Here is a 112,869-nt window from a genome sequence, read left to right on the forward strand (position 1 = left end):
CCCCCGTGAAGAGAACCGCGCCGCCGCCGCCAGCCTTCGGTCGGGCTACGCCCTCCCTACGGCTGGCGGCGGCGGCCAACTTGCCTGACGGTGCCGGTCAAGATGGTTGTCGCCCACCACGGGGGGATGCAACGGGGGCGCGCAGGAACGAAGTACTGGAGCGTGCCCCCTTGCCAAGATGTGAGTGGTACTACCACCCGGCTTTGTTGCGCAAAGAGGCTGAAGGCCGCACTTCCCCTTTCCCGGACGCACTTATCCCATGGGCTCCGTGACAGGTATTCCGAGCGCGGTGCAGCCGTTCAGCACGGCGGCGCGGACTTGGAGTTCTGCGACCTGGCGATCGAAGTCGCGTACCATGAGGCTCTGCCCCAGTAGTAGCTTCACGCAGTGCATCTTCGTCTCGACGCGGCTTCTGCGGTGGTATCCGCTCCATCGTCGCCAGATGGCGCGGCTGAGGTATTTCGCGGCGCGGAGCGCCTCGTTCCGGGCGATCGCACCCGCAGTCGAAGGCTTCCACGGCTTGGCATTTTTGCGGGGCGGGATGACGCCATGGGCGCCACGGTCTGCGACCGCGTTGTGGAACTTGCGCGTATCATATGCTCCGTCCGCGGTGACTGACGCGATTTCCTCATCTGCCGGGATCTGATCCAGCAGCTCGAGCAGCATCGGCGCATCGCCGACCCTGCTACCGGTGATCTCTATGGCCCGGATTTCCAGCGTCTGTTCATCGACACCGATATGGATCTTGCGCCACAGGCGGCGCTTCGTGCCCGCATGCTTGCGGGCGTTCCACTCGCCTTCGCCCTCTGCCTTTATGCCTGTGCTGTGGATGAGCAGGTTCAGTGGTCCCTTCGAGCCACGGCAGGGAATGTTCACGGCCATGGTCTTCTGGCGCCTGCTGAGCGTGCTCAAATCCGGCACGCTCCAGTCGATAGCGACCAGACGCAAGAGGCTCTCGACGAAGCCAGTCTTCTGCCTGAGCGCCATGCCAAACAGAACCTTCATCGTCAGGCAGGTCTGAATCGCGGCGTCGCTATACCGCGGCTGACGGCCTTGCTTGCCCGTGGCGGGCGGCACCCAGACCATGTCCGGGTCGAACCAGATCGTCAGGGAACCACGCTGCTTCAGCGCTTCGTTGTAGGCCGGCCGGTTCTTGGTCTTGTAGCTCGGCGGGATAGGTCTGCTCATGCAGACCGGTTACCACACTGGATTCACGAGATGAATCCCGCATCCACCTTTGCGCGACACCCCCCCTTCAAGGTGTTGGAGGACTTTTCAACGGCGAAATGTGAAATGGCGCACCCATCAGGATTCGAACCTGAGGCCTTCGCCTTCGGAGGGCGACGCTCTATCCAGCTGAGCTATGGGTGCGCAGCAGAACCGTCAGGCCCTGACTGCTTACGCAGTGCTTACGCGACTTCTCCAGCCTTTAAATCGAAAAACGATCTGCTCGGCAAGAGCTTGGTATCACGTATCTTTCTTAGTCCTCTTCATCACGGCATCCCCTTGACATCAGCCTTCGGAGGGCAGCGCTCTATCCAGCTGAGCTACGGGTGCCTGCGCGGCGGTGATAGTGCAAAGAAACCGCGCCCGCAATCGGAATTCTCGCTTGCGGGCGCTTTCGCAAACCTACTCGGGGCGCGTCGCAACGGCCAGCATGGTCATCTCGGGAATCATCGGCTCCACATTCACATCGGTGAACCCAAGCGCCGTCAATTCCGAGGCCAAACCCTCGGCATCGACCGAACGCGCCTCCGGGGTAAAAGCGGTATGCTGGAGCTGCCAGAGCGCGGCAAGCGCCGGTCCGCTGCGGTCGGCATGGACCATGAAATCGTGGATCAGCAGCTTGCCGCCGGGCGCAAGACAGTCGAAGGCGCGCTTCATCAGCCCTTCATGGGTATCGCCCGGCACGCCCGAGAATAGGTAGGACATCAGGATCACATCCTGCCCGCCCGGCCATTCGGTCTCCAGCGCATTGCCGTCGATATAGGAGATCCGGTCGGAAAGCTCCGCCTTCTCGACATAGCTGCGCCCCAGCGCCGCGACATTGGGGAAATCGACAATGGTGGCCGAAAGCTCGGGGAAGGCGCGGCAGAAGGTGATCGCATAGGCCCCCGTGCCGCCGCCCACGTCGAGCAGCTTTTTCGCGCCCGAGAGATCCACCCGCCGGGTCATCTGACGCGCCGGCCCGTGCGAGCCGGCATGCTGGCTTTCGGAATAGAGCCGCGCCTCCTCCGGATCGGAGAACCATTGCTCGTAAGACGCGGTGGCATCCTCGTCGAGATCGCCCGAAACGGCGGCGCCCAGCTGGCCCATGAGCCCGTACATCTGTTTGCCGACCTGAAGCCGGATATAGTCGCCGAAATCGTATTTCGCGCCCTTGACCAGAAACGCCTCCGCCGCCGGGGAATTGGCAAAGCGCCCCTCCGCCACCTCGACCAGCCCGAGCCCCGCCAGCGCGGTCAGCAGCGTTTCGGCCCTGTCACGGTGCAGGTCGCTTTTGGCGCCGATCTCCTCCGCGGTTTTCGGCCCGCCCGAGAGCTCGGTGAAGACCCCGTGATCGAGCGCCGTGAACAGCGCCTGCGATCCCATGAATCCAAAGGCAATTTGCGAGATTTCGTCGGCTTCCGTCAGCGGCCCCATACATCTTCTCCATGTGGTGAATGTTGTGCGGGAGGCTAACAGGCGCGAGTCGAGAGTCCAGCCAGCAGACGGAAACCGACACGGAAATGTCGGTTTCCGGCAGATTAGGCAAAAAGTTCGTGCGCCAGTTCGAGCGCGTCGATCAACGCATCGACCTCTTGCTCGGTATTATAGAGACCGAATGAGGCGCGGCAGGTGGCCGAAACGCCCAGGTGATCCATCAGCGGACCGGCGCAGTGATGGCCGGCACGCACCGCGACGCCCTTCTTGTCGAGGATGGTCGAGATGTCATGCGCATGTGCCGAGCCCTCCAGCGTGAAGGAGAAGATCGCCGCCTTGCCTGGCGCATTTCCCTGCACCTGGAGCCAGTTGAGCCCGTCCATCCGCGCCTTGGCATAAGACGCAACGCTCGCCTCATGCGCGGCGATGTTCTCCATGCCGAGATCCATGAGATAGTCGAGCGCCACGCCCAGACCGATCTGCTGCACGATGCCGGGTGTGCCGGCCTCGAATTTCATTGGCGGCTCGGCATAGGTGACGCTGTCCTTGTGAACCTCGCGGATCATGTCGCCGCCGCCCATGAAGGGCCGCATCTCGTCCATGCGCTCCCTGCGGATCCAGATCGCGCCGGAGCCCGAGGGGCCGTAGAGCTTGTGCCCGGTGATGGCATAGAAATCGCAACCGATCTCCTCGACATTCACCGGCATGTGCACCACGCTTTGCGAACCGTCGATCAGCACCGGCACGCCGCGCTCGCGCGCCGCAGCACATATGGTTTTCACATCGACGACCGTACCCAGCACGTTCGACAGATGGGTGATGGCGATGAGCTTGGTCTTCGGGCCGATGGCGTCGATCACCTGTTGCGGGTCGAGCGCGCCGGTGGCGTCCACATCGACCCATCTAATCACCACGCCCTGCCGTTCGCGCAGGAAATGCCAGGGCACCACATTGGCGTGATGCTCCATCACCGACAGGATGATCTCGTCTCCCGGCTCGAGCCGGGGCATCGCCCAGCTATAGGCCACGAGGTTGATCCCCTCGGTGGTGCCGGAGGTAAAGACCACCTCCTCCTCGTCGCGGGCTCCGAGAAAGCGCGCCACGGTGCCGCGCACCGCCTCGTATTTCTCGGTGGCGAGGTTGGAGAGGAAATGCAGCCCCCGATGCACGTTGGCATATTCCTCGGCATAGCCGCGCGTCACCGCGTCGATCACGACCTGCGGCTTTTGCGCCGAGGCGCCATTGTCGAGATAGACCAGCGGCTTGCCGTTCACCTCGCGTGAGAGGATCGGAAAATCGCGGCGGATTTCGGATACATCGTACATCAGATGGACATCCCGTTCGGTGTGACCCCGAGAAGGGTAAAGACAAAGCTCAGCGCAAACACAAGGGCGACAGAGCCGAGGACCAGCAGCATCAGCGCCTTGCCCAGACTGTCGAACCCGTGCGCGATATCGAGAAAGTTGATCATGATCCAGATCCCGGCGATCAGCGCCGCGATCACGAGAAGCGAGGCCAGCGCGCCGGAAACCGCCGCCGCCAGCGCCACGGCGATCTGCCCCAGCGCCCGCAGCGCCTGAAGCCAGATCAGCAGCAGCGCAATATCCTCCGCCCTGCCCTGCCCGCCCAGGATCCGGCCCAGCCAGGTCATGAACAGGATCGAGACCGTGAGCATCGCCGCCAGCAACAGCGCGATCACCCCCGGCGAGATCAGAAACGGCAGCGCCGCGCCCGGCAGGCCGCTCGCCTGGATGAGCCCGACGACCAGCGCGTTCAGCACCACGACCAGCGCCAGCGCGGTCAGCAGCGCCTCATGGCCGAGCCGCAGCGAGAGCAACAGCTTCGCCACGTCGCGCGGCGCCACCAGCGTCTGCCAGGCGAGCCGGAGAAACCCCGCCGCCGTCATGCCGCCGGCGCCTTCTGCGCGGCACGCATGCCGCTCAGCCAGAACCACAGGAAGACCGCGAACCAGATCAGCCCGACAAGCGTGAGCTGCGGCCCGGCGCCCATGAACCCGGCCACCAGCCCGTTCAGCAGCACCAGCGGCGAGGCCGCCAGCAGCGCCCAGAACAGCGCCAGCCGCGCACCATAGCCGCTGCCCTTGCCGCCAAAGAGCTTGGCGACGATCTGCGCGACAAAGGCGAGCAGGTAGAACAGCAGCGGCGCGATCACCAGCCAGGCCAGCAGCGCGCCGCCCAGCAGCGGGTTCAGCTCGATCTCCTGCATATGCGCCTGACGCGCCAGCGCCGGCATCTGCGCGACGAAGAACAACGCGCAGGCCGCCATGACCAGCACCAGCGCCCGGTCCTCGCGCGGACCCTGCGAGAGCAGACGCGCGACGACCGCGCCCGGCCCCCGATAGGTGGCCAGGATCTCGCGCGAGAGCGACATCAGCCGCGCCGCCGGGCCAGCCAGCCCTCGACGCGGGCGACGATCTCGTCCTGAAGGCGCTCGTCCTCGATCTCCTGCACCGCCTCGGCGATGAAGGCGATGGTCAGCAGGTCTTCGGCGGCACCGCGCGGCAGGCCACGGGCACGCAGATAAAAGAGCCCTTCCTCGTCGATCGCGCCCGAGGTGGAGCCGTGGGAACAGGCGACATCGTCGGCATAGATCTCAAGCTCGGGCTTGGCGAGGAACTGGCTGTCGCCGTCCAGCAGCAGCGATTGCGAGATCTGGTAACCGTCGGTCTGCTGGGCGCCGGGCTTGACCAGGATCTTGCCCTGGAACACGCCGGTCGCGCCGTTGCGCAGCACCTTCTTGAACACCTGCCGGCTTTCGCAATTCACCGCGTCATGGGTGATGAACACCGTGTCGTCATGGTGGAAATCGCCATCGCCCATGCAGGCCCCGGCGACATGCGCCACCGCGTCGTCGCCGGTCAACTCGACCACGCATTCATTGCGGGTCATCACGCCGTTGGCGGTGAGCGTGAAGGTCTTGAAGGTGCTCTCGGTGCCGAGCCGCGCAAAGATATGCGTGGCGGCCTGGCGCTCGTGATCGCGGCCCTGGGCGCGGACATGGTGGAACCCGCCCCGGTCGGCCACATCGACCTCCATCACCTTGTTGAACCGCGCCGCTGCCGGGCCGTTCTCCAGAATGGTGACATCAGCGCCCTCCTCGACCTTCACCACATGGTGCAGCGTCGCGTCGGAGGTCTCGGAACGGTGGTAATAGACCAGGCTGATCGGCTTCTCGACCTTGCCGGTCACCCGCATCAGCAGCCCGTCGCTGGCAAAGGCGGTGTTGAGCGCCGCCAGCGGCCGCTCCACCGGGCTCTGCCCCGCCTCTTCGAGCTTGCCATAGAGATCCTGCGCCCAGTGGATATCGGCGCCGTCGGAGAGACGGGCGAATTCCACGCCCTCAAGCTCCAGCGCATCCGAGGCCTCCGGGTCGAAGACACCGTCGACAAAGACGATCTTGAGCCGGTCGACATTGCCGAAAAACGGCCCCTCATCGGCATCGAACACCGCCGCCGGCGCCGGTTCGGGCGCGTTGAGGCTGTGCGGACGGGTGAATTTCCAGTATTCGTCACGCGCACCGGGCAGCCCCATGGCACGCAGCCGCGCCAGCGCGGCCTTGCGCGCCGGCACCGACCAGCCCGTCTCGGGCATGCTCAGCGTGGCGAGCCGCGCCTCGGTGGCGTCGATCTTGGGTTGCGGAAGTGCCATTACGCCTGCTCCTCGATCAGATGCGCGTAGCCCTCGTTTTCGACTTCGAGCGCCAGCTCGGGGCCGCCGGTCTTGATGATGCGGCCATTCGACATGATGTGCACCACGTCCGGTTTGATGTGGTCGAGCAGGCGCTGGTAGTGGGTGATCACCAGAAAGCCCCGGCCCTCCGAGCGCAGCGCGTTCACGCCGTCGGCCACCAGCCGCATGGCATCGACGTCGAGACCCGAGTCGGTCTCGTCAAGGATGCACATCTTGGGCTCCAGCATCGCCATCTGAAGGATCTCGTTGCGCTTCTTCTCACCGCCGGAAAAGCCGACATTGACCGGGCGCTTCAGCATCTCGGCATCGATCTGGAGGCTTTTCGCCTTTTCGCGCACCAGCTTGAGGAACTCGGTGGAGGACATCTCCTCCTCGCCGCGCGCCTTGCGCTGGGAGTTCACCGCGGTACGCAGGAAGGTCATGTTGCCGACGCCGGGGATCTCCACCGGGTACTGGAAGGCCAGGAACAGGCCGGCGGCGGCACGTTCCTCGGGGTCCATTTCGAGCAGGTCCTTGCCGTCGAGCGTCGCTTCGCCGCCGGTCACCTCATAGCCGTCCTTGCCCGAGAGCACATAGGACAGCGTCGATTTGCCCGAGCCGTTCGGGCCCATGATCGCATGCACCTTGCCCGCCTCGACGGTCAGGTCCACACCTTTGAGGATCTGCTTGTCCTCTTCTTCAAGTTTCACTTGCAGGTTCTTGATTTCCAGCATCTTTTTCTCTCCTCACGGGCCGCTCAGGGCCGCATGGTCAATTGCATGATCCGCAGCAGCCGATGCGCCGGCACGGGCTGCGGGGCGATGTCGAACCGGGCCATGCGCCCGGTCAGTTGCGGGGTGCCGAGGAATTCCTCGACCTTGTGATATTGCCTGCGCTGCTCGTAATCGTCGAAGAGCAGCACCAGCGGCTTTTCGGTCAGAAAGGCGGTGGCCAGCGCACAGCCCTCGCGGAACCGCCCGTCGACCAGCACCAGATCGGGCTGGCGGAACTCGGGCAGGCCCCAGACCTCCAGCGGATAGCGCGGCCAGCGCCGCCACTCGCCCTCGTCGACCGGCCGGCCCCATTCCTTGGTGGGGCCGATATCCGACCAGATCACATCCACCTCTGTGCCCGCGACCGGCGGGTTCTCGTCGAACCAGCGGCGCATCATCTGCGCCCAGTCGCGGTCGCTTTCGACGGAAAACACCGTCTTTCCGGGCTGTTCGGCGGCATGGACCGTCGAGCCGCCCGAACCGTATTCGAGGATGACCTCGGCACGCCCGTAGAGATCGCGCAAAAGCGCGGCCTCGGCCTCGGGCATGGTCAGCTCGGGGCGCGTTATGGGCGCCGCCTCGGTCACGCGATCACCACCGCCGTTCCGGAGGCGGAAACCATCAGCATCGAGTTGCCGACCACCTCGTAATCGAGATCGACGCCGACCACCGCATTGGCACCGAGCGCCACCGCCCGCTGCTCAAGCTCGCGCAGCGCAGTCTCGCGGCCTTCCTGAAGCTTGCTCTCATAGGCCCCCGAACGACCGCCGATGATATCGGTGACCTGCGCAAAAAGATCGCGCACCACATTGGCGCCCATGATCGCCTCGCCCACCACGATGCCCTTGTAGGCGGTGATGGAATGGCCCTCGATCGTATTGGTCGTGGTGACGATCATGCTTTTCTCCCAGGGGTTTGCCACGCGTTCCTCAGGTTCAGCTGGTGAAATATTTCATCGCCATCATGACGATCATGGCGAGCCCCGCCGCAGCGCTTGCGGTGACGAATACCGAGCCGGCAAGAAGCCCGTCGGTTTTGCCTTTGCGCTTGCGCATGCCGAGCCCGATGAGCACGCCGATAAACACACCGACGCCGGTGCCGAGCGATTGCAGTGCCAGCTGCTGGATCATAGCGTTTCCCCGCGTAGGGTGGGCAATCCTGCCCACCGCCGCCCGTCAGCCCACAGAGCCTTCGAGCGAGATCGCAACCAGCTGCTGCGCTTCCATGGCGAATTCCATCGGCAGCGCCTGAAGCACTTCCTTGGCAAAGCCGTTGACGATCAGCGCCACGGCCTCCTCCTCGCCCATACCGCGCTGGCGGCAGTAGAAGAGCTGCTCGTCATCCACCTTGGAGGTCGTCGCCTCGTGCTCGCAGCGCGAGGAATTGTTCTTCACCTCGATATAGGGCACCGTATGCGCGCCGCATTTGTCCCCGATCAGAAGGCTGTCGCACTGGGTGTAGTTGCGCGAGTTCTTGGCCTTCGGGTGCATCGAGACGAGCCCGCGATAGGTGTTCTGCGCCACCCCCGCCGAGATCCCCTTGGAGACGATCCGCGACTTGGTGTTCTTGCCCAGATGGGTCATCTTGGTGCCGGTATCGGCCTGCTGGTGGTTGTTGGCGATGGCGATGGAATAGAACTCGCCCTGGCTGTCGTCGCCGCGCAGCAGGCAGGACGGGTATTTCCACGTCACCGCCGAGCCGGTCTCGACCTGCGTCCACATCACCTTGGCCCGGTCGCCGCGGCAATCGGCGCGCTTGGTGACGAAGTTGTAGATGCCGCCCTTGCCGTTCTCGTCGCCCGGGAACCAGTTCTGCACGGTGGAATATTTCACCTCCGCATCTTCCTCGATGACGATCTCGACCACGGCGGCATGCAGCTGCGCGGTGTCGCGCTGCGGCGCGGTGCAGCCTTCGAGATAGCTGACATAGCTGCCCTTGTCGGCGATGATCAGCGTGCGCTCGAACTGGCCGGTATTTTCGGCGTTGATGCGGAAATAGGTCGACAGCTCCATCGGGCAGCGCACACCCGGCGGCACGTAGACAAAGGATCCGTCGGAGAACACCGCAGAGTTCAGCGTGGCATAGAAATTGTCCGAGACCGGCACGACGGAGCCGAGATATTTCTTCACCAGATCAGGATATTCGCGGATCGCCTCGGAGATCGAGCAGAAGATGACGCCGGCCTCCTTCAGCTCCTTCTGGAAGGTGGTGCCGACGGAGACGCTGTCGAATACCGCGTCGACGGCGACCTTGCGGTCGGAGCCCGCGGTTTCGGAGAGCGATTTGACCGCATCGGCGGGAGCGGCCTCCTCGGCGCCCTCGACGCCGGCGAGGATCATCTGCTCCTTCAGCGGGATGCCCAGCTTTTCGTAGGTGGCCAGCAGCTTGGGATCGACATCGTCGAGCGATTTCGGCTTTTCCGCCATGCTCGTGGGCCGGGCGTAGTAATACTGTTCCTGAAAGTCGATCTCGGGATAGGTGACCATCGCCCAGGTGGGCTCTTTCATGTTGGTCCAGCGCTCATAGGCCTTGAGCCGCCATTCGGTCATCCACTCCGGCTCACCGTTCTTTTCCGAGATCAGGCGCACGATGTCGGGATTGATGCCCTTGGGGGCATATTCCATCTCGATATCCGTGTCCCAGCCGTACTTATACGTCGAGACGGCCTCGACCGCATCCACGGTTTCCTTCTCCACCCCTTCCTTGACGGTCACGTTGTCGAAGGCTGCCATGTGCTCTCTCCTGTCATCGCACCGGAGGTGCGTCTCATTGCATAGCGCACCGGAGGTGCGTCTCATATCCATCGGCACCGAAGGTGCGTCTCGTATCACAACACACCGGAGGTGCGTCTCATGCGTTCCGGCACCCGGGGTGCCTGCTGTTTCGCGGGCGGCGCCGGTGCCTCCGCCCCGTCTCAAGCTGCATCTGCGATACAGCTTATCCGGCAAACCGGCGCCGGCGGCGCCTCTTATCCTGTCACGCGTGCCGCGCGCGGTGTTTCTCGTACTGGCGCAGCCAGGCGTCGGCAAAGCGCATCACGTCCTCTTCCGTCACGCCCGGCCCCAGGCTCACGCGGATCGCGCTGCGGGCGGTGTCGTCGTCATGTCCCATCGCCTGCAACACCCGCGAGGGGCGCAGCTTGCCGCTGGAACAGGCCGAGCCCGCGCTGATCGCGAACCCCGCCAGATCCATCTGCATCACCTGCGTCTCTCCCTTCCAGCCCGGCAGGGCAAAGCAGGAGGTGTTCGGCAGGCGCGGCGCATCATTCCCGACAAAAATAGTCTCTTTTGCGCGCTCCGCAATGGCATTTTCTAGAATGTTTCTAAGTTTTTCCACCTCTGTCCAGTGGCCTTGCTCCAATTCGCGGATCGCCGCCTCTGCTGCGGCGGCAAACCCCGCTATTCCAAGGATATTTTCCGTCCCCGCCCGGCGCCCCATTTCCTGCCCGCCGCCCTTCAGCATGGCGTCGAGATCGGTGCCGCGCCGGATCACCAGCGCGCCGATTCCCTTCGGGCCGCCAAGCTTATGCGCCGAAACCAGCGCCGCCGTACAGCCCACCCAGTTGAAGGCAAAGGGGATTTTGCCGAAGGCCTGGGTCGCATCGACCACGGCGAGCCCCTGCGGCAGCGCCTGAATCACCCCGGTCTCGGAATTGGCGGCCTGCAAGGCGGTCTCCTCCGGCACCGCGACCTGCACCTGTCCGCGCGCATCGACCGGCAGCACCGGATCGACCCAGGCCGCCAGCGCATCGTGCTCGATCCAGGCGCCCTTGAGCCCGCGCCCGGCACAGGCCTGCGCCGCCGCCTCGGTGGCGCCCGAGACAAAGATCACATCGGCCCCGTCCGCCCCCAGCGCGGTGGCGACCTGCGCCCGCGCGCGCTCCATCAGCGCCTTGGCCGCACGGCCCTCCGCATGCACCGAGGACGGATTGCCCACCATGTCCATGGCGCCGATCATCGCCTCGCGCGCCTCGGGCCGCAGCGGCGCTGTGGCGTTCCAGTCGAGATAACTCCGCCTCACCGCCATCTGCCTTTCATCTTTCTCATAAATACTCCGGGGTCCGGGGCAGCGCCCCGAACGACGCGCCGCCGGGCCTCAAGCGTCATCCACCACCGAAAACAGCGTGGGCACCGCCGGACAGGGCGCCAGCGTGTTGTTCACCACATCCGACAGCCGCGTCTGGTGCAGGAAGACATAGACATTCGCCGAGAGACTCTGCCACAACCGGTTGCTCAGCGACTGCGCCCGGCTGCCCGAGGCGCCGCCGCTGGCGCCGGCGCCCTTGTGCATGGCGTCCACCGTCTCGTCGACCGCGGCGAGAATATCCACCACCCGGATCTCCGAGGCCGGGCGCGCCAACCGGTAGCCGCCGCCGGGCCCGCGCACCGAGGCCACTAGCCCGGCCCGGCGCAGCTTGACGAAGAGCTGCTCCAGATAGGGCAGCGACACATCCTGACGCTTCGAGATATCGCCCAGCGTCACAAGGTCGCCCTCGGGCTGGAGAGCGATATCCGCCAGCGCCACCATCGCATAGCGGCCTTTCGTACTCAGTTTCATATCGCACCTCCCGCGCCCGCGCAGCCCTGACGATTGACCTTGCCGGGGCGATTGCCTATCTGCAATTCAGCCCTCCCGGACCCGCTTCCGGGAATTAGAACCGTTCTAAGGTGCCTGAGAAGTTTCGTCAAGAAACCCCGGGTGCCCTTACAGGAGCCCACTGCACCGATGCCCGAGGTCATTTTTCCCGGACCCGAAGGCCGCCTCGAAGGCCGCTATCACCCCCAGAAAGAAAACGACGCACCGATCGCGATCATCCTGCATCCGCATCCGCAGTTTGGCGGAACGATGAACAACAAGGTCGTCTATAACCTTCACTACGCCTTTTACAACATGGGCTTTACGGTGCTGCGGTTCAATTTCCGCGGCGTCGGGCGCAGCCAGGGCGAATACGACCAGGGCATCGGCGAGCTTTCCGATGCCGCCTCGGCGCTCGACTACCTCCAGTCGATGAACAACAACTCCAAGCATTGCTGGGTCGCGGGCTTCTCCTTCGGCGCCTGGATCGGCATGCAACTGCTGATGCGCCGGCCGGAGATCACCGGCTTCGTCTCGGTCTCGCCGCCGGCGAACATGTACGATTTTTCGTTCCTCGCCCCCTGCCCCTCCTCGGGCCTGATCATCAACGGCACCGCCGACCGCGTGGCGCCGCCCGCCGATACCACGGCGCTGGTGAACAAGCTCAAGGAGCAGAAAGGCATCACCATCACCCATGATGAGGTAGAGGGCTCGGGGCATTTCTTCGAAGAGCCGCATATGGAAACGATGATCGGCGGCGTGACCTCCTATGTGAAGCGCCGCCTCACTGAAACATCGCGCTGAGCGCAGCGGTTCAGGACGCCTCCGCAGCGTCGCCGTGCGGGGGCGTCCGGTCCAGCACATCGGCCAGATGCCGCAGCGGCTTCGGGCGATAGGCCGAGGGCGCGTGATGCCAGCGCTGCTGCGCCGCTTCCGAGACATCCCAGATATAGGGCGGCGCATAGGCATCGACGCGGTCCAGCACATTGCGCCGCAACAGCCGGGCGACAAAGCCCGGCTTTTTCGTCTGGTTGCAGAGCGGCGCCGAGAAGCGCTCTTCGGCCACGCAGGTCTCCAGCTGCGCGGTATCGAAGCCCAGCCCCTGCTCTGCCGCGCCCTCGGCCACCCAGGCCAGCGCGATATTGGACAGGCCGACAATATCGCCGCCGCCGCCCACCGAACCGTGATCGCCCGGAAACCAGTGCTGGAGGTAATAGCGCTTGCGGTCGGGATCGTCCTGATTGAGATCGCCGAGATTCTCCCAGATCGTCGGCGGGAAGGTCTTGCGCGTTTCGTCGATCGACACCGCATGCCGCGCCGCCTTGACGCTGCTCGACAGCTTGAGATCGTGGAAGCCGTGGCTGCCGTTGAAGATCTGCGCGAGAATCCGGTAATGCCCCGGCACCCCCATGGCGCCGACAGTGTCCCACACACCCATATAGGCGATGCTCAGCAACGGCGGCCGCCCCTTGCCCTGCGCCTCGCGCCAATCCTGCTCTTCGGGGCTGGTGGCGAGATGCGGGCAGAACTCCGCCCGGAAGGCAAAGCTCTCGGGCGTGTCGGGCCGGGTCTCGGGCGCATCGTCGCGATAGCGCTTCAGCGCCTCGCCCTCGCGATAGGCCTGGTCATGCCGGGGAAGGCCCGAGGCGCGGATCAGCCCCGCCAGCGAGCGCGCGGTAAAGGCACCGCGCGAAAAGCCGAAGATAAAGATCTGGTCGCCCGGCTCGTATTGCTCGGCAATGAAGCGGTAGCCGGTCATGATATTGCGCGTCACCCCCGCGCCGAACATGCCGCCCCGGATCTTGTCCCAGGTCCTGGCAAAGCCGGTCATGCCAAAGCCGGTGCCGACGCCGGGTATGTATTTCGGCAGCTGCGTCACACCATCGGCAGCGGTCTGCCGGGTGCCGCGGTGCAGCTTATAGACGTTCGTGGCAAAGGCCGCATCGGGCCGGTTCCACGTTCCATCACAGAATATCGCGATGCGCTTCATGAAAATCTCTCCTGAAAAATCGTCTCAAACGGAAGAAAATGCCCTCGGGACACAACCACAGATAGCATAGTTGCGTAAACCTGTCCCGACCTTGGGAAACCCGGCCGCGCGTGCTTTTCTCTGCCCCGTGCTTTCCGCTATGAGAGGGCAGGATGCACAACCCGGGCAAGGTGGACGATGTCTCTGGCACAGGAACTGGCCGACAAACTGGCCGAAGACACCTTCAAGGTGATGAAGGCCACCGGCGACGACCGGTTCTTCATGGAAGTGGCCAAGGTGATCGGCGCGTCCTCGACCACGCTGGAAGAGGCCTATCTGACTTCGATCCGGGTACGGATGGCCGAGCGCCGGGCGCGCCAGTTCATTCTCGATCGGGTGAAGCAGGCGCAGGCGGAGCGCGGCTCGAAATCGGAGCCCGAGACATGAGCGCCCGACTCGACGCGCAAATGGCCTTCCTGATGGAGGCCGACCGGCTGAAAGCGATCACCCGCGCCACCCGCAATCACGACGGGCGCCGCGAAAACTCCGCCGAACACAGCTGGCATCTGGCGCTCTTTGCGCTGGTGCTGGAGGAACACGCGCCGGAGCGGATCGATATTCATCGGGTGATCCGGATGCTGCTGATCCACGATCTGGTGGAGATCGACGCCGGCGATGCGCCGATCTATGGCAAGGTCGACGCCGCCGCTCAGGCCGCCGGCGAAAGCGCCGCGGCGGAGCGGCTCTTCGGCCTGCTGCCGCAAGCGCAGGGCGCCGAGCTGCTGGCGCTCTGGGAGGAGTTCGAGGCGAACGAGACGCCGGACGCGCGGTTCGCGAAATCGCTCGACCGGTTCCAGCCTCCGAACCTGAATCTGATGAATGGCGGCGGCAGCTGGACCGAATACAACGTCACCCAGGATCTCTTCGAGACTCGCGTCGGCGCCAAGGTCGCGCACGGCGCCCCGGCGCTCTGGGCCTGGCTGCAACCGCGCGTCGCGGCGTTTTTCGGCAGGGCCTGAGCCCGACCGGCGGACACGCCAAGATTTTTCGTACGAAAAATCTTGGCGCCCGCGTCAAATCTCAGTAGTGGATCGCCCGGCCCCAGGCGTCGAGCACGCTTTCATGCATCATTTCCGACAGGGTCGGGTGCGGGAAGACGGTGTTCATCAGGTCTTCCTCGGTGGTCTCGAGCTGGCGGCCCACCACATAGCCCTGAATGAGCTCGGTCACCTCAGCGCCCACCATATGCGCGCCCAGCAGCGCCCCGGTCTTGGCGTCGAACACGGTCTTCACCATGCCCTCCGGCTCGCCCAGAGCGATGGCCTTGCCATTGCCGATGAAGGGGAAGCGGCCGACCTTGATGTCATAGCCCTTTTCCTTCGCCTGCGCCTCGGTAAGGCCGACACTGGCCACCTGCGGGTGGCAATAGGTGCAGCCGGCGATGCTGTCGGGGTCGACCGAATGCGGATGCCCGCCGGCGATCAGCTCAGCCACCATCACACCCTCGTGGCTCGCCTTATGCGCCAGCCAGGGCGCGCCGGCGAGATCGCCGATGGCATAGACCCCCTCGACACCGGTGCGGCAATACTTGTCGGTGACCACATGGGTGCGGTCGACCTTGATGCCCTGCTCTTCAAGCCCCAGGCCTTCGGTATTGCCGACGATGCCCACGGCGGAGATCACTGTGTCGAACTCCTCGGTGGTGGTCTTGCCGCCCTGCTCGATATGCGCGGTCACCTTGCCCTGGCCGCGGTCGAGCTTTTTCACCATCGCCTTTTCGCGGATCTTCATGCCCTGCTTCTCGAACTGCTTCTTGGCGAATTTCGAGATCTCGGCGTCCTCCACCGGCAGGATGCGATCCATTACCTCGACCACCGTCGTGTCGGCGCCGAGCGTGTGATAGAAGCTGGCGAATTCGATGCCGATGGCGCCGGAGCCGATCACCAGCAGCTTCTTGGGCATGCGCTTGGGCGCCAGCGCGGCCTTGTAGGTCCAGACCAGATCGCCATCCGCCTCCAGCCCCGGCAGTTCGCGGGCGCGGGCGCCGGTGGCCAGCACGATGGATTTGGCGGTCAGCTCCTCGGTGCCCTTGTCGGTCTTGACGCTCACCTTGCCCTTGCCGGTGAGTTTCGCCTCACCCATGATCGCCGTCACCTTGTTCTTCTTCAGAAGATGCGTGACGCCGGAATTGAGCTGCTTGGCCACCCCGCGCGAGCGCTTGACCACCGCGTCGAGATCGAAACCGATCTTCTCCGCCGTCAGCCCGTATTCCTTGGCGCGATGCATGTAGTGGAAGATCTCGGAGCTGCGCAGCAGCGCCTTGGTGGGGATGCAGCCCCAGTTGAGGCAGATCCCGCCCATGTGTTCGCGCTCCACACAGGCCACTTTCAGCCCGAGCTGGGCGCCGCGGATCGCGGCCACATAGCCGCCGGGTCCGGCGCCGATCACGATCATGTCGAAGCTTTGCGAAGCCATGGCTCTCTCCGTCGAGTTAAATTAGTTTGGCATTAAACCATTTTCCGGAACGGTTCAACGGCAAGCAGGTTCCGGAGGCAGGTTTCCCTCCCCTCCCGACCTAGCGCTTCGGCGTGAAAAGGCCCGCGCGAACTTCTCCGCGCGGGCCTTTGTCAAAGAGATCAGCATCTTGGACGGGATCAGGCCGCCTCCGCCTGCAATTTGCGCAGGGTCGCGCCATAGCCGCCGGCATCCACATAGGCGCGTTCGGCGGCAGTGGAGGCCCGCTCCAGCGCGGCGTTGCGCGTCGGGAAGCGGCCGAAATCGCGGATCACCTCGCGATGGGCGCGGGCATGCAGCAGGTTCGGCGCGCCGGTCTCGGGCATGCGCTCCTTGACCAGCCGGATGCAGCGGTCCTGATCGCAGAGGTTTTCCGAATGCATCAGCGGCAGGTAGAAGAACTGCCGCGCCGGCTCGTCGATCTTGAGATCCCAGCCGCGCCAGATCGCCTGCTTGGCCGCGGCCAGTGCGATCTCGTCCGAACCGAAAGCCCTGCCGTCGCCGCGGAACATATTGCGCGGAAACTGGTCCATCAGGATGATATAGGCCAGAGCGCCGCTGGGATAGGTCAGCCACAGGCCGAAACGGCCCTCCATCGCCGCCTCCCAGGTCTCCATGAATTGCTCGCGGATACGTGCGTCGAGCGCCTCATCCACCGCGTACCATTTGTCCTGCCCGACCTCGTCGAGCCAGAACGCCAGAATGTCTTCGGGCCCTTTCATGGCCTCATGCTCCTCTCACCGGTCCCACTCCGCGTGCGTCACAGGAAGGTTACAATCCCCCCCGAGACGAACAAAAGTAAAAAATTCTGTCAATTACGACATTCCGCCAGCGGCGATTATCCGACCGCTCCCTGTCGGCGTGCCTCCGATTCGGCCTCTGCCTCGGCTTCTGCCGCCTCGATGGCCTCGATCACCACCTCCTGAGCGGCCTCCATGGCCACCGGGGTGACGGTGGGACTCATCGCGGTATAGGCGCTGGTCTCGTCCACCGAGGGCGCCGGGCGCCGGGTCATCCGCCAGCCCGCGTAGCCGGTGAGGCTGAGCAGCAGCACCGCGATCAGAGCGAAATAGCCGCCCGGCCCGAATGTCTCGATCGCCCAACCGGTGACGATGGGGCCGGCGATAGCACCAACCCCGTTCACGAAGAGCAGCCCCGCCGAGGCGGCGGCCATGTTCTCGAGGTCGAGAAAGTCATTGGTATAGGCAATAAGCAGCGAATAAAGCGGATTGGCCGCGCCCCCGATCAGGAAGGCCGCGCCGAGCAGCACATAGAACCGGTCGGGCATCACCGCCGCCAGACAGGCGGCAAGCCCGCCCATCAGCGCCACGCCGGCAACGAGCTGGCGACGGTCCATCCGGTCGGAGAGCCAGCCCAGCGGGTATTGCGTGACCAGCGCGCCGACATAAAAGGCCGCGACGAACATCGAGATCTGCGTCAGCCGCAGCCCGGCCTCTGCGGCGAACACCGCCGCCATGCCGAACTGCGCGGCGAAAACGCCACCGAGCAGGATCATGCCGACGACCCCCAGCGGCGAGGCGGCGTAAAGCTCGCGCAGGCTCATCCGCTTGGTGGTGTCGAAGGCGGGGGTCGGCGAGACCGAGAGCAGAATCGGCGCGAAGGCCACCGAGACCAGCACCGAGGGGATCACGAAGAGCAGGAAGCCCGAGGGATCGGGCACCAGCAGCATCGCCTGCGCGGCGATGATCCCCAGCATCTGCACGATCATGTAGGCCGAGAGCGTCTGGCCCCGCGACTCGTTCGAGGAGGCGTTGTTGAGCCAGCTCTCGGCGGTGACGTAAACGCCGCAATAGCAAAAGCCGATGATCATCCGCTCGATCGTCCAGGCGACGGGATGCGGGAAAGCCGGGTAGAGGATCAGCACCGCCGAGACGAAAGAGCCCAGCGCCGCGAAGACCCGCACATGGCCGACGCGGCGAATCATGCCGGGCGTCAGGCGGGAGGCAAGCAGGAAGCCGGCGAAATAGGCCGACATGACCACAGACATCTCAAAGGCGGAGAACCCCGCGCCGCTGCCGCGCACGCCCAGAAGCGAGCCCTGAAGGCCATTGCCCAGCATCAAAAGCAGCATGCCGAGAAGCAGCGCCCAGGAATGTCTCAGAACTTCGAGCATGCGGGGGCCCTCCTTCGTCGTGCCGGTTCGCGTGAGTGCGAGTCGGTTCGGCGCACCCGTGCCATTGGTCCGGGACAAAGGCAACTATCCAGTAAAGGCCGGTTGACGATCCCTCTTGCACACGGGCAATGGGCGGCCGTTTTATCTTTGGACATTCGAGCACAGTCTGCGCGGAACAAGGCGATGGCGCGGCTGCCGTTGCGTGCGGACAGGCCCCTCACCCAACCGTCACGGCAGCAGCAGCGACGAATCCCCATAGGAGAAGAACCGGTAACGCTCCGCCACCGCATGGGCATAGATCCGCTTTATCCGTTCCTGCCCCATCAGCGCCGAGACCAGCATCATCAGCGTCGATTTCGGAAGGTGGAAATTGGTCATCAGCGCATCGGTCACCCGGAACTCGAAACCGGGATAGATGAAGATCTCCGTCACCCCCGTCCAGGGCGCGATGGCACCGGTCTCGCGCGCCGCCGTCTCGATCAGCCGCAGCGCCGTGGTGCCGACCGGGATCACCCGCCCGCCGGCGGCCTTGGTCGCCGCGATCTCGGCGGCGGCGGCGGCAGAGACCTCGCCCCATTCGCCATGCATCTTGTGGGTGGTCACGTCGTCGACCTTTACCGGCAGGAAGGTGCCCGCGCCCACATGCAGCGTCACATGGGTGAACGCCACGCCCCGTTCGCGCAACGCCGCCAGCAGCGGCGCGTCGAAATGCAGCGAAGCGGTGGGGGCAGCCACCGCGCCGGAATGTTTCGCCCAGACGGTCTGGTAATCCTGCTTGTCGCGCGCATCGGCGGCGCGCTTGGCAGCAATATAGGGCGGCAGCGGCATGGCGCCGGCCTCGGCCAGCGCGGCGTCGAAATCCTCACCCGCAAGATTGAAGCGGAACAGCCCCTGCCCCTCCTCGCGCGCCTCCAGCGTGGCCGAGAGCGCGTCGGAGAACACCACCGTCTCGCCCTCGCGCAGCTTCTTCAGCGGCTTGACCAGCGCCGCCCAGAGCCCGCCGGCGCGCGGCTCGAGCAGCGTCACCTCGATCTGCGCCTGCGTCAGCCCCTGCGCGCTCTGCCGGCTGCGGGTGCCGAAGAGCCGCGCCGGGATCACCTTGGTGTCGTTCAGCACCAGCCGGTCTCCGGGGCGCAGCCAGTTGCCCAGATCCGAGACCACCGCATCGGTGATCCGCTCGCCCTCGGCCACCAGCAGCCGCGCGGAGGAGCGCGGTTGCGCCGGCCGCGTGGCGATCAGCGCCTCGGGCAGATCGAAATCGAAATCGCTGAGTTTCATGATGTCCCTACTGGCTCAGGCTGGGGGGCGGGCGGCGGAAGATGTCACGGAACATGCCCGGAGTGAAGGCCGAAAGCGGGTTCACCGAGACCGCCGGATCGTCCACCGAGCCCGCGAGATTGAAGTTGAAGCCGATCAGCCCCTCGCCCTTGCGCGAGAACAGCCGCCCGATGCCGTTGAGGATATAGACCGGCGACAGCACCCCCTGCATGTCCATGCGGCGGCTGGCGAGATCGTAATAGCCATCCATCGAGATGCCCATAGACGGCCCCACCGCGCTCGACCGGGAAAGCACCACCTGCGACGGTGTCAGCCGGAACCGCGCCTCGACCTCGGAGAAGAAGATCCCGGCGCCGTTCAGCTCATCGAGCAGGCCGACGACAGAGACCGCATCGAGCAGCCCGGTGATCGCCGGCGCGTCCTGCAAGCGCGCGCCCTCGATGGCCAGCGTGCCATCGTATTCGCCCGCCCGTCCGCGCACCGGCACCAGCGTCAGATCGAAGGTGCCGTCCTGCACGTTGCGGAACACCCCCGCGCCGGCAAGCACGTCGCCCGCGTCGCGGCTGCGGATGCGCACGGCGCTGCCGCCGCGCTGCGGCACGATCTCGCCGGTGACCGGGGCGCGGTCGCCCACCCGCGCGCGGAATTCGCCGTTGATGCCCCCCGCCAAGGAGAAATCGCCCTCGAAATCCGCCAGATAGATCGCATCGCTCACCTGCAACCGGTCGAGCGCGATGCTCAGCGGGCCGCCGCCACCGGCAGCGCCGCCCGGGCCGCCACCCATGCCGAAGGGCGCGCGGCGCAGATCCAGCCAGCCGCCGTTCAGCGCCACCGCCAGCGCGGCGCCACGTCCGCGCGGGGTCAGCACCGCCGCGCTGTCGAGCCAGTTGCCGACCTTGAGTTCCGGCAGATCGAGCCGCGTCAAACCGCCGTCATTGCCCAGCGTGACCGAGCCGAGCGCCTCCAGCCCGGCGCCGCTCAGCGCCAGCCGGTCGATGCGCACCGGCTGCGCCAGACTGCCCGCCAGATCCAGCGCGCCGGTGCCCGCCTCCGAAAGCCGCCAGCCGATCTGCGGCAGCGAGATGCCCAGCCCCGCCAGCGACGACGTGAGAGTAAAGCGCGGCGCCGTACCCGGCTCCAGCGCGATGCTCACCTTGCCGGTGCCGCGCCCCGACACCACGCCCGGCGCCAGTCGCAGCCCCAGCGCCTCGGCGACCGGTGCCGAGAGCACGATCTCGCCCTCGACCCGGCTGCCCGCCCCGGGCGGGGTCAGCGGCTGGGTCCAACTGCCACGGAACGGCACGCCCGACAGATCCGCCGAACCGGAGATCACCAGTTGATCGTCTGTCAGATCGAAGGCGAGCCGCGTGGCGCTCAGGCTCTTACCGGGCACGATCTCCTCGCTGCGCACATCCTCCAGCGTACCGGTGCCGCGAATATGGATATCCTCGCGCTTGACTCCATGGATCAGCGGCACGTCGATCCGGCCGGCAAGCGCGACACGCCCGTCGCCGAGCTGCACCGGCTTGCCTGCCTTGCGCATGAATTCCAGCCCCGGGCTGTCGAGATAGGAGAGCGCCGCGACCAGCGGCGCGCGCACGTCGAGCGTGAGTTCCCCCATCAGCGGACGGGCGGTCAGATCCGGGATGACGAAGCGGCTGCCGCTGCCGTCGAGCGGGCCGCCCTCGGGCGGGGTGGCCTGCCCCGCCTCCATCGTCACCGCCAGCCGGTTGTCGTAGATGGTGAGCTGCCCCGCCGCATCGGTGATCCGCGGGAGCGTGCGCGAATAGGTCAGCTCGATCCCTTCGAGACGCGTGTCCACGTAGGGCACCAGGCCGCCGCCCGGCGCCAGGCGCAGCGCAAAGACCGTGTCGCGCAGCCCGCCGGCATAGATATTGTCCGCCACCCATTTGCGTGGCTTGTCGGCCATCGCCTCGGGCCAGTAGGAGAGCAGCTCTTCATGGCCGATGGCGTCGAGCCTGCCGTCGAGCGCCAGCCGCCAGCCCTCGGGCTCGGCGGCAAGCGTGCCGGACAGCCGCAGCGGCAGCGCCGGGTCGGTGCTGCGGAACCTGCCCAGATCGAGCCGGAACGGATCGAAATCGAGCTGCCAGTCGAGCTCTGCGCCGCTGAGCCGGACCGGGCTATCGAGAAAGCCCTCGGGGTCGGCCTCGAAGCGGGTGACGCGGAACTGCCCGGTCATGCCGCGCGGCCAGCCGCCCTCGGCCCCGCGCAGCGTCGCGCGCCCGTCCGAGACGATGGTGCCGAGGCGGCTCGTCACCGAGATCTCGTCGAAGCGCAGGCTGGCGCTGGCCGGATCGTAGGAGAAATAGGTGCGCGCGCGGTCGAAGGGGATGGGCCGGGTGCGCGGGTTGGGCTGCACCGCGCCGGCGCCGATCTGGAGCGTGGCGCTCAGCGCACCGAGTCGGCCGCCGGAACTGACGGAGCCGCGCAGCGCGCCGGAGATCGGCGCGCGCAGCGCGTTGAGCCAGGCCAGCGCCGGGCTCTGCGTGGCGATGTCCTGCGCGCCGAGCCCGCTGAGATTGAGGCCGAAACTGCCGCTGGTCTCGCCGATCGGACTTTCGGCATTGAGCGCCAGCGTCGCCGCCACGTCGCCGCGCCCGAGCAGCGCCATGTCGCCGGCAAGCCGCAGCGCCCCGCCCTCGCGGGTGAGGCTGAGCCTGCCGCCATCGGCGGTCCAGCCGCGCCCGGCGCGCGCGTCCTCGTAGCGGATGGTCAGCGCGTCGGCCTGCACCTCGCGCAGCCCGGCGAGGCGCGGATCCGACATGGCGTCATCGACCCGCGCGATGATCGTGGGAATGTCGGGCGTTGGCGTGTCGGAGGCGAACACATCCCCGAGCGCCAGCCCCAGCTCGCCCTCGGCATTGCGGCGCAAGGTCAGCACCGCGCCGGAGAGCCGCGCGGCGCGCAGCTCCGCCTCGCCGAAGAGCAGCTTGCCGGGCGTCACGCCGATCTCCACATCCGAAAGCGTCGCCACCTGCGCCCCGGTCTCGGCGCGGACATCCACATCCGTCAGCACGAAACGAGCAAGCCCATCGGGCTGCACCAGCAGGTTCAGGCCGCCGAAGCGGATGTCGAGCCCGGGCACCATGGCGCCCAGCCGGGACTCGATCCGCTCGCGCAGCCAGTCCGGCGCGGCAATCGCCCGGCCCTGCGCATACCAGAGCCCGCCGGCCAGCAGCAGCCCCACCAGTGCCAGAGGCAATAGCAGCCCGGCCAGCCAGCGGCGCTTTCTGCGTCCTGCCTGCGTCGCCCCCGGATCTTCGTTCTCGGATGTCACTGCCGGTCGTGTCTCTCGGTTTGCTTTGCCGCTCCGGCGTTCTACACCCAGATCAGGGAATTGAGAAACGCTAGAATGGAGCGCCCCATGGCCGACACCGCCCCCGATTTCACCCTGCCCGCCACCACCGGAGAGGACGTGACGCTCTCCGCCCTGCGCCCCGCCCCGGTGGTGCTGTTCTTCTATCCGCGCGACGACACCTCGGGCTGCACCAGGGAGAACCAGGATTTCTCCGCCCTGCTGCCCGAGTTCGAGGCGGCGGGCGTGAAGGTCTTCGGCCTGTCGAAGGATAGCCTCGCGAGCCATGAAAAATTCATGAAGAAGAAAGAGCTCACCGTGCCGCTGCTCTCCGACGAGGGCTCGGAGGTCTGCGAGGCCTTCGGCGTCTGGAAGGAAAAGAAGATGTATGGCAAGACCTTCATGGGGATCGAGCGCAGCACCTTCCTGATCGACGCCAATGGCGAGATCGCAAAGGAATGGCGCAAGGTGAAGGTGCCCGGCCACGCAGAAGAGGTGCTGGAGGCGGCAAAGGCGTTGTGAGCCCGCGCCGCAAATCTCTTGCAAGAGATTTGCAATGTCCTTGCAAGGACATTGGCCCGGCGGAGAGGAACGGGACGACGCGGCGATGATGAGCTTGAGCGAAATGGCGGTGGACGTGCTGGCCACCGCCGACGGGCGCGAAAAGACCGCCAAATCCCATGCCCACGCGGCGGCGTGGTTCGCCGCGCGCAAGGCCGGCGAGACGATCCCGCTCGGCGAGGCGACCCCGCCGCTGCGCCCGGCGCGCCCCGCCCGGCCCGAGCTGCTCGACCCGCGCGAGGTGCCCAAGCGCAAGCCCGGCTCGTCCGCGGGCCGCATCGCGCTTTTGCATGCGGTGGCGCATATCGAGCTGAACGCGGTGGATCTGCACTGGGACATCGTCGCGCGTTTCACCGACACGCGGTTCCCGACCGGCTTCTACGACGACTGGGTCAAGGCCGCCGACGAGGAATCCAAGCACTTCAACCTCATGTGCGACTGCCTCGAAAGCCTTGGCAGCTTCTACGGCGCCCTGCCAGCGCATGCCGGGATGTGGCGTGCCGCAGAGGACACCGCCAGCGATCTCATGGGCCGGCTCGCCGTTGTGCCCATGGTGCTGGAGGCGCGCGGGCTCGACGTGACGCCGGGCATGATCGAGATCTTCCGTCGCGCCGGAGTGGACAACGCCGTGGCCGCGCTGGAGACGATCTATGCCGAGGAGGTCGGCCATGTGGCCTATGGCTCGAAATGGTTCCACTTTCTGTGCGGTCGCCACGATCTGGACCCCAAGGAGGTGTTCCACGATCTCGTGCAGACCTATTTCCACGGCGCGCTGAAACCGCCCTTCAACGAGGAAAAGCGCGCCGAAGCCGGATTGCCGCCGGATTTCTACTGGCCGCTGGCGGACGAGCGTGGCCCCCGGTGACGCGGAAATAGGCGCACCGAACCCATTGGCATCGGCGGTTTTTCGCCATTTTGACGGAGATTCGCGGCATGCCGCCGGGGCAAAGCCCAAAAATGTTGCGATCATGCCGGGCTCTGGGTAAGGCCCTTTGGCAGGACGCCGGGTGTTTTGGGGAACCGAGCGTTGTTGTTGGGACGGGAACAAAGGACAGACAGGTGAGAACGCGTTTCGCGATCAGAACCCATGCGCTTATGGAGCGCTTTTTTCCGGAACGTCGGCTGTTTCTCAAATCGGATACCGACACACGTTTCATCCGCCTGCGCTCGGAAACGCAGCTTGTGGCCTTTCTAGGCGGCGCCCTTCTGGTCGCCTGGGCCATCGTCGCCACAGCGATCCTGCTCATGGACAGCATCAGCGCCGGCAACTTCCGCGAGCAGGCCAAGCGCGACCAGGTCACCTATCAGCGCCGGCTGAACGAGCTTTCCGCCGAGCGCGATGCCCGCGCCTCCGAGGCGCTGGCCGCGCAGGAACGGTTCAACACCGCGCTGGCGCAGGTCTCCTCCATGCAGTCCAAACTGCTCGATTCCGAGACCCAGCGCCGCGAGCTGGAAACCGGCATCGATGTGATCCAGACCACACTGCGCACCACCATGGAAGAGCGCGAGGCGATCGGCGAGCGTCTGGCCAGCCTCCAGACCCGCATCGAGGGCGGCGCGGTACAGAGTGCCGGCAATAGCGAGAGCGACAGCACACTCGATCTGCTGGCCGAAGCGCTGGCCCGCACCGCCGAGGAGCGCGACCAGGTCGTGGCCGATGCCCAGGATGCGCTGGTGCGCGCCGACGAGATGGCCACCGAGCTGCGCCTGATGGAAGAGAAGAACGACCGCATCTTCCGCCAGCTCGAAGAGGCGATGACCGTCTCGGTCAAACCGCTCGACAAGATGTTCTCCGCCGCCGGCATGGACCCGGATCGCATTATCGACCAGGTGCGCAAGGGCTATTCCGGCCAGGGCGGGCCGCTGACGCCGATCACCTTCTCGACCCGCGGCGAGGAACCGTCCGCCGATATGGAGCGCGCCAACCGCATCCTCGGCGAGATGGACAAGCTGAACCTCTACCGCATCGCCGCGCAGAAGGCGCCCTTCGCGGTGCCGCTCAAGGATCCGTTCCGCTTCACCAGCGGCTTCGGGCGCCGCTGGGGGCGTCTGCACGCGGGAACCGATTTCGCCGCGCCGCACGGCACGCCGATCTATGCCACGGCCGACGGCGTCGTCACTCATGCCGACTGGATGTCCGGCTATGGCCGTCTGGTGAAAATCCAGCACGAGTTCGGCATCGAGACCCGCTATGCGCATATGTCCAAAATCCGCGTGAAGGTGGGCCAAAGGGTCTCGCGCGGGGACCGCGTTGGTGATATGGGGAATACCGGACGGTCGACCGGAACGCATCTTCACTACGAGGTTCGCGTCGGAGGTGAGCCCGTGAACCCCATGACCTACATCAAGGCTGCAAACGATGTTTTCTAAAAGCAAGATCAACGAGCCCGGCCCGAAGGCCGAGGACAGCGCACCGAAACCGGCCGCCGAAGCGCCGCGCCAGTCGGCGCCCGAGTTCAAGCCGTCGACCCCGCCGAAAGCCAAGCCCCCGGCATCGGTTCTGTCGAGCGATCTGCACATCACCGGCAACCTCAAGACCACCGGCGACATCCAGGTCGAGGGCACGGTCGAGGGCGACATCCGCGCCCATCTGCTGACCATCGGCGAGACCGCCACCATCAAGGGCGAGGTCGTGGCCGATGACGTGGTGATCAATGGCCGCATCGTTGGCCGCGTGCGCGGTCTCAAGGTGCGCCTGACCGCCACCGCCCGCGTCGAAGGCGACATCATCCACAAGACCATCGCCATCGAGAGCGGCGCGCATTTCGAAGGCTCCGTGCAGCGCCAGGACGATCCGCTCTCCTCACGCGGCAAGGGCGCAGCCGCCGCTCCGGCCCCGCAGCCCAAACCGGCCGCCGCCGAGGGTCAGGCCGGCTAAACGCCGCCGCCTTTCATCGCGTTTCGAAGCGCCGGGCCTCGCGCCCGGCGCTTTCGTTTTCGATGGGCCGGGCAATGTCGCCCGGAGAGACTTCGCCGCTCGTGAATGCTCCTCCCAAAGACACCACAACCCGGCTCTGGACCCGGCGCTTGCAGTCGCCCCCAAAGCACCGCGTCATGATCCCTAAAAGCCTCCCGCCCCGGACTTGATCCGGGGCCTCCAAGCCTCCTCACCGCACAAACGCAGAGGCCCCGGATCAAGTCCGGGGCGGGTATCTGCCAACCGCTGCCCGCTCGCTCTTTCCCGCAATGTCATAAAATCATCACCGATCCGTCGCCCGGCTGTCGCGCCTTACCCCCATCCATCGCCACAACGCTGCACAGCTGTGCAGTGGCACGGGAAAGGGACGGATCGTGAGCGACATCGCCATCGACGCATTGGACAAGCGCTTCGGCCAGACGCAGGTGCTGCATCAGGTCTCGCTCGCCATCGCCGACGGCGAGTTCGTCGCCGTGCTCGGCCCCTCCGGCTGTGGCAAGACCACGCTGCTGCGCTGTCTGGCTGGGTTCGAAAAACTCGACGGCGGCCAGATCGCCATCGGCGGCGAAACCGTCTCCGGCCCTGCCCGCCACCTGCCGCCCGAGAAACGCGGCATCGGTGTGGTGTTCCAGAACTACGCGCTCTGGCCGCATATGAGCGTGGCGCAGAACGTCGCCTACGGGCTGAAGATCGCAGGCCTGCCGAAACCCGACCGCGACAGGCGTGTCGCCCATGTGCTCGATCTCGTCGAACTCGGCCCGCTCGCCAAACGCCGCCCCGCCGATCTTTCCGGCGGCCAGCGCCAGCGCGTGGCGCTGGCCCGCTGCCTCGCCATGGAAAGCCGCGTGGTGCTGCTCGATGAGCCGCTGGCCAATCTCGACATGCATCTGCGCGGCACGCTGGAAGAAGAATTCGCCCGCTTCCACGCCCGCTCGGGCGCTACCATGTTCTACATCACCCACGATCAGGCCGAGGCGCTGGCGCTCGCCGACCGCGTCGCCGTAATGGACCGGGGCCGCATCTTGCAATTCGCCCCCCCGCAGGCGCTGTTCCGCCAGCCCGCCAGCGAGGCGGTCGCGGGCTTCATCGGCGAGGGCCGGGTGCTCGACGGCGAAGGCCTGCACCCCACCGGCGACGGCCTCGCCCGCGCTTCGGTGCTGGGCCATCCGGCCAGGTTGCGCTGCGCCCCCGGCGAACGCCCGCGCCCCCGCGCCCGCATCTCGATCCATCCCGGCGATCTCGACCTGGTGCCCGAGGGCACCCACAACGCCATTTCCGCAAATGTCACCCGCGCCAGCTTTCGCGGCGCCTATCTGCGCACCGAGGTCATGGCCGGCCCCGCGGGCGACGTGCCGCTTTCCCTCAACATCGCCGCGCCCGCCTCGCTGAGGCAAGGGCAGCGGATCTCCCTCGCCCTGCGCGACGGCTGGGTCATCCCCGACACGGCCGCCACACCCTGACCCTTCATCTTTCTGCAAATACTCAAAGGACGGATCTTATGAAGCTTCTCCCCATGACGCTCGCCGCGGCCCTGCTCTCCAGCGCCGCCTATGCGGAAACCACCCTCACCCTCTACACCAGCCAAGCCCCCGAACAGGCGCAGCAGACTGTCGATGCTTTCGAGGCCGCACATCCCGACATCAAGGTCGAATGGACCCGCAACGGCACCTCGGCGCTGATGAACGTGATGCGCGCTGAGATCGAGGCCGGCCAGGTGCAACCCGACGTGCTGCTCGTCGCCGATGTCATCAACCTCGGCGAGCTGAAAGTCGGCGGCCATCTGATGGCCTACCCGGAGGCCCCCGTAGCCGAGTACGCGCCCGAGACCTACGACCCGGACATGACCTTTTTCGGCACCAAGGCGATCACCACCGGCATCGCCTATAACACCCAGATCGCCGAGCCGGTCGAAACCTGGGCCGAGCTGCTGACCGAAGACAATCGCGGCATGATCGCCGTGCCGTCGCCGCTCTATTCCGGCGCCGCGCTGAACCACCTGCACGCGCTGATCAATGCCGACGGTATCGGCTGGGGTTTTTACGAAGGGTTGAACGATCTCGACATCGTGCCCGAGGGCGGCAACGGGCCGGCCACCAAGGCGGTCGCCTCGGGCATGGCGAAATACGCCATCATCGTCGATGCCAACACGCTGCGCGCCAAGGCCGACGGCTCGCCGGTCGATTACATCGCCCCCAAGGACGGCGTCAGCTTCATCACCGAGCCGGCGGCGATCATGGCCACCACCCAGCACCCGGACGAAGCCAAGATCTTCATCGACTTCCTGCTCAGCCGCGAAGGTCAGGAGCTGGTGGCCGAGCAGGGCAACCTGCCGATCCTGCCCGGCGTCGCAGGCCCCGAGGGCTACCCCGCCATCGAAGACATGAAACTGCTGGGCTACAATGTCGAGGCGGCCGTCGAGACCAATGACGCGGTCCGCGCCAAATTCGCCGACATCTTCGGGCTCTGATCCTTTGAGCCTCGCCGACAACACCCCGAAGCGCCCCTACCGGGCGCTTCGTCTGCCCTCAGCACCGGACGGCGAGCGGCTGCTACTGCTCGCGCTGGTGCTATTCGTGGGGGTGCTTTCCATCGTGCCACTGGGGCGTCTGGCCTATGCGGCGCTGTTTCCGCAGGGCGGTTTCGACGCGGCCCGCATCGCCGAGATCCTCGGCGGGCGCCGGGTGGCCGAGGCGGTCGTGAACACGATCTGGATTTCCGTCGCCGCCACCCTGCTCGCCACCGTGACCGGCACGCTCGCGGCGCTGATGACCGGGCTCACCGACATGCGCAACCGCACGCTCTGGGTGTTCGGCTTCGTGCTGCCGCTGATGATCCCGCCGCAGGTGACGGCCCTTGCCTGGATCCAGGCGTTTTCCCCCGCCAGCCCCATTCTCGGCCCGCTCGGCCTGTCGCTGCCGCCGGGCACCCGCCATCCGCTCTATTCCATGGGTGGCATCATTTTCCTTCTCGGCCTCTACAACGCGCCGCTGGTGTTCCTGTCGGTCCGCGCCAGCCTGCAACGCCTGCCCGCCTCGCTGCTCGAAGCCGCGCGGGCCAACGGCGCAGGCGGCTTTGCGCTCACACGCGACATCGTGCTGCCGCTGATCCGGGGCGGCGTCTTTGCCGGGGCCGCGCTGGCCTTTGTCTCTGCCATCGGCAATTTCGGCATTCAGGCGATGCTGGGCATTCCCGCCCGCGTCTCCACGCTCATCACGCTCATCTATCGCAGGCTCAGCTCCTACGGCCCCTCGGCGCTCAACGACATGGCGCTGCTGGCGCTGCTGCTGGCCGGGCTCACCGTCTGCGGCATGGCGGTCACCGCCTGGCTCGGGCGGCGCGGCGACCAGCGGGTCGATGCGGCGCAGCGCCCGCCGCGCATGGCGCTGGGGCGCTGGCGCCTGCCCGTCGAGGCGACCGCCTGGGCCTATCTGCTCGCCTGCCTCGTGCTGCCGCTCTCGGCGCTGTTCGGCACGGCGCTGGTGCGCGGCTACGGCCAGCCGCTGAACGCCGAGACCATCACCTTCGAAAATTTCGCCAATGCGCTCTTTCACCACGAAGGCATCCGCGAGGCCTTTGCCACCAGCCTCTGGCTGACGCTGCTCACCGTGGCGGTGCTGATCCCGGTGGCGGTGGCGCTCGGCTATGTGCTGGTCTGGCGCAAAGGCTGGGTCGCGCGGCTGCTGCGGCTTGCCTCCGAACTCGCCTATGCCCTGCCCGGCATCATCATCGGCGTGGCGATGATCCTCTTTTTCCTGCGCCCCCTGCCGCTGATCGGCACCGGGCTTTACGGCACGGTCTGGGTGATCCTTGCGGCGTATCTGTCGAACTATCTGGCCCTCGCCCTGCGTCCGATCCTCGGTGGTTACGCCCAGATCGAACGCGGGCTCGACGAGGCGGCGCAGCTCGCCGGCGCCGGCATCTTCGCCAGGCTGCGCGACATCGTTCTGCCCTCGCTGGCGCCCTCGGCCATGGCGGCCGGCATCCTCGTCTTCATGACGGCGATCAACGAGATCCAGACCTCGGTGCTGCTGGTCTCGTCGCGCGCCCAGACCATCGGGCCGATGATCATCTTTCTCGAAGAGGCGGGCTCGTCGACGCTGGCCGCCGCCGTGGGCTGCCTGATGGTGCTCCTGGTGCTGGCGCTGATGGGGCTGAGCCTGATCGTCGGGCGCCGTCTGCCCGAGGGGGTACTGCCATGGCGCGACTGACAGCGCTGAGCGGGCTGGGGCGCAAGAGCGCCGCCATCTTCCTGCTGGAAATCGCGGGCAAGCGGCTGCTGCTCGACATGGGCACCGGGCTGGAGGCGGGCGAGCGCCCGGATCTCTCTGGCGCGGGCCGCATCGACGCGGTGCTGCTGAGCCACGCCCATAGCGACCATGTGGGCGCGCTCGACCGGCTGGACGAGATCGGCACACCGACCGTCTTCGCCTCCGCCGAGACCCTGCGCCAGTTGCCCCCCACGCTGCGCCCAGTGCAGTGTGTCGCACTGCCCGAACGGGGATGCGCCGACGTGCTGGGTGTCACCGTAGAAACGGGGCGGGCCGGACACGCGCCGGGCGGGATCTGGATGCGGTTCGACACGGATCACGGCGGGTTCCTCTACACCGGCGATTTCAGCACCGAGACGGCGCTGCTCGCCTGCGACCCGTTTCCCCGCGCGGCAACGGTGCTGGCGGATGCCTCCTATGGCGACCGCGAAGTGGCTTTGTCCGATCAGGTTGCCGCGCTGGCCAAGGCCGCAGAGCGCGGCGCCGTGCTGCCCTGCCCCGCGGACGGGCGTGGGCCTGACATGGTGGCGGCGCTTTCCGCTCGGGGGCTGGAGGTCCACGCCTGCGCGCAGATCGCGGGTGAGATGTCGCGCCTGACAGGCACCCGTCCGTTGCGGGCCGATGCCGACACCGCGCGCCCCGGCCAGATCATCGTCGCGGCCGGGCCGAATGCCGAAGAAGGCCTGCCCGCCGCGCTGCGGGACCGCGCCGGGTTTCGCTTTGTCTTCTCCGGCCATGTGCCACAGACCAGCCCGGCGCACGCAATGATATCCGAGGGGCGCGCCCGCTGGATGGGCTGGAATGTGCACCCGCGCTGCTCCGACGTGGTTGCACTGGCCGACGGCACAGGCGCGGCCCGTGTCCTGCCTGCCTTCGTCGATCTTGCCACCGCGCCGAACCTCGTGGCCGAGCTCGGCCCCCGGCTCTGCCGCGCCACGTCTCTGGAGGTCTGACGCATGACCCGCCACGCCCTGCCGACCGACACCCCCGCCCATGAAGCGCGCGAGGATGCGCGCCCGCTGCTCTATCGCGCAAGCGAGACGCCCGGTCCGGGGCTGGGCGCGCTCTGGCTCGGCAACCTGCCCGCTGCCGAGGATGCGCAGGCGCTGCACGCACATGGCATCACCGCCACACTGAACCTGGCGATGAACATCTTCCCCGGCCCGCTGTCCCTGCCCCACGGCACGCAGGTGCGGCGCTATCAGATCGGCATGATCGACGGGGCGGGCAACGCGCCGCAAACGCTGGCCGCCGCCGTGCAACTGATCGACGGGCTTGCAGCGGGCTATACGCCGGGCAAACCGCATTACCCGGCCCACCGCCCCGGCGGGCTGCTCGTGCATTGCCGCGGCGGGCGCTCACGCTCGGTGACCGTGCTGGCGCTCTGGCTGCATCTGCGCCGTCGCGAAAGCTACCCCGATCTTGCCACCGCCCTTTCGCATCTGCGCGCACTGCGCGGCATGGACGACACCTATCCCCTGCCGCCGATGCTGGCGCTGGCGCAAGAGGTGCTCGACCGGGGGCTCTGCGCGCGATGAGCGGACGACGGCGCTTTGTCTCTGCGGCGGATGTGGCGCGAAGGGCGGGCGTGTCGCGATCGGCGGTGTCGCGGGCGTTTACGCCCGGCGCGCAGGTCTCGGCCACCGCCCGCGAACGCATCCTCGCCGCCGCCGAAGAGCTGGGGTATCGCGTCAACCGGCTGGCACAGACGCTGCATCAGGCGCGCTCGGATCTGGTGGGCGTGGTCGGCGGCAATCTCGGCAACCCCTATATCTCGGCACAGCTCGATGCGCTCAGCGCCGGGCTGCACGCGCGTGGGCTGCAATGCCTGCTGCTGAACAGCGCACAGGGCGGCGCGGCGGATCTGGCGCGGCTACTGGATTACCGGGTGCGCACGGTGGTGTTGCTGTCGGGCGCGGCGCCGGACGATCTGATCCGGCTCTGTGCCAGCAACGGCGCACGCATGGTGCTGATCAACCGCCCCGCCCCGCCCAAAGGCACGCTGGCCGATCTGATCCAGGCGGATTCCGCGCAGGGCGGCCGGCTGGCCGCCGAGCGGCTGATCGCGGCGGGCTGCGGCAATGTGGCGGTGGTGATCTCGGGCTCGCGCACCTCGGCCAAGACAGAACGCGCCGAGGCCTTCGAGGCGGAGATGGCCCGCCACGGCATCCCGGTGACCCGCTGGGCGGAAGGCCCCAACCGCTATGAGACCGGCTGCGCGGCGGCCCGCGCGCTGCTGGCGCGGCCCGGGCTCGACGGCATATTCGGCGTCACCGACGAGCTGGCGCTCGGCGTGCTCAACACCGCGCGGGCCGAACTCGGGCGCACGGTGCCCGGCGATCTGTCGGTGATCGGGTTCGACGACGCGCCGGTCTCGGGCTGGGCCTCGCACCGGCTGACCACGATCCGCCAGTCGCTCGACGCGCTGACCCGCGCCACGCTGGACGCGGTGGACCGCCCCGCCGAAGCGGCGCCGACCTGCGAGCATATCCCGGTGACACTGGTGGAACGGAACAGCGTCGCGTGATCTCTTCGCGCGGCTCCTGAAAATGCCAATGCCTCGTAGGGTGGGCAATCCTGCCCACCGCTCCCTCACCCCGCGTATTTCTCGATAAACGCGTCGATGCTCAGCCGTCGGATATCGGGCAGCGCCGCGCGCAGTGTCTCGTGCGGCCAGTCCCACCAGGCGATCTCCTGCAAGGCCGTGCCCTGCATCTCGGTAAAGCGGCGCTTGATCGGCTGCGCCGCGACGCCGCCGACGATGGTGTAGGGTGCCACATCCTTCGACACCACCGCCCCCGCGCCCACCACGGCGCCATCGCCGATGCGCACCCCCGGCAGCACCGTCACGCCGTGGCCGATCCAGACATCGTGACCGATGCTCACCCAGTGATCCCTGCGCCACTGGAAGAAATCCGCATCGTCCTCGCCCAGCCCGAACTGCGCCGCGCGATAGGTGAAATGATGCTGCGCCGCGCGCCAGGTGGCGTGGTTGCCCGGGTTGATCCGCGCGCCCTCCGCAATCGAGCAGAACTTGCCGATGCTCGACCAGACGACATTGCCGTGTTTGACGATATAGGAATAGTCGCCAAACTCGACCTCGCGCATTGAGACATGGGCCTGCACCTCGGTCCATTTTCCCAGCGTGCAATTGACGACGCTCGAGGTCTCATGGATCGTCGGCGCTTCGGTGAGTTTCTTCATTTTGCGCTTCCCCAGTCGCCGATGATGCGCGCGCGGATCTTGGCCGAGAGGAAGTCGATCACATAGACCATGAGGATGATCAGGAAGATGATCGACCAGGCCTCGTCCCAGCGATAGGCACTGATGCGGTCCGAGAGCAGAAAACCGATGCCGCCTGCCCCGACGATGCCCAGTATGGTGCCCGAGCGCACATTGGATTCGAAATTGTAGAGCAGGATCGAAAAAATCACCGGCAGCACCTGCGGCAGCGTGCCGAAGCGGATCTGCTGGGCCCGCGACCCGCCCGACGCCTTCACGCCCTCGACCGGCTTTTCCGACGTGTTCTCGATTGCTTCCGAGAAGAGCTTGGCAAAGGTGCCGATCTCGCTGACAGCAATCGCAAGGATGCCGGGCAGCGGGCCCAACCCGAAGGCGCGGATGAAGATCAGCGCCAGGATCAGCGTCTCGAAGGCGCGGATGATGTCATAGCCGCGCCGCACCGAGAGCCGCAGGACAGGCAGCCGGTTGATGTTCTTCGCCCCCAGAAAACTCAAGGGGAAGGCAAAGACAGCGCCCAGCAGCGTGCCAAGAAAGGCCATCGACAGCGTCTCGCCCAGCCCTTTCAGGATCTCGGAAAACGCCTCCCAGCTTTTCCAGACATAGGGCGGGAACATAAAGCCCGCGACATCGCCAAAGCGCTGTATGCCGGTCCAGATCCGCGCAGGCGTGATGTCGAAGGCCCAGATGCAGTAGACAATGAGCCCCAGAAACAGCGCCCAGAGTGCCGCCCGGCGCAGGCGCACGGATAGCGGCGCGCGGAAGGCCAGAGGCATCTCTCCCTTGGCCCGCGCGATATCGAGATCGGTGACGCTCATGGCCGTTCCTCCAGCCCGATGATCCGGTGGCGCAGCTTTTCCGAGCCGAAGTCGATCACCACCACGGTCACGAAGATGATGACAAAGAGCGCCGACAGATCGGTATATTCCTGAAAACTCATGGCGGTGCGGAACTCCTGCCCCAGCCCGCCGGCGCCGACATAGCCGATGATCGACGACGAGCGGACATTGATCTCGAAGCGCAGCAGCGTGTAGCTGACGATATTGGGCAGCACTTGCGGCACCGCGCCATAGCGGATCTGATCGAACCAGGTGCCGCCCGCCGCCTTGACGCCTTCGAGCGGCGCCATGTCGATATTCTCGTTCACTTCCGAATAAAGCTTGCCGAGCGCGCCTGTGGCATGCAGCCCCACGGCCATGACACCGGCCATCGGCCCCACCGAAAAGCAGAAGACAAAGATCAGCGCCCAGACCAGCTCGGGCACGGTGCGGGCGATCTCCAGATAGCGGCGGCAGATCCACAGCACCCATCTGTTGGGCGCGAGGTTGCGCGAGGCGGGAAAGCTCAACAGGAACCCGCCGATCACCCCCAGCGTGGTGGCCATGAAGGCGATGAGAATGGTTTCCACCAGCAGCCGCAGCCAGATCTGCCAGCGCCAGAACCATTCCGCCAGATCGGCGCCGAGGCTCTCCCAGCGCAGCACCGGCAGGGTTTTCTCGATATATTCGCCCAGACGCGGGATGCCCGCCGGGACGATCCAGCGCCAGTCGCGCGAGCCGTCCGGCAACGTCACCTGCGTGACCTTGAAGAAATCGCCCAGCCAAGCGGTGGCAAGAAACAGCGCCACGAACACCGCCGTGCCGAGCGCCCAGTTGATCCGCGCCGCCTTGCGCTTGGCGGTGAAATCGCGCTCGAACGCCGAAATCGCGCTCGGCCCGCTGACCGGCGGATAGGCGGTCAGCTCCGCAACATCGCTCATACCTGCCCCCTCATAAAAGAACCGGGGCGCATGATGCGCCCCGGTCTGTTGGTCTCGCCTGGCTTACGAGCCGCGGCGCTGTTCTTTGATCCACTGACGCATATCGACGATCCACTGATAGCGGTCGTGATCGACACGGATGTAGTCGGTATCGGGGTTCTCGTCGGACGGGTCGACCGAGTTGGTGAGGGCGAACCCCTCGGGATCGTTCTCGGCGAAGTTTTCCAGAACCTCGGTCAGCTCTTCGACCATCGCGTCGGGCAGGTTGTTGCGGACAGTCCAGGGGCCGACGGTGATCTCGGGGCTTTCCCAGATGGTGCAGATCACACCGTCCTCGATCATGCCCTTGGAGACCATGCGCTGCGGGATGCCGTCGACCTCGTTGTTCTGATAGGTCGATGCGGTGTCGAAAGTGCCGTTGACGACGCCCTGCACACCGGCCTCATGCGAGCCGGAAAACGGCGTGGCGGCGAAATAGCTGGCCGGGTCGATACCCAGCTTTTCCTTCATGTTGAAGAACGGCACCGCATAGCCCGAGGTGCTGTCGGGATCGGCGAATGCATGGACCTTGCCCTTGGCATCGTCGAGCGACTTGATGCCGCTATCGCAGCGGGTCACGACGATGGAGTTGTAGCCGGTGTTGCCGTCCTGCTTGATGGTGGTGAGGATCGGGCGCACGCCGCCCTCGGTCGCGGTATAGGCGGCCGCATAGGAGGAGGAGCCGAAGCGCGCGATCTCGATCTGGTCGGCGGCCATGGCCTGCACCACACCGTCGTAGTTGCCGGCGGTGAAGATCTCGACCTTCACGCCCAGCTGGCTTTCGAGATACTGGCGCAGCGGCTCGTTGCGCATCAGGCGGTCTTTTTCGTTCTCGCCCGAGAGGATGCCGAACTTGATGACCTGATAGTCATCCTTCCAGCCCTCGGCCATGGCAGGGGCGGCGATGAGCGCCACGAGCGCGGCAGTGGTGAAGAGTTTCATGACGGGTGTCTCCCTGAGATATGTCAGACGTTTAGGAGGTGTCGCGGTCACGCCGGCATAGGCGCCGGGTTGCGCGTGACCGTGGTCGAGGTGACGGCCTCGTTGAACTCTGCGAGTCCCTCCGAGCCGTAGATGTCACGCACCACATCGTCGGTGAGCTGGTGCGCGGTGCCGTCGAACATCACGCGGCCCTCGCGCATCGCGACGATGCGGTCGCAATAGGCGCGCGCGGTATCGAGCGTGTGCAGGTTCACCAGAACGGTCAGCCCGTCCTCGCGGTTGATATTGCGCAGCGCCTCCATCACACGGGTGGCGTTGCCCGGATCGAGCGAGGCGATGGGCTCGTCGGCCAGCATGATGCGCGGGCGCTGCACCAGCGCGCGGGCGATGGCGACGCGCTGCTGCTGCCCGCCCGAGAGCGTGCCGGCGCGTTGCAGCGCCTTGGGCGCCATATCCAGCCGGTCGAGCGCCTGAATCGCAAGCGTGCGCTCTTCGTCGGTGAAGTTCATCGCCATGGAGGCGAGGAACCCGCGCTCCGCCAGCCGTCCGACCAGCACGTTGGTCAGCACGTCGAGCCGGTCGACCAGGTTGAACTGCTGAAAGATCATGGCGCAGTCGCGGCGCCATTGCCGCAGCGCCCTCCCCCGAAGCGCCGTCACGTCGGTATCGCCGTGATGGATCTGGCCCTCGCTGCGGTCGATCAGCCGGTTGATCAGCCGCAACAAGGTGGATTTGCCCGCGCCGGAGCGTCCGATGACGCCCACGAACTGGCCCTGCGGGATTTCGAGCGTCACGCGGTCGACGGCGGTGTTGCCGCCGAAACGGCGCGTAAGCGAAGTGAGGCGAAGCGATGCGTGTTCCATGAGGCCGGAGCATCGCGGCGGCAGATGACGGCTTAAACACATCCGGATGAATTTTGTATCGACGCTTCTTGTCGCTTTCGTGAAGGCCATCGCCCCGGGTGACGGAAAATCAAGCGCTTGCAGGTTTCGCGCTGTTTCCGCCGCCGGAAACCGCCCCACGCAGGCTTTGCGGCGTCATGATTGCATCATAGAAGCGCAGAAAAACCGTCACAAAACCGAAATGCGCCGGTCACCTGCGAGCGTCAGAAATTCATCCGGATCAATCCGCGCCGGGGTGCCGCTCCGGACACACTCAGGGAGCCCCCGACGATGGCCATTATTTTCGAAGGCGCCGAGGTCGTCCTGCCCGAAGGCACCGCACGCGTGTCGCTGCGTGTCGAGGGCGGGCATATCACCGGTCTCGACAGTGCTCCGGACGGCGCAAAACGCATCGACGCGCGCGGGCTGACACTGGCCCCGGCGCTGGTGGATGTGCATGGCGACGCCTTCGAGCGCCAGCTCATGCCGCGTCCGGGCGTGTTCTTTCCGCTCGACATGGCGCTGATGGAGACCGACCGGCAGCTTGCCGCCAACGGAATCGCCACCGCCTATCATGCGCTGACGCTCTCGTGGGAGCCCGGGCTGCGCTCGGTCGACCAGGCCACGCGCATCCTCGACCGGCTTGCGGCGCTGGAGCCCCGACTGGCGGCGGAGAACCGGCTGCAACTGCGCTGGGAGACCTTCTGTTTCGAAGCCCGGCCATTGATCGCGCAAGCTTTGGCCGGCGCGCTGACGCCTTCGGTGGCGTTCAACGATCACACCTCCATGGCGATGCTCGACCCGGCGATTCCCCTACAGGAGCGGCCCTTCGACCTCGTGAACGACTACCCGGCCATCGAACTCACCCGAACCGCCTCCGCAGGAAAGTTCGAGAAACGCGCCGCGCGCGCCGGCATCGACGCCGCCGCCTATCTGCGGCTGCTGGGCGAGATCTGGGAGCGGCGCACGCAGGTGGCAGACGCCATCGCCGAGGTCGGCGGTCAGGCGCGCGCGGTGGCGGCTCCGATGCTCAGCCATGACGACACCCAGATCGAAACCCGCGACTTCTATCGCGGCCATGGCGCGCGGATCAGCGAATTTCCAATGAACGAGACCGTCGCGCGCGCGGCGCGCGAGGCCGGCGACTGGATCGTCTTCGGCGCGCCCAACGCGGCGCGTGGCGGCAGCCATCTCGGCTCGCCAGGCGCCGCCGATATGGTGGCGCGCGGACTTTGCGATATCCTCGCGTCCGATTACTACTACCCCGCCATGCTCGCCGCCGTTGCGCGGATGCGCGCCGAGAATCTCGCACCGCTGCACGCGCTTTGGCAGCTGGTCAGCGCCAACCCGGCAAAGGCCTCCGGTCTGCACGACCGGGGCGAGATCGCGCCCGGCAAACGTGCCGATCTGGTGCTGCTCGACTGGCCCGAGGGCGGCGCGCCCGCGCCGGTTCTGACGCTGCGGGCCGGGCGCGTGGCACATGCAGCACGAGGCTTCGGGCTTTGATCTGCGAGGCCGCCGAGCGGTTCGAGGGGCTGGCAGAGACCTATGCGCTGCACCGGCCCGGCTATCCGGTGGCGGCTTTTTCCGATCTGACGGCACAGGTGGACTGCGCGGCGCGCATCGCGGTCGATGTGGGCGCGGGCCCCGGCAACTCAACCCGCGCGCTGCGCGCGGCGCTGCCGCAGGACTGGCTGGTGATGGCGGTGGAGCCCGGGCGCGACATGCGCCGGGTTCTGGCGCGCAGCTTTCGCGACGAACCGCGGGTGCAGGTCGACGAGGGCGCTGCCGAGGCGCTGCCCCTGCCCGACGGCTCCGCCGGGCTGCTCACCGCCTGCGCCGCCTTTCACTGGTTCGACCGCGCCGCATTTTTCACCGAGGCCGCGCGGGTGCTGGCGCCGGGCGGCGTTCTGGCGCTGGTGCGCAACCGCCGGGTGTGCTGCCCGCTGGTCGCAGCTTTCGACGCCTATGTCGCCGAACAATCGGTCGAAGTGTCGGATTTCCAGGCGCGCGAACGCTCCAAGGAGCCCACCGTACGCGATCTGGGCGCGCTGGAGGCGTTCCGCTCGGGCAAGTCGCGCACCTATTCATGGCAGCAGGAAATGGACTTTCAGGGGCTGATAGATCTGTATCTGACCCGCGCCACGGTCTGGGCGCTGGTGCGTCGCATGGGGCTGGGCCGGGTGCTGGAGGATCTGCGCGCGCTCTGCGAGATCCATGGCGGCACCGGACGCTTTACCCTGGAGTGGGAAACCACGGTGAAATGGACCCGGCGGCGCTGAGACGGAGGCCGTAGCGGCCCCCGCCATGAGAGGTCAGACGATACCGCCCTTGATCAGACGGTCGGCGAGCTGGGCATAGGCCTGCGCCATCACGCCATCGCCAAGCGCCACCGGCGTGCCGGCGTCACCGCCGAGCCGGGTTTCGAGGTCGATGGGCAGATTGGCCAGCACCGGCAGGCCAAGCCGCTCCGCCTCTGCCGCCACGCCACCCTCACCGAAGAGATGCGCCTCGTGGCCGCAATTGGGACATTTATATAGAGACATGTTCTCGATCAGCCCCAGCACCGGCACCTTCAGCGTCTCGAACGCGTCGAGCGCCTTCTTGGCGTCGAGCATCGCCACATCCTGCGGCGTCGAGACCACGATGGCGCCGGCAAGGTCGCTCTTCTGTCCGAGCGTGAGCTGCACATCGCCGGTGCCAGGCGGCAGATCGACGATCAGCACGTCGAGCTCGCCCCATTCCACCTGCATCATCATCTGCTGAAGCGCGCCCATCAGCATCGGACCGCGCCAGACCACCGCCTTGTCCTCGGGCAGCATGAGCCCGATCGACATCAGGGTCACCCCATGCGCGTGCAGCGGAATGATGGTCTTGCCGTCCGGGCTTGCCGGGCGCTTGGACAGGCCGAACATGCGCGGCTGCGAGGGCCCGTGAATATCGGCGTCGAGCAGGCCGACCTTCTTGCCAGCCTTGGCCAACGCCACGGCGAGATTCGACGACACGGTGGATTTGCCCACCCCGCCCTTGCCGGACCCGATGGCGATAACCGCCTTGACGCCTGGCGGATTCATCCGGCCCTCCTGCGGCTGCGGATGGCCGCCCACCTTCAGCGAAGGCGGCTTGGGCGCGGCGGCCGGCGTGTGCGCCGTCAGCGCCACGCGCACGGACTGCACACCGGGAATCGCCGCGACGAGCTTTTCCGCCGCCACGCGCAGCGGCTCCATCTGGCCCGCGATCTGGGGGCTCGGCGCCTCGATGACAAAGCGGACATCGCCGCCTTCGACGCTCAAAGCTCGAATCATGTCTCTGGAAATCAGGTTTCCCCCGTCGGGCAGCGGCAGCCGTTCCAGTTCGGCCTTCACCGCCTCGATTGTCCGGCTCATGTCTCGTCCTTTCCCTATACGCAAACCGACGTAAGGTCACATTGCGGTGGATGCAATCCTCGCCCAGATTGCGCCTAATTATTACGCTTAACGCCTTGCTTTCGCTCAGCTCCCCGCCAAAAACCCTATGCGTTATCCGCATAGCGGCATTGTGGCTTCGCGGGATTGTGCAGTTGCAGCATTTGCCCCAAATTGGTCGCAACACCGCAATAGACCGACACAGGCAAGTTAATCAAATGGCATACGCAACCGAACAGACCTCCCGCAGCCAAAGCGGTTTGACCGGACGCTTCGCCGATCTCGCCGCGGGTCTGCGCGAACATCTGGCACGGCGCCGTCTCTACAAGGAGACGTTCCGCGAACTGGCGGCGCTGAGCAACCGCGAACTTGGCGACCTGGGGCTGAACCGCTCGATGATCCGCCGGATCGCATGGCAGGCCGCCTACGGCGCCTGACACACAGGAATTGGTTTCGAAGGGCTCTCTCCTCCTCCCTGAGCCCTTCGGACATCGGCGGCGGCCTCACTCCTCCTCCCGAGGCCGCCGCCGCAAAGAACAAGGGGCAGAAATGCCCTAGACGACATCGAAGACCCTCTCCTCCTCCCTTGGGTCTTTCGTGTCAGCGACGGTGCCTCTCCTCCTCCCTGGCACCGTCGCACCCTACATCCGGGCTGAACGCCTGACAATTTCGGAGCCCCCTCTCCTCCTCCCTGGGGCCTTCGATACGCGGCGGGGTCTCTCCTCCTCCCTGACCCCGCCGCACCGAACATAGGGGCCCGATGCCCCACCGGAACGAAGACCCTCTCCTCCTCCCTGGGTCTTTCGTGACCGCGACGGGGCCTCTCCTCCTCCCTGGCCCCGTCGCACACCACAACAAGAGCCGCGAGGCTCACCAGTTTCTGGAGCCCCTCTCCTCCTCCCTGGGGTGTCTGGAAAATCGACGGCGGTGCCCTCTCCTCCTCCCTGGGCACCGCCGTTTCCTTTTCTCCCCCCTGCTCATGACCGCTCATCCGCCGCAGGACGGCCCGGATTCGCGGCCTTCCCCTTCCCCACGGCTTTCGATAGACGAGACGGGACGACAGATGCAGGCACGGGAAGACACCCATGGCGATGGAAAAGACATTCGACGCAGGCCAGGCCGAGGCGCGGATCTACGAGGCATGGGAGAAGGCGGGCGCCTTCAAGGCCGGGGCCAACGCCTCGCGCTCTGAAACCTTCAGCATCATGATCCCGCCGCCCAATGTGACGGGCTCGCTGCATATGGGCCATGCGTTCAACAACACCTTGCAGGATATCCTGATCCGCTGGCACCGCATGCGCGGCTTCGACACGCTGTGGCAGCCCGGTCAGGACCATGCGGGCATTGCCACCCAGATGGTGGTCGAGCGTAAACTGGCGCAGGAGCAGCAACCCTCCCGCCGCGAGATGGGGCGCGAGGCCTTCACCGCGAAGATCTGGGAATGGAAGCAGCAATCAGGCGGCACCATCATCAACCAGCTCAAGCGGCTGGGCGCCTCCTGCGACTGGTCGCGCAACGCCTTCACCATGTCCGGCGCCGAAGGGGCGCCCGCGGGCGAAGAGGGCAATTTCCACGATGCGGTGATCAAGGTCTTTGTCGACATGTACGACAAGGGGCTGATCTATCGCGGCAAGCGGCTGGTGAACTGGGATCCGCATTTCGAGACCGCGATCTCCGATCTCGAGGTCGAGAATATCGAGGTGCCGGGCCATATGTGGCACTTCAAATACCCGCTCGCCGGAGGCGAGACCTATGAGTATTTGGAGAAAGATGAAGACGGCAACGTGCTCTTCCGCGAGGAGCGCGATTACATCTCCATCGCCACCACCCGCCCCGAGACCATGCTGGGCGACGGCGCCGTCGCGGTGCACCCCTCGGACGAACGCTATGCGCCCATCGTCGGCAAGCTCTGCGAGATCCCGGTGGGGCCGAAGAAACACCGCCGGCTGATTCCCATTATCACCGACGACTACCCCGATCCCGATTTCGGCTCGGGCGCGGTGAAGATCACCGGCGCGCATGATTTCAACGACTATCAGGTCGCCAAGCGCGGCGGCATCCCGATGTACCGGCTGATGGACACGCGCGGCACCATGCGCGAGGACGGCAAGCCTTATGCGGATTGCGCCGAGATCGCGCAGCAGGTCGCGCGCGGCGAGCTGGAGCTGACCGAGGCCGAGGCGGATGCGATCAACCTGGTGCCCGACCATCTGCGCGGGCTCGACCGGTTCGAGGCGCGCGAGGCGGTGATCCGCGAGATCACCGAAGAGGGTCTCGCGGTGATGACCGAGGTGACCGACACGCGGCTCGGCGCTGCGGCGGGCAAGGCGCCGGTCGCCCCCGAAGAGGGCGGGGAGGCGCGCGACGAAGAGGCGCAATGGGTGCCCCTGGTCGAGTCGAAACCGATCATGCAGCCCTTTGGCGACCGCTCCAAGGTGGTGATCGAGCCGATGCTCACCGACCAGTGGTTCGTCGATACCGCCAAGATCGTCGGCCCGGCGCTCGACGCGGTGAAGGACGGCACGGTCAGGATCCTGCCCGAGAGCGGCGAGAAGACCTATTACCACTGGCTGGAGAATATCGAGCCCTGGTGCATCTCGCGTCAGCTCTGGTGGGGGCATCAGATCCCGGTCTGGCACACCCCCGGCTTTGGCGGCGAATGGCGCAGCTTCTGCGCCGCGACCGAGGAAGAGGCGCTGGCCAAGATGCGCGATTTCTTCGGCTTCTTCGGTGAGGATACCGAGTTCCTCCTCGTCGAGGATGCCGCCGCCGCCGAGGATCTGCTCGCCGACCTGCTGTCGCAGGGCACCGATTACACCGGCGTCGATCAGCGCCGACGCGCGCAGGCGATCCCGGTCTTCCGCGATCCGGACGTGCTCGACACCTGGTTCAGCTCGGGCCTCTGGCCGATCGGCACGCTGGGCTGGCCGGAAAAGACCCCCGAGCTGGAGAAATACTTCCCCACCGACGTGCTGGTGACCGGGCAGGACATCCTGTTCTTCTGGGTTGCGCGCATGATGATGATGCAGCTCGCCGTGGTGGACGAGATCCCGTTCCACACGGTCTATCTGCATGGGCTCGTGCGCGACGCCAAGGGCAAGAAGATGTCCAAGTCGCTCGGCAATGTGGTCGATCCGCTTGAGATCATCGACGAATACGGCGCCGACGCGCTGCGCTTTACCAATGCCGCCATGGCAAGCCTCGGTGGCGTGCTGAAGCTCGATATGCAGCGCATCGCCGGCTACCGGAATTTCGGCACCAAGCTGTGGAATGCCGCGCGCTTTGCCGAGATGAACGAGGCGGTGGGGCTCGGGGGCGGCATGCCGCAACCGCAGGCCACGGTGAACAAGTGGATCCTCGGCGAGACCGCCCGTGTCCGCGAGACCGTCGATGCGGCGCTGGAGGAATACCGGTTCAACGACGCGGCGCAGGCGCTTTACGCCTTTGTCTGGGGCGTGGTCTGCGACTGGTATGTCGAGTTCTCCAAACCCCTCCTGCAAGGCGAGGATGCGGCGGCCCGGGCCGAGACGCAGGCCACCATGTCCTGGGTCATCGACCAGTGCCTGATCCTGCTGCACCCGATCATGCCCTTCATCACCGAAGAGGTCTGGGGCACGCTGGGCGAACGCTCCAAGATGCTGATCCATGCCGACTGGCCGGTCTACACGACCGAGGAGCTTCTCGATCCGGCCGCCGATGCCGAGATGACCTGGGTGATCTCGCTGATTGAGGGCGTGCGCTCGGCGCGGGCGCAGATGCATGTGCCGGTGGGGCTCTACGTGCCGGTGCTGGTGAGCGAAATCGACGCCGCCGGCGAGGCCGCCTGGACCAATAACGAGACGCTGATCAAGCGGCTGGCGCGACTCGAAAGCCTCACCAAGGTCGAGAGCTTCCCCAAGGGCACGGTCACCGTGCCGGTGGGCGGCGCGGTCTTTGGCCTGCCGCTGGCCGATATCATCGATGTCGAGGAGGAAAAGGCCCGGCTCGAAAAGGGAATCGCCAAGCTCGCCAAGGAGCTGGGCGGGCTGCGCGGCCGGCTGAAGAACCCGAAATTCATCGAAAGCGCCCCCGAGGAGGTGGTCGAGGAGACCCGCGACAACCTCGCTGCGCGCGAAGAGGAAGAGGCCAAACTCAAGGACGCGCTGGCGCGGCTCTCGGAGCTCGGCTGAGCCTCAGCAGTTGGAAAGCGCAAGGGCCGGGTCTTTCCCCGGCCCTTTTCGCATCCCCCTGCCCATCATCTTTCTGAAAATACTCGAAAACCGCCGCGCCGCCGGGCACGGCGCTTGGCATGTGCGCGGCAGCGCTGCCCGCCGCTCAGGCCCGCCAGAACCGCAGCGTGAAGAGCGTGAACACCGCCATGACCTCGAGACGCCCGGTAAGCATGGCAAAGGCCAGCATCCATTTCGCGGTGTCGTTGATCTCGGCGAAATTGCCCGCCGGGCCGATCATGTCGCCCAGACCGGGGCCCACATTGGCAAGCGCCGTCGCAGCCCCCGAGAGCGAGGTGATGAAATCGAGCCCGGTCATTCCCAGCCCAACCGAAAGCACGCCCAGCGACACCACGAAAAAGCCGAAGAAGGCCAGCACCGAATAGAGCGTCTCGTCATCCACCGTCCGGCCCTGAAAGCGCGGCGCAAAGACGCCATGCGGCGCGCGGATCCGCTTCAGCTGAACGGCGATCGAGGCGAAGAGGATCTGATAGCGGAAAATCTTGACCGAACAGGCTGTCGAGCCGGCGCAGCCGCCGATCAGCCCGATGAAGAAGAACAAAGTGATCAGAAACGGGCCCCAGCCCATGTAGTCCACCGAGGCATAGCCGGTGCCCGAGATGATCGAGGTGATATTGAACAAAGCCTCGCGCACCGCCTGTTCGGGGTGATGCGGAAAGATCGACAGCAGCGTCACCACCATCACCGAGACCAGCGCAGCGATGGTGTAGAGGAACACCCGCACCTGGCTGTCGCGCCAGATCGCGATACGGTTGCCGTTGATCATCTGCACATAGCGCACGAAGGGCAGCGCGGCGAGGATCATGAAGACCGAGGCGACATATTCCGCCGGCCCCGAGAACGCGCCGAAACTGGCGTCGTAATTGGCAAAGCCCCCGGTCGAGAGCGTGGTAAGCGCATGCACCGTGGCGTCGAACGGGTTCATCCCACAGAATAGGTAGGCCACCGCGCAAGCCAGTGTCAGCGCCACATAGATGGTCGAGATCGAGGATGCGATCTCGGTCGCGCGCGGCAGGATCTTGCCCATGGTCTCGAAGGCTTCTGAGCGAAAGACCTGCATGCCGCCCACCCGCAGCTCGGGCAGGAACACCATGGCGACGACGATGATGCCGATACCGCCCAGCCATTGCAGGATGCCGCGCCACAGGAGCAGCCCCTTGGGCAGCGTATCGAGCCCCGAGAACACCGTGGAGCCGGTGGTGGTGAGCCCCGACATGGCCTCGAAATAGGCGTCGGTAAAGCTCGCCTCGGTGGCGCCGAAGATAAACGGCAGCCCGCCGAAGAGCGGCAGCGCCGCCCAGACGCCCACGGTCAGCAGGAAGGTCTGTTGCAGCGTCAGCCCCTGTTTCACCGCATTGGCGCAGGCCAGCGAGATGAGCCCGCCGGTGAGCATGGTCACCAGCCCGGTTTCGAGGAACACATGCCACTCGCCCCGCCCTTCGGCGATATCCACGAGCATCGGCAGAAACATGGTGGCGCCGAGCGTGGCGACCAGCAGGCCGATCACATAGGCGACGGGGCGTATGTCGAACATGCGCGCAGCGTTGGCCTGCCCCTTCGCGGCTGTCAAGCGATGCGCGACCGATTGCGGCGCGGCGCGGTTCACACGCCGCAGCCCAGAGCGCATCGAGGCTCAATGCATAAGGACCAGCCGCACCCGCGCATCGACGTCCCGCCGCAACCGCTCAGCGTCCCAGCCCCCGCGGCCCCGGAACATATAGCCCTGCCGGATGTCGAACAGCAGCGCCGCCCGTTCGCGTGACGGAAAATCGGGCGGCAGCGTGCCTTTTGCTATTTCGCGATCGAAGCGCGCCGCCAGCCGCTTTTCGGTCTCCTCAATGGCACTCTCAACACGTTCGGCAACGCCGTCCACCTGACCGACCGTGGTCACCACGCTGGAGGCCAGAAAGCAGCCCTTCGCACCGCTTTCATGTTCCGTCGCCATATGAATCACCGCGAGCAGGAAGTTCCGCACCGCCGCGCCTATTTCGTCTTCCGTCTCGAAGGCGACGATAGGCGCGCAGGAATCCGCCTCGCAATAATGATCGATCGTCTTGAGATACAGCGCGCGCTTGTCGCCGAAGGCCGCGTAGAGGCTGGGTCCGGTGATCCCCATGGCGCCGGTCAGATCCCGCAACGACGCACCGTCATAGCCCTTGGCCCAGAACACCGACATCGCTTCTGTCAGCGCCTTGTCGTAGTCGAAGCCACGCGGCCGGCCAATTTTTTTTGTATCAGTCAATATATAACACCTTGACGCCTGAAGTGCCTTGTATTTTATGTATCAAACGATATATAATTCAGGATATCCGATATGACCAGCCCAAAGCTTGCCGCCGGAACGGCCTTTCCGGCGCTCTCTCTCCCCGTGCTCAGCGGAGGGACACGCAGCCTTTCATCGGCCCGAGACGGGTTCGACTGGATGCTGACAATTGTCTATCGCGGCAAGCATTGCCCGCTCTGCACCGCATACCTAAAAGAGCTGAACGCCGCCCTGCCCGACCTGACCGCACTTGGCGTGGACGTGCTGGCGGTGTCCGCCGACAGCGAGGCGCGCGCAGCGGCGCATATGGCCGAGATCTCGCCATCCTACGACGTGGGTTATGGGCTGACCGTCCCGCAGATGCACAAGCTGGGGCTTTATGTATCCGGCACTCGGAACGGCACGGATGTCGAGGCGCCCTTTGCCGAACCGGGGCTCTTCGTGCTCGACGCGCATCGCGTCTTGCGGATCGTCGATATCTCGAATGTCCCGTTCGCGCGGCCCAGCCTGGCGTCCATCGTCAAGGGCATCGGATTTCTCAAGGATCGCAGCGATGCCATGCCGGTCAACGGAACCCATGCCTGAGGAAGGGACACACAAGATGACCGAACGTACGGAAACCGCCTTGCGCGAGACACTCCACGAGCTGATGCGCGCCGGGGTGAGCGTCGATCTTGAGGCGCTGGACCAGATCTATCACAATGATCTGCAAATCCTGATGCTCACAGATGACGGCGCTTTGATGAGTACCGACAAGGCCGGCTGCCTTGCGCTTCTGAAAGAGACCTTTCGCGGCAAGACCCCGGAAGATCATATGTGGGCCAAGATACATGCGGTCTCGGTGAGCGGGGATCGGGGACATGTTTTGATCTCGCGAAAGATCCCCATCGGAGGGCCCGAGATGCTGATAGATCTCAGCATCGACCTGATCCATCAGGACGGCCGCTGGCAAGTCATTCGCGAAGTGAATTTCAGCCGCCCAGCGACGGCCGCCGCCTGACGCGGCCACGCCCGGCATTGGAGCCCTCAGGCCGACAGCAGATCCCGGAACACATGCGGCAGGATCTCGTCGCGGCTGAGGCCCATGCGGGCGAGCTGCGCGTCGCTCTTCATCTCCAGAGAGATGATCTCGCGCATGCGGGCGCGGCGCAGGCCGGAGGGATTCAGCCCCAGTCCGAGATTGGTGAAATACATGTCGATCTTCTGTCTCAGGGACGTGCGCCCCATGGCGATCTGGACGTTCTGTGCGCTCATTCCGGAAACCTCCGTGCGTTTCGGTTTCCTCCCGCCCCCAAACTTAGGGCAAATCCCTAAGCTTTTCCGAACCCGCCGGTCACGTTTTGCTGCAACGCAGCAATCTGCACAAGAAATGCGCCGCCCAAACGGGCGGCGCACGGAATTCCAGCGGCGTTCGCGGTATCAGCCAGCGTGAATCAGCGTCGAGAACAGGCGCGGATCGAGGCTGTCATTGGCAAATGTGGTGCCTTCGGTCAGAACCGACACCGCATCGTGGGAATGCAGGCTCTCCTGATGGCTGGCCAGCACGCGGAAATCGCCGATGCGCGGATCCGCCTGAAGCTGCTCGGCGAAAAGCCGCGCGGCGTCTTCGACAAAGATCGGATTGGCGGCGTTGAGCTCGGCAAAGGCCTGCTCGTCCTCGCGTTTCACCATCACCTGGGTCTCGGTCGGCACCGCCTTGCGGCAGAGCCCGATGAGATCCTCGAACCACAGGCAGCCGCCCTCCTTCATCTCGACCGAGATCCGCGCCACCGAGCGCTGCGAATGCGGCGTCGCCAGTTGCCCGCGCGCGCGGCGCGCATGTTCGGAGAGCTCCAGCGAACAGGGGCAGGTCGAGCTGTAGACATAATCCAGATGCAGGATCTTGCGGCGCACGCCGGCGGTTTCCACCAGCTCCAGCGCGATATCGTAATACTGATAGCCCTGAAGCCCCGAGCGCAGGCTCTCGACCTTCACCGGGAAGGAAAACCGCATCTCGATCCGTGCGTCAAAGCTCTCCAGATCGGTCTTGTAATCGTCCAGCGCCGCTTCGATCACCTCGAAGGAAAAGGTCTTTTCCGCATGGGCATAAAAGCTGCGCATGATGCGCGACATGTTGATGCCCTTCTTGTCGGCATCGAGGCTCACCGTGCCGGTGACCGAGGTCTCCAGCATCAGCTCGCCATTGTCGCGGGTGCGGTAGCGGATCGGCAGGCGGAAATTCGAGATCCCCACATGCTGAATCGCCCGGTTCTCGCCCCGGATCAGCGAGGCGGGGCCGTTCTGAAGGTCGGGCAGCGTGGCGCGATAGGCGGCATCGACCGTGAAGCCCTCCGGATAGTCGCGCGACAGATCCGGATAAGCGACACCGTCACGCAGCACCGCCAAGGCCGGGTCAAGCGCCGCGATCTCGGCATCCTGGGCCTTGTCCGTATAGCGGCGCAGCAGCGCGAGCGCTGCCGCGGCCTCTTCCTGGCTGGGCTTGCGGTCGATTTCCGGCGTAAAGACGTTCATCACAGGTTCCTCTCAGACCCTTTCCCCAAGGCAGAGATAGGAATAATGCGCCGCAGGTCCAACTTTTTCTTTGCCTCCGCGGCGCCGAACGCCGATTTTTCCGGGCGCCCTCAGACGGCGTCGAGTGCCTGGAGAATATCTGCAACGAGATCCTCCGTCGCCTCGATTCCGACCGAAAGGCGGATCAATCCGTCAGAGATGCCAAGCCCGGCGCGCTGTTCCGGCGTCAGACGCTGATGCGTGGTCGTCGCCGGATGGGTCGCAATGGTCTTGGCGTCGCCGAGATTGTTCGAGATCAGCACGATCTCCAGCGCGTTGCAGAAGCGGAACGCCGCCTCCTTGCCGCCGTCGATCTCGAAGGCCACCACCGTGCCCCCCGCCCCGCCGAGCTGGCGCTGCGCCAGCGCACGCTGCGGATGGCTGTCGAGCCCCGGATAGCTTACCAGCGTCACCTTGGCATGGCCCGAGATGGCCTCGGCAATGGCTCCGGCGGAGGCCGTCTGCGCCCGCACCCGCAATTCGAGCGTTTCCAGCCCCTTGAGCATGATCCACGCGGTGAACGGGCTCATCGAGCCGCCAGTATGTTTCATATAGGGCTCGACGGTCTTGCGGATGAACTCCCGCGTGCCGAGGATCACCCCGCCGAGCGCCCTTCCCTGCCCGTCGATATGTTTGGTGGTGGAATAGACCACCGCATCGGCGCCCTGCGCGATGGCCTTCGAATAGACCGGGGTGGAGAACACGTTGTCGACCACCACCAGCGCGCCGGCGGCATGGGCGAGCTTTGCCACGCCCTCGATATCGACCAGCTCCAGCGTCGGGTTGGCCATGCTCTCGAAGAACACCGCCTTGGCGCCGGGCGCCAGCGCCGTTTCCCACTGCGCCAGATCGGCGCCGTCGACAAAGACCACCTCGACGCCGAAGCGCGGCAGGATCTCCTCGAGAATGTAGAGGCACGAGCCGAACAGCGCCCGTGCCGCAACCACCCGGTCGCCGGCGCGCAGCATCGAGACCAGCGCCCCGTTCACCGCTGCCATGCCCGAAGCGGTGGCAAAGGCATCCTCGGCGCCTTCGAGCAGCGCGATGCGCTTTTCGAACATCGCCACCGTCGGGTTGCCGTAGCGGGCATAGATATATTCGTCGGGCCCCGCCTGAATAAAGCGCGCCTCCGCCTGCTCGGCGCTGTCATAGGCAAAGCCCTGGGTGAGGAAAATCGCCTCGCTCATCTCGCCCCACTGGCTGCGCTGCGTGCCCCCGTGCACCGCCTGGGTGCGTCTTCCCTTGGTCGTCATGTATCGTCCCTCCGCGGCGCCCCAACGCCGCAATTGAAAAAAGCCCCACCCGCGGTCAAGCGAAAGGGGCTTTCGTCCGACCTCTTTAGCGGCTTGTTTAACGTGGCCCGCAATCCGGTAACAAAGCGCCACGCGCAGCGCCTTACGCCTGCCCGGCGCCTGCGTCAAGCTGCCCCCTTGTATCGGCGCATGGAGGCCGCTGCACTTTCAAGCGTTTGTTATCGTATTGGGCATAGATGCGCATAACACGCGCGCGACAGCTGTTGTCATTGACCGGTCGGCTGGCACATCATGTTGCGGATTGAGTGAAATGGGACGGGTATGGACGGATTTCTTTTTCAGGCCTCGGTTTATCTTGCCGCCGCGGTGATCGCGGTGCCGATCGCGGCGCGGCTCGGTCTCGGCTCCGTCCTCGGCTATCTGCTCGCCGGCATCGTCATCGGCCCCGTCCTGCATCTGGTCGCCGCCACCGACGATCTGCGCCATTTCGCCGAGTTCGGCGTGGTGATGATGCTCTTCATCATCGGGCTGGAGCTGGAGCCGCGCGCGCTTTGGGACATGCGGCACAGGCTGGTGGGGCTCGGCGGCTCGCAGATCCTGCTGACCATGTTCGCGGTCATGGCCGCCGCCATGGCGATGGGGCTGAGCTGGCCCACGGCGCTGGCCTGCGGCATGGTCTTTGCCCTGTCCTCCACCGCCATCGTACTGCAAACGCTCAGCGAAAAGGGGCTGATGCAATCCTCGGGGGGGCGCTCGGCCTTTTCGGTGCTGCTGACGCAGGATATCGCGGTGATCCCGATGCTGGTGGTGCTGCCGCTGCTGGCGGTCGAGACCACGGCCAGCCTCGCACCCGACGGCTCGATCCAGCGCCCGGTGGCCGAGGCTGCCGACGCCCATCACGGCATGTCGTTGGTCGAGGGGCTGCCGGGCTGGGGCGTGGCACTGGTGACGCTGGCCGCTGTGGCGCTGATCATCCTGGCGGGCATCTATGGCGCGCGGCCGCTCTTCCGCCATATCAACTCCGCCCGTCTGCCCGAGATGTTCACCGCCGTGGCGCTGCTGATCGTCGCTGGCATCGCCTTCCTCATGGAACTGGTGGGCCTGTCGCCGGCGCTCGGCACCTTCCTGGCGGGGGTGGTGCTGGCCAACTCGGAATTCCGCCACCAGCTGGAATCCGATATCGAGCCTTTCAAAGGGCTGCTGCTGGGACTGTTCTTTATAACCGTGGGCGCCGGCATCGACCTCGGCGCCTTCATGCGCGAACCGGTAACCATCCTCGGGCTGGCGCTGGGGTTGATACTGGTGAAGGGCGCCATCCTGCATGGGTTGGCGCTGGTGTTCCGGCTGCGCCGGCGCGGACGGCTGCTCTTCACCCTGTCTTTGGCTCAGGCGGGCGAGTTCGGCTTCGTGCTGATCTCCTTCGCGCTGCAACTCAATATCTTCACCGAGACGCTCGGCCAGCGGCTGCTGCTGGTGGTGGCGCTGTCGATGCTGATCACCCCGCTGCTCTTCATCCTCTACGACAAGGCCTCGCGCCGGATCGACGAGGCACGCGACGCACAGCCCGCCGACAAGGTCGAGGCCGACGGGCCGATCATCATCGCCGGCATCGGGCGCTTCGGGCAGATCGTGAACCGGCTGGTGCAGAGCTCGGGCTACAAGACCGTGGTGATCGACCACGACATGCAGACCATCGAGCTCATGCGCCGCTTCGGCTATCGCGGCTTCTTCGGCGACCCGACCCGCCCCGAGCTGCTGCATGCGGCGGGGATCAAGGATGCCAAGGTGCTGGTGGCCGGGCTCGACGATCCGAAATCCACCACCAAGCTAGTGCGCTTTGCCCGCCGGATGCGCGAAGACGTGTTCATCGTCGCCCGCGCCCATGACCGCACGCATGTCTATGAGCTCTACCAGGCCGGCGCCGACAAGATCGTGCGCGAGATGTTCGACAGCTCGCTGCGCGCCGGGCGCTATGTGCTCGAAGAAGTGGGGATGACGGAATACGAGGCGGCGATCGCGCAGGAGACCTTCTATCACCACGACCGCGAGACGGTGCGCGAGCTGGCGCAGCTCTGGGATCCGAACATCCCGTCGGCGAAGAACGAGGCCTATATCAAGCGCGCGCAGGAGCTGGAGAAAGATCTGGAAACGGCGCTCTATACCGCGCTGGCGGAGCAGAAGAACGACGCGGCATAGGGGGAGGTGGGCAAGATTGCCCATTCTACGGCTGAGTGTTGCCCGGCGCGGAACAAGGCCGCAGGCCGCCGCGCCATCGCCCGTAGGGTGGGCAATCTGCCCACCGCCCCACCAAAACAAAAAAGCGGGCCAGAAGCCCGCTTTTCCGTTGTCTCTCTGACAGATGTTCAGGCGGCGCGCAGCCCCAGGACCTCGTCCACCTGGCGCGCGGCGGCCACTTCGTCGCCACCGGACACGGCGGCAACCTCGCGGGTCAGCCGCTCCAGCGCCGCTTCGTAAAGCTGACGCTCGGAATAGCTCTGCTCGCGCTGGTCGTCGGCGCGGTGCAGATCGCGCACCACCTCGGCGATGGCGATCAGATCGCCGGAATTGATCTTTTGCTCGTATTCCTGCGCCCGGCGCGACCACATGGCCCGCTTGACCTTGGCCTTGCCCTTCAGCGTCTTCATCGCCTGGCTGACAACGTCGGGCGTAGAGAGCGAGCGCATGCCGATTTCGGTCGCCTTGTGGGTGGGCACCCGCAGGGTCATCTTGTCCTTTTCGAAGGAGATCACAAACAGTTCCAGCTTCATGCCGGCGACTTCCTGCTCCTCGATCGACATGATCTGACCCACGCCATGCGCAGGGTAGACCACGTAATCATTCGGGCGGAATTCGTTTTTCTTGGTTTTGGTCATTCAACAGCGTCCTCAGCAGCCAAACCATACCACACAGCGACAGAAAAGACGGACGGATATGCGTTGCATCCCGTTCGCCTGAAAACTTGCGCGTCTTCGCTATTCCCCCGTGCGCCGAGCGCCCCGGTCGTGTGTGCATGGATCCGTCATGTGTGCCAAACATTATAGCACAAATGAAAGGCGTTTCCCACAACAATGCGGGAAACAGAGAATCTCCATGGATTCAAGTTATTGCAGATTGTTCCTCATCCGAAGGCAACCGCTTTGGCGCGCCTGCCGCGAATCGCGGCTCAGCCGCCCTCGCCCGGCGCCTCGGAGAAGTATTTCTCCATCTTGCCCTCTTCGCCGTCGCGCTCGTCGGCCTCGGGCATCGGGTCTTTCTTCGAGATGATCACCGGCCACATCTCGGAATACTTGCGATTGAACTCGACCCATTTCTCCATGTCCGGCTCGGTATCGGGCCGAATCGCATCCGCCGGGCATTCCGGCTCGCAGACGCCGCAGTCGATGCATTCGTCGGGATGGATCACCAGCGTGTTCTCACCCTCGTAGAAGCAATCCACGGGGCAGACTTCGACGCAGTCGGTGTATTTGCAGGCGATGCAGTTCTCAGTGACCACATAAGTCATGGCGATCCGTCCGTATGAGGCTTTAGCGTCTAGGGCGTCTAGCTAATCCAGCCCGCCGGATCATTCAAGCATATCCCGGCGCGCATCGAGCGCACGTCTGTCGCGCTTGGTCGGGCGGCCCCCGCCCTCGTAGCGCGGTGCCGGCGGCTCCACCGGTTGCGGCGGGCGCGCGGCCGGCGGGTCGAGATCGTCGTACAGCGCCTGCGCCTCCGGTGCCGGCCCGCGCCGCGTGCCGAGCGCCACCACGCGGATCACCCGCACAACGCGCCCCTGTGCGAAGGTCAGCACATCGCCCGGCCCCACGGCAAAGGCCGGTTTCGACACGCTGAGCCCGTTGACCCGCAGCCCGCCCGACACGGCCTTGGCGGCAAGGCTCCGCGTCTTGAAGAAGCGGGCCTGCCAGAGCCATTTGTCGATGCGCAGCTTGGCGGGAGCGGCGGGAGCGTCAGCCACTTACGACTTGCCCTTGAACCCCATGAGCGCGGCGGCAAAGGGGTTGTCCGGGTCGATCTTGTCTTCCTTGCGGGGACGCGATTCGTAGGTCTTGGCGCCCTTCTGGCCCTGCGGCTTGCCCTTGCCCGGCTTGCCGCCCTTGCCCTTGGGCGCGCCGCCCTTGCCGCGCGGACCGCCGCCTTTGGCATGCTGGCGCTCGCCACGGCCACCGTCGCGCCCGCCTTCGCGGCGCGGGCCGCGATTGCGGTTGCCGCCCCAGGTGAAGGTATAGAAGGCCTCGATCTCGGGGCCGGCCAGCGCCTCGTCGGGCGCGCTGCCCGGCAGCAGATCGGTATCGTCGGCCTCAGGGATGTGATCGTCGACCTCGACGGCCTCCGGACCCTCGGCCATCGGCGCGACGCCCTCGTCGTCATACCCCTCGGCGCCCGGCACCGCATCGGCGGCAGGCGGTGTGTCGGCGGCATCCGGCGCGGCGGCGGGGGTGTTCTCCTCCTCCTGTGCCGCATCCATGACTGGCTCGTTTTCACCCGGTTCGCCAGAGGGTTGCGAGTCCTCGGTCACGACCTGATCGGCGCTGCGCACCTTTTCGCGCTCGCCCTTCTCGGCCTTGTAGCCCAGTCCCTGCATGAGGTCGGCGAACTGGTCCAGCGTCATGCCGGTGATCGAGAGCATATCGGGATTGGCCTCGAACCCACCGCGGCTGTCCTGCGCGCGCAAGAGATCGGCAAGACGCTCCAGCATGTCGATGCGGATCGCACGCTCGCCCGCCGGGCGGTAGCCCGCCAGCGTGTAATGCTGCATCGGCACGTCGCGAATATTCGGCACCGTCACCAGCCCGGGCGGCGGCGCCTCGGGGAAGGTGTCGAGATCGGTGAACAGCGACCAGAGCACCAGCCGCAGCCGGGTCGGCGCCGGCTTCAGCAGCAGCGGCATGAAGATCGTGTACTGACCGAAACGCATGCCGTGCTTGCGCAGCGCGCCGCGCGCGTCCTGGTCGAGCTGCTTGACCTCGTCGGCCACCTGGCCGCGCGGGATGATGCCCATCGCCTCGACCATGCGGAAGGCAAAGCCCCGCGCAAGACCGGTCAGCGTCTCGTCGCGCTGGAGATTCAGCAGCGGCTCGAACTGCGCGGCGATCTTGCGGTCGATGAAATGCTGAAGGCGGCGTTCCACCTTCTGAATCACATCCGGCCCGGCGATCTCGTCAACAAAGGCCACCACGCGCGGTTTCAGCGCGTCGTCACCCTTGGCAAGCCGGCCCACCGCCTGCTCGCCCCACATCAGACCACCCTGCTCGGTGAAATCGATCTCGGTATCCGGCGCGTTGTAGAACCGGTCCGCCCGCAGATGGAAATGCGGTGCCAGCGCCTGGAGCGACGCCTGCTTCAGCGTCTTCGCCTCCTGCCCTGTCGCGCCCTGATCCTGCCGGAACCGGAACCCTTCCAGCCGACCGACGAATTCGCCTTCGACGGTCACTTCACCCTTGTCGTTCACCTCGGCCAAGAGGGCCTCCTTCTGCTTCAACCGGCGGAGCAATACGGATGTCCGCCGATCTACAAATCTTTGCGTCAGACGCGCATGGAGCGCATCGGATAGAGCGTCTTCTACCGCGCGGGTTGCCTCGCGCCAATGGCTTTCGTCATCGACCCAGCCGCGCCGCTGCGCCACATAGGTCCATGTGCGGATATATGCCAATCGCTTCGACAGCGCGTCGATATCGCCATCGGTGCGGTCGATCCGCTTGACCTGCCGCGCCATGAAATCATGCGGTATCGTACCGCGTTCGTGCAGGTGCTGAAAGATAACCTGCAACAGGCCAGCATGTTCCGCATGGCTGATTCCCCGGAAATCCGGAATCCGGCAGACATCCCACAAGAGCTGCACCGAGGCCGGATTGCCGGCCCGCGCCAGCACCTCGGCCTCCTGCCCCAGCGATTTCAGCACTTGCAGGTCGTCGGCCTCGCGCGCCTTGACGAGCCAGTCGTCCTGCGGTGCCTGCTCCAGCGAGTCGATCAGCGCCGGGATCGAGCCGAAGCGCAGATTCGGGTTGCGCCAGTTGAGCTTGCGCAGCGGCGTGAAGCTGTGATTGCAGATCGCCTCCACCCAGTCCTCGGGGATCTGGCCGGCATCGCCGGTGGTGCCGAAGGTGCCGGGCTTCATCCCCCGGCCCGCGCGCCCGGCGATCTGCGCCAGCTCGTTGGGCTGCAACTCACGCATGCGCCGCCCGTCGAACTTGGTGAGCGAGGAAAACGCCACATGGTCGATATCGAGATTGAGCCCCATGCCGATGGCATCGGTGGCCACCAGATAATCGACCTCGCCATTCTGGTAGAGATCCACCTGCGCATTGCGCGTGCGCGGGCTGAGCGCCCCCATCACCACTGCGGCACCGCCTTTGGTGCGTCGGATCAGCTCGGCAATGGCATAGACATTATCGACCGAAAACCCGACGATTGCCGAGCGCGCCGGCATGCGGCTTATCTTTTTCGAACCAATATAGCTCAATTGGCTCATCCGCTCGCGGCGCATGAATTCGCAGCCCTTCACCAGCGCCGCAATCGGGCCACGCATCGTGTCGGAGCCCAGAAACAGCGTCTCGTGCTGCCCGCGCATGCGCAGCAGCCGGTCGGTGAAGACATGGCCACGCTCGGGATCGGCGCAAAGCTGGATCTCGTCGATGGCGACGAAATCGCAGCCCAGCCCCTCGGGCATCGCCTCGACCGTGCAGACCCAATAGGCGGCGCGCGGCGGCACGATGCGCTCCTCGCCGGTGACCAGCGCCACCACCGAGGGGCCGCGCGCCGCGACCACCTTGTCATAGACCTCGCGGGCAAGCAGGCGCAGCGGCAGGCCGATCATGCCTGTGCGATGCGCCAGCATCCTCTCGATGGCGTAATGGGTCTTGCCTGTATTGGTCGGGCCGAGAACGGCCGCAACCCGTGCGCGCTGGGGCATGGTACCGCCCTGTTCTTTTGTCAGAGGTTCAGATTTCGATGCCCTGCACCCGGCCAGCCAGCCGTTCCAGTGCCTCGGTCACCTCTTCGTCAAACGGTCGCAGCTCCAGTACCTGCGTATAGGCGTCATAGGCAAGCGCCTCGTTGCCGAGCTGCTCATGCATCGCCGCCACGCCGCGCAACGCCCCGAAATGCTGGGGATTCAGCGCCAGCACATGTTCCAGCGCATCCATCGCCGGGCCGAACATCTCGGCCTGATAATAGGCCAGCGCCAGCGCATGCCAGCCCTCGGCGAAATTCGGCGCATGGTCGGTGAGCGCGGTCAGGTGATCCAGCGCCGAGGCGGTATCGGTCACCTCCAGCGCATCCTGCCCGCGCTTGAGCAGCAGATCCATCGCCGCCGATCCGGATTTCGACCACTCCAGATAAAGCGCCTTTTCCAGTCGCTGCGCCTGGGCCTCCGACTCGGCGGCGCCGAGCTCTTCCAGCAGCTCTCCCGCCCGGTCCTGCGCGGTGGCAGAGGCGGGTATGGAAAACATGACTAGGGCGGAAAACGCCGCTACGGTAGATTTGATCTTGCTTCGACCCATGCTCATGCTTCCGAGTGTACCCTGAACATGCTGGAATGCCAGCACAGGATTTCGTGAAGGAAGGACCAAGGAATGAGCGACATCGTGACCGCAGCGGTCGAGGCGCTGAACGCAAAGATGGATGGGCGGGGGTTCGACGGCGTGGCCAAATTCGTGATCGAGGGCGAAGGCAGCATCCTTGTGGATGCAGACGGCGCCCGCGCAGGCGACGAGGCCGCCGATGTCACGCTGACCGCCGATACCGGCACATTCCGGCAGATCATCGAGGGCTCTCTCAATCCGACGAGCGCCTTCATGTCGGGCCGGCTTTCGATTGACGGTGATATGGGCGCCGCGATGCGCCTCGGTGGAGTTTTTTCCTGACATGATGCAAGACGCGCCCTTTCATGCCGAGCTGGCCGATGGCCCGGTCGGTGCCCGTGCCTACTGGATGCAGACCGAGGACGGGCTGCGCATCCGCGTGGCCCATTATCCCGGGCCGCAGGAGGCGCAGGAGGCCAAGGGCACGGTACTGATGTTCCCCGGGCGCACGGAATATGTCGAGAAATATGGCCGCGTCGCCGGCGATTTCGCCGAGATGGGCTATCACACGCTGACGGTGGACTGGCGCGGCCAGGGGCTCGCCGACCGCATGCTGCCCGACGGGCGCGTCGGCCATGTGGACGTGTTCCACGATTACCAAACCGACGTGGCCGCGGTGCTCGACGCCGCCGCCGCGCTGGCGCTGCCGCGCCCCTTCTTCCTCGCCGCGCATTCCATGGGCGGCTGCATCGGGCTGCGCGCCCTGCATGAGGGGCTGCCGGTGGCCGCCTGCGCCTTTACCGGCCCGATGTGGGGGATTCGCCTGCCCGGGCCGCTGCGCTCCGCCGCCTGGGCGCTGGGTTGGGGCAGCGCGCGGGTCGGGCTGAGCCATGTCTACACCCCCTCCACCGGCCCGGCGAGCTATGTCGCCACCGAGACCTTCGAGACCAACCAGCTCACCGGCGACCGCGGGGGCTGGGATTACATGCAGCGGCAGGTGAACGCGATCACCGACCTCCAGCTCGGCGGCCCCTCGCTGCGCTGGCTGCATCAGGCGCTGGCGGAATGCCTGGCGCTGGCGCGGATGCCCTCGCCCGATATGCCCTGTATCGCCTTTTTCGGCGCCAATGAGCGCATCGTCGATGTGCCCCGGATCATCGCCCGCATGGCGGCCTGGCCCGGCGGGCATCTGGAGACGGTGCCGAACGGACGGCACGAGGTGCTGATGGAGGAAACCGCGACCCGCCGCCACATCACGCAGCAGATGGTGGAGGTCTTCGAAGGCCGCCCCTGCGACGGCCAGGAGGCGCTGAGCGCCTGATCTGGCCCGCGCGACGCGCCGTGCTAGGTTGCGGCGCATGAGCGCAACGGTTCTGACCTTTACCGACAGGGGCATCTACTGCCCGGCGGGGGACTTCCACATCGACCCGTGGCGCCCGGTCGACCGGGCGCTGATCACCCATGGCCACGCGGACCATGCCCGCCCCGGCCATGGCGCCTATCTCGCCACCGAACCCGCCGCGCCGGTGATCCGCCACCGGCTGGGCGAGATCGCGCTCGACACCATCCGCTTTGGCGAGCGCCGCCGCATCGGCGGCGCCACGGTGACCTTTCACCCCGCCGGCCACATCCCCGGCTCGGCGCAGATCCGGGTGGAGGTGGGTGGCGAGATCTGGGTGGTCTCGGGCGACTACAAGCTGGCGCCGGACGGGCTCTGCGAGGCGTTCGAGCCGGTGCGCTGTCACGCCTTCATCACCGAATGCACCTTCGGCCTGCCGGTCTTCAGCTGGCGCCCGCAGCAGGAGATTGCCGCCGAGATCAACGGGTGGTGGGCGGCCAATGCCGCCGAGGGCCGCGCCTCGATCCTCGGGGCCTATTCGCTCGGCAAGGCGCAGCGGCTGCTGGCGCTGCTCGATCCCGGGATCGGCCCGATCCTCACCCATGGCGCGGTGGAGAACACCAATGCGGTGCTGCGGTCGCAGGGCTATGCGCTGCCCGAAACGAGACACGCGACGCCGGATCTCGATGTCAAAGCCCATCCTGGCGCGATGGTGATCGCGCCGCCCTCGGCGCTGGGATCGACCTGGGCGCGGCGTTTTGGGCGGGCCGCCACCGGCATGGCCTCGGGCTGGATGCGCCTGCGCGGGGTGCGCCGGCGACGCGGCGCCGACCGGGGCTTTGTGCTCTCCGATCATGCGGATTGGGGCGATCTGCATAGCGCCATTCGCGAAACCGGCGCGGAAAAGATATTCGTTACGCATGGTTACACCGAGATCTTCAGCCGCTGGCTGGCGACGCAGGGTTATGATGCACAGGTCGTGCCGACCGAGTTCGGCGGCGAGGAAGACGAGTCCGCCACATCGGGGGAGGATGCCGCGTGAAAGCCTTCTCCCGGCTCTTTACCGCCATCGACCAGAGCACCAAGACCTCGGTCAAGACCGCCGCGCTGGCCGAGTATTTCCGCAACGCGCCGGAGGAAGACCGACTCTGGACCATCGCGCTCTTCTCCGGGCGGCGCCCGAAACGCGCGGTCACCACCACGCAGCTGCGCGAATGGGCCGCCGAACGCGCCGGGCTGCCGCTCTGGCTGGTTGAGGAAAGCTATCCGGTGGTCGGCGATCTGGCCGAGACCATCGCCCTGATCCTGCCGCCGCCCTCATCCCCCTCGGACCACACATTATCTCACTGGATCAATACTCTGGTCGATCTTTCTCAAGTCGATCAGGACGCCCGCAAGGCGCAGATCCTCGCCGCCTGGGACGGGCTCGACGAGACCGGGCGCTTTCTCTTCAACAAGCTGATCACCGGCGGTTTCCGCATCGGCGTCAGCCGCAAGCTGATGACCCGCGCGCTGGCGCAGGCCACCGGGCAGGACGAGGCGGCGCTGGCGCTGCGGCTGATGGGCGACTGGACACCGCAGACCACCACCTGGCAGGCGCTGATCGAGGCGCCCGACCCGCAGGCCGATGACAGCCGGCCCTATCCCTTCTACCTCGCCTATCAGCTCGACGGCGCGCCCGAGGCGCTGGGCGCGCCGGAGGACTGGCTGGCGGAATGGAAATGGGACGGCATTCGCGGCCAGCTCATCCTGCGCGGCGGTGCCCATCACGTCTGGTCGCGCGGCGAAGAGCTGATGACCGACCGCTTCCCGGAATTCGCCCGCGTCCCGGATTTCCTGCCGCCCGGCCATGTGTTCGACGGCGAGCTCGTCGCCTGGGACGGCGCCCAGCCCCTGCCGTTCAACGCGCTGCAAAAGCGCATCGGGCGCAAGACTGTGCCGAAAAAGCTGCTGAAGGATGCCCCCGTGATCCTTCTGGCCTATGATCTGCTGGAGTCGGAGGGACAGGACATCCGCGACCGCCCCTTTGCCGAACGCCGCGCCATGCTCGATACGCTGCTCGCCGATCTGCCGCCGGACGCGCCGCTGCGCGCCTCGCCGCGCATCGCCTTCGACAGCTGGGAGGTGCTGGCCGCCACCCGCGCCACCGCCCGCGAGCAGCGCGCCGAGGGGCTCATGCTGAAGCGGCTGGACGCCCCCTATCTCGCCGGGCGCAAAAAGGGCGACTGGTGGAAATGGAAGCTCGATCCGCTCAGTGTCGATGCGGTGATGATCTATGCCCAGCAGGGCCACGGGCGCCGCGCCAACCTCTTCACCGATTTCACCTTTGCCGCCTGGGACGGCAACGATCTGGTGCCTTTCACCAAGGCCTATTCCGGCCTCACCGATGCCGAGTTCAACGAGATCACCGCCTGGGTGCGGCGCAACACGCTGCAACGCTTCGGCCCGGTACGGCAGGTGCGGCCCGAGCTGGTCTTCGAGATCGCCTTCGAGGGCATCCAGCCCAGCCCGCGCCACAAATCCGGCCTCGCCCTGCGCTTTCCCCGCATGGCACGCTGGCGCCGCGACAAGCCGGCGCAGGAGGCCAACACGCTGGCCGATCTGCGTGACATGCTCACCGCATACGGGTGACGCCGTAGGGTGGGCAATCTGCCCACCGGGCCTGGGCTCAGCCGCACGCGCCCTCAAGACCGACCAGACCGCCGCCGACGCCGGTCACCGTGACCGAGCAGGCCTTGCCGTCGACCTCGACCTCCAGCGACGATCCGGTCGCGACCATCTCCGTCTCGATCCCGTTCACCGCCAGCCGCGCCGCCGAGCCGTCCGCGCCCAGCCCCGAGACATAGACGCGCAGTGCCCCGTCGGCAAGCCGCGCCATATGGCCCGGGCGATAGCCCTCCTCCGGCACCTTGCCGGCCTCGGCGGGCGCCGCCTCCGCGCGCTCGCCTGCGCCACCGCAATCCGACCCGAGCGTGACCCGCCCGTCCCGCAGCGCCATCACCGCGACCGAGCAATCGCCGCCCGCCACTGGCGCGGAACCGCCGGCGCCGAGCGCCACCAGCCCGCCATTGACCGCCAGCCGCACCGAGCCGCCCTGCGGATCGAGCCGCGAGACAAAGGCCCGCACCCGGCCGTCGTCGAAAAGCGCCGTCTCGCCCACGCCCAGCGGATCGGTGACCATCATCCCCGCCGCTGCCGGGCCGCCGCCGTCATTGCCGACACCCCCGCTGCGTGTCGCCACGGCGGCGGCGGCGATCTGCGCCGCCTCCTCCATGCCGCCGGAGAGATCCGCCAGCACGCCCCGCACCGCCTGCGACTGCGCCTCGGCCTGCTCCGACAGGGCGTCGAGCCGCTCTTGCATGCCGGTTTCCAGCGCGTCGAGCCGGGCGGTCAGGTCGTTGCCGTCCCCCTCCTCGGAGATCGCCGCTTCCAGCGCCGCGATGCGCTCACCCAGCCCGGTCAGCGCCTCCTGCTGCGATGCCGCGGCGCTCTCGTTCGCCGCCTGCGCGGGCGCCAGCGCCTGGCTCACCGCCTCGCCGACCCGGCTCTGACTGGTGGCGCTGCCGATGGCGATGCCGCCGACAAAGCCCACCAGAATGCCGATGGCACCGTAGAGAATGGGTTTCTGTGTCATGATCGTCTCCTCCCGAAATCGCACATTCACAAAACGCCCCTCTCCTCACGGGGCACTGAGAAAAACTCTACCCGCTCACACCGCGCCGTCGAAAGATTTTTGCCCAAATCCGCGTGAACAGCGCCGAAAGTCTCGGGTCGTCGCCCCGGCGCCTTGTGCAAAATCCGCGCGGCGCCATTGCCATCCGGGCGGGCACGCCCCTATGTCTTGGGGAAACAGATGTGAGGATCCCATGCAGACCGCCTTTCCCGCCTCCCGCCCGCTTTTCGACGCCAACGCCTCTGCCGGAGGCCGCGACCTGGGCGATCTGCCGGAATGGGACCTGACCGACCTCTACGCCGCCCCCGACGCGCCCGAGCTCAAACGCGATCTCGACTGGCTGGAAGATGCCTGCGCGCGCTTTGCCAGCGATTACGAGGGCAAGATGGCCGGGCTCGACGCGGCGGGCTTTCTCGAAATGGTGCAGCGTCACGAAAAGATCGAGACCATCGGCGGGCGGCTGATGTCCTATGCCGGGCTGCGCTATTACCAGCAATCCACCGATGCGGAACGCACCAAGTTCCTCTCCGACCTTCAGGAAAAGGTGACGATCTACACCACACCGCTGGTCTTCTTCACGCTCGAGCTCAACGCCATCGAGGACGCGACCTATGACGCGCTCTTCGCCGCCGATGACGATCTCGCGCGCTACAAGCCCGCCTTCGACCGCATCCGCGCGATGAAACCCTATCAGCTTTCCGACGAGCTGGAGCGTTTCCTGCACGATATGGGCGTGGTGGGCGACGCCTGGATGAAGCTCTTCGACGAGACCATCGCGGGGCTGGAATTCACCGTCGATGGCGAGACCCTGTCGATCGAATCCACCCTCACCCTGCTGACCGAGCAGGACCGGTCCAAGCGCGAGGCCGCCGCGCACGAGCTGGCGCGGGTCTTCGGGCAGAACCTGCGCACCTTCGCCCGGGTCCACAACACCCAGGCCAAGGAAAAGGAGATCATGGACCGCTGGCGCGGCATGCCCTCGGCGCAGATGGGCCGACACCTTTCGAACGATGTGGAGCCCGAGGTGGTCGAGGCGCTGCGCGACGCGGTGGTCGCCGCCTATCCGCGCCTGTCGCATCGCTATTACGCGCTCAAGGCGAAATGGCTGGGGCTCGACACGATGCAGGTCTGGGACCGCAACGCGCCGCTGCCGATGGAGAGCGACCGCATCGTCGGCTGGGACGAGGCGCAAAAGACGGTGATGGAGGCCTATGCCGGGTTCGATCCGCGCATGGCCGAGATCGCGCAGCCCTTCTTCACCAAGGGCTGGATCGACGCGGCGGTGAAGCCGGGCAAGGCCCCGGGCGCCTTTGCCCACCCCACGGTGACCGAGGTGCATCCTTACGTCATGCTGAACTATCTCGGCAAACCGCGCGACGTGATGACGCTGGCGCATGAGCTGGGCCACGGCGTGCACCAGGTGCTGGCCGCCGGTCAGGGCGAGATGCTGGCCTCCACCCCGCTGACCCTGGCCGAGACCGCCAGCGTCTTCGGCGAGATGCTGACCTTCCGCGCCATGCTCGACAGGGCGACCGATCCCAAGGAGCGCAAGGTCATGCTCGCCGGCAAGGTCGAGGACATGATCAACACCGTGGTCCGGCAGATCGCCTTCTACGATTTCGAATGCAAGCTGCACGAGGCCCGGCGCGGCGGCGAGCTGACCCCCGACGACATCAACGCGCTGTGGATGTCGGTCCAGGCGGAAAGCCTCGGCCCGGTCTTCGAGTTCATGCCGGGCTACGAGACCTTCTGGGCCTATATCCCGCATTTCGTGCATTCGCCCTTCTATGTCTACGCCTATGCCTTCGGCGACGGGCTGGTGAACGCGCTCTACGCGGTCTACGAGGAGAATCCCGAAGGCTTCCAGGACAAGTATTTCGACATGCTCAAGGCGGGCGGCTCGAAACATCACAGCGCGTTGCTGGCGCCCTTCGGCCTCGACGCGAGCGATCCGAAATTCTGGGACAAGGGCCTCGGCATGATCGAGGGCTTCATCGACGAGCTGGAGGCGATGGAGGGGTGAACGCCCCCTCCTGGGCATTGCTGAAAGGCTGGTGCGCGGTCGAGGCCGCGCGCCGGCTGCATCCCGAGGATTACGCAAGGCGCCATCGAAACGCGCCATATCAGATGACGCTCGACGGCGCATGCTTCGCACCCCTGCGTCTCGTCTATGAGCTGGGCCTCGGCGCGCCCTACCCGCCCGAGGACAATTTCGGGAAGGATTTCAAAAGCCTTGCCAAAGACATGGAAGCGCAGGGCTGGCAGCGGATCACAGACACGGACCCGGCCTTCGAGGCGCTCTATACGGCCTTTGCCACAGATTGCACGCGGCTCGATCCGAAGGGCACGCCCGGCTGCTTTCACCATCCCAGCGATCCGCGCATCGGCCGCGTCTTCATGCTGCCGCAGGGGATCTGATCCCCCTGGGTGAGTCTGCGAAGGGTCAAGGATCGGCGCAGCCGACCGCGCGTCTCGCGCGGCGTGTCCTTGAGGCTTCGCAGACTCGCCCCGACACTGGAACAGGCGCTCTGAGGGCAGACCTGCCCCTCAGACGCCTCTCAGCAGAATTCCCCGTTCCCCGTAACATATCGGACCGCCGCCATCCCGGGTGCAATACCACCCAAAGGCACCCACCCGAGCCCCCGGCCACAGGCCGGGGGTGAGACGACATGCGCGGGCGCCGCGCGCCCGCCCCGCCGGATCACTTCAGCTGCGAATCCTTTGAGCCGCGCCGGTTGACCCCGCCGCGGGCCCGGTACGCCCCGTCGCGCTCCTGCTGGCAGTCGATGCAGAGCTTCACCCCCGGAATCGCGCTGCGGCGCTTCTCGGGGATCTCCTCGCCGCATTCGGCGCATTCGGTCAGGCTCTCGCCCACCGGCGCGCGGCGCCCGCGCATGCGCTCCAGCTCGTCGGAAATCGACGCTTCGATCTGTTCGCTTACCGCTCCGTCGCGGCTCCAGCCTCCGGCCATGGCACACCTCCTGAACCCTCAGGATACGCCCGCCGCGACGCGCTGACCAGTGCCATTGATTTCGCCCACCGCGCCCTATTTCCCGACAAAAGGAGCCCGCCCATGATCCGCATCCTCGCCACGCTCGCCGCCCTCACCCTCGCCCTGCCCGCGCTCGCCGCGCAAAGCTTTACCTTCGACAGCATCGACGGCGGCACGCTCTCGCTCGACCGCTGGAAAGGGCGGCCGGTGCTGGTGGTCAACACCGCCTCGCGCTGCGGTTTCACCCCGCAATATGACGGGTTGCAGGCGCTCTACGACCGCTATCGCGACCGCGGGCTTGTGGTGCTGGCGGTGCCTTCGGACGATTTCCGCCAGGAGCTCGGCAGCGAGGAAGAGGTCAAGGCGTTCTGCGAGCTGAATTTCGCCCTCGATCTGCCGATGACCACGATCACCCGCGTCACCGGCGAGGCCGCGCATCCGCTCTATCGCTGGCTCGCGGCGCAGGGCTTCGAGCCGGGGTGGAATTTCAACAAGGCGCTGATCGGGCCGGATGGCGGTTTCGTCGAGGGCTGGGGCGCCACCACGCGCCCGCTCTCAGAGCCCATCGTCACCCGGATCGAAGCGCTGCTGGAGTAAACCTCCGGCGCCCGGGAAAGGCGCCGGACGCATGCCCTGCTCAGGCGGCGGGCTCGGCACTCAGGATCGCGTAGAGCTCGTCCTTCAGCGCCGCGCGACGCTTGCGCAGATCGTTTTCCGCAAGCTCGTCCATCGGCACCAGATTGGTCTCTGCCCGATGCACCTCGCGGTTGATTTCGTGATATTTCTCCATGAGATGCGCGAAGTGCTTGTCGCTCTGTTTCAGCGCCGAGATGCGCGCGGCATGGTCCGGAAATTCGTCGGCAAGCTCATGCGGTACGTGGGACATATTGCGTCTCCTCCTGTGTGGTCCGTTACGCCGGATCACAGGCTTGCACGCAGACCCGGGCGTCACCTTGACCGGGATCAAACCGCCACGACTTTCCGCTCAGCGTTTCGCCCTGCGCCAGCCCGCCGCGCGCGCCTCCGCCTCGGAGCAGAACCAGCGTTCGCCCCGCGCAGGATTGATACGCGTTGCCTCGTAGTATGTCTGTCCGGGGATATGGTAGATGCGCTTGCCGTCGCGCGAGATATTGCCCTTGATCACACAGCCCTGTGGCGCCGTGGCGGCATTGACCGCCGCCGCCCCCTCGCGCGCCGCCGCGCGGAACGCCGCCGGAGACTGCACGCCCGCGCCATGCAGGCCGCGCCCCTGCACCGCCGCGCGCTTTTCGTCGAGATCGTAATCCATGGAATATTGCCGATAGGCAAAGGCCAGCCCCGCCTGCACCAGGCTGCGCCCCATATCCTTGCCGCCGACCGTGCAGCGCGCCACTGCGCGCCCGTAGCGGTCGGTGTCTAGCGTCTCACAGCGCGCCCGGCGCCCGTCATAGCGCGCGCGGACCTCGCCGCTCACCCAGGCGCCGCAGCCCCACATCGGCACACCGTCGCCGCCGCACATCTGTTCGGCCTCCGGCGCATCAATCCCGTGCAGACGCACCCGCGTGCCGCCCACATCGAGCGTGTCGCCGTCGATCACATGCAACCGCCCCGACGGGCCGGCCTCTGCCGTGACCGCGAGGCCGAGCAGCAGAACAAGGGCTGAACAAAGTCTTAACATAGCCCATGATCTCTGCGCCCCGGGCGGGGTTTTCAAGACGATTTGTCGAAAGAGCTTAACGCCATATCGCCGCAGCCGGCGCCCTCAGCGCTGCGCGCTCTGCCAGTCGGGATGCATCCAGGGCATGGCGTTCTCCGGTGGCAGACGGCGCCCGAGCAGGTGATCGGCCACCTTCTCGCCCACCATGATCGAGGGCGCGTTGAGATTGCCATTGGGAATGCGCGGAAAGACCGAGCTGTCGGCGACGCGCAGCCGCTCGACCCCGATCACCCGCGCCTCCGGATCGACCACAGCGCCGGGATCCTCCGCCCGCCCCATCCGGCAGGTGCCGCAGGGGTGATAGGCGCTCTCCACATGGGCGCGCAGGAAATCGTCCATCTCGTCCTCGCTCTGCACGCCGGCCCCGGGCTGGATCTCGTGCCCGGCAAAAGGGGCAAAGGCCTCCTGCGCAAAGATCTCGCGGGTGAGCCGGATGCAGGCGCGGAAATCCTCCCAGTCCTGCGCGTGGCTCATGTAGTTGAAGCGGATGCGCGGCGGGGTGGCGGGATCGGCAGAGCGCAGGGTGACCGAACCGCGCGAGGGCGAGCGCATCGGCCCGACATGGGCCTGAAACCCGTGCCCCTCGGCAGCGGCCCTGCCGTCGTAGCGCACCGCCAGCGGCAGGAAATGGAACTGGATATCGGGATAGGCCACCCCGGCGCGCGAGCGGATGAAGCCCGCGCTCTCGAACTGGTTCGAGGCGCCCGGGCCACGCCGCGTCAGCAGCCATTGCGCGCCGACCAGCGCCTTGCCCAGCGGGTTCCAGTGACGGTAGAGGCTCACCGGCAGCCGCGCCGCCATCTGGAGATAGATCTCCATGTGATCCTGAAGGTTCTGCCCCACCCCGGCGCGATCGGCCAGCACCGGCAGGCCGTGCCCGGCAAGCTGCGCGCCCGGCCCGACCCCCGAAAGCATCAGCAGCTTCGGCGTATTGATCGAGGAGGCGGCAAGGATCACCTCGCGCGTCGCCCGGATCAGGCGCGCGCCGCGCGGCGTGGCGATCTCCACCCCGGTGGCGCGGCCCTCCTCGATCACCACCCGCGTCGCCAGACCGCGCAGCACCCGCGCGCCCAGCCGCTGCGCCGGACGCAGATAGGCGTTCGCCGCCGACCAACGCCGCCCGCGCCAGACCGTCATGTCGAAGGCGCCAAAGCCCTCCTGCTGCGCGCCGTTGTAATCGCCGGTCACCGGGTAACCCGCCTGCCGTCCGGCCTCGACAAAGGCGCGCACCAGCGGGTTGCGCCGGCCGCCGCGCGTCACATGCAGCGGGCCGGAGCGGCCGCGCCAGCCCGGATCGCCGCCATGGCCGCCATCGTGCCAATGCTCCATCCGCCTGAAATAGGGCAGCACATCCGCATAACCCCAGCCGCTGGCGCCGGCCTCGCGCCAGTGATCGTAATCGCAGGCATGGCCGCGCACATAGACCATGCCATTGATCGAGGACGACCCGCCCAGCACCTTGCCGCGCGGCACCGCCAGCACCCGCCCGCCCAGATGTGGCTCGGGCTCGGACACAAAGCCCCAGTCATAGCGCGGCATGTTCATCGGATAGGAGAGCGCGCCCGGCATCTGGATGAACGGCCCCGTATCGCTGCCGCCGAACTCCACGACGATGACCGACCGCCCGGCTTCTGCCAGCCGGTAAGCCAGCGCGCAGCCCGCCGAGCCGGCGCCGACAATGACATATTCGGCCTGCCCGCTCACACCGCATCCGCCAGCGCATGGGCGGCGGCGATCACCTCCGCCGCAGCGCCCGCCACGCCGTCGCCCGAGAGTGCGGCGCGCAGATAGACCCCGTCGATCAGCGCCGCGATCCGGCGCGCGGCAAGCTGCGGATCGGCGGCGCGGGGCCGCAGCGCATGCACGAGATTGGAATGCAGCCGCGCCTGATAGATGCGCAGCAGCCGCGCCGCCTGCGCGTCACGACGGGCCAGCACATAGAAGTTCAGCCAGGCCGAAACGGTGGCCGGTGCGAAGCAGCTCTCGGAGAAATTGGCCGCGATCAGCGCGTCGAGCCGCTGCCCCTCTGGGGCAGCCTTCAGCGCGGCACGCACCTCGGCGCCGTAATCGCTGAGGATCTGGCGCATGGCGGCGAGAAAGATATCCGCCTTGCCGCCGAAATAGTGATGCGCCAGCGCCGGCGACATCCCGGCGCGGCGCGCGATCTGTCCGACGGTCACATCGAGCGAGCCCGCGCGGCCCACCTCTTCCACCGTCGCCGCCAGCAGCGCCGCGCGGCGCTTCGGCTCCTGTCCCATTCTGGGCATAGGCCCCTCCGCGAAAACACATCGCGGAAAGGCTAGATCACGTTGATTGATTCATCAATCAATAAAAATCTTGGCACCTGTTCGGCGCATGCGGGCGCTTACAGCTCCAGCGTGCCGAGCACCCGGTTCTGCGGCAGGCGGGCCACTTCCATGCCGCCATCGGTGCGGCGCAGGTTGTAGCCGTAGCCGCGCATCCGGAACCGCCATTCGGTATCCGACAGCACCTTGGCGCGCTCGTTCAGAAGGAAATCGCGGACTTCGTTCATATCTTCGGTCAGCTTGTTATCTGCAAACATCATACTCTCCATTGACCAGAATTGACCTTACGTCGGCTTCGACTTTCGCGGTGAAATAAGGCGAAACTTGGCAACGGATGTGGATTTTTCTGGAATTGGAAACGGATCGTTTCCGGCACCTTTCACGCCTGAGTTTCCGGCCCCGCAGGCGAGATGCGCCGCTTCAGCACCGCCTCGCGCCAGGTGATGAACAGCACCGCGCCCATGATCACTGAACCGCCCGCGACCACCCAGATATCGACCGGTTCGGCGAAGAACACCGCCCCGAGCAACACCGACCAGACCAGTTGCAGGAAGGTGACCGGCTGCGTCACCGTCACCGGCGCCGCGGCGAAGGCAAGCGTCATGGAATAATGCCCGCCGGTGGCGAAGCAGGCGACACCGAAGAGGATCGCCAGATCGGTCAGCGAGGGGGTGACCCAGACTGCCAGCGCAAAGGGCAAAAGCCCGATGGTCACCGCCACCGAGAGCAGCGCGACAACGATGGTCGCGCTCATCTCGCCCGAGACGATCTTGGCGATCAGGTAGGAGATCGAGAACATGAAGGCCGTGGTCAGCATCGCGAAATGCCCGGGATCCAGCTCGCGGAACCCCGGTCGCAGGATCAGCAGCGCACCGCCCAGCGCCGCGACGATGGCCATGATGCGCCGCACCGCCAGCCGCTCACCTAGGAAAAACACGGCGAGGATCGTGACATAGACCGGCGTGAGATAGTTCATCGCCGTGACCTCGGCGATGGGGATGCGGGTCATGGCGAAAAACCAGCAGATCACCCCCAGCGTATGCACCGCCCCGCGCAGCGCCGTCAGCTTCATCTGTCGCCGTGTCAGCCGCAGCTCGCGCAGGCTGCGCCAGGCCGGCACGAGAAAGATCAGCCCAAGAAGGTAGCGCAGGAAAGCCGACTCGGCGGCGGGGACGCGCCCGCCCAGCGTCTTCACGAGGGCCGTGACGGTGACGAAGCAGAGTCCCGTCACGATCATCCAGAAAATCCCCCGGACGGGGGTCGATACGGCGGTGGTCATGTAGATGACTGTTAGCGTACCTCCGGCGCAGCGCAAGGCGAAAGCGCCGCCGCCGCCACGTCTTAGCCCGTGATCAGCTTCGCCGCGATGGCCCACATGGTCAGCCCGATCCCCAGATCGAGGGCCCGCCAGGCAGCGGGTCGGGCAAAGACCGGCGCCAGCGCCCGGGCACCGTAACCGAGGGTAAAGAAGAACACGACCGAGGCGCTCATGGCGCCCAGCGCAAAGCCCGTGCGGTTGTCGTACTGCGCCGAGACCGCGCCCAAAAGCACCACCGTGTCGAGATAGACATGCGGGTTGAGCCAGGTCAGCGCCAGGCAGGTCAGTAGCGCCGCACGCAGGCCGCCGGCGGCGACCCCGGCGCGCAGGCTCTCGCCGCCGCGCCAGGCGGAATAGAGCGTGCGCGCGCCGTACCAGAGCAGGAAGCCCGCACCGAGCCAGCGCATCGCCGCCTCCAGCCCCGGCAGCGCGGCGGTGAGCGAGCCGAACCCCGCGACCCCGGCGGCGATCAGCACCGCGTCCGAGAGCGCGCAGAGCAGGCAGACCGCAAAGACATGCGCACCGGACAGCCCCTGCCGCAGCACAAAGGCGTTCTGCGCGCCGATGGCCAGGATCAGCGAAAGCCCCAGCGCAAATCCCGATATTGCCGCCTGCATGTCCCTGCCCTGCCTTTTGTATTTGCTCTTGCGAGGGGCGGCCTAGCACGAGGCAGCCGAAATACCCTAGTTAAAGAATTTCTACTCTGTTAAGATTTTCTAATGTCATTCGACCCCGCTCAGCTTGCCGCGCTCGACGCGGTCCTGCGTCTCGGCGCCTTCGAGGCGGCGGCGCGTGCGCTGCATGTGACGCCCTCGGCGGTGTCGCAGCGGATCAAGGCGCTGGAGGACCGGATCGGCACCGCGCTGATCCAGCGCGGCAGCCCCTGCACGGCAACGCCCGCCGGGGCGCGGCTGGCGCGGCACGCTTCGGACATCGCGCTGCTCGACGCGGCGCTGGCACGCGATCTGGCGCTGCCCGGCACCCCGGCCCGGCTGCGGCTCGCGGTCAATGCCGACAGTCTCGCGGTCTGGTTCCTGCCGGCCCTCGCCGGGCAGGAGATGCTCTTCGATATCGCGCTCGACGACGAGTCGCATTCCGCCGACTGGCTGCGCCGGGGCGAGGTCTCGGCGGCGATCACTGCCCATGCGCGCCCGGTGCAGGGCTGCGACAGCCTCCCTCTCGGCTGGCTGCGCTATATCGCGACCTGTTCGCCGGAGTACATGGCGCGGCATTTCCCCGACGGCGCCGATGCGGCAACGCTCGCCTCCGCGCCCATGCTGCAATTCAACGCCAAGGATTCGCTTCAGCACGATTGGCTGCGCGAGGTGACCGGACAGGCGCTGTCTCCGCCTGTGCACCGCCTGCCCTCCTCACAGGGCTTTGTCGAGGCAGCGCGGCTCGGGCTTGGCTGGGGGCTGAACCCGGAGGCGCTGGTCTCCGAACCCCTTGCCCGTGGCGAACTGGTGGCGCTGTTGCCGGGCCATCCGCGCGAGGTTGCGCTTTACTGGCAGGTCAACCGGCTGGTGGCCGGCGCGCTGACGCCGCTCACCCGCGCGGTGCGGGCGGCGGCGGCGAAGGCGCTGGTCCCGCCGGAATAAAAACCGGCTCAGCCCACCTGACGCCCGTGGCTCCAGACGCCGCGAATGACCGGCACGCCGTCGAGATGCGCGACGCGCACCAGATCGGCGAAAAGCCCCTCGGCGATCACGCCCCGATCGTCGAGCCCGGTGGCCCGCGCCGGCGTGGCCGTGACCGTGGCAATCGCGCGCGGCAGATCGCCCCAGAGATCGGCGAGCTGGAACGCCGCCGTCATCAGCGCCGAGGGCACATAGTCCGAGGACAGGATGTCGAGCAGCCCCTTCCCGGCCAGTTCCGCCGCCGCCACATTGCCGGAATGCGAGCCGCCCCGGATCAGGTTCGGCGCGCCCATCATCACCGCGATGCCATGATCGTGACAGGCCTGCGCCGCCTCCACCGTGGTGGGAAACTCCGCCAGGCGAATGCCATGGCCTGCGCTCACCGCCACATGCTCGGCGGTTGTGTCGTCATGGCTGGCCAGCACCGCGCCCAGCCGCTTTGCCGCCGCCACAGCACCCGCCTCATGCGCGGCGCCCAGCCGCGCGCGCAGCGACTTCTGATGCGCCACATGGTCGGCGAATTCGCTCTCCGACAACCCGTGCTTGCCGCAGACATAATCCTTCAGCTTCGTAAGATCGCGGAACTGCCGCTGCCCCGGCGTGTGATCCATGATCGACAGGATGCCCACCCGGTCGGCCTCGCCGAACTCCGCCAGCTCGTCGAGCAGCGTTTCCGAACAGATCTCGGCGCGCAGGTGCAGGAAATGGCTGATCCTCAGCATGCCTTTCGCCCGCGCCTGCATCAGTTCGCTGGCCAGCGCGCGGGCGTATTTGCGGTAATCGGTGCGCGCCTCGACAACCGAGCCCGCGCGCATCGCGTCGAACACCGTGGTGATGCCCACAGAGGCCAGCTCGCCGTCATGCGCCAGGATCGCCGCCGCATGCGGCCAGTCGACCTTGGGGCGCGGCCGGATATGGCGTTCGAGATTGTCGGTGTGCAGCTCGATCAGGCCGGGAATGATCAGATCGCCCTCGCAATCCACAGCCCCCGCCGGCGCTGCGCCCTGCTCCACCGCCGCGATCCGCCCGTCGCGGATCAGCACGCTGCCCCGGATCACCTCGCGCTCCAGCACGATCCGCGCATTGGCCAGCGCCAGCTCGCCCGTTGCCTGGATGTGGCCCATACTCATCTCACCCATGTCCTGCCCTTTGCTCCGTCATCATTCCGTGACATGAGACGCTTATGTCCGCGCCCATGACCGATTATTCCCGTTTCGCGATCTACTACGCGCCCGAGCCCGGGCCCTTTGCCGAGTTCTGCGCAAGCTGGCTCGGCTGGGATGCCGCAACCGGTACGCTCCGCGCCCATCCCGAGCTGCCCGGCCTGCCGCGCCCGGTGGCCGAGATCACCGCCACGCCGCGCAAATACGGCTTTCACGGCACGCTGAAGCCGCCCTTCCGCCTCACCGGCAGCCGCGCCGCGCTGGAGGCCGATCTGGCCGCGCTCGCCGCCCGGCTTGCCCCCGCCGAGATGCCGGGGCTGACCCTGTCGCGGCTCGGCTCGTTCCTCGCGCTGACGCCCGAGGGCGACACCACGGCCCTCGCCGCGCTCGCCGCCGAGACGGTGCGCGCACTCGACACGCACCGCGCCCCGCCCACCGAGGCCGAGCTGGAGCGCCGCCGCAAGGCGCGGCTCTCGCCCGCGCAGGAAGACAACCTCGCGCGCTGGGGCTATCCGTATGTGATGGAGGAGTTCCGCTTCCACCTCACCCTGTCGGGCCGGCTCTCCGCCGAGGATGCCACGCAAACCGCCGAGGCCCTGGAGCCGGTGCTGGCGCCGCTGCTGCCTCGCCCCTTCCGGGTCGGCGCGCTGGTGCTCTTTGGCGAGGCACCGGACGGGCGGTTCCACATCCTGCACCGCTACGTCCTCGCCGGCTGAAGCAGCGCAAGGAGCCGCGTCACGGCCTCGTCGAGCGCGCCGGAATTGTCGATCTCATGCACCGCCAGCCCTTCGGGCAGCGCCGCGCCCTGACGCGCCAGCCTGCGGGCGATGTCCTCGACCGTCTCGCGCCCCCGGTCGGCAAGCCGCTCCGCCAGAACCTCCGGTCGCGCGGTGACATGCAGCGCCGCCATGCCGGGAAACCGCGCCATCGCCTGCGGCAGGACCGCGCGCGACAGGTTGCAGAGCACCGGGTGCCCCTGCGCCAGCACCGTGTCGACCGTGGCCGGCACCCCGTAGCGCAGCCCATGCGCGGCCCAGTGCAGCGCGAAATCCCCCGCCGCCAGCCGCGCGTCGAATTCGGCCTCGCTCACGCCGTCGAAATCCTCGCCGCCGGCGTTGGCCGGGCGCGTGATCACGCGCCGCGCCAGATGCAGCCCGGGCAACCGCGCCGCCGCCGCTTCCATCAGCGTGTCCTTGCCGGCACCCGAAGGCCCGACCACCGCGTAAAACCGCCCCGTCATGCCGCCTGCGCCGGTGCAAAGCCGCTCACATCCACCTCGCGGTCGCAAACCTGCGCCCGCGCCTCGGCATCGTGAAAGATCCCCACGATGGCGGCGCCGCGCGCCTTGGCCTCCGCGATCAGCGCCAGCACCACCGCGCGGTTGGTGGCGTCGAGGCTGGCCGTTGGCTCGTCGAGCAGCATCGCCGGAAACAGATGCGCAAAGCCGCGCGCGATGTTCACCCGCTGCTGCTCGCCGCCTGAAAAGGTCGTTGGCGACAGCGTCCAGAGCCGCTCCGGCACATTGAGCCGCGCCAGCAGATCCCGGGCGCGTGCCTCTGCCTCAGCATGTGAGCCGCCCGCCGCCAGCACCGGCTCGGCCACCACATCGAGCGTCGGCACCCGTGGCACCACGCGCAGGAACTGGCTGACATAGCCCAGCACCTCGCGCCGCATCCTCAGGATCTCGCGCGGCTCGGCCCGGGCGACGTCCACATCGCCCACCCGGATCGCCCCGCCGCCGGCCAGGTAATTGCCATAGATCATCCGCATCAGCGTGGATTTGCCCGCGCCGGAATTGCCCACCAGCGCCACGCATTCCCCCGGCGCCACCGAGAGCGCCGCCCCCGCCATCACCGGGATCACCGCATCGCCCTGATTGTGCAGGACAAAGCTCTTCGACACATCGCTCAGCTCGATCATGATCTTCTTCTCTTTGCAAAATACGCGGGGGAGCGCGCCCCGGCGCGCGAGGGGCAACGCCCCATTCAGACCTGCAACACGCTCGATACAAGCAATTGCGTATAACCGTGCTGCGGATCGTCCAGCACCTGATCGGTGAGCCCGGTCTCGACCACATGGCCGCCCTTCATCACCATCAGCCGGTCGGCAAGCAGCCGCACCACCGCCAGATCGTGGGTGACAATGATGGCGCTCAGCCCCATCTCGCGCACCAGCCCGCGCAGAAGATCCAGCAGCCGCGCCTGCACCGAGACATCAAGCCCGCCGGTGGGCTCGTCCATGAACACAAGCCTCGGGCCGGTCACCAGATTGCGCGCGATCTGCAAGCGCTGTTGCATGCCACCGGAAAAGGCGCGCGGGCGGTCGTCCACCCGGTCGGCGGCGATCTCCACCCGGCCCAGCCAGTCAACCGCCTGCTCGCGGATCTGACCGTAATGCCGGGCGCCCACCGCCATCAGCCGCTCGCCCACATTGGCCCCGGCACTCACCCCCATGCGCAGCCCGTCGCGCGGGTTCTGATGCACAAAGGCCCAGTCGGTGCGCCCCAGCATCCGCCGCGCCGGTTCCGACATGGTCAGCACATCGCGCGGCCCCTCGGCGCGGGTGTCGAAGATCACCTCGCCCGCATCGGGGCTCAGATGCCCGGCAAGGCAGCTCAGCAGGGTCGATTTGCCCGAGCCGCTCTCGCCCACGATCCCCATCACCTCGCCGGGCCAGAGATCGAAACTCACATCGCCGCAGCCCAGCCGCGCGCCATAGCGTTTGGTAACGCCCTTCACCTGCAACAGCGGTGTCATGCCAGTTCCTCCGCCAAATCCTCGCCCGAAAGCCGCCCGCGATGCCCTTCGGCCCGCCGCGTAGAGCAGAAATCCGTGTCCGAGCAGACGAACATCCGCCCGCCTGCGTCGTCCACGATCACCTCGTCAAGATAGCTCGTCGCGCAGCCGCAGAGATCGCAGGGGTGATCGGCCTTACTGGCCTCAAACGGGTAATCCTCGAAATCGAGGCTCACGACCTGCGTATAGGGCGGGATCGCATATATCCGCTGTTCGCGCCCGGCGCCGAAAAGCTGGACCGCGGCGCTTTCCAGCCGCGGGTTGTCGAATTTCGGGATCGGCGACGGGTCCATCACGTAGCGCCCCTCCACCTGGACCGGATAGGCATAGGCGGTGGAGATCTCGCCGTTATGGGCGATGTCCTCGTAGAGTTTCACATGCATGAGCCCGTATTCCTCGAGCGCGTGCATCTTGCGGGTCTCGGTCTCGCGCGGTTCGAGAAAGCGCAGCGGCTCGGGGATCGGCACCTGATAGACGAGGATCTGCCCTTCGGCGAGCGGCGTCTCGGGGATGCGGTGGCGGGTCTGGATGAGGCTGGCCTCCTCAGTATGTTCGGTCACCGCCACCTGCGCGGTGCGCTGAAAGAACTTGCGGATCGAGACGGCGTTTGTGGTGTCGTCGGCGCCCTGGTCGATGACCTTGAGCGTGTCCGCAGGGGTCAGGCAGGCGGCGGTGACCTGCACGCCGCCGGTGCCCCAGCCATAGGGCATGGGCATCTCGCGGCTGGCAAAGGGCACCTGATAGCCGGGGATCGCCACGCCCTTGAGGATCGCACGGCGGATCATCCGCTTGGTCTGCTCGTCGAGATAGGCGAAATTATAGGCTGTCTCAGTCATCGTTCAGCGCCTCTTCGATGGTTGTCAGCGCGCCCGCGAGATCGGCACAGACCGCGTCTTCGGCCAGCCACAGCACGCGCCAGCCGCGCGCCCGCAGCCCGGTATGCATCTCCTGCGCCTCGGTGCGCAGGGTGGCGCTGTCGTAAAGCGCCACCGCCAGCCGCCTCTTTGCGCAGACAAACGGCAGCAGCCACGGCCCCACCGGCGCCTGGCGCCGGAACTTCGCACCGCCCAGTTGCCGCCGGCGCAGCGCCTGCCAAAGCAAAGCCTCCGCCGGCGTCGGCACCTGCCGCAGGATCCGCGCGTCATAGGTCTGGAAAAAGCTCTGCCGCATGGCCCGGCCTCCGCTGCCGCTCTCCATCCCCCTCCCAAACCCTCCCCCGATCCGGGGGAGGGCCCGACAGCAGGCTGACGGCACCAAGGTTAACGCCGGGTTTCCAAAGCTCCCTCCCCCGGCACGGGGGAGGGCTGGGGAGGGGGACAGCGACACGCACGTCATTCCGCCGCCTCCCGCATCGCGCCTGTCGCGCCGGCCCGCATCCGGCGCACCAGTTCGAGCTCGGACTGGAAATCCACGTAATGCGGCAGCTTGATATGTTCGAGAAAGCCGCTCGCCTGGATATTGTCCGCATGCGCCAGCACGAATTCCTCGTCCTGCGCCGGCGCGCCGAGATTGTCCTCGCCCAGCTCCTGCCAGCGCAGCGCCCGGTCGACCAGCGCCATGGAGATCGCCTTGCGCTCGGTCTGGCCGAAGACCAGCCCGTAGCCACGGGTGAATTGCGGCGGCTCGGTTTTCGAGCCGGCAAACTGGTTCACCGTCTCGCATTCGGTCAGGGTCACCTCGCCGATGCAGATCTCGAAGCCCAGCTCGGGCACCTCCATCTCCACCTCCACCGCGCCGATGCGCAGCTCGCCGACAAACGGGTGGTTGCGCCCGTAGCCGCGCTGGGTGGAATAGGCCATGCCCAGCACGAACCCCTCGTCGCCCCGCGTCAGCGCCTGCAAGCGCAGCGCCCGGTTGGCCGGGTAGTCCATCGGCTGCCGCGTCATGTCGGGCGGCACCGCCTCGCTCACCGCCTCGTCCTGGATCAGCCCGTCCTTGTTCAGAAATTCGGTGATCCGCGGCATCGGCGCCTCCGAAGGCGCGCTCTCCGGCGCCTCCGGCAACTCTCCATCCGCCGCAAGTTTGAAATCCAGCAACCGGTGGGTGTAGTCGAAGGTCGGCCCCAGCACCTGCCCGCCCGGCGCGTCCTTGAAGGTCGCGCTGATGCGGCGGTCGCAGCGCATGGCGCCGGTGTCGACGGCACGCGACGCACCGATGCGCGGCAGCGTCGTGCGATAGGCACGGATCAGAAAGATCGCCTCGATCAGATCGCCCCGCGCCTGCTTGATCGCCAGCGCCGCCAGATCGGGATCGTAAAGCGAGCCCTCGGCCATCACCCGGTTCACCGCGAGGCTCATCTGCTCGCGAATCTGATCCAGCCCCAGCTCGGCCACCGCCCGATCGCCGCGCCGCTCTTCGGCCAGCCAGTCATGCGCCGCGTCGATGGCCCGCTCGCCGCCTTTCACCGCCACATACATCAGAGCGCCTCCACAATGGTTGTGCGCGGCAGCGCCGCGATCCGCTCGCCCGCCGCAAGGAAACAGTCCCAGCCCAGCGGGAACAGCGCCCGGTTGGCATGGAAGGCACGGGTCTCGGGCAGCGACAGAAACGCCGCCTCGCGGATCCCCGGCCCGGTCAGCCGCGCCCCCTCCGCCGCCAGCCCGGGCAGCTCGGCGATCAGCGTCACCGAGCGGTCGGGATAGTCCGGCGTGCCGATCTGATAGGCGTCGAGCGGCTTCAGCGCCTCCCAGCCGCCCAGCGCGAACATCGCCTCGCCCGGCCCCACCAGCGGCGCGCCGATATGGAAGGCCACCCAGTCGCGCACCGCCGCGCCATCGTGCCCCGGCGCTAGATAAAGCGGCGTCTCGCGATCACAGAGCGTCAGCAGCAGCACCGAGGCCGCCACCGAGACTGGCGCGGGCGCCGCTGCGCCGCTCACCGTGTAAATGGTTCCCGGCCGTGCCATGGCCTCAAGTGCGGCGCGAAAGGCGCGCGCCGCCTCGACCGGCGCCTCGGCGAACCCACCGGAAAGCACGTCGTCCCGCATCACGCCTCCCCCCGCACCATGGTGAAGAAATCCACCTTCGTCGCCGCCGCCCTGGCCGCCCGCGCCCGGCGCGTCTCGGCCTCCGCCGCCTCCAGCGGCGCCAGCACCGCCGCGCGCAGCTCTTCGGCCCGGTCGCCCTGCATCAGCGCATCGACCAGCGCCGCGCGCTCCGCATGGGCCTTGTCGCGGCCCTGCACATAGGCGTGCCCGACCTCGCCGCTCTCCAGCCGCAGCGCGCAGCGCGTCACCGTCATCTCGCCCAGATTGAACGGCGCGCCGGTGCCGCCCATGCGGCCCCGCACCATGACACCGCCCACTTCCGGCACGCGCAGCCAGTCAAAGCCCGGCAGCTCGCCGAGCCCCTCGAGCCGCGCCGCAAGCTGTGACGCCGGCGCCCGGGCCAGCAGCCCCATCCAGCCCTTGCGGGCCTCGTTTCCGACATCCGTCATGCTCATCTGGACAACCTTGCCGATTTGTCTAAGATTCTATACAACTAGACAAATCATAGGCCCGACTCACATCAAAGCGCAAGCGGGCTCGCATGAAATTTCGATGACAGCGCCGATAGAGGCGCCCAGCAGAGACAGCGCAACACACTCAGAGCAAAGATGCCCCGCACCCCGATCTGGAAATCCATCGCCGCCGAGCTGGAGGGCGAGATCGCCCGCACCCTGTACCGCGCCGGCGACAAGCTGCCGACCGAGGCGGAGCTTTCCGCGCGCTTCGGCGTCAACCGCCACACCGCCCGCCGGGCGCTCGCGGATCTCGCCGAGCGCGGGCTGGTGCACAGCCGCAGGGGCGCCGGCGTGTTCGTGACGGCAACGCCGCTCGATTACGCCATTGGCGCGCGCGTGCGCTTTCACCGCAACATCCGCGCCACCGGCCGGCTGCCGGAAAAGCGCGTGCTGCGGGTCGAGACCCGACCCGCCGACACAGCCGAGGCCGAGGCGCTCGCCCTGCCGCCGGGCGCGCCGGTCATCGTCTACGAGGGGCTGTCGCTCGCCGAAGGCGCCCCCATCGCGCATTTCTTCAGCTGCTTTCCCGCCGAGCGCCTGCCCGGCCTCGCCGACACGCTGCGCGAGACCTCCTCGGTGACCGAGGCGCTGCGCCGCAACGGCGTGACCGATTACACCCGCGCCCGCACCCGGCTCACCGCCGAGGCCGCGAGCCCCACCCAGGCGCTGCATCTGGCCACCCGCGAGGGCGCGCCGCTCCTGCGCAGCGAGAGCGTCAATATCGACCCGGAGGGGCAGCCGGTGGAATACGGGCTGACCTGGTTCGCCGGCGACCGGGTGGCGCTGACCGTCGCGCCGGAGGACGCCTCGTAAACAATCGTCATGCGGGTGACATCTAGCCCCGGTACATCCTGTGGAAAAGTAATGAGCGGTACACGGGCATGACGGTCTTGCTTCCTCCCCTGCGCCTGACCGGCGCCACCATCCTCAGCGGCGGCGCGCTGCAAAAGCGCTCGCTGGTGGTTGCGGATGGCCTGATCACCAAAGGCCCCCTGCCCGAGGTGGACATGTCGGGCTATCTGATCCTGCCCGGCATCATCGACCTGCATGGCGACGCCTTCGAGCGCCATATCGCACCGCGCCCCTCTGCCCCCTTTCCCATCGAGGCCGGGCTGCGCTCGACCGACCGCGAGGCGGCAGCGCACGGGGTGACCACCGCCTGGCTGGCGCAATGCTGGAGCTGGGAAGGCGGCATGCGCAGCCCGGATTTCGCCGAGGCCGTGATGGCGGCGCTCGATGCCTACCGGCCCCGCGCACTCACCGATCTGCGCCTCCAGATCCGCTGCGAGACCCATATGCCCGAGACCCGCGCGCGTCTTCTGGCGGCGATCCGGCGGCACGGCATCGGCTATGTGATCTTCAACAACCACCTGCCGGAAACGCTGGCGGCGGTGGAGAGCGCGCCGCTGAAGGTCGCCGGCTGGGCCGAGCGCGGCGGGCGCAGCGTCGACGAGTTCGTCGCCGTGCTGCGCGCGGCCGAGGAGCAGCGGCGCGACGTGCCGCGCCATCTCTGCGCGCTGGCCGAGGCCTTCGACGCCATGGAGGTGCGCTATGGCAGCCATGACGATCCCGATGGCGAGACCCGCGAATATTACCGCATCATCGGCGCCCGCATCGCCGAGTTTCCGATCACGGCGGCAGCGGCGAAACTGGCGCGCGCCTGCAACGATCCGGTGCTGATGGGCGCACCCAATGTGGTGCGCGGCGGCTCGCAATCGGGCAATGTCTCGGCCACGCATCTGGTGGCGCGCGGGCTCTGCGACGCGCTGGTGTCGGATTATCACTACCCCTGCCTGGCGCAGGCGGCCTGGGTGCTGGTGGATCGCGGTTTGCGCACGCTGCCGCAGGCCTGGGACATGATCTCCCGCGTGCCCGCCGAGATCATGGGGCTCGCCGACCGGGGCTCGCTGGAGCGCGGCAAGCGCGCGGATTTCGTGGTGGTGAACGAGGCCACGCGCGAGATCGAGGCGACGGTGAGCGGCGGGCGGCTGGCCTATCTTGCGGGCGAGGCCGGGTCACGGCTGGTTGGCGCCATGCAGAGCACGCGAATGGCGGCGGAATAGGCGCGCGCGTGCGGTGGGCAGATCACCCTCCCTACGGATGTGCAGTGCATCGGCGCGGAACAAGACGAAGTCGCCTCTCACACATCGCAAAGCGATGTGTTGCCGGCAGGCGTTTGCCAGCAAACGCCGGGAGGCGCGCCATCGTCATGCCGGAGGCATGCCTCTGGCATGACCCGTCCCGTCGCACCAAAGGTGCGCCGTTTATAATCGGCACACTTTCGGCGTGACGGGCCGGCGATTTGGTGACGTAGGTGCTTCGTTTTGAGGTTCTTCGGATTTGGCCGGGATAAATCGAGAGATTCTTGCCCTCGCATCACCGTTCCACGGCCTGGCGATGGCGCAGCTCGCATAGGTCCGGGTGGCCGTAGGGTGGGCAATTTGCCCACCGCCCCTTGCCCCGCCTCACTCATACCTTTCGAGAAACGCCTCCACCGGCATCGTCCGGAAATCGTCCAGCCGAGCCCGCAACGTGGCGTGGTCCCACTCCCACCAGGCCAGCGCCAGAAGCCGCTCGGCCACTGCTGCGGGAAACCGTTCGCGCAACGGTACAGCCGGCACGCCCACGACGATCATGTATGGCGCGACGTCCTTCGTCACCACGGCGCCCGCGCCCACGACGGCGCCATCTCCAATGGTTACCTCCGGCCGCACCACCGCGCCGTGACCGATCCACGTATCGTGCCCGATAGAGGCCCGCCGCGACAGGCGATGCGCAAAGAACGCCTCATCGCGCTCTGCATCGTCCCAGTAATCGCCCGAACGATAGAGGAAATGGTGCAGCGACGGCTGGCCCATCGGGTGATCGGTCGGCCCGATCCGGGAGAAGCTCGCGATATTGGCGAATTTTCCCACCGAGGCGTTGGCGATATCCGCATAGCGGTCGCAATAGGAATAGTCGCCCATCTCCACATGCGACAGCCGCGAGCCGCGCCCGATCTCGACAAAGCGCCCGAACACGCAGCCCGTCAGCTCGCAATCGGGGTGGAAAAAAGGGGCATCCCCGAGCCGCGCCATCACGACCCCGAGATCAGCTTGCGACGCAGCCAGCCCGAAAGGCTGTCCATCGCCATCACCATGAGCACCACCAGAACGATGTAATAGCTCACCTCTTCCCAGTCCTTCTGGGTGATCATCGCCTGGGTCAGCAGCAACCCGATACCGCCGCCGGTGATCGCGCCGATGATCGTGGCGGAGCGGGTGTTGGATTCGAGGTAATAGAAGAGCTGCGAGATCAGCACCGGCGTGATCTGCGGGATCACCCCGAAACGGTAGCTCTGCAAGGGCCTGGCACCGGTCGAGGACACGCCTTCGATCTGCTTGCCGTCGACATTCTCCAGCGCCTCGGAAAAGAGCTTGCCGAAGGTGCCCGTGTCGGTCAGCAGGATCGCCAGCGACCCGGTGAGCGGCCCTGGCCCGAAGGCGCGGCTGAGCACGATGGTCCAGATCAGCCCATCCACCCCGCGCAGGAAGTCGAACACCCGCCGCACGCCAAAGCGCAGCGCCACCAGCGGCGCAAAGTTCTTGGCCGACAGGAACGCCAGCGGCAGCGCCACGATGGCCGCGCCGAAGGTGCCGAGGAAGGCCATAAGGATCGTCTCGAACAGCGCCCAGGCGACATCGGCGTGGCGCCACATATTGTTCTGCCAGAAATCGTGCCAGGCGCCCGCGATGTTCGACCGCGACGCGTCGAGACGGTCACCCAGCAGGATCTCACCCAGCCCGTGGCCGTGATAGGGGCTGTCCAGCGTGAAGAAAAACAGCTCCCAGCCGGGGAAATAGCGGAACAGCTCGGTCTTGTTGCGGGTGAGCGACACGCGCCCCGCCTCGGTCTGCACCTGGAGCCGCGTGCGCGAGGCGGAAATCCAGTCCGGCAGCGCTTCGGGCAGGTTCGACGTGACCGTCCGCCCGTCCATATGCGCCACGATTGGGCCGAAGCCCGGCACATCATAGGTGAACCCGCCTGCTGGATCGAAGACCACCACATGTCCCTCGCCCAGATCGACACGGGTGCCCGCGGCGTCCGGCGTCACCCAGTCGGGCTCGGTGCCCGGCGCATAGGTGCCCTTGCGCTCGCCCTCGATGGCCACGGTCAGCGCGCCGGAGCGGTTGTCCTGCGTGACATGGGTCTTGTAGCTGTAGGCATCCGAGACCAGCGCGCGGGCATTGTCCATGCGGGCGCGTTCGGCGAGGCCCGGAATGTCGAAGGCAAAGAAAACATAGACCAGATAGACCAGCACCAGCGCGGGCAGGCCGAAGGAGATCAGCCGCTTGCGAGCAAAGAGCCGGTCGGCGGAGGCGTAGAGCGCGGCGTCGGCCATCAGTGGCTCCCTTTCTTCGCGATCATGGCGTTGCGGATATGCGAGGAGAGCTGGTCGAAGACCACGATAGTGGCGAAGAGCAGGATGAAGATCGCCGCCGCCTCGTCGAACTTGCCCTGCCCCCAGGACATGGCATTCTTCAGTTCGTAACCGATGCCGCCGGCGCCGACGAAGCCGAGGATGGCGGAGGCGCGGATATTGATCTCGAAGCGCAGCAGCGCGTAGCTGAAGTAATTCGGCGAGACCTGCGGCACGACGCCGAGCCACATGCGCTGGAACCAGGTGGCGCCGACCGATTGCAGCCCCTCGACCGGTTTCAGATCGGCGTTCTCGTTGACCTCGGAGAAGAGCTTGCCCAGCGCGCCGGCGGTGTGAAAGGCGATGGCGATCATCGCGGGCACCGGCCCGCCGCCGAGAATGAAAATCAGCACCAGCGCGATGACGATCTCGGGCACCGCGCGCATGATGTCCATGCTCCGGCGAAACAGCGGAATGAGCCGTGGCCAACGGGCAAGGCCCCGCGTGGAAAGCAGCGACAGCGCCATGGCCAGCACAGCGCCGATGAGGGTCGAGACGGCGGCGATATTGACGGTCTCCACCAGCGCCGGGAAATAGGTGACGAGATGGCCCGGCAACTGGTCGAGCTTCGGCGCGGTGTCGGCGATGACATCGGCGGGAAAGTCGAACACATGCGGCAGCCCGCGCCAGAAGCCGCCGGCGTTGCGCTCGTCGGCCAGCATAAAGCCGGAGGCCATGAGCGCCACAAAGACCGCCAGAACCAGCCCGCCGTAAAGCCGCTTGCGGGCCATCAGCGCCATGTAATGGGCGCGCGTGTCGAATGTAGGGTCGGCGTGGGTCATGAGTGGCTCGTCAAGCGTGGGAGAGGCGGGAGGCCCCGGATCGGGGTCCGGGGCGCGGGTCTTCCGCGCCCACCCGTCCCGGGCTTGATCCGGGACCTCACCGGACACCACCGGCGCGGGAGATGGGCACAGAAAAAGGCCCCGCGTCTGCCGCGGGGCCCTCCATCAAACTCCGATCAGTTCGACTTGGCCTGACGGGCCGCGATGATCGAGAGGTAGTTATCGTGGCCGATGGGCTTGAAGCCCAGCGATTCACCGGCGGAGATGTTGTAGGTGCACTCCTGATCGGCCTCGTACATGCCGTCGATAAGCGCGGTCATCTTGTCCTTCACATCCTGCGGCAGCGATTTGCGCAGCACGATCGGGCCTTCGGGGATCTCTTTCGACCGCCAGATCTCGGTCAGCTCGTTCATGTCGATGAGGCCCGCGTCCACCGCCTTGCGCAGCGCGCCGGAGTTGTAGCCGTCTTCCCAGGCGCCCTGGCCATCGGCCCAGGTCACACCGGCATCCACGTCGCCATTGTTCACCGCGACGATGGTCTGCTCATGACCGCCGGTGAACTTCACTTCCTTGAAGTAGTCGCCCGACTCCATGGTGATGCCGTCTTTGTATTGCGGGATCTCGATGGAGGGGATCAGGTAGCCCGAGGTCGAGTTCGGATCGCCGAAGCCGAAGGTCTTGCCTTCCATGTCGTCCAGCGAGGCAACACCGCTGTCCTTGCGAGCGAAGCCGATGGAGTAATAGCCGATGGAACCGTCCATATTGACCTTGACCAGCACCGGCTCGACCGCTTCGGGATCGGAGAGATAGGTGGCCGCATAACCCGAGGCGCCGAGCCAGGCCATATCCAGCGTGCCGCCCAGCAGGCCCTGGATCACGCCGTTATAGTCGGCGGGGGCAAAGAGCTTGACCGGAACGCCGAGCGTTTCCTCGGAATACTCTTTCAGGCATTCGTGGTTGTTCAGGCGGTCCTGCGCGTTTTCGCCGCCGAGGATGCCGATATTGAACTCGGTGATCTCCTGCGCCGAGGCGGCGGAAACCAGCGCGGTGGTGGCCAGTGCGGCCGCGATGAGCTTTTTCATGGGTCTTCCCTCTCTGTCAGTGAACGCCCCGTCCCTCGGGGCCTCATGGAAGCTGGTTCAGACCGAGACCTCGGCCTGACGGATCTCCGTCTGGGCCACGGGGTCGCGGATTTCGGTGGAGGTGGCGTCTTCGGAAAACTCCGCCCCCGCGCCATAGATGTCGCGGGCGACGCCGGTGGTGAGCTGTTCGGGTGTGCCGTCAAAGACGATGCGCCCGTCGCGCATCCCGATCACCCGGTCGCAATAGCGCCGCGCGGTGTCGAGCGTGTGCAGGTTGGCGATGACCATGCGGCCATCCTCGTCATGGATGCGGCGCAGGGCCTCCATGACGATCTGCGCGTTCATCGGGTCGAGCGAGGCAATCGGCTCGTCGGCCAGAATGACCCTGGGGTCCTGCATCAGCGCCCGCGCGATGGCGACGCGCTGCTGCTGACCGCCCGACAGCGCCTCGGCGCGTTTCGCGGCGTGATCGGCGATGCCCAGACGGTCGAGAATGTCGATGGCGCGGTGAATGTCCTCACGCGGGTAGAGGTTGAACATCGTGGAGAGCGTCGGACGCTTGGCCAACGTGCCGTGCAGCACGTTGGACACCACATCCATGCGCGGCACCAGGTTGAACTGCTGAAAGATCATCGCGCAGTCGGATTGCCAGGCGCGCCGTTCGGCGCCTTTCAGTGCCAGCACGTTGCGGCCCTCGAAACGGATCTCGCCCTCGGTCGCATCGGTCAGCCGGTTCATCATGCGCAGGAAGGTCGACTTGCCGGCACCGGAGCGGCCGATGATGCCGATCATCCTCGGGCGGTCGACGGCAAAGCTCGCGTTGTCCACGGCCGTGTTCGCGCCGAAGCGCTTGGTCAGCTGGTCTACGACGAGCATGTGTCCCCCGAGTTCATCGTTTCGAGGCTCTATAAAGATGCGCTGGTATCGGCTGCGTGACGGTTTCTTGTCGAAACCCTCACCGAACGGTGAAGCTTTGATGACAGGATAGGGCGACGGAGTGGAGATTGCGGCCCGCCGGGATTGGTGATCTACAACGGGAATAGCCCAACGGCACCGCACTCTTCGACGGCGCCGAGACCCCGGACAGACCGAAACGCGCCCCATGGCAGAGACTCCCAGCCCCGAACAGGCGATGGCGCCCCCCCTTCCCGATTTCATCGCCGGGCTGCTGCTGATGGCGGTCACCGGATTGGTGGCGCTGCGCGAATGGGGCGGGCCGGCGGCGCTCGACCCGCTGCTCTTCCTGCTGTTGGGGTTGCTGGTGGCGGTGCTGTTTTTCCAGGTGCGCCCCGGGCGCAAGGGCTTCGTCATCGTGGCGCTGGCGCTCACCGGAGCGCTGATCTGGCGCGGCGGCGACTGGCAGGAAGTGGTGCTGCGCGCCGCCCGCTCCGCCGCCTTCATCGGCGCCTTCTTCACCGCGCTGGCGACGCTGCGCAGCGCCGCAGAGCCGTCGCAGGCGATCCGCGCGGGGGGCAGCTTTCTGGCGCGCCAGCCGCCGGGGCGGCGCTATCTGGCGCTGACCATGGGCGGCACCGCCTTTGCGCTGATCCTCAATTACGGCGCGATCTCGCTGCTGGGCAGCCTCGCCACGGCGGCGGCGCAGGAAGAGCCCGATGCCGAGATCCGCAACCATCGCCGCCGCCGCATGCTGCTGGCGATCCAGCGCGGTTTCATCACCTCGCTGCCCTGGTCGCCGCTGTCCTTTGCCGTGGCCATCACCACGGTGCTGATCCCCGGCACGAGCTGGGGCAGCGTGCTGCTGCCGGCGCTCGGCACCTCCGCGCTGATGACGCTGATCGGCTGGGGGCTGGATACGCTGTTCAAGCCGCGCCTCAGCCACCCCGCCAAGACACCCGAGCCCGAGGGCTCCTGGGCGCTGATGCTGCCGCTGCTCGCGCTGCTTGCGATCCTCGCCGCCAGCGTGCTGGTGCTGGGGGCGCTGACCGGCATCCGGGTGGTCGGGCTGGTGCTGGTGATCGTGCCGGCGATGGCGCTGGTCTGGGCGGCGCTCCAGGCGCGCGCCGGCGCCGCGCCGCTGCGCCGGCGGCTGTCGGATTACTGTTTCCGCGAGATGCCCAGCTATCGCGGCGAGGTGCTCTTGCTGATGATGGCGGGCTATATCGGCACGGTCGCGGCCCCGCTGCTGGTGCCGCTGGTCAAGGCCAGCGGCTTTCACCCCGAAGATCTGCCGCCCTGGCTGGTGCTGGCGGGCCTCGTCTGGGTGATCCCGCTCGCGGGACAGTTCGCCATGAACCCGATCCTCGCGGTCACCATGATCGCGCCGCTGCTGCCGAGCCCCGCCGCGCTCGGCGTCACGCCGGTGGCGCTGGTCACCGCGATCACCGCGGGCTGGGCGCTTGGCGGCATCAGCTCGCCCTTTACCGCCACGACGCTGCTCACCGGTTCCTTCGGCAATGTCAGCGCACGTCATGTGGGTCTGCGCTGGAACGGCAGCTATATGGTGACCGCTTTGGTGGCACTGCCGCTCTGGGTTTTGGCCTATGCCTATCTGCTGAGCTGAAATTTGCTTGCACACGAATGACTCGCGGTGCCAGTCTCGGTCCATCCAAGACTGCGGAGCCCGCGATACCATGACGTCCCCCCTTATCGACCCGCCGATTTTCGACGGCCATAACGACCTGATCCTGCGCCTGCTGCGCAGCACCGCCACGGCGGAGGGCGTCGCCGCCGGGCTGCCCGACGGCCATATCGACCTGCCCCGTGCCAGGGCCGGCGGCTTTGCCGGCGGGTTCTTTGCGATCTTCGTGCCCTCGCCCAGCAACAAGGCCGAGCGCCAGGAGGAGATGAACAAGCCCGAATACGATATGCCGCTGCCGCCGATGATCCCCTTCGAAGAGGGCTATGACGTCACCATGCGCGGTGTCGCGGCGCTGGAGGCGCTGGAAAACGCCGGCGCGGTCACGATCTGCCGCAGCGTGGCCGAGCTGGAAACCGCGATCCACGGCCCAGACATGGCTGCGATCATGCATATCGAGGGTGCCGAGGGCATCGACCCGGAATTCGAGACCCTGCACGCGCTGCATGCGCGCGGGCTGCGCTCGCTCGGGCCGGTCTGGTCGCGCCCGACGGTCTTCGGCCATGGCGTGCCGTTCCGATTCCCCGCCTCCCCCGATACCGGGCCGGGGCTGACCGAGCATGGCAAACGGCTGATCGCCGAGTGCAACCGGCTCGGAATCATGGTCGATCTGAGCCACCTAAATGAGCAGGGATTCGATGACGTCGCGTCGCTTTCCGATGCCCCCCTGGTCGCCACACATTCCAATGCCTGGGAGGTCACCCCGCACTCGCGCAACCTGACAGACAGGCAGTTGCAGGTGATTGCCGAGAGCGACGGCATGGTCGGAATCAACTTCGCCTCCGCCTTCCTGCGCCCCGACGGGCAGATGGACAGCGATTTTTCCCTTGACCTGCTGCTCCGCCATCTTGACCATTTGATCAAATTTCTGGGCGAGGACCGCGTGGGCTTCGGATCGGATTTCGACGGCGCGCTGGTGCCGAAGGATATCGGCGACTGCGCGGGTCTGCCCAACCTGCGGGCGGCGATGGCCGCTCACGGCATCGGGTCCGAGCTGATGGAGAAACTGGCCTACCGGAACTGGCTGCGCGTGCTGCGGCTGACCTGGGGCGACTGAAAGAGCAAACGACAAGGCCACGCAATAACGGGCCGGACAAAAGACAACATAACCGTAGGGAGTAAATATCATGAAACAGTCACGCAGCTTGCGCGCCGCCGCGCTGGTCGCCGCCCTGATGGGCTCGGCCGCCCTGCCCGCCATGGCGGAAACCCCGCCCAACATGCTGGTGATCGCCAACCGCATCGACGACATCAAGACCTTCGACCCGGCCGAGAGCTTTGAATTCGCCGGCGCCGACGTATCGCGCAACGTCTATGAAAAGCTGGTGAATTTCGATCCGCTCGATCTCGACGCGGGCTTCGGGCCTGAACTGGCCGAAAGCTGGGAGATCTCCGAGGACGGCACAGAGATCACCTTCACCATGGCAGAGGGCCATGTCTTTGCCTCCGGCAACCCGGTGACCGCCAAGGACGCGGAATTCTCGCTGCGCCGGGCGGTAATCCTGAACAAGACGCCCTCCTTCATCCTCACCCAGTTCGGCTTTACCCCCGAGAATGTCGAGGAAACCATCGTCGCCACCGACGACAGCACCCTGGTGATCAAGCTCGACCAGAAATACGCGGTCTCGTTCGTGCTGAACTGCCTGACCGCCACCATCGGCGGCATCGTCGACATGGAAACCGCCATGGCCAATGAGGTCGACGGCGACATGGGCGCGGAATGGCTGCGCACCAACACCGCCGGCTCCGGCCCCTACAAGGTGGTGGACTGGAAGCCCAACGAATCCGTGCTGATGGATCTCAACCCCAATTACGGCGGCGAGAAACCGGCGATGGAGCGGGTGATCGTCCAGCATATCCAGGAATCCGCCACCCAGCGCCTGCAACTGGAGCGCGGCGATATCGACATCGCGCGCAACCTCAGCCCCGAGGACATCGCCTCCGTCAAGGAGACCGACGGGCTCAAGGTCGTCGACGAGCTCAAGGGCCGGCTGATGTATTTCTCGGCCAACCAGAAAAACGAGATGCTGAGCGATCCCAAGGTGCTCGAAGCGCTGAAATGGGCCACCGATTACGAGGGCATGGCCGGCAGCTTCCTCAACGGGCAATACACCGTGCATCAGGCCTTCCTGCCGCTGACCTTCCTCGGCGCGCTTCAGGACAAGCCCTACAGCTTCGACTTGGACAAGGCCAAGGCGGCGCTGGCGGAATCGGGCTTTCCCGATTGCGGCCCGATCGAGATCTCGGTCCGCGAGGCGCAGGAGCGCATCGATATCGCGCAATCGCTGCAAAACACCTGGGGCCAGCTCGGCTGCGAGGCGGAGCTGATCGTCGGCACCGGTGCGCAGACGCTCGACCGTTACCGTGCGCGCGAGCATGACATCTATCTCGGCGCTTGGGGTCCGGACTATCCCGACCCCAACACCAACGCCGGCACCTTCGCCTATAACCCGGACAATTCCGACGAGGCCGGCGCCACCGGCCTGCTCGCCTGGCGCAACGCCTGGGGCATTCCGGAGATGAGCGAGGAGACCCTCGCCGCAGTCACCGAGAACGACACCGACACCCGCCGCGAGATGTATCTGGCGATCCAGAAGGAGCATCAGCAGATCTCGCCCTTCGGCATCATGTTCCAGCAGATCGAACAGCACGCGATGCAGGAGAATGTGCAGGACTTCATCTCCGGCGGCGCCACCACGGCGGCCTCCTACTGGGTCGTGACCAAGTAACGTGGCCGATCTTTCGCAAACTCCGGGCGGGCAGCGCAGGCTGCCCGTTCCCCGCTGGCTGAAAAAGACCGCCGGCACGGTGCTGACCGTCGCGGTCACGCTGCTGGGGCTCTTGTTCGTCACCTTCATGATCGGTCGGGTCATGCCCATCGACCCGGTGCTGGCCGTCATCGGCGAGCGCGCGACGCAGGCGCAATACAATGAGGTGTTTCGCGAGCTCGGCCTAGACAAACCGCTGATCGCGCAATTCGCGATCTATGTGAACGACGTGCTGCATGGCGATTTCGGCACCTCGATCCGCACCGGCCAGCAGGTCTCCGAAGACATCGCCCGCGTCTTCCCTGCAACGCTGGAACTGGCGACGCTGGGCACCCTGATCGGGGTCTTCATCGGCGTGCCGCTGGGGGTGCTGGCGGCTGTCTTCCGGGGCCGCTGGATCGACCAGCTGGCGCGGCTCGTGGGCCTTGTGGGCTATTCCATGCCAATCTTCTGGCTGGGCCTCGTGGGGCTCTTGATCTTCTACGGCATTCTCGGCTGGGTCGCGGGGCCGGGCCGGCTCGGCGTGTTCTACCAGGGGCTGGTGCCGACGCGCACCGGGCTCCTGCTGGTCGACAGCCTGATCGCCGGCGACTGGACCGTCTTCAAGGACGCCTTCAGCCACATCATCCTGCCGGCCTCGCTGCTGGGCTATTTCAGCCTCGCCTATATCAGCCGCATGACCCGCAGCTTCATGCTGGAGCAGCTGAATTCCGAATACATCACCACCGCGCGGGTCAAGGGCCTGTCGGAATGGACGGTGATCTGGCGCCACGCCTTCCGCAATATCCGCATCCAGCTCATCACCGTGATCGCGTTGGCCTATGCCAACCTGCTCGAAGGCTCGGTGCTGACCGAGATCATCTTTGCCTGGCCCGGCATCGGCCAGTACATCACCACCTCGCTGCTCGCCAATGACATGAATTCGGTGCTGGGCGGCACGGTGGTGATCGGCACGATCTTCGTGGCGCTGAACATCTTCTCCGACCTGCTCTACCGTTTCTTCGATCCGAGGGCCAAATGAGCGATACGTCTCTCCGCGCCTGGCTTCTGGCCGACGCCCCCGCCTCGCGCGCCCAGGCGCGCGCCGCCGCCTGGTATGCGGGCTGGCTGAAACTGCGCGGCAACACGCTGGCCATGGCCGGGCTGGTGGTGCTGGTTCTGCTGATCCTCGCCGCCCTCCTGGCACCGCTGCTGGCCACACAAGACCCGTTCGTGCAGGATCTCGGCGCGCGGCTGAAACCGCCGGGCTGGGAAGGCCATATCTTCGGCACCGACAGTCTCGGGCGGGATATCTGGTCGCGCATCGTCTATGGCGCCCGCATCTCGCTCTATATCGTTGCGCTGGTGGCGCTGGTGGCGCCGCTTCTGGGGCTGATTATCGGCACCGTGGCGGGCTATATGGGCGGCATCATCGACGTGGCGCTGATGCGCTTCACCGATATCTTCCTCGCCTTCCCCCGGCTGATCCTGGCGCTGGCCTTCGTCGCGGCCCTGGGCGCGGGGATCGAGAACGCGGTGCTGGCGATCTCGCTCACCGCCTGGCCGCCCTATGCGCGGATCGCGCGGGCCGAGACGCTGACCATCCGCAATTCCGATTTCATCCACGCCATCAAGCTTCAGGGCGCTGGGCCGCTGCGCATCATCACGCGCCATGTCTGGCCGCTCTGCATCTCCAGCCTGGTGATCCGCGTCACCCTCGACATGGCGGGCATCATCCTGACCGCCGCCGGGCTCGGCTTCCTCGGCCTCGGCGCGCAGCCGCCCTCGCCGGAATGGGGTGCCATGGTCTCGGAGGGGCGCAAATACATCCTCGATTACTGGTGGGTCGCCACCATCCCGGGGCTTGCCATCTTCACCATCTCGCTTGCCTTCAACCTGCTGGGCGACGGGCTGCGCGACGTGCTCGATCCCAAGGAGGCCGGACAATGACCCCTCCCCCGGCCCGCCACGTCTTCTCTTTGCAAATACGCACCGGCCCGACAGCGGCCAGAGGCGCGCCATGACCAGTCTTCTCGACGTCGAAAACCTCCGCGTCACCTTCCCCACCCGCTCCGGCAGTTTCGAGGCGGTGCGCGGCATCTCCTTCTCGCTCGGGCGCGAACGCCTCGGCATCGTGGGCGAGAGCGGCTCCGGCAAATCCATGACCGGTCGCGCCATCCTGAAGCTCATCCGCAAACCCGGCATCGTCACCGCCGACCGCATGCAGATGGGCGGCACCGATCTGCTCACCGCCTCGGAACGCGAGATGCGCAGGATCCGCGGGCGCCATGCCTCGATGATCATGCAGGATCCGAAATTCTCGCTGAACCCGGTGATGACCGTGGGCAGCCAGATCACCGAGGCGCTGCTCACCCACGAGAAACTCTCCCGTGCCGAGGCGCGCAAACGCGCCGTCGCCATGCTCGACGCGGTGGCGATCCGCGATCCAGAGCGGGTGATGTCGCTCTACCCACATGAGGTCTCGGGCGGCATGGGTCAGCGCATCATGATCGCCATGATGCTGATCCCCAATCCCGAGATCCTGATCGCCGACGAGCCGACCTCCGCGCTCGACGTGTCGGTGCAGCTCCAGGTGCTGGAGATCATGGACAAGCTGGTGACCGACCGTGGCATGGGGCTGATCTTCATCAGCCACGACCTCAATCTCGTGTCGAATTTCTGCGACCGCATCCTGATCATGTACGCGGGCCGCATCGTCGAGGTCTGTCAGGCTGGCAAACTGCACGAGGCGAAACACCCCTATACGATAGGCCTGCTGAATTCCGTGCCCGATCTCGAACATCCCCGCCCGCGCCTCGACGCGCTGCAACGCGATCCCGCCTGGCGTGAGGCCCCTTCCGTGAGCGCGCTGACATGAGTGCCATCGAGATCCGCGACCTCTCGGTCTATTTCGGCGAAGGCGCCGAGCAGATGCGTGCCGTGAAATCCGCGAACTTCACCGTGGCCGAGGGAGAAAGCTTCGGCCTCGTGGGCGAATCCGGCTCGGGCAAATCCACCGTGCTGCGCGCCATCGCCGGGCTGGTCGACAGCTGGACCGGCGAGATGTCGGTGCTGGGCACGCCGCTCGGCCGCAAGCGCGCGCCGGCCTTCTTCAAGCAGGTGCAGATGGTGTTTCAGGACCCCTACGCCTCGCTGCACCCGCGCCATACGGTCGACCGGGTGCTGGGCGAGGTGCTGAAACTGCACGGGTTTTCCGATATCGACGCGCGCATCGACAGGCTGCTCGACGATGTCGGGCTCGGCAAGGGCTTCCGCTTCCGCTACCCGCACCAGCTGTCCGGCGGCCAGCGCCAGCGCGTCGCCATCGCCCGCGCGCTCGCGCCCGAGCCGCGCATCGTGCTGCTCGACGAGCCGACCTCGGCGCTCGATGTGTCGGTACAGGCGGAGATTCTCAACCTGCTCTCGGATCTGCGCGCCGAGCGTGGGCTCACCTATCTGATGGTGAGCCACGATCTCGGCGTGATCGGCCATATGTGCGACCGCATCGCGGTGATGCAGCATGGCGAGATCGTCGAGCTGCTGGATGTGGAGAAGATGCGCGCGCTTCAGGCCGAGCACGCCTATACGCGGCACCTGCTCGACAGCTCGATCCGCAGCGTGCGCGAGATCTCCTGACCGCGCACCCGGCCGTGATGGACGGCCTGCCTCCGGCGGGGAATATTTATGGCCAATGGAAACAGGCTGCCGCGCGCGAGGCGCCCCATGTTTCCATTGGCCCCAAATATCCCGGAGGTGAAGCGCGCCCCGGCGCGCGAAGGGGGCAGCGCCCCCTCCCTTTTCTCAGCCGGCCTTGCGCAGTTCCGGCGCCACCTTCGTGCCCAGAACCTCGATGGCCTTGAGCATTTCCGCATGCTCGATCACCCCGATCGCCATCTGCATCGACACCCGGTCGAAGCCCAGATCCTCGCGCAGCCCGAGGATCTTGTCGACGATCTGCGCGGGCGAGCCGACGAACTGCGCGCCTTCGGGGCTCATGGCGGCGTCGAACTGCGCGCGGCTCTGCGGGCCCCAGCCGCGCTCGCGCCCGAGCTGGTCCATCACCGCCTTCTGCGCCGGGAAGAACAGATCCGCCGCGCGCTTGCCGTCCTCGCCCACGAAACCGTGCACGTTGAGCGAGACCCGCGCTTTCTCCGCATGGCCCGATTCCGCCGCCGCGCGACGATAGAGATCGGCCAGAGGCGCAAAACGGCGCGGCTCGCCGCCGATGATCGCCAGCGCCAGCGGCAGGCCCAGCGCGCCGGCGCGCACCATGCTTTGCGGCGTGCCGCCCGCCGCGATCCAGACCGGCAGCGCGCCGTTCACAGGGCGCGGATAGATGCCCAGCCCCTCGACCGCCTGCGTATGCGTCGTGCCCGGCCAGCTCAGCCGCTCGCGCGCGTTGATCGCCAGCAGCATCGCCAGCTTTTCCTCGAAAAGCGCGTCGTAATCGCCCAGATCGTAGCCGAAAAGCGGGAAGCTCTCGATGAAGCTGCCGCGCCCGACCATCAGCTCGGCGCGCCCGCCCGACAGGTTGTCGAGCGTCGCGAACTGTTCGAAAACCCGCACCGGATCGTCCGAACTCAGCACCGTGACCGCCGAGCTCAGCCTTATGCGCCCGGTGACCGAGGCCGCCGCCGCCAGCACCGTGGCGGGGGAGGAGACCACGTAATTTGGCCGGTGATGCTCGCCAAGGCCGAAGAGATCCAGCCCGACCTCGTCGGCCAGCCGGATTTCCTCGAGCAGATCCGACAGGCGCCGGCGCGCGTCGATGCGCTCGCCGGTGGCCGGGTTGGTCCCGAGATCGCCGAATGTGTACAGTCCGATTTCCATGCGCGTGCTCCGTTCTTTGCCCCCAACCTAGCGCCGCCCGCGCGGGCCGAAAGCCCCCCGCGCCGCACAAACGCTGTGCGCCCGCTTGCAAATCGCAGCGCACTCCGCATTCTGGGGCGTAACCGGAGAGGGAGCCAGGGTATGACCAGAACAGCCGCGCCGAGGATGCGGGTGGCGCGACAGGACGAGGTCGCGCTGATGCTCGACTGGGCGGCGGCGGAAGGCTGGAATCCCGGGCGCGACGACGCGGCGGCGTTTCATGCCGCCGATCCGGAGGGGTTTTTCCTTGCCGAGTGCGACGGCGCGCCGGTGGCGGCGATCTCGGTGGTCAACCACTCCGACAGCTTCGCCTTTCTCGGGCTCTATCTCTGCCGGCCCGAGTGGCGCGGGCGCGGCGTGGGGTTTGCGCTCTGGCAGTACGCGCTGGCGCATGCGGACACACGCACGATCGGGCTCGACGGGGTGGCCGAGCAGCAGGAGAATTACGCCCGCTCGGGCTTTGTGCTGACAGGCAGCACCACGCGGCTGGAGGGCCTGGCCGCAGCGCCTGCGCCGATGCGCGCCGCCGCGATGGACGACCTGCCGGCGCTTGCGGCGCTGGACAGAGCCGCCAATGGCATCGCGCGCCCGCGCTTTCTGAGCGCCTGGCTCGCCCCGTGTGCCACCCGGCGCAGCGTTGTGCTGGACGGCGCACAGGGGCCGGCGGGGTTTGCCACCGCAAGGCTCTGCCGCGAGGGCTGCAAGGTCGGACCGGTGGTGGCGCCCGCTCTCGACGCGGCGCTGGCGCTCGCCGATGCGGCGGCGGGAGCGGTGGGTGCTGAGCGCTATATCGTCGATGTGCCCGGCCCGCAGCCGGGCTTTCGCGCGGCGCTGGAGGCGCGCGGCTTTGCTGCCACCTTCGCCACCGCCCGGATGTATCGTGGCACGCCGCCCGACAGCGCACCGACGCTCTTTGCCCCCGCGACGCTGGAGCTCGGCTGACAGCGTCTACGCCCAAAAAACAGGCAGCCCGCCCAGAGAACGGGCGACATGACCGGGCACGGCTTTACTTCACACCGAAAGCTTGCTGTTGCTGGCCGCATGAGTGCCGCGCTTTCGATCATCGTCGTAGAACCGGACCGTGACCGCGCCATGCTGATCGTCGACAGCCTGCGCGAAGCGGGCGAGTACGAGATTCACGTCATTTCCGAACCCACCGGCCTGGCCCGCAGGATCCAGGCGCTGATGCCGGATGTGGTGCTGATCGACATCGAGAGCCCCTCGCGCGACATGCTGGAGGAGCTGGCGCTGGCCTCGGGCCCGCTGGAGCGCCCGGTGGCGATGTTCGTCGACCGTGACGATGCCGGGCTGACCGATGCCGCCATCGAGGCCGGGGTCTCGGCCTATGTGGTCGACGGGATGCAGCCGCAGCGGGTGAAGCCGATCATGGATGCGGCCATCGCGCGGTTCCGCATGTTCCAGCGCATGCGCACCGAGCTTGCCGAGACCAAGCGCGCGCTGGAGGAACGCAAGATGATCGACCGCGCCAAGGGTATGCTGATGAAGGCGCGCGGCGTCGACGAGGACGAGGCCTATGCGCTCTTGCGCAAGACCGCGATGGATCAGGGACGGCGCGTCGCGGAGGTGGCGGCGGCGCTGGTGACGGCGGCGGGGCTGCTGGGATGATCGCCGCGACACTCTCGGTCGGCTTTTTGCCGCTGGTGGATGCGGCGCCGCTGATCGTGGCGCATGAGATGGGCTTTGCCGCCGAGGAAAGCATCGCCATCGAGCTGCGCCGCGCGCCCTCCTGGTCCTCGGTGCGCGACATGCTCAGCTTTGGCCGGGTCGAGGCGGCGCATATGCTCTCGCCGGTGCCAGTGGCCGCCGCGCTGGGGCTGGGCGGCACCGGCACGCCGCTGTCGGCGGTCTCGGTGCTCTCGGCCAATGGCGATGTCATCGGGGTCAGCAACGAGCTCGCCGCGCGGATGCGCGAAGGCGGGCACGATTTCGCCTTCAACGACGCGCGCGCGGCGGGCGCCGCGCTCATTACGCATGCCGCCCGCCCGCTGCGGCTGGGCGTGCCCTTCCCCTTCTCGATGCACGCGGAGCTGCTTTATTACTGGCTCTCCGCCCTCGGCCTGCCGGCGCCGCAAAGCGTCGATATCCGCACCGTACCGCCCTCGCTCATGGCCGATGCGCTGGAGGCGGGCGAGATCGATGCGTTTTGCGTCGGCGAGCCCTGGGGCTCGATGGCGGTGGAGAACGGCGTCGGCACGCTGCTGCTGCCGGGCAATGCGATCTGGCGCTTTTCGCCGGAAAAGGTGCTGGCGGTGCGCAGCGACTGGGCCGATGCCGAGCCCGAGCTGATGGGCCGGCTGATCCGCGCGGTCTGGCGCGCCGGGCGCTGGCTGGCCGAGCCGGGCTCGCCGATGCTGGCCGCCGAGCTGCTGAGCCGCTCGCAATATCTCGACCTGCCCCCCGAAATCCTCGACCGAGCGCTGACCGGGCGGCTGGTGATCTCGCCCCAGGGCGAGGAGCGCACGGTGCCCGGGTTTGTCGAATTCCACCACAACGCCGCCACTTTCCCCTGGCGCAGCCAGGCGGAATGGATCGGTCTACAGCTCGCAGCGCGCACCGGGCTCGACCGTGCCACCGCCGCGCGCAGCGCCGCGTCGGTGTTCCGCAGCGATATCTACCGCGCCGCGCTGGCCCCGACCCGGGCCGAACTGCCGGGTGCCTCGGCAAAACGCGAGGGCGCGCTCGACGCCCCCACCGCCGTACCCGGCGCCTCCGGGCATCTGACGCTTGGGCCGGATTCGTTTTTCGATGGCCGGATTTTTGAGCCCAGCCAGAGTTGACGCCCAGTAATTGTGCAGATGCAGCGTCAGGATTTGACCACCCGGTCAAAGGTGCCGGATTCCTACAAAATATAATTGCGCGGCGGGGCGAGTCTGCGTCATAGACCTCTCACGACACCGGCAATGGCGCCTGTGTCCCGAATTTCTCCCAGCGTTTGGGATCTATGAGCAAAGCCGCTCGACTGCTGCGACATCCGTCGCGGTGAGTCAGCGGCTTTTTTGTTTTGCCCGATCGCAACCGGGCGCATCACCAAAGGGACGGACCGACAGAATGAAGAACCTTCTCCTCACGCTCTCCGCCACGACGGCACTTGCTTCTCCCCTGCTGGCGCAGGATCTCGAAAAGGACGAACTGACCTTCGGCTTCATCAAGCTGACCGATATGGCGCCGCTCGCGGTAGCATATGAGAACGGCTATTTCCTTGATGAAGGCCTGTTCGTCACGCTGGAGGCACAGGCCAATTGGAAGGTGCTGCTCGACGGCGTGATCGGCGGCCAGCTCGACGGCGCGCATATGCTGGCCGGCCAGCCGCTCGCGGCGACCATCGGCTACGGCACCGAGGCGCATATCATCACCCCGTTCTCGATGGACCTGAACGGCAACGGTATCACCGTTTCGAACGCCGTCTGGGAAGAGATGAAGCCCAACATCCCCACCAATGCCGATGGGCTGCCGCAGCACCCGATCAGTGCCTCGGCCCTGAAGCCGGTGGTGGAAAAGTACAAATCCGAGGGCAAGCCCTTCAACATGGGCATGGTGTTCCCGGTCTCGACCCACAATTACGAGCTGCGCTACTGGCTCGCCGCCGGCGGGCTGGAGCCGGGCTATTACTCGCCTGAGAACGTCACTGGCCAGATCGGCGCCGACGTGCTGCTCTCGGTGACCCCGCCGCCGCAAATGCCCGCCACGCTCGAAGCCGGCACGATCTATGGCTATTGCGTGGGCGAGCCGTGGAACCAGGCTGCGGTGTTCAAGGGCATCGGCGTGCCGGTGATCACCGATTACGAGCTTTGGAAGAACAATCCCGAAAAGGTCTTCGGCATCACCGCCGAGTTTGCGGAAGAGTATCCCAACACCACCAAGGCCGTGGTCAAGGCGCTGATCCGCGCGGCGATGTGGCTCGACGAGAACGACAACGCCAACCGTATGGAAGCGGTCGAGATGCTGTCGCAGCCGGAATACGTGGGTGCGGATGCCGAGGTGATCGCCAACTCGATGACCGGCACCTTCGAATACGAAAAAGGCGACAAGCGTGAAGTGCCCGATTTCAACGTGTTCTTCCGCTACAACGCCACTTATCCCTATTACTCCGATGCGGTCTGGTATCTGACCCAGATGCGCCGCTGGGGCCAGATCCCCGAGGCGAAGTCCGACAGCTGGTACGATGAGGTGGCAAAGTCGGTCTACAAGCCCGAGATCTATCTCGAAGCCGCCCGAGCCCTGGTCGACGAGGGGCTCGCCGATGAGGCCGATTTCCCCTGGGACAGCGACGGCTACAAGGCCGCCACCCCCGCCGAGGACGTGATCGACGGCATCGCCTATGACGGCCGCCAGCCCAACGCCTATCTCGAAAGCCTGCCGATTGGCCTGAAAGGCGAGCAAAAGGTCGTCGGCACCGAGATCGAAGGCTGATTTCGCTTCCCGGTTGCGCCTGCAAGGGCGCAGCCTAGGGGAACTGAAGATAAGCGACAGATATATCTTCTGTCGCCGTCCCCTCCCCGAGACAGACGACGGGACGGCGGGCGGGGCGAGGTTTCCAGCGGAAACGAGCGCCCGCCCCCCGAACCGATCCATCCAACCCCGAGGACTCCTCAGATGACAACCGTCGATCCCGAATACGCCCGTGAAGCAGAACGCGACGCCCGCCGGGCCCGCCTCTTCACCCGCATCAACAAGGCCGACGCCTGGTTTCAGGTCCTCGGTCTCGCCTGGCTCACTCCGATCCTGAAAGCCGCCGCCGGCGACAACCCGCGCGCCCAGATGAAGGATATCTGGCGCCTGCTCGGCGTCCCGCTGCTGGCAATCGCGGGCTTCCTGCTGCTCTGGGGCACGCTGGCGCCCCGGGTCGAGACCTCGCTCGGCGCGGTGCCCGGCCCCGCCCAGGTCTGGGAAGAGGCGGTCAACCTGCACGAGGACGCACAGGCCAAGGCCGCCAAGAAGGAAAAATTCGAGGCGATGGTGGCCAAGCGCAACGACAAGCTCATCGCCGAGGGTCGTGCCGACGAGGTCAAGACCATCGCCTATACCGGCGCGCCGAGCTATTACGAGCAGATCTGGACCTCGATCAGGACGGTGTTCTTCGGCTTCCTGATCGGCTCCGCCGTGGCGATCCCGCTGGGCATTCTTGCCGGCCTCTCGCCCTATGCCAATTCCGCCATCAACCCGCTGGTGCAGATCTTCAAGCCGGTCTCGCCGCTGGCCTGGCTGCCCATCGTGACGATGATCATCTCGGCGGCGGTGGCGACCAATGACGGGCTCTTTTCCAAGTCCTTCCTGATCTCGGCCATCACCGTGACGCTGTGCTCGCTCTGGCCGACGCTGATCAACACCGCGCTCGGCGTGGCCTCCATCGACAAGGATCTGGTCAACGTCTCCAAGGTTCTGAAAATGAACACCTGGACCAAGATCACCAAGCTGGTGCTGCCCTCGGCCCTGCCGCTCATCTTCACCGGCTTGCGCCTGTCGCTCGGCGTGGGCTGGATGGTGCTGATCGCCGCCGAGATGCTCGCCCAGAACCCCGGCCTCGGCAAGTTCGTCTGGGACGAGTTCCAGAACGGCAGCTCCAGCTCGCTCGCCAAGATCATGGTCGCGGTCTTCACCATCGGCATCATCGGCTTCCTGCTGGATCGCGTGATGTACGCCCTGCAATCGCTCTTCACCTTCTCGAACAACCGATGACCGGCGCTCAAGCAGCGAAGCGGTAGCGCGACAAACCCAGCGCTCAAGCAGCGCAGCGGTAGCGCGACAAACCCAGCGCTCAAGTAGCGAAGCGGTAGCGCAGAAAGGAAAGACATCATGAGCATTCTCAAGTTCGACAATGTCTCCAAGAGCTTCGGCACCGGCCTTCACGAGAACAAGGTGCTGAAGGGGATCGACCTCGACGTGCAGGAAGGCGAGTTCCTCGTCCTCCTCGGCTTCTCGGGATCGGGCAAGACGACGCTGATCAACCTGATGGCCGGGCTCGAAAAGCCCACCAAGGGCAAGGTCACCTTCAAGGGCGCCGAGATCGAGGGGCCCGGCCCCGAGCGCGGCGTGATCTTCCAGAACTACTCGCTGATGCCCTGGCTCACGGTCAACGGCAATGTGCAGCTGGCGCTGGACTCGGTCTTCCCGCAGATGTCCAAGGCCGAGAAGACCGAAACGGTGGCGAAATACGTCACGATGGTCGGGCTCAGCCACGCCACCACCCGCCGCCCGGCGGAGCTTTCGGGCGGTATGCGCCAACGGGTGAACGTCGCCCGTGCGCTGGCGATGAACCCCGAAATGCTGCTGCTGGACGAGCCGCTCTCGGCGCTCGACGCGCTGACCCGCGCCAACCTTGCCGACGAGATCGAGGCGATCTGGAACCAAGACAAGAAGACCTGCGTGCTGATCACCAATGACGTGGACGAGGCGATCATACTCGCCGACCGCATCATCGCGCTCAATCCCGACGGCACCCTTGGCGAAGAGTTCAGGGTCACGCTGCCCCGTCCCCGCGACCGGGGCGAGATGAACCATAACGACGAGTTCAAGCGCCTGCGCGCCGCCGTCACCACCTATCTGATGGACGTGGGCATCGAAGCCAAGGCCGAGGGCACTCACTCCCTGCCCGACATCACGCCGATCCACGGCGCGGCCTCCGACCTGCCCGCCGCGGTTCAGGACGCCTCGGGCAGCACCCGCGAGGACCGCTTTCTCGACTTTTCGCAGCTGCACAAGGTCTATCCGACGCCCAAGGGGCCTCTCACCGTGGTGGAGGATTTCAACCTCAAGATGGACAAGGGCGAGTTCATCTCGCTGATCGGCCACTCGGGCTGCGGCAAATCCACCGTGCTGACCATGGCCGCCGGTCTCAACAGCATCTCCAAGGGCGTCATCAACCTCGACGGTCGCGCCGTGCTGGGCGCCGACCCGGAGCGTGCCGTGGTGTTCCAGTCGCCCAACCTCTTCCCCTGGCTCACCGCGCGCGAGAACTGCGCCATCGGGGTCGACAAGGTCTACCCGCGCGCCTCCCAGGCCGAGCGGCAGGAGATCGTGGAATACTATCTCGAACGCGTGGGCCTCGCCGATGCGATGGACCGGGGCGCGGCGGATATGTCGAACGGCATGAAACAGCGCGTCGGCATCGCCCGCGCCTTCGCCCTCTCACCCAAGCTGCTGCTGCTCGACGAGCCCTTCGGCATGCTCGACAGCCTCACCCGCTGGGAGCTTCAGGAGGTGCTGATGGAGGTGTGGAGCCGCACCAAGGTCACCGCGATCTGCGTCACCCACGATGTGGACGAGGCGATCCTGCTGGCCGACCGCGTGGTGATGATGACCAACGGCCCGCAGGCCACCATCGGCAAGATCGTCGATGTCGACCTGCCCCGCCCGCGCACCCGCAAGGCCCTGCTCGAACACCCCGATTACTACCTCTACCGCGAGCAGGTGCTGAACTTCCTCGAGGAATACGAGCACGGCAAGCACGGGAAATCCGGGGCCAAAGCCGAAAAGAAGAAAGCCGCCTGAAAGGCAGGCGCCCCGGCACCGGGGCGCGACCCAACGCAACCTCTCCATCGCGCTTGAAAGGGAGGCAATAAAATGGACACTGTCGTGGACGCCCCCACCAAAACCTTCATTCAGGTCACCGAGATCTGGGTGCCCGAGGCCGACCGGCTGGTTCTGGCGGAGGGCAATTACGGCGGGCTCGCCGCCTTCGAGGAGGCCACCCGCGCCATCAGCTTCGGCAAGGGCGAGGGCCTGCCGGGCAAGGCCTGGGCCGAAGAGCGCCCCGTCGTGCTCAAGGGCTTCGATGGCAGCTATTTCAAGCGCATCGAGGCCGCTGCCGAGGCCGGGCTGACCAGCGCCGTGGCGATCCCGGTCTTTGACGACGCCACGCTCAAGGCCGTGCTCGTGGTGCTCTGCGGCGATGACGAGACCCGCACCGGCGCCATCGAGGTCTGGCACGAGGAAGACGGGCTGATGATGCTGGATGACGGCTATTACGGCGCCGCCAGGCATTTCGAATGGGTCAGCCAGCACACGCATTTCCCGCGCGGCCAGGGTCTGCCCGGCGGGGTCTGGTCGGCCAACACGCCGATGCTGTTTCGCGATCTCGGCTCGGGCTACCGCTTTATCCGCGCCGACAGCGCCGGCAAGGCGGGGCTCACCACCGGGCTCGGCCTGCCGATCCCGGTGCCGCAGGACAAGACCTTTGTGCTCACCCTGCTTTCGGCACGCGGCACCCCCATCGCCCGGCGTTTCGAGATGTGGGACGCCCGCCCGGTCAAGGTCGGCAAGGAAACCGCCGCGATCCTCGCCGACGGCATCTGCGAACGCGACGGCCCGCTCTGGACCGACGACACCCAGCAGGAGCCGCGCCGGGTCACTGCCCATCAGGGCAATATCGGCAAGGTGCTGGCCACCGGCCTGCCGCTTGTCGCCAGCGGCAAACCCTCGCTGACCGAGGGCTATGACAGCATGGTCGCGCTGCCGATCTACGACGACGGCGCGATCTCCCACATCATCGCCTGGTATTGCTGAGAGGACATGAGGATGCAGAAACTCGTCGTCATCGGAGCGGGCATGGCCACGGGCCGGATGCTCGAACATCTGCGGGACACCGATCCCGGCGCCTACGAGATCACGCTGTTCAACGCCGAACCGCGCGGCAATTACAACCGCATCATGCTGAGCCCGGTGCTCTCGGGCGAGAAGAGCTTTGCCGAAATCGTCACCCATGACGAGGGCTGGTATGCCGACAATGCCATCACCTGCCGCTTTGGCGAAAAGGTTCTGAGCGTCGACACAGAGCGCAAGGTGGTGACCGGAGAACAGGGCGAGGTTGCTTATGACAAGCTGGTCTTCGGCACCGGGTCGTCGGCCTTCATCATCCCCGTGCCCGGGCACGACCTGCCCGGCGTCGTGGCCTTCCGCGATCTGGAGGACACCACGGCGATGACCGAGGCCGCAGGCAAACCCGGCGCGCGCGCCGTGGTGATCGGCGGCGGCCTGCTGGGGCTCGAAGCGGCGGCGGCGCTGCGACTGCGCGGCATGGAGGTGACGGTGCTGCACATCGCCTCGCACCTGATGGAGCGCCAGCTCGATCCCGCCGCCGGCTACCTGCTCAAGAAGGATCTGGAAAAGCGCGGCATCGAGGTGCTCCTCGAAGCCTCCACCAAGGAGATCGTGGGCAACGGTCGCGCCGAACAGGTAAATCTTGCCGACGGCACCGAACTGCCCTGCGATATCGTGGTGATGGCCGTGGGCATCCGCCCCGCCGTGACACTGGCGCAGGAAGCGGGCGTCGCCTGCGGCCGCGCCATCAAGGTCGATGCGCAGATGCGGACCGAAACCCCCGATGTCTTTGCCGTCGGCGAATGCGTCGAGTTCGAGGGCAATCTCTTTGGCCTCGTCGCGCCGCTTTACGATCAGGCCAAGGTGCTGGCCAAGACCCTGCTGGGCGAGGACACGAGTTTCGCCATGCGCGAGCTGTCGACCAAGCTCAAGGTCACCGGCTGCGACCTGTTCTCGGCGGGCGATTTTGCCGAAGGCGAGGGCCGCGAGGACATCGTCTTCCGCGATCCGGCACGCGGCATCTACAAGCGGCTGGTCATCGAGGACGAAAGGCTCATCGGCGCGGTGATGTATGGCGACACCGCCGATGGCAACTGGTTCTTTGGCCTGATCAAGGACGGCACCGATATCTCCGAAATGCGCGAGACGCTGATCTTTGGCCCGGCCTATCAGGGAGGCAGCTCCGTGGACCCTCTCTCAGCCGTTGCAGCATTGCCGCCTGATGCGGAGATCTGCGGCTGCAACGGCGTGTGCAAGGGCGATATCGTGGCGGCCATCGAAGGCGGCGCCACCGATCTGGGCGCGGTGCGCGCGATCACCAAGGCGAGCAATTCCTGCGGTACCTGCACGGGGCTGGTGGAACAGGTGCTGTCGGTCACGCTGGGCGACGATTTCGTGCTGCCCACGGCGCAACCGGTCTGCGGCTGCACCGATCTCACCCATGAGGATGTGCGCCGGCTGATCAAGGCGCAGGAACTGAAATCTCAGGAAGCGGTCTGGCAGGAATTGGGCTGGAAAACCCGCAACGGCTGCCATGTCTGCCGCCCGGCGGTGAACTTTTACCTGCTGGCGGACTGGCCGCTCGACTATCGCGACGACCCGCAAAGCCGTTTCGTCAACGAGCGCAACCACGCCAATATCCAGAAGGACGGCACCTATTCGGTGATGCCCCGCATGTGGGGCGGCATGACCACGCCCGAGGAACTGATCGCCATTGCCAGAGCAGCGGAGAAATACGGCGCTACGGTGAAGGTCACCGGCGGCCAGCGCATCGACCTGCTGGGCATCAGGAAAGAGGATCTGCCGGCGATCTGGCACGATCTGAACGAGGCCGGCATGGTCTCGGGTCACGCCTATACCAAGGGGCTGCGCACGGTGAAGACCTGCGTCGGCTCCGACTGGTGCCGCTTTGGCACGCAGGACAGCACGGGGCTCGGCATCAAGCTGGAGAAGAAACTCTGGGGCAGCTGGACGCCGCACAAGGTCAAGCTCGGCGTCTCGGGCTGTCCGCGCAACTGCGCCGAGGCGACCTGCAAGGATGTCGGCATCATCTGTGTGGACAGCGGCTATCAGATCGGTGTCGGCGGCGCCGCCGGCATGGATGTGAAGGAGGTAGAGCGGCTTGTGGACGTGAAGACCGAGGCGGAGGCCATCGAATGGACCACCGCCTTTGTCCAGCTCTACCGCGAGCACGCCAAGTATCTCGACCGCCCCTATAAGTGGGTGGCCAAGGTCGGGCTCGACTGGGTCAAGGAGGTGCTCTCTGACGCCGCCGAGCGCACCGCGCTGGTCGAACGTTTCGACGTCAGCCAGAGCGTCTATCAGAAAGACCCCTGGGCCGAGCGGGCGGAACCGGAGGCGGCACGCCGCTTCCAGCCGCTGGCCGATCTCACCGCACAGGCGGCGGAATGAACGCCGCCGCCCCCCGCCCCGGATCTGTCCCGGGGCCTCACCCCTCTCCTGCCCCTTGGCACAGGCGGCCCCGGGTCGCGCCCGGGGCGGGACATACCGCAACCCAACCGGAGGCGCTCGCATGAGCTGGATCGACATCGGACATATCGAAGACGTGCCGCTGCGCGGGGCGCGGCTGGTCAAGACCGCAGTGGGCTGCGTCGCGGTGTTCCGCACCGACGAGACGGAGGTCTTTGCCGCTTCCAACACCTGCCCGCACAAGCAGGGCCCGCTCTCGGAAGGCATCGTGCATGGCCACAAGGTCACCTGCCCGCTGCACAACTGGGTGTTCGACCTGAACACCGGCGAGGCGCAGGGCGCCGACGAGGGCCGCATCGCCACCTATCCGGTGCGGCTCGAAGACGGGCGCATCCTGCTCGACGGCGACTCGGTCGCCAAGCGGAGTGCCGCGTGATGAAAGACGACAGGGTTTGCGAAATCCGCTCCACCTGCCCCTATTGCGGCGTGGGGTGCGGCGTCTGCCTGAGCGCCGATGCGGCGGGCGGGCTCGAGGTGCGGGGCGACCCGGATCATCCGGCGAATTTCGGCAAGCTCTGTTCCAAGGGCTCCGCCCTTGGCGAAACCGTCGGCCTTGAGGGCCGCCTGCTGGCCCCGCGCGTGGGCGGCACCGACACCGACTGGGACAGCGCCCTGTCGCTGGTCGCTAGCCGGTTCAAGGAGACAATCGCGCAGCACGGGCCGGAGAGCGTGGGCTTCTACGTCTCCGGCCAATTGCTGACCGAGGATTACTATGTCGCCAACAAGCTGATGAAAGGCTATATCGGCGCGGCGAATATCGACACGAATTCAAGGCTCTGCATGGCCTCCACCGTGGCGGGGCACAGGCGGGCCTTCGGCACGGATACCGTGCCCGGCAGCTATGAGGATCTCGAAGAGGCCGACTTGGTGGTTCTGGTGGGCAGCAATCTGGCCTGGTGCCACCCGGTGCTCTACCAGCGCATCCTGCGCGCCCGCAAAAAGCGCCCGGAGATGAAACTGGTGGTCATCGATCCGCGCCGCACCGCGAGCTGCGACGGCGCCGACATGCATCTGGCGCTGAAAGCGGGGACCGACGCGGCGCTCTTCAACGGGCTGCTCTGCGCCATCCATGACGCGGGCGCCGTCGACAAGCGCTTTGTCACCCATGTGAACGGGTTCGACGAAACGCTCGCCGCCGCCTCCAGCGACCGCGACGCGGTGACCGGGCTTTCCGACGCCGAGCTGAGCGCCTTCTACGATCTCTGGATCCGCACGGAAAAGGTGGTCACCGTGTTCAGCCAGGGGGTCAACCAGTCCTCCTCCGGCACCGACAAGGTGAATGCGATCCTCAACTGTCACCTCGCCACCGGACGGATCGGTCTGCCCGGCATGGGGCCGTTCTCGGTCACCGGCCAGCCCAACGCCATGGGCGGGCGCGAGGTCGGTGGGCTTGCCAATATGCTGGCCTGCCATCTGGAGCTGGAAAACGCCGATCACCGCGCGGCGGTGCATGAATTCTGGGGCTCGCCGCAGATCGCCCAAGGGCCGGGGCTAAAGGCCGTCGAGATGTTCCGTGCCGCGGGCGAGGGCCGGATCAAGGCGCTGTGGATCATCCACACCAACCCCGCCGTCTCGATGCCCGATGCCGATGCGGTGCGCCAAGCGATTGCCGATTGCGAGTTTGTCGTCGTGTCCGACATCACCGCCGAGACCGACACCGCGCGGCTCGCCGACGTGCTGCTGCCCGCCACCGCCTGGGGCGAAAAGGAGGGCACGGTCACCGGCTCGGACCGGCTCATCAGCCGCCAGCGCGCCGCTCTGCCCGCGCCGGGGCAGGCCCGGCCCGACTGGGATATTCTCGCTGAGGTGGGCCGCCGCATGGGCTGGTACGAGGCCTTCGACTACGCCTCGCCCGCCGAGATCTTTTGCGAATATGCGGCGCTGTCGGGCGTCGCGGGCAAGCTGGGGCGTGATTTCGATATTTCGGGAAAGGCCGAAATGGACGACCGCGCCTATGACGCGATGGCCCCCTTCCACTGGCCGCAGAGCGCCGAACGCCAGGGCGGACGCTTCTTTGCCGACGGCAAGTTCTACCACCCCGACGGCAAGGCCCGCATGGTGCCGGTGCGCTACCGCCCGCCCGAGGCGAAACAGGCGCCGCGCTACCCGTTCCGCTTCAACACCGGGCGCATCCGCGACCAGTGGCATACGATGACCCGCACCGCACGCTCGCCGCGTCTGGCGGCGCATCTGGCCGAGCCCTTCCTCGATCTGCATCCCGGCGATGCCGCCCGGCTGGGGATCTCGCATGCCGATCTCGTGCGCGTCGAGAGCCCCGAGGGCCGTGCCATCCTGCGCGCGCGGCTCACCGATGCGCAGCAGCCGGGCGATGTCTTTGCGCCGATGCACTGGACCGGCGAGACCGCGCCCTGCGCCCGCGTCGATGCGCTGGTGGCGGCGGTGACCGACCCCGTTTCGGGTCAACCCGAAAGCAAGGCCAGCGTCGTGGCGGTGACGAAATTCCAGGCCGCCTGGTACGGGTTCGCCGTCTCCTCGCGCGCCATGATCCCGCGCAGCGCGTACTGGGCGCGGGCGCGCACCCGGGCGGGCTGGCGCGCCGAGCTTGCGGGCAGCACGCAGCCGGAGGACTGGGAGGCGGAGGCGCGCGCGCTTTTCGGGCTGCCCGACGCGGAGGTTCAGACGCTGATCGACCGGCGGCGCGGGCTGGCGCGCATCGCCTTTCATCAGGACGGGCAACTTCTGGCCGCGCTCTTCGCCGGGCCGCAGCCGGTGGCGGTGAAGCGCGATTTCCTCGCCACCCTGCCCGGCTCTGACGCGCCCGACGCGCTCACCGGCCAGCCCCCCGCCGACCGGCCCGACCCCGGCCCGCTGGTCTGCTCGTGTTTCAATGTCGGGCTCAACACCATCCTCGCGGCAATCGAGGAAAAGGGGCTTGTCAGCGTCGATCAGATCGGCGCGGCGCTGGAGGCGGGGACCAACTGCGGCTCCTGCCGGCCCGAACTGGCGGCGATCCTCGCCAGCACCCAGACCATGGAAGCGGCGGAATGAGCCTTGGCGCCCATGTCCGCACGCTGGGGCGCGGGCCGGGGCGGTCGCGCTCGCTGACCCGCGACGAGGCGGAAGACGCCATGCGGCTGATGCTCTCTGGCGAGGCCGACCCGCATTCGGTGGGCGCGCTGCTCATGCTCCTGCGGATGAAGGGCGAAACCGCCGAGGAGATCGCGGGCTTTGCCGGCGCCGCGCAGGCCAGCCTGCCGCCGCTGCCGCGCCCGGCGCTCGACTGGCCCAGCTACGCGGCGGGGCGCACGCGCGGCCTGCCCTGGTTCCTGCTCTCGGCGCGGCTGGTGGCGATTGCCGGCCACAGCGTGCTGCTGCACGGATGGAACGGCGCCGACCACGCGGTGCGCGGCGGGCTGGCGGCGGCGGGCATACCGGTGGCCGAGACACCCGATCAGGCCGCGCCGCTGCTCGACCGCCACGGCATCGCCTATCTGCCGTTGGAGATGCTTTCTCCGCCGCTCTTCAGACTGCTCGGGTTGCGCGAGGTGCTGCATCTGCGCTCCTGCATCAACACGGTCTGCCGGATGCTGAACCCGGGCCGCGCCAAGGCCGGCGTGCAGGGCGTGTTCCACCCCTCCTACCGGCTGTTGCAGGCCGATGCCGGGCAGATCCTCGGGCTCGACGCGCTGAGCGTGATCAAGGGCGGCGGCGGCGAGGTCGAAACCCATCCCGGCAAGGAGATCGCCATCTTCGGTCTGCGTGGCGGCCAGCCCTGGGAGACCAGCCTTCCCGCGCTACTGCCCGACGAGACGCGGCGGCTCGACGACGGCACCAGCGACATTGAGCTGCTTTCAGCGCTCTGGTCCGGTCAGCGGCGGGATCGCTTTGCCGAGGCCGTGGTTCTGGGCACCGCCGCGCTGGCGCTCGACACGCTGGGGCATACGGAGGCGATGGCCAACGCACGGGCGCTCTGGGAGAAACGCCCCATTACCTCGCCTGCGTGAACAGCCGCCCCGGCGCGCGTTTCGGCGGCGCAATCCCCGCCAGCCGCATCATGTGCCAGGCGAGCACCTGGTTGCTCGACAGCACCGGCAGGCCCAGCGCCGCCTCCAGCTCCGGCAGCACCGCCAGCGTGCGCAGGTTGGTGCAGGAGAGAAACAGCCCGTCCACCGCTGCTTCGCTCGCCACCC

109 protein-coding genes, 1 tRNA gene and 1 riboswitch (1 of these 111 only partly in view) are annotated in these 112,869 nt (G+C 66.6%); of the genes, 49 read left to right on the forward strand and 61 right to left on the reverse strand.

Annotated features, from left to right (window positions below):
• Positions 1-252: 252 nt before the first annotated feature.
• The 14 genes from I6N89_RS08235 to I6N89_RS08300 form a co-directional block, all read right to left on the reverse strand.
• On the reverse strand, positions 253-1,188 hold the full coding sequence (locus I6N89_RS08235; RefSeq protein ID WP_093412216.1) for an IS5 family transposase: 936 nt from the start codon (positions 1,186-1,188) through the stop codon (positions 253-255).
• Positions 1,189-1,294: 106 nt separating this feature from the next.
• Positions 1,295-1,371, reverse strand: a tRNA-Arg gene (locus I6N89_RS08240).
• Positions 1,372-1,629: 258 nt separating this feature from the next.
• Complete coding sequence (locus tag I6N89_RS08245) at positions 1,630-2,643, reverse strand: methyltransferase (RefSeq protein ID WP_207017785.1); 1,014 nt, start codon at positions 2,641-2,643, stop codon at positions 1,630-1,632.
• A 104-nt stretch (positions 2,644-2,747) separates the two neighbouring features.
• Complete coding sequence (locus tag I6N89_RS08250) at positions 2,748-3,968, reverse strand: cysteine desulfurase (RefSeq protein WP_207017787.1); 1,221 nt, start codon at positions 3,966-3,968, stop codon at positions 2,748-2,750.
• A complete protein-coding gene (locus tag I6N89_RS08255) occupies positions 3,968-4,549 on the reverse strand; it encodes a YIP1 family protein (RefSeq protein ID WP_207017789.1) in 582 nt (193 codons plus the stop codon). Before I6N89_RS08255 ends, I6N89_RS08250 begins: the two co-directional genes overlap by 1 nt.
• Complete coding sequence (locus I6N89_RS08260; protein ID WP_076695778.1) at positions 4,546-5,034, reverse strand: YIP1 family protein; 489 nt, start codon at positions 5,032-5,034, stop codon at positions 4,546-4,548. The genes I6N89_RS08255 and I6N89_RS08260 overlap by 4 nt, the downstream gene beginning before the upstream one ends.
• On the reverse strand, positions 5,034-6,311 hold the full coding sequence (locus tag I6N89_RS08265) for a SufB/SufD family protein (protein WP_207017791.1): 1,278 nt from the start codon (positions 6,309-6,311) through the stop codon (positions 5,034-5,036). Before I6N89_RS08265 ends, I6N89_RS08260 begins: the two co-directional genes overlap by 1 nt.
• Positions 6,311-7,066, reverse strand: a complete 756-nt coding sequence (gene sufC / locus I6N89_RS08270; RefSeq protein WP_207017793.1) for a Fe-S cluster assembly ATPase SufC — start codon at positions 7,064-7,066, stop codon at positions 6,311-6,313. The genes I6N89_RS08265 and sufC overlap by 1 nt, the downstream gene beginning before the upstream one ends.
• 23 nt (positions 7,067-7,089) lie before the next feature.
• Positions 7,090-7,692 (reverse strand): hypothetical protein, encoded by a 603-nt coding sequence (locus I6N89_RS08275; RefSeq protein ID WP_419247618.1) that lies wholly within the window; start codon positions 7,690-7,692, stop codon positions 7,090-7,092.
• Positions 7,689-8,003, reverse strand: a complete 315-nt coding sequence (locus tag I6N89_RS08280; RefSeq protein WP_207017795.1) for a heavy metal-binding domain-containing protein — start codon at positions 8,001-8,003, stop codon at positions 7,689-7,691. The genes I6N89_RS08275 and I6N89_RS08280 overlap by 4 nt, the downstream gene beginning before the upstream one ends.
• Positions 8,004-8,040: 37 nt before the next feature.
• The gene (locus tag I6N89_RS08285; protein ID WP_207017797.1) at positions 8,041-8,235 is read right to left on the reverse strand and encodes a hypothetical protein; all 195 of its coding nucleotides are present in this window, start codon (positions 8,233-8,235) and stop codon (positions 8,041-8,043) included.
• 45 nt (positions 8,236-8,280) lie between these two features.
• Positions 8,281-9,837, reverse strand: coding sequence for a Fe-S cluster assembly protein SufB (sufB, locus tag I6N89_RS08290; RefSeq protein WP_207017799.1), 1,557 nt, complete (start codon positions 9,835-9,837; stop codon positions 8,281-8,283).
• A 244-nt stretch (positions 9,838-10,081) separates the two neighbouring features.
• The gene (locus I6N89_RS08295) at positions 10,082-11,125 is read right to left on the reverse strand and encodes a cysteine desulfurase family protein (RefSeq protein WP_207018189.1); all 1,044 of its coding nucleotides are present in this window, start codon (positions 11,123-11,125) and stop codon (positions 10,082-10,084) included.
• A 75-nt stretch (positions 11,126-11,200) separates the two neighbouring features.
• Complete coding sequence (locus I6N89_RS08300) at positions 11,201-11,662, reverse strand: Rrf2 family transcriptional regulator (protein ID WP_207017801.1); 462 nt, start codon at positions 11,660-11,662, stop codon at positions 11,201-11,203.
• A gap of 168 nt (positions 11,663-11,830) precedes the next feature.
• Here I6N89_RS08300 and I6N89_RS08305 point away from each other — a divergent pair, with 168 nt between their 5' ends.
• A complete protein-coding gene (locus I6N89_RS08305; protein WP_207017803.1) occupies positions 11,831-12,484 on the forward strand; it encodes an alpha/beta hydrolase in 654 nt (217 codons plus the stop codon).
• Between the two features lie 10 nt (positions 12,485-12,494).
• Here I6N89_RS08305 and I6N89_RS08310 read toward each other — a convergent pair whose 3' ends face one another.
• A complete protein-coding gene (locus tag I6N89_RS08310; protein WP_207017804.1) occupies positions 12,495-13,670 on the reverse strand; it encodes a DUF2235 domain-containing protein in 1,176 nt (391 codons plus the stop codon).
• Between the two features lie 177 nt (positions 13,671-13,847).
• Here I6N89_RS08310 and I6N89_RS08315 point away from each other — a divergent pair, with 177 nt between their 5' ends.
• Both I6N89_RS08315 and I6N89_RS08320 read left to right on the forward strand, forming a co-directional pair.
• Positions 13,848-14,096 carry a hypothetical protein gene (locus tag I6N89_RS08315; RefSeq protein ID WP_207017806.1) on the forward strand — a complete coding sequence of 83 codons (249 nt, stop codon included), beginning with the start codon at positions 13,848-13,850 and terminating at the stop codon, positions 14,094-14,096.
• The gene (locus tag I6N89_RS08320) at positions 14,093-14,668 is read left to right on the forward strand and encodes an HD domain-containing protein (RefSeq protein ID WP_207017808.1); all 576 of its coding nucleotides are present in this window, start codon (positions 14,093-14,095) and stop codon (positions 14,666-14,668) included. The genes I6N89_RS08315 and I6N89_RS08320 overlap by 4 nt, the downstream gene beginning before the upstream one ends.
• 61 nt (positions 14,669-14,729) lie before the next feature.
• On the opposite strand, the gene lpdA is transcribed toward I6N89_RS08320, so the two are convergent.
• The 5 genes from lpdA to I6N89_RS08345 all read right to left on the reverse strand — a co-directional run bounded on the left by lpdA (position 14,730) and on the right by I6N89_RS08345 (position 22,873).
• Positions 14,730-16,124, reverse strand: a complete 1,395-nt coding sequence (lpdA, locus tag I6N89_RS08325) for a dihydrolipoyl dehydrogenase (RefSeq protein WP_207017809.1) — start codon at positions 16,122-16,124, stop codon at positions 14,730-14,732.
• 179 nt (positions 16,125-16,303) lie between these two features.
• Entirely contained in the window at positions 16,304-16,885 is a 582-nt protein-coding gene (locus I6N89_RS08330; RefSeq protein WP_207017811.1) for a DUF924 family protein, read from the reverse strand.
• Between the two features lie 116 nt (positions 16,886-17,001).
• Positions 17,002-18,297, reverse strand: a complete 1,296-nt coding sequence (locus tag I6N89_RS08335; RefSeq protein ID WP_207017813.1) for an MFS transporter — start codon at positions 18,295-18,297, stop codon at positions 17,002-17,004.
• Between the two features lie 228 nt (positions 18,298-18,525).
• A complete protein-coding gene (gene queA, locus I6N89_RS08340) occupies positions 18,526-19,575 on the reverse strand; it encodes a tRNA preQ1(34) S-adenosylmethionine ribosyltransferase-isomerase QueA (protein WP_207017815.1) in 1,050 nt (349 codons plus the stop codon).
• 7 nt (positions 19,576-19,582) lie between these two features.
• Positions 19,583-22,873 (reverse strand): DUF3971 domain-containing protein, encoded by a 3,291-nt coding sequence (locus I6N89_RS08345; protein WP_207017817.1) that lies wholly within the window; start codon positions 22,871-22,873, stop codon positions 19,583-19,585.
• 87 nt (positions 22,874-22,960) lie between these two features.
• On the opposite strand from I6N89_RS08345, the gene I6N89_RS08350 reads away from it, so the two are divergent.
• The 10 genes from I6N89_RS08350 to I6N89_RS08395 all read left to right on the forward strand — a co-directional run bounded on the left by I6N89_RS08350 (position 22,961) and on the right by I6N89_RS08395 (position 33,164).
• Positions 22,961-23,413 carry a peroxiredoxin gene (locus I6N89_RS08350; RefSeq protein WP_207017818.1) on the forward strand — a complete coding sequence of 151 codons (453 nt, stop codon included), beginning with the start codon at positions 22,961-22,963 and terminating at the stop codon, positions 23,411-23,413.
• An 85-nt stretch (positions 23,414-23,498) separates the two neighbouring features.
• The gene (locus tag I6N89_RS08355; protein WP_207018191.1) at positions 23,499-24,317 is read left to right on the forward strand and encodes a ferritin-like domain-containing protein; all 819 of its coding nucleotides are present in this window, start codon (positions 23,499-23,501) and stop codon (positions 24,315-24,317) included.
• 194 nt (positions 24,318-24,511) lie between these two features.
• Positions 24,512-25,822: a DUF5930 domain-containing protein gene (locus I6N89_RS08360; protein ID WP_207017820.1), complete on the forward strand. Its 1,311-nt coding sequence runs from the start codon at positions 24,512-24,514 to the stop codon at positions 25,820-25,822.
• Positions 25,812-26,330, forward strand: coding sequence for a bactofilin family protein (locus I6N89_RS08365; RefSeq protein ID WP_207017822.1), 519 nt, complete (start codon positions 25,812-25,814; stop codon positions 26,328-26,330). The genes I6N89_RS08360 and I6N89_RS08365 overlap by 11 nt, the downstream gene beginning before the upstream one ends.
• Positions 26,331-26,743: 413 nt before the next feature.
• Positions 26,744-27,829 carry an ABC transporter ATP-binding protein gene (locus tag I6N89_RS08370; RefSeq protein ID WP_207017831.1) on the forward strand — a complete coding sequence of 362 codons (1,086 nt, stop codon included), beginning with the start codon at positions 26,744-26,746 and terminating at the stop codon, positions 27,827-27,829.
• A gap of 38 nt (positions 27,830-27,867) precedes the next feature.
• A complete protein-coding gene (locus I6N89_RS08375) occupies positions 27,868-28,836 on the forward strand; it encodes an ABC transporter substrate-binding protein (protein WP_076695811.1) in 969 nt (322 codons plus the stop codon).
• A gap of 4 nt (positions 28,837-28,840) precedes the next feature.
• Entirely contained in the window at positions 28,841-30,577 is a 1,737-nt protein-coding gene (locus I6N89_RS08380; RefSeq protein ID WP_207017834.1) for an ABC transporter permease, read from the forward strand.
• A complete protein-coding gene (locus I6N89_RS08385; RefSeq protein ID WP_207017835.1) occupies positions 30,565-31,590 on the forward strand; it encodes an MBL fold metallo-hydrolase in 1,026 nt (341 codons plus the stop codon). The genes I6N89_RS08380 and I6N89_RS08385 overlap by 13 nt, the downstream gene beginning before the upstream one ends.
• A gap of 3 nt (positions 31,591-31,593) precedes the next feature.
• Positions 31,594-32,175: a dual specificity protein phosphatase family protein gene (locus I6N89_RS08390; protein ID WP_207017837.1), complete on the forward strand. Its 582-nt coding sequence runs from the start codon at positions 31,594-31,596 to the stop codon at positions 32,173-32,175.
• On the forward strand, positions 32,172-33,164 hold the full coding sequence (locus tag I6N89_RS08395) for a LacI family DNA-binding transcriptional regulator (RefSeq protein WP_207017839.1): 993 nt from the start codon (positions 32,172-32,174) through the stop codon (positions 33,162-33,164). The genes I6N89_RS08390 and I6N89_RS08395 overlap by 4 nt, the downstream gene beginning before the upstream one ends.
• 65 nt (positions 33,165-33,229) lie before the next feature.
• Here the strand turns inward: I6N89_RS08395 and I6N89_RS08400 are convergent, their stop codons facing one another.
• The 5 genes from I6N89_RS08400 to phnC (I6N89_RS08420) form a co-directional block, all read right to left on the reverse strand.
• Complete coding sequence (locus tag I6N89_RS08400; protein ID WP_207017840.1) at positions 33,230-33,841, reverse strand: DapH/DapD/GlmU-related protein; 612 nt, start codon at positions 33,839-33,841, stop codon at positions 33,230-33,232.
• On the reverse strand, positions 33,838-34,695 hold the full coding sequence (phnE, locus tag I6N89_RS08405; protein ID WP_207017842.1) for a phosphonate ABC transporter, permease protein PhnE: 858 nt from the start codon (positions 34,693-34,695) through the stop codon (positions 33,838-33,840). The genes I6N89_RS08400 and phnE (I6N89_RS08405) overlap by 4 nt, the downstream gene beginning before the upstream one ends.
• Positions 34,692-35,636 carry a phosphonate ABC transporter, permease protein PhnE gene (phnE, locus tag I6N89_RS08410; RefSeq protein ID WP_207017844.1) on the reverse strand — a complete coding sequence of 315 codons (945 nt, stop codon included), beginning with the start codon at positions 35,634-35,636 and terminating at the stop codon, positions 34,692-34,694. Before phnE (I6N89_RS08410) ends, phnE (I6N89_RS08405) begins: the two co-directional genes overlap by 4 nt.
• Positions 35,637-35,699: 63 nt before the next feature.
• A complete protein-coding gene (gene phnD / locus I6N89_RS08415) occupies positions 35,700-36,617 on the reverse strand; it encodes a phosphonate ABC transporter substrate-binding protein (RefSeq protein WP_207017846.1) in 918 nt (305 codons plus the stop codon).
• Between the two features lie 47 nt (positions 36,618-36,664).
• On the reverse strand, positions 36,665-37,480 hold the full coding sequence (gene phnC, locus I6N89_RS08420; RefSeq protein ID WP_207017847.1) for a phosphonate ABC transporter ATP-binding protein: 816 nt from the start codon (positions 37,478-37,480) through the stop codon (positions 36,665-36,667).
• A gap of 309 nt (positions 37,481-37,789) precedes the next feature.
• Here phnC (I6N89_RS08420) and I6N89_RS08425 point away from each other — a divergent pair, with 309 nt between their 5' ends.
• Together I6N89_RS08425 and I6N89_RS08430 are read left to right on the forward strand one after the other, a co-directional pair.
• On the forward strand, positions 37,790-39,004 hold the full coding sequence (locus I6N89_RS08425) for an alpha-D-ribose 1-methylphosphonate 5-triphosphate diphosphatase (RefSeq protein ID WP_207017849.1): 1,215 nt from the start codon (positions 37,790-37,792) through the stop codon (positions 39,002-39,004).
• Entirely contained in the window at positions 39,001-39,780 is a 780-nt protein-coding gene (locus I6N89_RS08430; protein WP_207017851.1) for a class I SAM-dependent methyltransferase, read from the forward strand. Before I6N89_RS08425 ends, I6N89_RS08430 begins: the two co-directional genes overlap by 4 nt.
• A 33-nt stretch (positions 39,781-39,813) precedes the next feature.
• On the opposite strand, the gene I6N89_RS08435 is transcribed toward I6N89_RS08430, so the two are convergent.
• A complete protein-coding gene (locus I6N89_RS08435; protein ID WP_207017853.1) occupies positions 39,814-40,884 on the reverse strand; it encodes an Mrp/NBP35 family ATP-binding protein in 1,071 nt (356 codons plus the stop codon).
• Between the two features lie 236 nt (positions 40,885-41,120).
• Between I6N89_RS08435 and I6N89_RS08440 the strand changes: the two genes are divergently transcribed.
• Both I6N89_RS08440 and I6N89_RS08445 read left to right on the forward strand, forming a co-directional pair.
• Positions 41,121-41,339 carry a DUF1127 domain-containing protein gene (locus tag I6N89_RS08440; RefSeq protein ID WP_207017855.1) on the forward strand — a complete coding sequence of 73 codons (219 nt, stop codon included), beginning with the start codon at positions 41,121-41,123 and terminating at the stop codon, positions 41,337-41,339.
• A 648-nt stretch (positions 41,340-41,987) separates the two neighbouring features.
• Positions 41,988-45,071 carry a valine--tRNA ligase gene (locus tag I6N89_RS08445; protein ID WP_207017864.1) on the forward strand — a complete coding sequence of 1,028 codons (3,084 nt, stop codon included), beginning with the start codon at positions 41,988-41,990 and terminating at the stop codon, positions 45,069-45,071.
• Positions 45,072-45,216: 145 nt separating this feature from the next.
• Here I6N89_RS08445 and I6N89_RS08450 read toward each other — a convergent pair whose 3' ends face one another.
• Together I6N89_RS08450 and I6N89_RS08455 are read right to left on the reverse strand one after the other, a co-directional pair.
• Positions 45,217-46,665 (reverse strand): TrkH family potassium uptake protein, encoded by a 1,449-nt coding sequence (locus tag I6N89_RS08450; protein ID WP_207017867.1) that lies wholly within the window; start codon positions 46,663-46,665, stop codon positions 45,217-45,219.
• A 99-nt stretch (positions 46,666-46,764) separates the two neighbouring features.
• On the reverse strand, positions 46,765-47,307 hold the full coding sequence (locus tag I6N89_RS08455; RefSeq protein WP_236016529.1) for a TetR/AcrR family transcriptional regulator: 543 nt from the start codon (positions 47,305-47,307) through the stop codon (positions 46,765-46,767).
• 138 nt (positions 47,308-47,445) lie between these two features.
• On the opposite strand from I6N89_RS08455, the gene I6N89_RS08460 reads away from it, so the two are divergent.
• Positions 47,446-47,979: a redoxin domain-containing protein gene (locus tag I6N89_RS08460; RefSeq protein WP_207017870.1), complete on the forward strand. Its 534-nt coding sequence runs from the start codon at positions 47,446-47,448 to the stop codon at positions 47,977-47,979.
• Positions 47,972-48,394, forward strand: coding sequence for a nuclear transport factor 2 family protein (locus tag I6N89_RS08465; RefSeq protein ID WP_207017871.1), 423 nt, complete (start codon positions 47,972-47,974; stop codon positions 48,392-48,394). Before I6N89_RS08460 ends, I6N89_RS08465 begins: the two co-directional genes overlap by 8 nt.
• A gap of 26 nt (positions 48,395-48,420) precedes the next feature.
• Here the strand turns inward: I6N89_RS08465 and I6N89_RS08470 are convergent, their stop codons facing one another.
• The 3 genes from I6N89_RS08470 to metZ all read right to left on the reverse strand — a co-directional run bounded on the left by I6N89_RS08470 (position 48,421) and on the right by metZ (position 51,197).
• A complete protein-coding gene (locus I6N89_RS08470) occupies positions 48,421-48,648 on the reverse strand; it encodes a hypothetical protein (RefSeq protein WP_207017872.1) in 228 nt (75 codons plus the stop codon).
• A 165-nt stretch (positions 48,649-48,813) separates the two neighbouring features.
• Complete coding sequence (folE2, locus tag I6N89_RS08475) at positions 48,814-49,905, reverse strand: GTP cyclohydrolase FolE2 (RefSeq protein WP_076702953.1); 1,092 nt, start codon at positions 49,903-49,905, stop codon at positions 48,814-48,816.
• 110 nt (positions 49,906-50,015) lie between these two features.
• Positions 50,016-51,197 (reverse strand): O-succinylhomoserine sulfhydrylase, encoded by a 1,182-nt coding sequence (metZ, locus tag I6N89_RS08480; RefSeq protein WP_207017873.1) that lies wholly within the window; start codon positions 51,195-51,197, stop codon positions 50,016-50,018.
• A gap of 64 nt (positions 51,198-51,261) precedes the next feature.
• Positions 51,262-51,339, reverse strand: a riboswitch (SAM riboswitch).
• A gap of 179 nt (positions 51,340-51,518) precedes the next feature.
• Here metZ and I6N89_RS08485 point away from each other — a divergent pair.
• Positions 51,519-53,393 carry a monovalent cation:proton antiporter-2 (CPA2) family protein gene (locus I6N89_RS08485; RefSeq protein ID WP_207017874.1) on the forward strand — a complete coding sequence of 625 codons (1,875 nt, stop codon included), beginning with the start codon at positions 51,519-51,521 and terminating at the stop codon, positions 53,391-53,393.
• A 167-nt stretch (positions 53,394-53,560) separates the two neighbouring features.
• Here the strand turns inward: I6N89_RS08485 and I6N89_RS08490 are convergent, their stop codons facing one another.
• The 5 genes from I6N89_RS08490 to I6N89_RS08510 all read right to left on the reverse strand — a co-directional run bounded on the left by I6N89_RS08490 (position 53,561) and on the right by I6N89_RS08510 (position 58,645).
• Positions 53,561-54,070 (reverse strand): CarD family transcriptional regulator, encoded by a 510-nt coding sequence (locus tag I6N89_RS08490; RefSeq protein WP_076702946.1) that lies wholly within the window; start codon positions 54,068-54,070, stop codon positions 53,561-53,563.
• A gap of 290 nt (positions 54,071-54,360) precedes the next feature.
• Positions 54,361-54,699, reverse strand: a complete 339-nt coding sequence (gene fdxA / locus I6N89_RS08495; RefSeq protein WP_207017875.1) for a ferredoxin FdxA — start codon at positions 54,697-54,699, stop codon at positions 54,361-54,363.
• A gap of 60 nt (positions 54,700-54,759) precedes the next feature.
• Positions 54,760-55,152, reverse strand: coding sequence for an RNA-binding S4 domain-containing protein (locus I6N89_RS08500; RefSeq protein WP_207017876.1), 393 nt, complete (start codon positions 55,150-55,152; stop codon positions 54,760-54,762).
• Positions 55,153-58,107 carry a helicase-related protein gene (locus tag I6N89_RS08505; protein ID WP_207017877.1) on the reverse strand — a complete coding sequence of 985 codons (2,955 nt, stop codon included), beginning with the start codon at positions 58,105-58,107 and terminating at the stop codon, positions 55,153-55,155.
• A 28-nt stretch (positions 58,108-58,135) separates the two neighbouring features.
• Complete coding sequence (locus I6N89_RS08510; RefSeq protein WP_207017878.1) at positions 58,136-58,645, reverse strand: hypothetical protein; 510 nt, start codon at positions 58,643-58,645, stop codon at positions 58,136-58,138.
• Positions 58,646-58,768: 123 nt separating this feature from the next.
• On the opposite strand from I6N89_RS08510, the gene I6N89_RS08515 reads away from it, so the two are divergent.
• Genes I6N89_RS08515 through I6N89_RS08530 form a run of 4 tightly spaced genes read left to right on the forward strand, consistent with a single transcriptional unit; the run spans position 58,769 to position 62,687 of the window.
• Entirely contained in the window at positions 58,769-59,059 is a 291-nt protein-coding gene (locus I6N89_RS08515; RefSeq protein WP_207017879.1) for an SCP2 sterol-binding domain-containing protein, read from the forward strand.
• Position 59,060: 1 nt separating this feature from the next.
• A complete protein-coding gene (locus I6N89_RS08520; protein ID WP_207017880.1) occupies positions 59,061-60,038 on the forward strand; it encodes an alpha/beta fold hydrolase in 978 nt (325 codons plus the stop codon).
• Between the two features lie 37 nt (positions 60,039-60,075).
• Positions 60,076-61,098: a ligase-associated DNA damage response exonuclease gene (locus tag I6N89_RS08525; protein WP_207017881.1), complete on the forward strand. Its 1,023-nt coding sequence runs from the start codon at positions 60,076-60,078 to the stop codon at positions 61,096-61,098.
• Positions 61,095-62,687 (forward strand): ATP-dependent DNA ligase, encoded by a 1,593-nt coding sequence (locus tag I6N89_RS08530; protein WP_207017882.1) that lies wholly within the window; start codon positions 61,095-61,097, stop codon positions 62,685-62,687. The genes I6N89_RS08525 and I6N89_RS08530 overlap by 4 nt, the downstream gene beginning before the upstream one ends.
• A 37-nt stretch (positions 62,688-62,724) precedes the next feature.
• Here the strand turns inward: I6N89_RS08530 and I6N89_RS08535 are convergent, their stop codons facing one another.
• Positions 62,725-63,690, reverse strand: coding sequence for a hypothetical protein (locus tag I6N89_RS08535; RefSeq protein ID WP_207017883.1), 966 nt, complete (start codon positions 63,688-63,690; stop codon positions 62,725-62,727).
• Positions 63,691-63,922: 232 nt separating this feature from the next.
• On the opposite strand from I6N89_RS08535, the gene I6N89_RS08540 reads away from it, so the two are divergent.
• Together I6N89_RS08540 and I6N89_RS08545 are read left to right on the forward strand one after the other, a co-directional pair.
• The gene (locus I6N89_RS08540) at positions 63,923-65,752 is read left to right on the forward strand and encodes a M3 family oligoendopeptidase (protein ID WP_207017884.1); all 1,830 of its coding nucleotides are present in this window, start codon (positions 63,923-63,925) and stop codon (positions 65,750-65,752) included.
• Positions 65,749-66,147 carry a hypothetical protein gene (locus tag I6N89_RS08545; protein ID WP_207017885.1) on the forward strand — a complete coding sequence of 133 codons (399 nt, stop codon included), beginning with the start codon at positions 65,749-65,751 and terminating at the stop codon, positions 66,145-66,147. The genes I6N89_RS08540 and I6N89_RS08545 overlap by 4 nt, the downstream gene beginning before the upstream one ends.
• Before the next feature lie 283 nt (positions 66,148-66,430).
• Here the strand turns inward: I6N89_RS08545 and I6N89_RS08550 are convergent, their stop codons facing one another.
• A complete protein-coding gene (locus tag I6N89_RS08550; protein WP_207017886.1) occupies positions 66,431-66,700 on the reverse strand; it encodes a DksA/TraR family C4-type zinc finger protein in 270 nt (89 codons plus the stop codon).
• Positions 66,701-66,802: 102 nt separating this feature from the next.
• Here I6N89_RS08550 and I6N89_RS08555 point away from each other — a divergent pair, with 102 nt between their 5' ends.
• Positions 66,803-67,318, forward strand: coding sequence for a glutathione peroxidase (locus I6N89_RS08555; protein WP_207017887.1), 516 nt, complete (start codon positions 66,803-66,805; stop codon positions 67,316-67,318).
• A gap of 40 nt (positions 67,319-67,358) precedes the next feature.
• On the opposite strand, the gene I6N89_RS08560 is transcribed toward I6N89_RS08555, so the two are convergent.
• From I6N89_RS08560 to I6N89_RS08590, 7 genes are all read right to left on the reverse strand, one after another.
• Positions 67,359-67,607, reverse strand: a complete 249-nt coding sequence (locus I6N89_RS08560; RefSeq protein ID WP_207017888.1) for a YdcH family protein — start codon at positions 67,605-67,607, stop codon at positions 67,359-67,361.
• Positions 67,608-67,706: 99 nt separating this feature from the next.
• Positions 67,707-68,378: a thermonuclease family protein gene (locus tag I6N89_RS08565; RefSeq protein WP_207017890.1), complete on the reverse strand. Its 672-nt coding sequence runs from the start codon at positions 68,376-68,378 to the stop codon at positions 67,707-67,709.
• A gap of 84 nt (positions 68,379-68,462) precedes the next feature.
• Positions 68,463-70,121 (reverse strand): choline dehydrogenase, encoded by a 1,659-nt coding sequence (betA, locus tag I6N89_RS08570; RefSeq protein WP_207017892.1) that lies wholly within the window; start codon positions 70,119-70,121, stop codon positions 68,463-68,465.
• Positions 70,118-70,684, reverse strand: a complete 567-nt coding sequence (betI, locus tag I6N89_RS08575) for a transcriptional regulator BetI (protein ID WP_207017894.1) — start codon at positions 70,682-70,684, stop codon at positions 70,118-70,120. The genes betA and betI overlap by 4 nt, the downstream gene beginning before the upstream one ends.
• A gap of 98 nt (positions 70,685-70,782) precedes the next feature.
• Positions 70,783-70,980, reverse strand: coding sequence for a hypothetical protein (locus I6N89_RS08580; RefSeq protein ID WP_076706045.1), 198 nt, complete (start codon positions 70,978-70,980; stop codon positions 70,783-70,785).
• 122 nt (positions 70,981-71,102) lie between these two features.
• On the reverse strand, positions 71,103-72,002 hold the full coding sequence (locus I6N89_RS08585) for a DMT family transporter (RefSeq protein ID WP_236016513.1): 900 nt from the start codon (positions 72,000-72,002) through the stop codon (positions 71,103-71,105).
• A 62-nt stretch (positions 72,003-72,064) separates the two neighbouring features.
• On the reverse strand, positions 72,065-72,658 hold the full coding sequence (locus I6N89_RS08590) for a LysE/ArgO family amino acid transporter (protein WP_207017898.1): 594 nt from the start codon (positions 72,656-72,658) through the stop codon (positions 72,065-72,067).
• Positions 72,659-72,760: 102 nt separating this feature from the next.
• Between I6N89_RS08590 and I6N89_RS08595 the strand changes: the two genes are divergently transcribed.
• Positions 72,761-73,639, forward strand: a complete 879-nt coding sequence (locus tag I6N89_RS08595) for a LysR family transcriptional regulator ArgP (protein ID WP_207017900.1) — start codon at positions 72,761-72,763, stop codon at positions 73,637-73,639.
• An 8-nt stretch (positions 73,640-73,647) separates the two neighbouring features.
• On the opposite strand, the gene I6N89_RS08600 is transcribed toward I6N89_RS08595, so the two are convergent.
• Positions 73,648-74,817, reverse strand: coding sequence for an alpha-D-ribose 1-methylphosphonate 5-triphosphate diphosphatase (locus I6N89_RS08600; protein WP_207017903.1), 1,170 nt, complete (start codon positions 74,815-74,817; stop codon positions 73,648-73,650).
• Positions 74,818-74,861: 44 nt separating this feature from the next.
• Between I6N89_RS08600 and I6N89_RS08605 the strand changes: the two genes are divergently transcribed.
• Entirely contained in the window at positions 74,862-75,557 is a 696-nt protein-coding gene (locus tag I6N89_RS08605) for a DUF1045 domain-containing protein (RefSeq protein WP_207017905.1), read from the forward strand.
• Here I6N89_RS08605 and phnN read toward each other — a convergent pair.
• From phnN to phnG, 8 genes are all read right to left on the reverse strand, one after another.
• Positions 75,539-76,081, reverse strand: a complete 543-nt coding sequence (phnN, locus tag I6N89_RS08610; protein ID WP_207017906.1) for a phosphonate metabolism protein/1,5-bisphosphokinase (PRPP-forming) PhnN — start codon at positions 76,079-76,081, stop codon at positions 75,539-75,541. The two genes, I6N89_RS08605 and phnN, sit on opposite strands and share 19 nt — an antisense overlap.
• The gene (phnL, locus tag I6N89_RS08615) at positions 76,078-76,761 is read right to left on the reverse strand and encodes a phosphonate C-P lyase system protein PhnL (protein ID WP_207017907.1); all 684 of its coding nucleotides are present in this window, start codon (positions 76,759-76,761) and stop codon (positions 76,078-76,080) included. Before phnL ends, phnN begins: the two co-directional genes overlap by 4 nt.
• Before the next feature lie 65 nt (positions 76,762-76,826).
• A complete protein-coding gene (gene phnK, locus I6N89_RS08620; protein WP_207017908.1) occupies positions 76,827-77,597 on the reverse strand; it encodes a phosphonate C-P lyase system protein PhnK in 771 nt (256 codons plus the stop codon).
• Positions 77,594-78,472, reverse strand: coding sequence for an alpha-D-ribose 1-methylphosphonate 5-phosphate C-P-lyase PhnJ (locus I6N89_RS08625; RefSeq protein ID WP_207017909.1), 879 nt, complete (start codon positions 78,470-78,472; stop codon positions 77,594-77,596). The genes phnK and I6N89_RS08625 overlap by 4 nt, the downstream gene beginning before the upstream one ends.
• Positions 78,465-78,806, reverse strand: coding sequence for a DUF559 domain-containing protein (locus I6N89_RS08630; RefSeq protein ID WP_207017910.1), 342 nt, complete (start codon positions 78,804-78,806; stop codon positions 78,465-78,467). Before I6N89_RS08630 ends, I6N89_RS08625 begins: the two co-directional genes overlap by 8 nt.
• A gap of 161 nt (positions 78,807-78,967) precedes the next feature.
• Positions 78,968-80,053 (reverse strand): carbon-phosphorus lyase complex subunit PhnI, encoded by a 1,086-nt coding sequence (locus I6N89_RS08635; protein ID WP_207017911.1) that lies wholly within the window; start codon positions 80,051-80,053, stop codon positions 78,968-78,970.
• Positions 80,053-80,622 carry a phosphonate C-P lyase system protein PhnH gene (gene phnH, locus I6N89_RS08640; protein WP_207017912.1) on the reverse strand — a complete coding sequence of 190 codons (570 nt, stop codon included), beginning with the start codon at positions 80,620-80,622 and terminating at the stop codon, positions 80,053-80,055. Before phnH ends, I6N89_RS08635 begins: the two co-directional genes overlap by 1 nt.
• Positions 80,622-81,077, reverse strand: a complete 456-nt coding sequence (gene phnG, locus I6N89_RS08645; protein WP_419247619.1) for a phosphonate C-P lyase system protein PhnG — start codon at positions 81,075-81,077, stop codon at positions 80,622-80,624. The genes phnH and phnG overlap by 1 nt, the downstream gene beginning before the upstream one ends.
• Before the next feature lie 153 nt (positions 81,078-81,230).
• Here phnG and phnF point away from each other — a divergent pair, with 153 nt between their 5' ends.
• Positions 81,231-81,950: a phosphonate metabolism transcriptional regulator PhnF gene (gene phnF / locus I6N89_RS08650; RefSeq protein WP_207017913.1), complete on the forward strand. Its 720-nt coding sequence runs from the start codon at positions 81,231-81,233 to the stop codon at positions 81,948-81,950.
• Positions 81,951-82,018: 68 nt separating this feature from the next.
• Positions 82,019-83,200: an alpha-D-ribose 1-methylphosphonate 5-triphosphate diphosphatase gene (locus I6N89_RS08655; RefSeq protein WP_207017914.1), complete on the forward strand. Its 1,182-nt coding sequence runs from the start codon at positions 82,019-82,021 to the stop codon at positions 83,198-83,200.
• 402 nt (positions 83,201-83,602) lie between these two features.
• Here I6N89_RS08655 and I6N89_RS08660 read toward each other — a convergent pair whose 3' ends face one another.
• From I6N89_RS08660 to phnC (I6N89_RS08680), 5 genes are all read right to left on the reverse strand, one after another.
• Positions 83,603-84,214 (reverse strand): DapH/DapD/GlmU-related protein, encoded by a 612-nt coding sequence (locus I6N89_RS08660; protein WP_207017915.1) that lies wholly within the window; start codon positions 84,212-84,214, stop codon positions 83,603-83,605.
• The gene (gene phnE, locus I6N89_RS08665; protein ID WP_207017918.1) at positions 84,214-85,518 is read right to left on the reverse strand and encodes a phosphonate ABC transporter, permease protein PhnE; all 1,305 of its coding nucleotides are present in this window, start codon (positions 85,516-85,518) and stop codon (positions 84,214-84,216) included. Before phnE (I6N89_RS08665) ends, I6N89_RS08660 begins: the two co-directional genes overlap by 1 nt.
• The gene (gene phnE, locus I6N89_RS08670; protein WP_207017920.1) at positions 85,518-86,378 is read right to left on the reverse strand and encodes a phosphonate ABC transporter, permease protein PhnE; all 861 of its coding nucleotides are present in this window, start codon (positions 86,376-86,378) and stop codon (positions 85,518-85,520) included. The genes phnE (I6N89_RS08665) and phnE (I6N89_RS08670) overlap by 1 nt, the downstream gene beginning before the upstream one ends.
• A 176-nt stretch (positions 86,379-86,554) precedes the next feature.
• Positions 86,555-87,460: a phosphonate ABC transporter substrate-binding protein gene (gene phnD / locus I6N89_RS08675; RefSeq protein WP_207017922.1), complete on the reverse strand. Its 906-nt coding sequence runs from the start codon at positions 87,458-87,460 to the stop codon at positions 86,555-86,557.
• A 57-nt stretch (positions 87,461-87,517) separates the two neighbouring features.
• Positions 87,518-88,336 carry a phosphonate ABC transporter ATP-binding protein gene (gene phnC, locus I6N89_RS08680; protein WP_207017923.1) on the reverse strand — a complete coding sequence of 273 codons (819 nt, stop codon included), beginning with the start codon at positions 88,334-88,336 and terminating at the stop codon, positions 87,518-87,520.
• Between the two features lie 226 nt (positions 88,337-88,562).
• Here phnC (I6N89_RS08680) and I6N89_RS08685 point away from each other — a divergent pair, with 226 nt between their 5' ends.
• From I6N89_RS08685 to I6N89_RS08715, 7 genes are all read left to right on the forward strand, one after another.
• Positions 88,563-89,981: a hypothetical protein gene (locus I6N89_RS08685; protein WP_236016514.1), complete on the forward strand. Its 1,419-nt coding sequence runs from the start codon at positions 88,563-88,565 to the stop codon at positions 89,979-89,981.
• Positions 89,982-90,051: 70 nt separating this feature from the next.
• Positions 90,052-91,113 carry a dipeptidase gene (locus I6N89_RS08690; protein WP_207017925.1) on the forward strand — a complete coding sequence of 354 codons (1,062 nt, stop codon included), beginning with the start codon at positions 90,052-90,054 and terminating at the stop codon, positions 91,111-91,113.
• A 70-nt stretch (positions 91,114-91,183) separates the two neighbouring features.
• The gene (locus I6N89_RS08695) at positions 91,184-92,785 is read left to right on the forward strand and encodes an ABC transporter substrate-binding protein (protein ID WP_207017927.1); all 1,602 of its coding nucleotides are present in this window, start codon (positions 91,184-91,186) and stop codon (positions 92,783-92,785) included.
• Between the two features lie 40 nt (positions 92,786-92,825).
• Positions 92,826-93,845 (forward strand): ABC transporter permease, encoded by a 1,020-nt coding sequence (locus tag I6N89_RS08700; RefSeq protein WP_268957282.1) that lies wholly within the window; start codon positions 92,826-92,828, stop codon positions 93,843-93,845.
• Complete coding sequence (locus I6N89_RS08705) at positions 93,842-94,753, forward strand: ABC transporter permease (RefSeq protein WP_207017929.1); 912 nt, start codon at positions 93,842-93,844, stop codon at positions 94,751-94,753. The genes I6N89_RS08700 and I6N89_RS08705 overlap by 4 nt, the downstream gene beginning before the upstream one ends.
• A gap of 70 nt (positions 94,754-94,823) precedes the next feature.
• Positions 94,824-95,681 (forward strand): ABC transporter ATP-binding protein, encoded by an 858-nt coding sequence (locus I6N89_RS08710; RefSeq protein WP_207017931.1) that lies wholly within the window; start codon positions 94,824-94,826, stop codon positions 95,679-95,681.
• On the forward strand, positions 95,678-96,439 hold the full coding sequence (locus I6N89_RS08715; protein WP_207017934.1) for an ABC transporter ATP-binding protein: 762 nt from the start codon (positions 95,678-95,680) through the stop codon (positions 96,437-96,439). Before I6N89_RS08710 ends, I6N89_RS08715 begins: the two co-directional genes overlap by 4 nt.
• A gap of 165 nt (positions 96,440-96,604) precedes the next feature.
• Here I6N89_RS08715 and I6N89_RS08720 read toward each other — a convergent pair whose 3' ends face one another.
• The gene (locus I6N89_RS08720; RefSeq protein WP_207017936.1) at positions 96,605-97,633 is read right to left on the reverse strand and encodes an LLM class flavin-dependent oxidoreductase; all 1,029 of its coding nucleotides are present in this window, start codon (positions 97,631-97,633) and stop codon (positions 96,605-96,607) included.
• Between the two features lie 141 nt (positions 97,634-97,774).
• On the opposite strand from I6N89_RS08720, the gene I6N89_RS08725 reads away from it, so the two are divergent.
• The 11 genes from I6N89_RS08725 (at position 97,775) to I6N89_RS08775 (ending at position 112,683) form a co-directional block, all read left to right on the forward strand.
• Complete coding sequence (locus I6N89_RS08725) at positions 97,775-98,614, forward strand: GNAT family N-acetyltransferase (protein WP_236016515.1); 840 nt, start codon at positions 97,775-97,777, stop codon at positions 98,612-98,614.
• 99 nt (positions 98,615-98,713) lie between these two features.
• A complete protein-coding gene (locus I6N89_RS08730; RefSeq protein WP_076696042.1) occupies positions 98,714-99,298 on the forward strand; it encodes an ANTAR domain-containing response regulator in 585 nt (194 codons plus the stop codon).
• On the forward strand, positions 99,295-100,470 hold the full coding sequence (locus I6N89_RS08735; protein WP_207017938.1) for an ABC transporter substrate-binding protein: 1,176 nt from the start codon (positions 99,295-99,297) through the stop codon (positions 100,468-100,470). Before I6N89_RS08730 ends, I6N89_RS08735 begins: the two co-directional genes overlap by 4 nt.
• Before the next feature lie 271 nt (positions 100,471-100,741).
• Entirely contained in the window at positions 100,742-102,103 is a 1,362-nt protein-coding gene (locus tag I6N89_RS08740) for a CmpA/NrtA family ABC transporter substrate-binding protein (RefSeq protein ID WP_207017940.1), read from the forward strand.
• Between the two features lie 183 nt (positions 102,104-102,286).
• A complete protein-coding gene (locus I6N89_RS08745) occupies positions 102,287-103,369 on the forward strand; it encodes an ABC transporter permease (RefSeq protein WP_207017942.1) in 1,083 nt (360 codons plus the stop codon).
• Positions 103,370-103,486: 117 nt separating this feature from the next.
• Positions 103,487-105,181 (forward strand): ABC transporter ATP-binding protein, encoded by a 1,695-nt coding sequence (locus I6N89_RS08750; protein WP_207017944.1) that lies wholly within the window; start codon positions 103,487-103,489, stop codon positions 105,179-105,181.
• Between the two features lie 72 nt (positions 105,182-105,253).
• On the forward strand, positions 105,254-106,195 hold the full coding sequence (locus I6N89_RS08755; protein ID WP_207017945.1) for a GAF domain-containing protein: 942 nt from the start codon (positions 105,254-105,256) through the stop codon (positions 106,193-106,195).
• Between the two features lie 12 nt (positions 106,196-106,207).
• A complete protein-coding gene (gene nirB, locus I6N89_RS08760; protein ID WP_328805860.1) occupies positions 106,208-108,640 on the forward strand; it encodes a nitrite reductase large subunit NirB in 2,433 nt (810 codons plus the stop codon).
• A gap of 121 nt (positions 108,641-108,761) precedes the next feature.
• A complete protein-coding gene (gene nirD, locus I6N89_RS08765) occupies positions 108,762-109,094 on the forward strand; it encodes a nitrite reductase small subunit NirD (protein ID WP_207017947.1) in 333 nt (110 codons plus the stop codon).
• The gene (locus I6N89_RS08770) at positions 109,094-111,727 is read left to right on the forward strand and encodes a nitrate reductase (protein WP_207017948.1); all 2,634 of its coding nucleotides are present in this window, start codon (positions 109,094-109,096) and stop codon (positions 111,725-111,727) included. The genes nirD and I6N89_RS08770 overlap by 1 nt, the downstream gene beginning before the upstream one ends.
• Positions 111,724-112,683 carry a glycosyl transferase family protein gene (locus I6N89_RS08775; protein ID WP_207017949.1) on the forward strand — a complete coding sequence of 320 codons (960 nt, stop codon included), beginning with the start codon at positions 111,724-111,726 and terminating at the stop codon, positions 112,681-112,683. Before I6N89_RS08770 ends, I6N89_RS08775 begins: the two co-directional genes overlap by 4 nt.
• Here I6N89_RS08775 and I6N89_RS08780 read toward each other — a convergent pair.
• Positions 112,667-112,869 carry the final stretch of an Asp/Glu racemase gene (locus I6N89_RS08780; protein WP_207017950.1) on the reverse strand. The gene runs 541 nt beyond the window's last position, so 203 of the gene's 744 nt are visible here — the last part of the coding sequence; the start codon falls outside the window, past its right edge; its stop codon occupies positions 112,667-112,669. The genes I6N89_RS08775 and I6N89_RS08780 overlap by 17 nt on opposite strands.

It is taken from the genome of Salipiger abyssi, from assembly GCF_017311415.1.
GTDB lineage: Bacteria > Pseudomonadota > Alphaproteobacteria > Rhodobacterales > Rhodobacteraceae > Salipiger > Salipiger abyssi_A.

Coding starts and splice junctions, on each gene's coding strand:
- fdxA (WP_207017875.1), bottom strand. CDS start 54,699: ATGACTTATGTGGTCACTGAGAACTGCATCGCCTGCAAATACACCGAC.
- phnE (WP_207017920.1), bottom strand. CDS start 86,378: ATGACCCACGCCGACCCTACATTCGACACGCGCGCCCATTACATGGCG.
- phnH (WP_207017912.1), bottom strand. CDS start 80,622: ATGCGGGACGACGTGCTTTCCGGTGGGTTCGCCGAGGCGCCGGTCGAG.
- I6N89_RS08445 (WP_207017864.1), top strand. CDS start 41,988: ATGGCGATGGAAAAGACATTCGACGCAGGCCAGGCCGAGGCGCGGATC.
- I6N89_RS08635 (WP_207017911.1), bottom strand. CDS start 80,053: ATGTATGTGGCGGTGAAAGGCGGCGAGCGGGCCATCGACGCGGCGCAT.
- I6N89_RS08455 (WP_236016529.1), bottom strand. CDS start 47,307: ATGTCGGTGTTCTGGGCCAAGGGCTATGACGGTGCGTCGTTGCGGGAT.
- nirB (WP_328805860.1), top strand. CDS start 106,208: ATGCAGAAACTCGTCGTCATCGGAGCGGGCATGGCCACGGGCCGGATG.
- I6N89_RS08715 (WP_207017934.1), top strand. CDS start 95,678: ATGAGTGCCATCGAGATCCGCGACCTCTCGGTCTATTTCGGCGAAGGC.
- nirD (WP_207017947.1), top strand. CDS start 108,762: ATGAGCTGGATCGACATCGGACATATCGAAGACGTGCCGCTGCGCGGG.
- I6N89_RS08580 (WP_076706045.1), bottom strand. CDS start 70,980: ATGTTTGCAGATAACAAGCTGACCGAAGATATGAACGAAGTCCGCGAT.
- I6N89_RS08280 (WP_207017795.1), bottom strand. CDS start 8,003: ATGATCGTCACCACGACCAATACGATCGAGGGCCATTCCATCACCGCC.
- I6N89_RS08520 (WP_207017880.1), top strand. CDS start 59,061: ATGATGCAAGACGCGCCCTTTCATGCCGAGCTGGCCGATGGCCCGGTC.
- I6N89_RS08320 (WP_207017808.1), top strand. CDS start 14,093: ATGAGCGCCCGACTCGACGCGCAAATGGCCTTCCTGATGGAGGCCGAC.
- I6N89_RS08625 (WP_207017909.1), bottom strand. CDS start 78,472: ATGACTGAGACAGCCTATAATTTCGCCTATCTCGACGAGCAGACCAAG.
- I6N89_RS08555 (WP_207017887.1), top strand. CDS start 66,803: ATGATCCGCATCCTCGCCACGCTCGCCGCCCTCACCCTCGCCCTGCCC.
- I6N89_RS08400 (WP_207017840.1), bottom strand. CDS start 33,841: ATGAAGAAACTCACCGAAGCGCCGACGATCCATGAGACCTCGAGCGTC.
- I6N89_RS08315 (WP_207017806.1), top strand. CDS start 13,848: ATGTCTCTGGCACAGGAACTGGCCGACAAACTGGCCGAAGACACCTTC.
- phnE (WP_207017842.1), bottom strand. CDS start 34,695: ATGAGCGTCACCGATCTCGATATCGCGCGGGCCAAGGGAGAGATGCCT.
- I6N89_RS08605 (WP_207017905.1), top strand. CDS start 74,862: ATGTCCGCGCCCATGACCGATTATTCCCGTTTCGCGATCTACTACGCG.
- I6N89_RS08435 (WP_207017853.1), bottom strand. CDS start 40,884: ATGAGCCGGACAATCGAGGCGGTGAAGGCCGAACTGGAACGGCTGCCG.
- I6N89_RS08600 (WP_207017903.1), bottom strand. CDS start 74,817: ATGGGTGAGATGAGTATGGGCCACATCCAGGCAACGGGCGAGCTGGCG.
- I6N89_RS08285 (WP_207017797.1), bottom strand. CDS start 8,235: ATGATCCAGCAGCTGGCACTGCAATCGCTCGGCACCGGCGTCGGTGTG.
- I6N89_RS08300 (WP_207017801.1), bottom strand. CDS start 11,662: ATGAAACTGAGTACGAAAGGCCGCTATGCGATGGTGGCGCTGGCGGAT.
- I6N89_RS08365 (WP_207017822.1), top strand. CDS start 25,812: ATGTTTTCTAAAAGCAAGATCAACGAGCCCGGCCCGAAGGCCGAGGAC.
- I6N89_RS08720 (WP_207017936.1), bottom strand. CDS start 97,633: ATGGAAATCGGACTGTACACATTCGGCGATCTCGGGACCAACCCGGCC.
- I6N89_RS08630 (WP_207017910.1), bottom strand. CDS start 78,806: ATGCGGCAGAGCTTTTTCCAGACCTATGACGCGCGGATCCTGCGGCAG.
- I6N89_RS08770 (WP_207017948.1), top strand. CDS start 109,094: ATGAAAGACGACAGGGTTTGCGAAATCCGCTCCACCTGCCCCTATTGC.
- I6N89_RS08710 (WP_207017931.1), top strand. CDS start 94,824: ATGACCAGTCTTCTCGACGTCGAAAACCTCCGCGTCACCTTCCCCACC.
- I6N89_RS08505 (WP_207017877.1), bottom strand. CDS start 58,107: ATGCCCCAGCGCGCACGGGTTGCGGCCGTTCTCGGCCCGACCAATACA.
- I6N89_RS08515 (WP_207017879.1), top strand. CDS start 58,769: ATGAGCGACATCGTGACCGCAGCGGTCGAGGCGCTGAACGCAAAGATG.
- phnG (WP_419247619.1), bottom strand. CDS start 81,077: ATGAGCATGACGGATGTCGGAAACGAGGCCCGCAAGGGCTGGATGGGG.
- phnD (WP_207017846.1), bottom strand. CDS start 36,617: ATGAAACTCTTCACCACTGCCGCGCTCGTGGCGCTCATCGCCGCCCCT.
- I6N89_RS08425 (WP_207017849.1), top strand. CDS start 37,790: ATGGCCATTATTTTCGAAGGCGCCGAGGTCGTCCTGCCCGAAGGCACC.
- lpdA (WP_207017809.1), bottom strand. CDS start 16,124: ATGGCTTCGCAAAGCTTCGACATGATCGTGATCGGCGCCGGACCCGGC.
- I6N89_RS08750 (WP_207017944.1), top strand. CDS start 103,487: ATGAGCATTCTCAAGTTCGACAATGTCTCCAAGAGCTTCGGCACCGGC.
- phnL (WP_207017907.1), bottom strand. CDS start 76,761: ATGATCGAGCTGAGCGATGTGTCGAAGAGCTTTGTCCTGCACAATCAG.
- phnC (WP_207017847.1), bottom strand. CDS start 37,480: ATGGAACACGCATCGCTTCGCCTCACTTCGCTTACGCGCCGTTTCGGC.
- phnD (WP_207017922.1), bottom strand. CDS start 87,460: ATGAAAAAGCTCATCGCGGCCGCACTGGCCACCACCGCGCTGGTTTCC.
- I6N89_RS08265 (WP_207017791.1), bottom strand. CDS start 6,311: ATGGCACTTCCGCAACCCAAGATCGACGCCACCGAGGCGCGGCTCGCC.
- I6N89_RS08540 (WP_207017884.1), top strand. CDS start 63,923: ATGCAGACCGCCTTTCCCGCCTCCCGCCCGCTTTTCGACGCCAACGCC.
- I6N89_RS08460 (WP_207017870.1), top strand. CDS start 47,446: ATGACCAGCCCAAAGCTTGCCGCCGGAACGGCCTTTCCGGCGCTCTCT.
- phnE (WP_207017844.1), bottom strand. CDS start 35,636: ATGAGCGATGTTGCGGAGCTGACCGCCTATCCGCCGGTCAGCGGGCCG.
- I6N89_RS08595 (WP_207017900.1), top strand. CDS start 72,761: ATGTCATTCGACCCCGCTCAGCTTGCCGCGCTCGACGCGGTCCTGCGT.
- I6N89_RS08740 (WP_207017940.1), top strand. CDS start 100,742: ATGAAGAACCTTCTCCTCACGCTCTCCGCCACGACGGCACTTGCTTCT.
- phnF (WP_207017913.1), top strand. CDS start 81,231: ATGCCCCGCACCCCGATCTGGAAATCCATCGCCGCCGAGCTGGAGGGC.
- I6N89_RS08305 (WP_207017803.1), top strand. CDS start 11,831: ATGCCCGAGGTCATTTTTCCCGGACCCGAAGGCCGCCTCGAAGGCCGC.
- folE2 (WP_076702953.1), bottom strand. CDS start 49,905: ATGAACGTCTTTACGCCGGAAATCGACCGCAAGCCCAGCCAGGAAGAG.
- I6N89_RS08695 (WP_207017927.1), top strand. CDS start 91,184: ATGAAACAGTCACGCAGCTTGCGCGCCGCCGCGCTGGTCGCCGCCCTG.
- I6N89_RS08725 (WP_236016515.1), top strand. CDS start 97,775: ATGACCAGAACAGCCGCGCCGAGGATGCGGGTGGCGCGACAGGACGAG.
- I6N89_RS08590 (WP_207017898.1), bottom strand. CDS start 72,658: ATGCAGGCGGCAATATCGGGATTTGCGCTGGGGCTTTCGCTGATCCTG.
- I6N89_RS08330 (WP_207017811.1), bottom strand. CDS start 16,885: ATGAAAGGGCCCGAAGACATTCTGGCGTTCTGGCTCGACGAGGTCGGG.
- queA (WP_207017815.1), bottom strand. CDS start 19,575: ATGAAACTCAGCGATTTCGATTTCGATCTGCCCGAGGCGCTGATCGCC.
- sufB (WP_207017799.1), bottom strand. CDS start 9,837: ATGGCAGCCTTCGACAACGTGACCGTCAAGGAAGGGGTGGAGAAGGAA.
- I6N89_RS08450 (WP_207017867.1), bottom strand. CDS start 46,665: ATGTTCGACATACGCCCCGTCGCCTATGTGATCGGCCTGCTGGTCGCC.
- I6N89_RS08350 (WP_207017818.1), top strand. CDS start 22,961: ATGGCCGACACCGCCCCCGATTTCACCCTGCCCGCCACCACCGGAGAG.
- I6N89_RS08660 (WP_207017915.1), bottom strand. CDS start 84,214: ATGGCGCGGCTCGGGGATGCCCCTTTTTTCCACCCCGATTGCGAGCTG.
- I6N89_RS08565 (WP_207017890.1), bottom strand. CDS start 68,378: ATGTTAAGACTTTGTTCAGCCCTTGTTCTGCTGCTCGGCCTCGCGGTC.
- metZ (WP_207017873.1), bottom strand. CDS start 51,197: ATGACGACCAAGGGAAGACGCACCCAGGCGGTGCACGGGGGCACGCAG.
- sufC (WP_207017793.1), bottom strand. CDS start 7,066: ATGCTGGAAATCAAGAACCTGCAAGTGAAACTTGAAGAAGAGGACAAG.
- phnN (WP_207017906.1), bottom strand. CDS start 76,081: ATGACGGGGCGGTTTTACGCGGTGGTCGGGCCTTCGGGTGCCGGCAAG.
- I6N89_RS08355 (WP_207018191.1), top strand. CDS start 23,499: ATGATGAGCTTGAGCGAAATGGCGGTGGACGTGCTGGCCACCGCCGAC.
- I6N89_RS08745 (WP_207017942.1), top strand. CDS start 102,287: ATGACAACCGTCGATCCCGAATACGCCCGTGAAGCAGAACGCGACGCC.
- I6N89_RS08550 (WP_207017886.1), bottom strand. CDS start 66,700: ATGGCCGGAGGCTGGAGCCGCGACGGAGCGGTAAGCGAACAGATCGAA.
- I6N89_RS08385 (WP_207017835.1), top strand. CDS start 30,565: ATGGCGCGACTGACAGCGCTGAGCGGGCTGGGGCGCAAGAGCGCCGCC.
- I6N89_RS08250 (WP_207017787.1), bottom strand. CDS start 3,968: ATGTACGATGTATCCGAAATCCGCCGCGATTTTCCGATCCTCTCACGC.
- I6N89_RS08255 (WP_207017789.1), bottom strand. CDS start 4,549: ATGACGGCGGCGGGGTTTCTCCGGCTCGCCTGGCAGACGCTGGTGGCG.
- I6N89_RS08685 (WP_236016514.1), top strand. CDS start 88,563: ATGGCAGAGACTCCCAGCCCCGAACAGGCGATGGCGCCCCCCCTTCCC.
- I6N89_RS08310 (WP_207017804.1), bottom strand. CDS start 13,670: ATGAAGCGCATCGCGATATTCTGTGATGGAACGTGGAACCGGCCCGAT.
- I6N89_RS08395 (WP_207017839.1), top strand. CDS start 32,172: ATGAGCGGACGACGGCGCTTTGTCTCTGCGGCGGATGTGGCGCGAAGG.
- I6N89_RS08235 (WP_093412216.1), bottom strand. CDS start 1,188: ATGAGCAGACCTATCCCGCCGAGCTACAAGACCAAGAACCGGCCGGCC.
- I6N89_RS08390 (WP_207017837.1), top strand. CDS start 31,594: ATGACCCGCCACGCCCTGCCGACCGACACCCCCGCCCATGAAGCGCGC.
- I6N89_RS08245 (WP_207017785.1), bottom strand. CDS start 2,643: ATGGGGCCGCTGACGGAAGCCGACGAAATCTCGCAAATTGCCTTTGGA.
- I6N89_RS08755 (WP_207017945.1), top strand. CDS start 105,254: ATGGACACTGTCGTGGACGCCCCCACCAAAACCTTCATTCAGGTCACC.
- I6N89_RS08375 (WP_076695811.1), top strand. CDS start 27,868: ATGAAGCTTCTCCCCATGACGCTCGCCGCGGCCCTGCTCTCCAGCGCC.
- I6N89_RS08655 (WP_207017914.1), top strand. CDS start 82,019: ATGACGGTCTTGCTTCCTCCCCTGCGCCTGACCGGCGCCACCATCCTC.
- I6N89_RS08585 (WP_236016513.1), bottom strand. CDS start 72,002: ATGACCACCGCCGTATCGACCCCCGTCCGGGGGATTTTCTGGATGATC.
- phnE (WP_207017918.1), bottom strand. CDS start 85,518: ATGGCCGACGCCGCGCTCTACGCCTCCGCCGACCGGCTCTTTGCTCGC.
- I6N89_RS08705 (WP_207017929.1), top strand. CDS start 93,842: ATGAGCGATACGTCTCTCCGCGCCTGGCTTCTGGCCGACGCCCCCGCC.
- betI (WP_207017894.1), bottom strand. CDS start 70,684: ATGCCCAGAATGGGACAGGAGCCGAAGCGCCGCGCGGCGCTGCTGGCG.
- I6N89_RS08490 (WP_076702946.1), bottom strand. CDS start 54,070: ATGACCAAAACCAAGAAAAACGAATTCCGCCCGAATGATTACGTGGTC.
- I6N89_RS08440 (WP_207017855.1), top strand. CDS start 41,121: ATGGCATACGCAACCGAACAGACCTCCCGCAGCCAAAGCGGTTTGACC.
- phnK (WP_207017908.1), bottom strand. CDS start 77,597: ATGACACCGCTGTTGCAGGTGAAGGGCGTTACCAAACGCTATGGCGCG.
- phnC (WP_207017923.1), bottom strand. CDS start 88,336: ATGCTCGTCGTAGACCAGCTGACCAAGCGCTTCGGCGCGAACACGGCC.
- I6N89_RS08465 (WP_207017871.1), top strand. CDS start 47,972: ATGCCTGAGGAAGGGACACACAAGATGACCGAACGTACGGAAACCGCC.
- I6N89_RS08535 (WP_207017883.1), bottom strand. CDS start 63,690: ATGACACAGAAACCCATTCTCTACGGTGCCATCGGCATTCTGGTGGGC.
- I6N89_RS08560 (WP_207017888.1), bottom strand. CDS start 67,607: ATGTCCCACGTACCGCATGAGCTTGCCGACGAATTTCCGGACCATGCC.
- I6N89_RS08485 (WP_207017874.1), top strand. CDS start 51,519: ATGGACGGATTTCTTTTTCAGGCCTCGGTTTATCTTGCCGCCGCGGTG.
- I6N89_RS08690 (WP_207017925.1), top strand. CDS start 90,052: ATGACGTCCCCCCTTATCGACCCGCCGATTTTCGACGGCCATAACGAC.
- I6N89_RS08735 (WP_207017938.1), top strand. CDS start 99,295: ATGATCGCCGCGACACTCTCGGTCGGCTTTTTGCCGCTGGTGGATGCG.
- I6N89_RS08335 (WP_207017813.1), bottom strand. CDS start 18,297: ATGCTCGAAGTTCTGAGACATTCCTGGGCGCTGCTTCTCGGCATGCTG.
- I6N89_RS08775 (WP_207017949.1), top strand. CDS start 111,724: ATGAGCCTTGGCGCCCATGTCCGCACGCTGGGGCGCGGGCCGGGGCGG.
- I6N89_RS08510 (WP_207017878.1), bottom strand. CDS start 58,645: ATGTTTTCCATACCCGCCTCTGCCACCGCGCAGGACCGGGCGGGAGAG.
- I6N89_RS08525 (WP_207017881.1), top strand. CDS start 60,076: ATGAGCGCAACGGTTCTGACCTTTACCGACAGGGGCATCTACTGCCCG.
- I6N89_RS08260 (WP_076695778.1), bottom strand. CDS start 5,034: ATGTCGCTCTCGCGCGAGATCCTGGCCACCTATCGGGGGCCGGGCGCG.
- I6N89_RS08470 (WP_207017872.1), bottom strand. CDS start 48,648: ATGAGCGCACAGAACGTCCAGATCGCCATGGGGCGCACGTCCCTGAGA.
- I6N89_RS08730 (WP_076696042.1), top strand. CDS start 98,714: ATGAGTGCCGCGCTTTCGATCATCGTCGTAGAACCGGACCGTGACCGC.